This window comes from Kitasatospora purpeofusca (assembly GCF_034043715.1).
Lineage (GTDB): Bacteria > Actinomycetota > Actinomycetes > Streptomycetales > Streptomycetaceae > Kitasatospora > Kitasatospora purpeofusca_A.
Genome location: NZ_JAXCLC010000004.1, coordinates 56,354 through 171,696, shown reverse-complemented (window position 1 = coordinate 171,696; position 115,343 = coordinate 56,354). Strand labels below are relative to the sequence as shown.

Annotated in this window: 97 protein-coding genes and 1 riboswitch (1 of these 98 cut by a window edge); of the genes, 45 read left to right on the top strand and 52 right to left on the bottom strand. The window is 72.7% G+C overall.

Translation table 11 applies throughout. The features are described from left to right. The 10 genes from ligA to SM793_RS03750 all read right to left on the bottom strand — a co-directional run. Window positions 1–866 carry the 5' end (the start) of an NAD-dependent DNA ligase LigA gene (ligA, locus tag SM793_RS03795; RefSeq protein ID WP_320436559.1) on the bottom strand. 1,612 nt of this gene lie to the left of the window's left edge, so 866 of the gene's 2,478 nt are visible here — the first part of the coding sequence; the start codon lies at window positions 864–866; the stop codon falls past the left edge of the window. Window positions 867–890: 24 nt separating this feature from the next. Continuing rightward, window positions 891–1,919: a methionine synthase gene (locus SM793_RS03790; RefSeq protein ID WP_320436537.1), complete on the bottom strand. Its 1,029-nt coding sequence runs from the start codon at window positions 1,917–1,919 to the stop codon at window positions 891–893. 90 nt (window positions 1,920–2,009) lie between these two features. Continuing rightward, on the bottom strand, window positions 2,010–4,364 hold the full coding sequence (locus SM793_RS03785) for a hypothetical protein (protein WP_320436536.1): 2,355 nt from the start codon (window positions 4,362–4,364) through the stop codon (window positions 2,010–2,012). A 233-nt stretch (window positions 4,365–4,597) separates the two neighbouring features. Further along, window positions 4,598–6,883, bottom strand: coding sequence for a right-handed parallel beta-helix repeat-containing protein (locus tag SM793_RS03780; RefSeq protein WP_320436535.1), 2,286 nt, complete (start codon window positions 6,881–6,883; stop codon window positions 4,598–4,600). Window positions 6,884–7,046: 163 nt separating this feature from the next. Continuing rightward, window positions 7,047–7,736: an SDR family oxidoreductase gene (locus SM793_RS03775; protein WP_320436534.1), complete on the bottom strand. Its 690-nt coding sequence runs from the start codon at window positions 7,734–7,736 to the stop codon at window positions 7,047–7,049. A gap of 13 nt (window positions 7,737–7,749) precedes the next feature. Continuing rightward, window positions 7,750–8,274, bottom strand: coding sequence for a TIGR00730 family Rossman fold protein (locus tag SM793_RS03770; protein WP_320436533.1), 525 nt, complete (start codon window positions 8,272–8,274; stop codon window positions 7,750–7,752). A 36-nt stretch (window positions 8,275–8,310) separates the two neighbouring features. Further along, window positions 8,311–8,478 carry a hypothetical protein gene (locus SM793_RS03765; protein ID WP_320436532.1) on the bottom strand — a complete coding sequence of 56 codons (168 nt, stop codon included), beginning with the start codon at window positions 8,476–8,478 and terminating at the stop codon, window positions 8,311–8,313. Next, window positions 8,471–9,433, bottom strand: a complete 963-nt coding sequence (locus SM793_RS03760) for a hypothetical protein (protein WP_320436531.1) — start codon at window positions 9,431–9,433, stop codon at window positions 8,471–8,473. Before SM793_RS03760 ends, SM793_RS03765 begins: the two co-directional genes overlap by 8 nt. A gap of 415 nt (window positions 9,434–9,848) precedes the next feature. Continuing rightward, the gene (locus SM793_RS03755; RefSeq protein ID WP_320436530.1) at window positions 9,849–10,070 is read right to left on the bottom strand and encodes a DUF397 domain-containing protein; all 222 of its coding nucleotides are present in this window, start codon (window positions 10,068–10,070) and stop codon (window positions 9,849–9,851) included. Then, window positions 10,067–10,912 (bottom strand): helix-turn-helix transcriptional regulator, encoded by an 846-nt coding sequence (locus SM793_RS03750; protein WP_320436529.1) that lies wholly within the window; start codon window positions 10,910–10,912, stop codon window positions 10,067–10,069. The genes SM793_RS03755 and SM793_RS03750 overlap by 4 nt, the downstream gene beginning before the upstream one ends. A 341-nt stretch (window positions 10,913–11,253) precedes the next feature. Here SM793_RS03750 and SM793_RS03745 point away from each other — a divergent pair, with 341 nt between their 5' ends. From SM793_RS03745 to SM793_RS03700, 10 genes are all read left to right on the top strand, one after another. Beyond that, window positions 11,254–12,402, top strand: a complete 1,149-nt coding sequence (locus SM793_RS03745) for an ATP-binding protein (RefSeq protein ID WP_320436528.1) — start codon at window positions 11,254–11,256, stop codon at window positions 12,400–12,402. Continuing rightward, a complete protein-coding gene (locus tag SM793_RS03740; protein ID WP_320436527.1) occupies window positions 12,399–12,926 on the top strand; it encodes a dCTP deaminase domain-containing protein in 528 nt (175 codons plus the stop codon). The genes SM793_RS03745 and SM793_RS03740 overlap by 4 nt, the downstream gene beginning before the upstream one ends. A gap of 16 nt (window positions 12,927–12,942) precedes the next feature. Further along, entirely contained in the window at window positions 12,943–13,482 is a 540-nt protein-coding gene (locus SM793_RS03735) for a dCTP deaminase domain-containing protein (RefSeq protein ID WP_320436526.1), read from the top strand. Between the two features lie 11 nt (window positions 13,483–13,493). Then, window positions 13,494–13,955 carry a hypothetical protein gene (locus SM793_RS03730; protein WP_320436525.1) on the top strand — a complete coding sequence of 154 codons (462 nt, stop codon included), beginning with the start codon at window positions 13,494–13,496 and terminating at the stop codon, window positions 13,953–13,955. An 83-nt stretch (window positions 13,956–14,038) separates the two neighbouring features. Beyond that, window positions 14,039–14,950: a UTP--glucose-1-phosphate uridylyltransferase gene (locus SM793_RS03725; protein WP_320436524.1), complete on the top strand. Its 912-nt coding sequence runs from the start codon at window positions 14,039–14,041 to the stop codon at window positions 14,948–14,950. A 71-nt stretch (window positions 14,951–15,021) separates the two neighbouring features. Then, a complete protein-coding gene (locus tag SM793_RS03720) occupies window positions 15,022–15,189 on the top strand; it encodes a hypothetical protein (RefSeq protein ID WP_320436523.1) in 168 nt (55 codons plus the stop codon). Beyond that, window positions 15,183–16,778 carry a glycosyltransferase family 4 protein gene (locus tag SM793_RS03715; RefSeq protein ID WP_320436522.1) on the top strand — a complete coding sequence of 532 codons (1,596 nt, stop codon included), beginning with the start codon at window positions 15,183–15,185 and terminating at the stop codon, window positions 16,776–16,778. The genes SM793_RS03720 and SM793_RS03715 overlap by 7 nt, the downstream gene beginning before the upstream one ends. Continuing rightward, complete coding sequence (locus SM793_RS03710) at window positions 16,775–17,398, top strand: HAD family hydrolase (RefSeq protein ID WP_320436521.1); 624 nt, start codon at window positions 16,775–16,777, stop codon at window positions 17,396–17,398. Before SM793_RS03715 ends, SM793_RS03710 begins: the two co-directional genes overlap by 4 nt. A gap of 441 nt (window positions 17,399–17,839) precedes the next feature. Beyond that, on the top strand, window positions 17,840–19,030 hold the full coding sequence (locus SM793_RS03705) for an NAD(P)/FAD-dependent oxidoreductase (RefSeq protein ID WP_320436520.1): 1,191 nt from the start codon (window positions 17,840–17,842) through the stop codon (window positions 19,028–19,030). A gap of 47 nt (window positions 19,031–19,077) precedes the next feature. Further along, on the top strand, window positions 19,078–20,037 hold the full coding sequence (locus SM793_RS03700; RefSeq protein ID WP_320436519.1) for a sigma-70 family RNA polymerase sigma factor: 960 nt from the start codon (window positions 19,078–19,080) through the stop codon (window positions 20,035–20,037). A gap of 75 nt (window positions 20,038–20,112) precedes the next feature. Here SM793_RS03700 and SM793_RS03695 read toward each other — a convergent pair whose 3' ends face one another. Beyond that, window positions 20,113–20,670, bottom strand: coding sequence for a Uma2 family endonuclease (locus SM793_RS03695; RefSeq protein WP_320436518.1), 558 nt, complete (start codon window positions 20,668–20,670; stop codon window positions 20,113–20,115). 28 nt (window positions 20,671–20,698) lie between these two features. Then, on the bottom strand, window positions 20,699–21,163 hold the full coding sequence (locus SM793_RS03690; RefSeq protein ID WP_320436558.1) for an NUDIX hydrolase: 465 nt from the start codon (window positions 21,161–21,163) through the stop codon (window positions 20,699–20,701). Window positions 21,164–21,180: 17 nt separating this feature from the next. Here SM793_RS03690 and SM793_RS03685 point away from each other — a divergent pair, with 17 nt between their 5' ends. From SM793_RS03685 to SM793_RS03675, 3 genes are all read left to right on the top strand, one after another. Continuing rightward, entirely contained in the window at window positions 21,181–21,960 is a 780-nt protein-coding gene (locus SM793_RS03685; protein ID WP_320436517.1) for a GntR family transcriptional regulator, read from the top strand. A gap of 164 nt (window positions 21,961–22,124) precedes the next feature. Beyond that, a complete protein-coding gene (locus SM793_RS03680; RefSeq protein WP_320436516.1) occupies window positions 22,125–22,565 on the top strand; it encodes an ATP-binding protein in 441 nt (146 codons plus the stop codon). Further along, complete coding sequence (locus SM793_RS03675) at window positions 22,562–22,708, top strand: hypothetical protein (RefSeq protein ID WP_320436515.1); 147 nt, start codon at window positions 22,562–22,564, stop codon at window positions 22,706–22,708. The genes SM793_RS03680 and SM793_RS03675 overlap by 4 nt, the downstream gene beginning before the upstream one ends. 54 nt (window positions 22,709–22,762) lie before the next feature. Here the strand turns inward: SM793_RS03675 and mnmA are convergent, their stop codons facing one another. Both mnmA and SM793_RS03665 read right to left on the bottom strand, forming a co-directional pair. Next, entirely contained in the window at window positions 22,763–23,902 is a 1,140-nt protein-coding gene (gene mnmA, locus SM793_RS03670) for a tRNA 2-thiouridine(34) synthase MnmA (protein ID WP_320436514.1), read from the bottom strand. A gap of 97 nt (window positions 23,903–23,999) precedes the next feature. After that, window positions 24,000–25,181 (bottom strand): cysteine desulfurase family protein, encoded by a 1,182-nt coding sequence (locus tag SM793_RS03665; protein WP_320436513.1) that lies wholly within the window; start codon window positions 25,179–25,181, stop codon window positions 24,000–24,002. A gap of 323 nt (window positions 25,182–25,504) precedes the next feature. Between SM793_RS03665 and SM793_RS03660 the strand changes: the two genes are divergently transcribed. Continuing rightward, complete coding sequence (locus tag SM793_RS03660; protein WP_320436512.1) at window positions 25,505–26,320, top strand: IclR family transcriptional regulator; 816 nt, start codon at window positions 25,505–25,507, stop codon at window positions 26,318–26,320. On the opposite strand, the gene SM793_RS03655 is transcribed toward SM793_RS03660, so the two are convergent. The 8 genes from SM793_RS03655 to SM793_RS03620 all read right to left on the bottom strand — a co-directional run bounded on the left by SM793_RS03655 (window position 26,256) and on the right by SM793_RS03620 (window position 35,463). After that, entirely contained in the window at window positions 26,256–26,915 is a 660-nt protein-coding gene (locus SM793_RS03655; RefSeq protein ID WP_320436511.1) for a trimeric intracellular cation channel family protein, read from the bottom strand. The two genes, SM793_RS03660 and SM793_RS03655, sit on opposite strands and share 65 nt — an antisense overlap. Before the next feature lie 43 nt (window positions 26,916–26,958). Beyond that, window positions 26,959–28,023 carry a dipeptide ABC transporter ATP-binding protein gene (locus tag SM793_RS03650; protein ID WP_320436510.1) on the bottom strand — a complete coding sequence of 355 codons (1,065 nt, stop codon included), beginning with the start codon at window positions 28,021–28,023 and terminating at the stop codon, window positions 26,959–26,961. 34 nt (window positions 28,024–28,057) lie between these two features. After that, entirely contained in the window at window positions 28,058–29,128 is a 1,071-nt protein-coding gene (locus tag SM793_RS03645) for an ABC transporter ATP-binding protein (protein WP_320436509.1), read from the bottom strand. Continuing rightward, entirely contained in the window at window positions 29,125–30,135 is a 1,011-nt protein-coding gene (locus SM793_RS03640; RefSeq protein ID WP_320436508.1) for an ABC transporter permease, read from the bottom strand. The genes SM793_RS03645 and SM793_RS03640 overlap by 4 nt, the downstream gene beginning before the upstream one ends. A 100-nt stretch (window positions 30,136–30,235) precedes the next feature. Continuing rightward, entirely contained in the window at window positions 30,236–32,017 is a 1,782-nt protein-coding gene (locus SM793_RS03635; protein WP_320436507.1) for an ABC transporter substrate-binding protein, read from the bottom strand. A 56-nt stretch (window positions 32,018–32,073) separates the two neighbouring features. Then, window positions 32,074–33,063, bottom strand: a complete 990-nt coding sequence (locus SM793_RS03630; RefSeq protein WP_320436506.1) for an ABC transporter permease — start codon at window positions 33,061–33,063, stop codon at window positions 32,074–32,076. Between the two features lie 484 nt (window positions 33,064–33,547). Next, the gene (locus tag SM793_RS03625) at window positions 33,548–34,363 is read right to left on the bottom strand and encodes an enhanced serine sensitivity protein SseB C-terminal domain-containing protein (RefSeq protein ID WP_234325880.1); all 816 of its coding nucleotides are present in this window, start codon (window positions 34,361–34,363) and stop codon (window positions 33,548–33,550) included. A 305-nt stretch (window positions 34,364–34,668) separates the two neighbouring features. Then, the gene (locus tag SM793_RS03620; protein ID WP_320436504.1) at window positions 34,669–35,463 is read right to left on the bottom strand and encodes an enhanced serine sensitivity protein SseB C-terminal domain-containing protein; all 795 of its coding nucleotides are present in this window, start codon (window positions 35,461–35,463) and stop codon (window positions 34,669–34,671) included. Between the two features lie 207 nt (window positions 35,464–35,670). Further along, window positions 35,671–35,777: riboswitch (glycine riboswitch) on the top strand. Between the two features lie 215 nt (window positions 35,778–35,992). Here SM793_RS03620 and gcvT point away from each other — a divergent pair. The 4 genes from gcvT (at window position 35,993) to SM793_RS03600 (ending at window position 40,490) form a co-directional block, all read left to right on the top strand. Beyond that, window positions 35,993–37,114, top strand: coding sequence for a glycine cleavage system aminomethyltransferase GcvT (gene gcvT / locus SM793_RS03615; protein ID WP_320436503.1), 1,122 nt, complete (start codon window positions 35,993–35,995; stop codon window positions 37,112–37,114). A gap of 86 nt (window positions 37,115–37,200) precedes the next feature. Then, window positions 37,201–37,584, top strand: a complete 384-nt coding sequence (gcvH, locus tag SM793_RS03610) for a glycine cleavage system protein GcvH (protein ID WP_320436502.1) — start codon at window positions 37,201–37,203, stop codon at window positions 37,582–37,584. Between the two features lie 78 nt (window positions 37,585–37,662). Further along, window positions 37,663–38,931 (top strand): serine hydroxymethyltransferase, encoded by a 1,269-nt coding sequence (gene glyA, locus SM793_RS03605; RefSeq protein WP_320436501.1) that lies wholly within the window; start codon window positions 37,663–37,665, stop codon window positions 38,929–38,931. A 191-nt stretch (window positions 38,932–39,122) separates the two neighbouring features. Then, on the top strand, window positions 39,123–40,490 hold the full coding sequence (locus SM793_RS03600) for an L-serine ammonia-lyase (protein WP_320436500.1): 1,368 nt from the start codon (window positions 39,123–39,125) through the stop codon (window positions 40,488–40,490). A 477-nt stretch (window positions 40,491–40,967) separates the two neighbouring features. On the opposite strand, the gene SM793_RS03595 is transcribed toward SM793_RS03600, so the two are convergent. The 4 genes from SM793_RS03595 to SM793_RS03580 all read right to left on the bottom strand — a co-directional run bounded on the left by SM793_RS03595 (window position 40,968) and on the right by SM793_RS03580 (window position 46,034). Continuing rightward, entirely contained in the window at window positions 40,968–41,465 is a 498-nt protein-coding gene (locus SM793_RS03595) for an ATP-binding protein (protein WP_320436499.1), read from the bottom strand. 178 nt (window positions 41,466–41,643) lie between these two features. Next, on the bottom strand, window positions 41,644–42,933 hold the full coding sequence (locus tag SM793_RS03590) for an Ig-like domain-containing protein (RefSeq protein ID WP_413815867.1): 1,290 nt from the start codon (window positions 42,931–42,933) through the stop codon (window positions 41,644–41,646). A gap of 190 nt (window positions 42,934–43,123) precedes the next feature. After that, a complete protein-coding gene (locus SM793_RS03585; protein ID WP_320436497.1) occupies window positions 43,124–44,413 on the bottom strand; it encodes a L,D-transpeptidase in 1,290 nt (429 codons plus the stop codon). 187 nt (window positions 44,414–44,600) lie between these two features. Then, window positions 44,601–46,034, bottom strand: coding sequence for a L,D-transpeptidase (locus SM793_RS03580; protein ID WP_320436496.1), 1,434 nt, complete (start codon window positions 46,032–46,034; stop codon window positions 44,601–44,603). 220 nt (window positions 46,035–46,254) lie between these two features. On the opposite strand from SM793_RS03580, the gene glgX reads away from it, so the two are divergent. From glgX to SM793_RS03560, 4 genes are all read left to right on the top strand, one after another. After that, a complete protein-coding gene (gene glgX, locus SM793_RS03575; protein WP_320436495.1) occupies window positions 46,255–48,510 on the top strand; it encodes a glycogen debranching protein GlgX in 2,256 nt (751 codons plus the stop codon). Window positions 48,511–48,621: 111 nt separating this feature from the next. Then, window positions 48,622–50,475, top strand: a complete 1,854-nt coding sequence (locus SM793_RS03570) for an ABC transporter ATP-binding protein (protein ID WP_320436494.1) — start codon at window positions 48,622–48,624, stop codon at window positions 50,473–50,475. Continuing rightward, window positions 50,472–52,325 carry an ABC transporter ATP-binding protein gene (locus SM793_RS03565; protein WP_320436493.1) on the top strand — a complete coding sequence of 618 codons (1,854 nt, stop codon included), beginning with the start codon at window positions 50,472–50,474 and terminating at the stop codon, window positions 52,323–52,325. The genes SM793_RS03570 and SM793_RS03565 overlap by 4 nt, the downstream gene beginning before the upstream one ends. 148 nt (window positions 52,326–52,473) lie before the next feature. Next, on the top strand, window positions 52,474–53,226 hold the full coding sequence (locus SM793_RS03560) for a class I SAM-dependent methyltransferase (protein WP_320436492.1): 753 nt from the start codon (window positions 52,474–52,476) through the stop codon (window positions 53,224–53,226). 73 nt (window positions 53,227–53,299) lie between these two features. On the opposite strand, the gene glgP is transcribed toward SM793_RS03560, so the two are convergent. Then, window positions 53,300–55,963 carry an alpha-glucan family phosphorylase gene (glgP, locus tag SM793_RS03555; protein WP_320436491.1) on the bottom strand — a complete coding sequence of 888 codons (2,664 nt, stop codon included), beginning with the start codon at window positions 55,961–55,963 and terminating at the stop codon, window positions 53,300–53,302. Between the two features lie 1,048 nt (window positions 55,964–57,011). Here glgP and SM793_RS03550 point away from each other — a divergent pair. The 4 genes from SM793_RS03550 to glgB all read left to right on the top strand — a co-directional run bounded on the left by SM793_RS03550 (window position 57,012) and on the right by glgB (window position 64,930). Beyond that, window positions 57,012–58,967 carry an alpha-1,4-glucan--maltose-1-phosphate maltosyltransferase gene (locus tag SM793_RS03550; RefSeq protein ID WP_320436557.1) on the top strand — a complete coding sequence of 652 codons (1,956 nt, stop codon included), beginning with the start codon at window positions 57,012–57,014 and terminating at the stop codon, window positions 58,965–58,967. Then, on the top strand, window positions 58,964–60,688 hold the full coding sequence (gene treS / locus SM793_RS03545; RefSeq protein WP_320436490.1) for a maltose alpha-D-glucosyltransferase: 1,725 nt from the start codon (window positions 58,964–58,966) through the stop codon (window positions 60,686–60,688). The genes SM793_RS03550 and treS overlap by 4 nt, the downstream gene beginning before the upstream one ends. A gap of 241 nt (window positions 60,689–60,929) precedes the next feature. Next, entirely contained in the window at window positions 60,930–62,420 is a 1,491-nt protein-coding gene (locus SM793_RS03540) for a maltokinase N-terminal cap-like domain-containing protein (RefSeq protein WP_413815866.1), read from the top strand. A gap of 104 nt (window positions 62,421–62,524) precedes the next feature. Next, window positions 62,525–64,930, top strand: coding sequence for a 1,4-alpha-glucan branching protein GlgB (glgB, locus tag SM793_RS03535; protein ID WP_320436488.1), 2,406 nt, complete (start codon window positions 62,525–62,527; stop codon window positions 64,928–64,930). 57 nt (window positions 64,931–64,987) lie between these two features. Here glgB and SM793_RS03530 read toward each other — a convergent pair whose 3' ends face one another. Beyond that, a complete protein-coding gene (locus tag SM793_RS03530) occupies window positions 64,988–65,992 on the bottom strand; it encodes a hypothetical protein (RefSeq protein ID WP_320436487.1) in 1,005 nt (334 codons plus the stop codon). A 49-nt stretch (window positions 65,993–66,041) separates the two neighbouring features. Next, complete coding sequence (locus tag SM793_RS03525) at window positions 66,042–66,590, bottom strand: SigE family RNA polymerase sigma factor (protein ID WP_320436486.1); 549 nt, start codon at window positions 66,588–66,590, stop codon at window positions 66,042–66,044. 155 nt (window positions 66,591–66,745) lie between these two features. Here SM793_RS03525 and SM793_RS03520 point away from each other — a divergent pair, with 155 nt between their 5' ends. From SM793_RS03520 to pyk, 4 genes are all read left to right on the top strand, one after another. Continuing rightward, complete coding sequence (locus tag SM793_RS03520) at window positions 66,746–67,420, top strand: hypothetical protein (protein ID WP_320436485.1); 675 nt, start codon at window positions 66,746–66,748, stop codon at window positions 67,418–67,420. 109 nt (window positions 67,421–67,529) lie between these two features. Further along, on the top strand, window positions 67,530–69,662 hold the full coding sequence (pta, locus tag SM793_RS03515) for a phosphate acetyltransferase (RefSeq protein ID WP_320436484.1): 2,133 nt from the start codon (window positions 67,530–67,532) through the stop codon (window positions 69,660–69,662). Beyond that, a complete protein-coding gene (locus SM793_RS03510; RefSeq protein ID WP_320436483.1) occupies window positions 69,659–70,891 on the top strand; it encodes an acetate kinase in 1,233 nt (410 codons plus the stop codon). Before pta ends, SM793_RS03510 begins: the two co-directional genes overlap by 4 nt. 94 nt (window positions 70,892–70,985) lie before the next feature. Further along, window positions 70,986–72,413 (top strand): pyruvate kinase, encoded by a 1,428-nt coding sequence (gene pyk, locus SM793_RS03505; RefSeq protein WP_320436482.1) that lies wholly within the window; start codon window positions 70,986–70,988, stop codon window positions 72,411–72,413. A gap of 76 nt (window positions 72,414–72,489) precedes the next feature. On the opposite strand, the gene SM793_RS03500 is transcribed toward pyk, so the two are convergent. From SM793_RS03500 to trxA, 4 genes are all read right to left on the bottom strand, one after another. After that, window positions 72,490–73,983 carry a hypothetical protein gene (locus SM793_RS03500; protein WP_320436481.1) on the bottom strand — a complete coding sequence of 498 codons (1,494 nt, stop codon included), beginning with the start codon at window positions 73,981–73,983 and terminating at the stop codon, window positions 72,490–72,492. Next, the gene (locus SM793_RS03495) at window positions 73,980–74,585 is read right to left on the bottom strand and encodes a DUF6114 domain-containing protein (protein ID WP_320436480.1); all 606 of its coding nucleotides are present in this window, start codon (window positions 74,583–74,585) and stop codon (window positions 73,980–73,982) included. The genes SM793_RS03500 and SM793_RS03495 overlap by 4 nt, the downstream gene beginning before the upstream one ends. A 126-nt stretch (window positions 74,586–74,711) precedes the next feature. Beyond that, complete coding sequence (locus tag SM793_RS03490) at window positions 74,712–75,377, bottom strand: DUF6230 family protein (RefSeq protein ID WP_320436479.1); 666 nt, start codon at window positions 75,375–75,377, stop codon at window positions 74,712–74,714. A 612-nt stretch (window positions 75,378–75,989) separates the two neighbouring features. Beyond that, entirely contained in the window at window positions 75,990–76,985 is a 996-nt protein-coding gene (gene trxA, locus SM793_RS03485; protein ID WP_320436478.1) for a thioredoxin, read from the bottom strand. A gap of 364 nt (window positions 76,986–77,349) precedes the next feature. On the opposite strand from trxA, the gene SM793_RS03480 reads away from it, so the two are divergent. Continuing rightward, on the top strand, window positions 77,350–78,084 hold the full coding sequence (locus tag SM793_RS03480) for a TetR/AcrR family transcriptional regulator (RefSeq protein ID WP_413815865.1): 735 nt from the start codon (window positions 77,350–77,352) through the stop codon (window positions 78,082–78,084). 70 nt (window positions 78,085–78,154) lie between these two features. Here the strand turns inward: SM793_RS03480 and SM793_RS03475 are convergent, their stop codons facing one another. The 3 genes from SM793_RS03475 to SM793_RS03465 all read right to left on the bottom strand — a co-directional run bounded on the left by SM793_RS03475 (window position 78,155) and on the right by SM793_RS03465 (window position 81,017). Then, entirely contained in the window at window positions 78,155–79,840 is a 1,686-nt protein-coding gene (locus SM793_RS03475; RefSeq protein WP_320436477.1) for a methylmalonyl-CoA mutase, read from the bottom strand. Window positions 79,841–80,060: 220 nt separating this feature from the next. Beyond that, window positions 80,061–80,402 (bottom strand): DUF3817 domain-containing protein, encoded by a 342-nt coding sequence (locus tag SM793_RS03470; RefSeq protein ID WP_320436476.1) that lies wholly within the window; start codon window positions 80,400–80,402, stop codon window positions 80,061–80,063. Between the two features lie 75 nt (window positions 80,403–80,477). Then, a complete protein-coding gene (locus tag SM793_RS03465) occupies window positions 80,478–81,017 on the bottom strand; it encodes a MarR family transcriptional regulator (protein ID WP_320436475.1) in 540 nt (179 codons plus the stop codon). Between the two features lie 501 nt (window positions 81,018–81,518). Between SM793_RS03465 and SM793_RS03460 the strand changes: the two genes are divergently transcribed. After that, entirely contained in the window at window positions 81,519–83,156 is a 1,638-nt protein-coding gene (locus SM793_RS03460) for a M4 family metallopeptidase (RefSeq protein ID WP_320436474.1), read from the top strand. A 404-nt stretch (window positions 83,157–83,560) separates the two neighbouring features. Beyond that, window positions 83,561–85,168: a M4 family metallopeptidase gene (locus SM793_RS03455; protein ID WP_320436473.1), complete on the top strand. Its 1,608-nt coding sequence runs from the start codon at window positions 83,561–83,563 to the stop codon at window positions 85,166–85,168. Between the two features lie 140 nt (window positions 85,169–85,308). Here the strand turns inward: SM793_RS03455 and SM793_RS03450 are convergent, their stop codons facing one another. Beyond that, window positions 85,309–85,632 carry a DUF3817 domain-containing protein gene (locus SM793_RS03450; RefSeq protein ID WP_320436555.1) on the bottom strand — a complete coding sequence of 108 codons (324 nt, stop codon included), beginning with the start codon at window positions 85,630–85,632 and terminating at the stop codon, window positions 85,309–85,311. 196 nt (window positions 85,633–85,828) lie between these two features. Between SM793_RS03450 and SM793_RS03445 the strand changes: the two genes are divergently transcribed. From SM793_RS03445 to SM793_RS03430, 4 genes are all read left to right on the top strand, one after another. After that, window positions 85,829–86,467 carry an AIM24 family protein gene (locus tag SM793_RS03445; protein ID WP_320436472.1) on the top strand — a complete coding sequence of 213 codons (639 nt, stop codon included), beginning with the start codon at window positions 85,829–85,831 and terminating at the stop codon, window positions 86,465–86,467. Further along, window positions 86,467–87,117: an AIM24 family protein gene (locus SM793_RS03440; protein ID WP_320436471.1), complete on the top strand. Its 651-nt coding sequence runs from the start codon at window positions 86,467–86,469 to the stop codon at window positions 87,115–87,117. Before SM793_RS03445 ends, SM793_RS03440 begins: the two co-directional genes overlap by 1 nt. A gap of 263 nt (window positions 87,118–87,380) precedes the next feature. After that, window positions 87,381–88,193, top strand: a complete 813-nt coding sequence (locus tag SM793_RS03435) for an AIM24 family protein (RefSeq protein ID WP_320436554.1) — start codon at window positions 87,381–87,383, stop codon at window positions 88,191–88,193. Window positions 88,194–88,338: 145 nt separating this feature from the next. Beyond that, the gene (locus tag SM793_RS03430; RefSeq protein WP_320436470.1) at window positions 88,339–88,863 is read left to right on the top strand and encodes a MarR family winged helix-turn-helix transcriptional regulator; all 525 of its coding nucleotides are present in this window, start codon (window positions 88,339–88,341) and stop codon (window positions 88,861–88,863) included. Between the two features lie 96 nt (window positions 88,864–88,959). On the opposite strand, the gene meaB is transcribed toward SM793_RS03430, so the two are convergent. Then, window positions 88,960–89,916 (bottom strand): methylmalonyl Co-A mutase-associated GTPase MeaB, encoded by a 957-nt coding sequence (gene meaB, locus SM793_RS03425; protein WP_320436469.1) that lies wholly within the window; start codon window positions 89,914–89,916, stop codon window positions 88,960–88,962. Between the two features lie 86 nt (window positions 89,917–90,002). Then, window positions 90,003–91,196, bottom strand: coding sequence for an acetyl-CoA C-acetyltransferase (locus tag SM793_RS03420; protein WP_320436468.1), 1,194 nt, complete (start codon window positions 91,194–91,196; stop codon window positions 90,003–90,005). A 254-nt stretch (window positions 91,197–91,450) separates the two neighbouring features. Here SM793_RS03420 and mce point away from each other — a divergent pair, with 254 nt between their 5' ends. From mce to SM793_RS03405, 3 genes are all read left to right on the top strand, one after another. Further along, complete coding sequence (gene mce, locus SM793_RS03415) at window positions 91,451–91,894, top strand: methylmalonyl-CoA epimerase (protein WP_320436467.1); 444 nt, start codon at window positions 91,451–91,453, stop codon at window positions 91,892–91,894. Window positions 91,895–92,450: 556 nt separating this feature from the next. Beyond that, on the top strand, window positions 92,451–97,040 hold the full coding sequence (locus tag SM793_RS03410; RefSeq protein WP_320436466.1) for a hypothetical protein: 4,590 nt from the start codon (window positions 92,451–92,453) through the stop codon (window positions 97,038–97,040). Window positions 97,041–97,147: 107 nt separating this feature from the next. After that, on the top strand, window positions 97,148–98,077 hold the full coding sequence (locus SM793_RS03405) for a cellulose-binding protein (RefSeq protein ID WP_030302799.1): 930 nt from the start codon (window positions 97,148–97,150) through the stop codon (window positions 98,075–98,077). 85 nt (window positions 98,078–98,162) lie between these two features. Here SM793_RS03405 and SM793_RS03400 read toward each other — a convergent pair whose 3' ends face one another. After that, window positions 98,163–98,483 carry a hypothetical protein gene (locus SM793_RS03400; RefSeq protein ID WP_053649243.1) on the bottom strand — a complete coding sequence of 107 codons (321 nt, stop codon included), beginning with the start codon at window positions 98,481–98,483 and terminating at the stop codon, window positions 98,163–98,165. Next, complete coding sequence (locus tag SM793_RS03395; RefSeq protein WP_320436465.1) at window positions 98,480–99,280, bottom strand: alpha/beta hydrolase; 801 nt, start codon at window positions 99,278–99,280, stop codon at window positions 98,480–98,482. The genes SM793_RS03400 and SM793_RS03395 overlap by 4 nt, the downstream gene beginning before the upstream one ends. 92 nt (window positions 99,281–99,372) lie before the next feature. Between SM793_RS03395 and SM793_RS03390 the strand changes: the two genes are divergently transcribed. Then, window positions 99,373–100,377: an ABC transporter ATP-binding protein gene (locus SM793_RS03390; RefSeq protein ID WP_320436464.1), complete on the top strand. Its 1,005-nt coding sequence runs from the start codon at window positions 99,373–99,375 to the stop codon at window positions 100,375–100,377. A gap of 1 nt (window position 100,378) precedes the next feature. After that, window positions 100,379–101,143, top strand: a complete 765-nt coding sequence (locus tag SM793_RS03385; protein ID WP_320436463.1) for an ABC transporter permease subunit — start codon at window positions 100,379–100,381, stop codon at window positions 101,141–101,143. Window positions 101,144–101,206: 63 nt separating this feature from the next. Here SM793_RS03385 and SM793_RS03380 read toward each other — a convergent pair whose 3' ends face one another. After that, window positions 101,207–101,530, bottom strand: coding sequence for an ATP/GTP-binding protein (locus SM793_RS03380; RefSeq protein ID WP_320436462.1), 324 nt, complete (start codon window positions 101,528–101,530; stop codon window positions 101,207–101,209). 228 nt (window positions 101,531–101,758) lie between these two features. Here SM793_RS03380 and SM793_RS03375 point away from each other — a divergent pair, with 228 nt between their 5' ends. After that, window positions 101,759–103,066, top strand: coding sequence for an LLM class flavin-dependent oxidoreductase (locus SM793_RS03375; RefSeq protein ID WP_320436461.1), 1,308 nt, complete (start codon window positions 101,759–101,761; stop codon window positions 103,064–103,066). Window positions 103,067–103,218: 152 nt separating this feature from the next. Here the strand turns inward: SM793_RS03375 and SM793_RS03370 are convergent, their stop codons facing one another. Further along, window positions 103,219–103,611 carry an SCO5389 family protein gene (locus tag SM793_RS03370; protein WP_030392770.1) on the bottom strand — a complete coding sequence of 131 codons (393 nt, stop codon included), beginning with the start codon at window positions 103,609–103,611 and terminating at the stop codon, window positions 103,219–103,221. 503 nt (window positions 103,612–104,114) lie between these two features. On the opposite strand from SM793_RS03370, the gene nucS reads away from it, so the two are divergent. After that, complete coding sequence (gene nucS / locus SM793_RS03365) at window positions 104,115–104,774, top strand: endonuclease NucS (protein ID WP_045941615.1); 660 nt, start codon at window positions 104,115–104,117, stop codon at window positions 104,772–104,774. A 15-nt stretch (window positions 104,775–104,789) separates the two neighbouring features. Here the strand turns inward: nucS and SM793_RS03360 are convergent, their stop codons facing one another. The 5 genes from SM793_RS03360 to SM793_RS03340 form a co-directional block, all read right to left on the bottom strand. Continuing rightward, window positions 104,790–107,213 carry an ATP-binding protein gene (locus SM793_RS03360; protein ID WP_320436460.1) on the bottom strand — a complete coding sequence of 808 codons (2,424 nt, stop codon included), beginning with the start codon at window positions 107,211–107,213 and terminating at the stop codon, window positions 104,790–104,792. A 234-nt stretch (window positions 107,214–107,447) separates the two neighbouring features. Beyond that, on the bottom strand, window positions 107,448–107,780 hold the full coding sequence (locus SM793_RS03355; RefSeq protein ID WP_320436459.1) for an STAS domain-containing protein: 333 nt from the start codon (window positions 107,778–107,780) through the stop codon (window positions 107,448–107,450). Between the two features lie 483 nt (window positions 107,781–108,263). Beyond that, window positions 108,264–109,133 (bottom strand): 3-hydroxyacyl-CoA dehydrogenase family protein, encoded by an 870-nt coding sequence (locus tag SM793_RS03350; protein ID WP_320436458.1) that lies wholly within the window; start codon window positions 109,131–109,133, stop codon window positions 108,264–108,266. 197 nt (window positions 109,134–109,330) lie between these two features. Continuing rightward, the gene (locus tag SM793_RS03345; RefSeq protein ID WP_320436457.1) at window positions 109,331–109,981 is read right to left on the bottom strand and encodes a response regulator transcription factor; all 651 of its coding nucleotides are present in this window, start codon (window positions 109,979–109,981) and stop codon (window positions 109,331–109,333) included. Further along, complete coding sequence (locus SM793_RS03340) at window positions 109,978–111,189, bottom strand: sensor histidine kinase (protein ID WP_320436456.1); 1,212 nt, start codon at window positions 111,187–111,189, stop codon at window positions 109,978–109,980. Before SM793_RS03340 ends, SM793_RS03345 begins: the two co-directional genes overlap by 4 nt. Window positions 111,190–111,344: 155 nt before the next feature. Between SM793_RS03340 and SM793_RS03335 the strand changes: the two genes are divergently transcribed. Continuing rightward, window positions 111,345–111,938 (top strand): hypothetical protein, encoded by a 594-nt coding sequence (locus SM793_RS03335; RefSeq protein ID WP_320436455.1) that lies wholly within the window; start codon window positions 111,345–111,347, stop codon window positions 111,936–111,938. 35 nt (window positions 111,939–111,973) lie between these two features. Here the strand turns inward: SM793_RS03335 and SM793_RS03330 are convergent, their stop codons facing one another. The 4 genes from SM793_RS03330 to atpD form a co-directional block, all read right to left on the bottom strand. Next, on the bottom strand, window positions 111,974–112,546 hold the full coding sequence (locus SM793_RS03330) for a cob(I)yrinic acid a,c-diamide adenosyltransferase (protein ID WP_320436454.1): 573 nt from the start codon (window positions 112,544–112,546) through the stop codon (window positions 111,974–111,976). Between the two features lie 131 nt (window positions 112,547–112,677). Continuing rightward, the gene (locus tag SM793_RS03325; protein ID WP_045941624.1) at window positions 112,678–113,178 is read right to left on the bottom strand and encodes a DUF2550 domain-containing protein; all 501 of its coding nucleotides are present in this window, start codon (window positions 113,176–113,178) and stop codon (window positions 112,678–112,680) included. 147 nt (window positions 113,179–113,325) lie between these two features. Beyond that, window positions 113,326–113,709, bottom strand: coding sequence for a F0F1 ATP synthase subunit epsilon (locus SM793_RS03320; RefSeq protein ID WP_030392780.1), 384 nt, complete (start codon window positions 113,707–113,709; stop codon window positions 113,326–113,328). A 186-nt stretch (window positions 113,710–113,895) separates the two neighbouring features. Beyond that, window positions 113,896–115,341 (bottom strand): F0F1 ATP synthase subunit beta, encoded by a 1,446-nt coding sequence (gene atpD, locus SM793_RS03315; protein ID WP_320436453.1) that lies wholly within the window; start codon window positions 115,339–115,341, stop codon window positions 113,896–113,898. Window positions 115,342–115,343 lie beyond the last annotated feature (2 nt).

The following is a 115,343-nucleotide window of genomic DNA, read 5'->3' as shown; positions in this document are numbered from 1 at the left end:
GTGCCGACCACCCGGTTGTGCCGCGCGGTGGGCAGGCCCCACCCGCGCAGCAGGTCGTAGGCGTGCGACTGCTTGTCGATGTCGAAGCCGACCCGGGCGCCGATCCCGTGCACCACCATGTGCAGCGGGCGGGAGGCGGTGATCAGCGGGTCCTTCTGGCGCAGCGAACCGGCCGCGGCGTTCCTCGGGTTCATGAACAGCCGGATCATCGCCCGGGGCCGCTTGCCCTCCTTGGCACGCTCCTCGTTCTCCAGCCGGCGGCGCTCGTTCTCCTCCGCGAAGGAGGCGTTGAGCGCCTCGAAGGCCTCGGTCGGGAAGTAGACCTCGCCGCGGATCTCGACCAGCTCGGGCACGTCGTCGCCGGCGAGCCGGTGCGGGATCTCCTTGATGGTGCGGACGTTGGCGGTGATGTCCTCGCCGACCCGGCCGTCGCCCCGGGTCGCCGCCTGCGTCAACTGGCCGTTCTCGTAGGTGAGGTTGACGGCCAGGCCGTCCACCTTGAGCTCGCACAGGTAGTGGTACTCGATCCCGGCCAGCTCGCCGGCGACCCGCTCGGCCCAGGCGGCGAGCTCCTCGTCGTCCATCGCGTTGTCCAGGCTGAGCAGCCGCTCCCGGTGCTCGACCGGGGCGAACAGCAGGGTCGGCGCACCGCCGACCCGCTGCGAGGGCGACTCCGGGGTGACCAGGGCGGGGTGCTCCGCCTCCAGCCCCTCCAGCTCGCGCATCAGCGCGTCGAACTCGGCGTCGCTGACGACCGGCGCGTCCTGCTCGTAGTACCGGGCCCGGTGGTCCGTGATCTCGGCGGCCAGCTCGGCGTGCCGCTTGCGCACCTCCGCCGGAACGTCCTCCCAGCCCTCGACAGCCACCACCGCAAGCCCTCCGTCAATCTCTCATTCCGGGTTGTCCACCAGGCTCCGGGCCGCGCTCACACTGAGTGACAGCGCCCGGCGCGCGTGGTCCGGGGAGGCCCCGGCCAGCCCGCAGGTCGGCGTCACCAGTACACGGCGGCCCAGCAGCTCCGGGGAGAACCCGAGCCTGCGCCACAACGCCCTGACACCCTGGACACTACCGGCCGGGTCCGACAGTGCCGTTGATTGAGCGAGCGCCCGCTCGGTGGAGGGGACGACGCCCGCGAGGATCATCGTGCCGGCGTCGACCGCCTCGCCGAGCTCCTCGTCCTCACGCTCGGTCAGCAGCGAGAAGTCCAGCGAGACGCCCGCGGCGCCGGCCCGGCGCAGCAGCGGCAGCGGCACCCCGGGCGCGCAGCAGTGCACCACCACGGGTACGTCCAGGGCGCCGATCACGTTCCGCAGCGCCTCCTCGGCGCGCTGCCGGTCGACGGCGCGCAGCCGCTGGAAACCGCTCGCCGTCCGCACCTCGGCGGCCAGCACGGCGGGCAGCGAGGGCTCGTCGAGCTGGAGCACCAGCTCCGCCCCGGGCACCCGGCGGCGGACCTCGGCGAGGTGGCGGCGCAGGCCCTCGGTGAGCGAACCGGCGATGTCCCGGCAGGCGCCGGGGTCGGCCAGCGCCTTCTCGCCGTACTTGAGCTCGATCGCGGCGGCCAGCGTCCACGGGCCGACCGCCTGCACCTTGAGCGCGCCGGTGTACCCCTGGGTGAACTCCTCCATCGCGTCGAGGTCCTCGCCCAGCCAGGAGTGGGCCCGCCGGGTGTCCCGGCCCGGACGGTCGGCGAACCGCCAACCGCTCGGCTCGGTCTGCGCGAACAGCTCGACCAGGAGGCCGGCGGACCGGCCGATCATGTCGGCGCCCGGCCCACGGGCGGGGAGTTCGGGGAGGAACGGCAGGTGCTCCAGCGCGCCGGTGGAGGTCCTGGCGGCCTCCCGGGCGTCGGTGCCGGGCAGCGATCCGACGCCGGTGGCGGCGCCGATCAGTTCGGGGAAGGGAAGTCCGTTGCTCACGCCGGAAGCCTATGGGTTCGGGAACGCCGACGGCCCCGGCACCGGGCGCGGGGCTCGGTGCCGGGGCCGTGGGTGCGGACCGGGTGGCGGTCAGTAGCTCTCGCTGCCGCCGTCGTCGACCACGAGGTGCACCGGCGCACCGCTGGCGTTGTGGAGCACGACCGTCCTGTTGGCCGGATCGACCGGGACCACGGCCTGGTTGGCGACGGTCTGGCCAGCCTCGAAGTTGAGCGTGGAGGTGTCCGGGACCGGGCCGACGCCGGAGTACGCCGTGAGGTGGCCCGCGGCTCCCGGCTCGGTCACGGTGACGTTCAGGGTCGCCGAGGCCGGGTAGCTCCCCGCGCCCGCGAAGACGGTCAGGGAGCCCCAGGCCGGGACGGTGCCCGCCGGGCGGTAGTAGGGGCGCCCCCAGCTCAGGCGGGTGTCCATGATCCGGGTCGGCCCGCCCGGGTAGAACGCGATCCGGCCCTCGGCGCTGTGGTAGCCCACCAGGTCCGCGATCAGGTTCACCGTCCCGCCGGAGCGGTTGTGGAAGGACACCTTGCCGTCCTTCACCGGCACCGTCACCAGGTTGGCCACGGTCCGGCCGGCCGTCCAGTTGAGGTTCGAGGTGTCCGGCGCCGCGCCACCGTGCGGGTACACCGTCAGATGGCCGTCGTCGCCCGGGTCGGTCACGGTGACGTTGACCGTCACCGCCGTGACGCCGGTCGACGGCACCCCGGCGGTGCCGGCCAGCGGCAGTTCCAGCGTCCCGTTCGGCGCGACCGGCTGGGCCGACGGCACCCCGATCGGCGCCCGGGTGTCCAGCACCCGGGTCGGGCCCTGCGGGTGGAAGAGGTCGCCCTTCGGGCTGTAGTAGCCCGCCAGGTCGGCGATCAGGTGCACGGTGCCGCCGGAGTGGTTGTAGAACGACACCTTGCCGTCCTTCACCGGCACCGTCACCTGGTTCGGGACCGTCCGGCCCGCGACCCAGTTGAGGGTGGAGGTGCCCGGCCGGTCCTGGCCGTGCGGGTACACCGTGAGGTCGCCGTCCTGCGTCGGCTCGGTGGCCGTCACGGTCATCGTCACCGCGGTGACACCGGTCGCCGGGACCCCGGCCACTCCCGTGACCGCCAGGTCGAGCGTCCCCCCGGCCGGCACCGCCCGCGCGGACGGGACGCCGATCGGCGCCCGGGTGTCCAGCAGCCGCACCGGGCCCGCGGGCGTGTACGCGCTGCCCACGCCGAGGAACTCCTGTGCGCCCCGGTCCCGGGTGCCCTGGCCGGTACCGGTGTTGGGCAGCGTCGGGTCGTCCACCGGGGCCTTGCCCTGGCGGTCGGTGGCGAGCATGCCGGGGGCGTTCTCGTCGGCCGAGTCGATCAGGTGGTTGAGCGGCCGGTCCGGCCCCCGCCAGAAGGTCGTCGGCGACACGAAGTCGTGCGCGCCCTGACCGCTGGCCGCCGTGAACGACGGCTGGTCGGCGTACTCGGTACCGGCCCACTTGTACGGTGTGCCGCCGCTGCGCGAGTCGACGACGTTGTAGTCCGCCCTCGTCCCGGCGACGGCGCTCGCGGCGACCGTGATGCCGGTCGCCGGATAGCTCCAGGTGTCGCACGGCGAATCGGTGTCGCGCCCCGCGTTGACCGCGTTGTTCTCGACCGTGGCCCCGACCGAGGCACCGGTCAGCACGATGCCCGGGGAGCAGGACCCGAGGGTGCTGTTGGCGACCACCACGGTGTTCGGGGCACTGTCGACCAGGACGGCCGGGTGGTCCTCGCCGGTGCTGGAGATGATGGAGTTCGTGCTGACGACGGTCCCGGTCGCACCGCCGTCCACCGTGACGGCGGCCCCCTGCGCGCCCCAGAGAGTGGCCCGGGCGTAACCGACCCGCTGGGAGCCGCCGGTGACCCGCACGCCGGTGCCGCCGCTGCCGCTGACCCCGGTGAACGAGACGTCCCGCGCCCCGTCGGCCAGCACCACCGGCCGGCCGGCGGCCGCCAGGACCTCCAGGTACTCGAACACGACGTGGCGGGCGCCCCGGACGGTGAGGCCGCCCCCGGGGCGGGCGGAGGAGCCGATCACGGCGCTGCCGCCGTAGCCCGGTTCGTACGGCGACGGACCGCGGAAGGTGATCGGCGCCCCGGCCGTGCCGGAGCGGGTGACCGTCAGGTCGGTCTCCTCGTACTCGCCCCTGGCGATCTCGACCGACTGCCCCGGCCCGGCCACCGCCGCCGCGGCGGCCACGTGGCAGTACGGGACGCTCCGGGTGCCGGGGCCGGCGTCGGCGCAGCCGGCCGTGGTGTTGTCGACGTAGAGCGTGGTGACGGCGGCCTGCGCGCCGCCCGCGCCGACGGCCGGCAGGCCGACCGTCCCGAGCAGTGTCGCGCCGACGGCCAGCGCGGTGCGGATTCGGGTGCCGATTCGGGTGCGGACGCTGGTTCGGACGCTGGTTCGGATGCTGTGCATGGAACTCCCCTTGACGGACCCGTGGCCCGACGCCGTGGCCCGATGCCGTGGCCCGATGCCGTGTCCCGTCCGCCGGCCCCGGTCGGCCCCGGAGGACGCACGGATGATGCCACGGGTGGCCACCCCCGAACCGCGGAGGCGCGCACTCCACCCGCGCGCCCCACCACGACGGCCCCGCCACCGAGCGCGAGTGCTCGGTGGCGGGGCCGTGGGGTGCGACGAGGTGGGACCGGTCAGTAGCGCTCGACGCCGTAGCGGTCGACCACGAGGTGCAGCGGCGCGCCACTGGCGTTGTAGAAGGTGACCTGGTCGCTGCCCTTCTTCATCGGCACCACAACCTGGTTGGCGACGGTGTCGCCAGGCGCGAAGTTGAGGACGGACGTGTCGTTCGGGGGGCTGCCCGCCGAGAAAGCCTTGAGATGCCCTTCGGCACCCGGCTCGGTCACGGTGACGTTCAGGGTCATCACGGCCGGGTTGCTGCCCCAGGCCACGTAGACGGTCACGGAACCCCAGGCCGGAACGACACCCGCCGTGCGGTACTGCGGGCGGGCCCAGCTGGACCGGGTGTCCATGACCCGCGCCGGCCCGGCGGTGTAGAAGGCGGCCGTGCCGCCGGCGGCGTACTGGCCGACCAGGTCGGCGACCAGGTGCACGGTGCCGCCGGAGTGGTTGTAGAAGGACACCTTGCCGTCCTTCACCGGCACCGTCACCAGGCCGGCCACGGTCCGGCCGGCCGTCCAGTTCAGGTTCGAGGTGTCCGGCGCCGCGCCACCGTGCGGGTACACCGTCAGGTGCCCCTCCTGCTCCGGCTCGGTGACCGTCACGTTCATCGTCACGGCCGTGGCCCCGGCCGCGTCCGCGACCGGCAGCTCCAGCGTGCCGAAGGCGGGGACGGCCTGGGCCGACGGCACCCCGATCGGCTCCCGGGTGTCCAGCACCCGGACCGGGTCCTGCGGCTGGAAGAGGTCGCCCTTGGTGCTGTAGTAGCCGGCCAGGTCGGCGATCACGTGCACGGTGCCGCCGGAGTGGTTGTAGAACGACACCTTGCCGTCCTTCACCGGCACCGTCACCTGGTTCGGGACCGTCCGGCCCGCCGTCCAGTTGAGGGTGGAGGTGGTCTCCCGCTCGCCGACGAGCGAGGAGGGGCTCGACCAGACGTAGCCGAACGGGCGCACCGCGAGGTCGCCGTCCTGCGTCGGCTCGGTCGCGGTGACGGTCATCGTCACGGCCGTCACACCGTCGGCCGGCACCCCGGCCACGCCCGTGACCGGCAGGTCGACCGTCTCCCCCGGCGCCACGGCCCGTGCCGACGGGACCCCGATCGCCTCCCGGGTGTCCAGCAGCCGCACCGGGCCCACCGGCGTGTACGCGCTGCCGCCGGTACGGTCCTCGTACGCGCCCCGGTCGCGGGTTCCGCTCCCGGTACCGGTGTTGGGCACCGTCGGGTCGTCCTGCGCCGTGTTCCCCTTGAGGTCGACGGTCAGCATGCCGGGCGCGTTCTCGTCGGCCGAGTCGAACTGGTGCTTGGACGCGTCGGGCCGGTTCCGCGCGTCCTGGTACGTGGGTTCGACGAAGTCGTGGGCGCCCTGACCGCTGGCCGCCGTGAAGGCCGCCCGGTCCGTGTACCCGGTGTCGGCCCAGTCGTAGGCGGGCGACCCGCTGCGCGAGTCGACCACGTTGTAGTCGAGCTTGAGACCGGCCGTGGCGCTCCGGTCGACGGTGATGCCGACGGCCGGGGTGCTCGCGTCGCACCGCTCGCCGCGCTCGTTCACGGTGTTGATGACGTTGTTCTCGACCGTGGTTCCGGCGGAGGCACCGGTCAGGACGAGGCCCTTCGAGCAGTCCCCGAGGGTGTTGCTCACCACGACGGTGCCCGGGGCGTTGTCGACCCGGACCGAACTGGACCTGTTCGTGCTCAGCACGGTCCCGGTCGATCCGCCGTCCACCAGGACGTCTGCGACACCGCTGCGGACGGCACTGACCCGCTCGGAGCCGTTGGTGATCCGCAGCGCCGGGCCGCCGGCCAGGCCGACCTCCGAGAAGGACACGTCGCGCGAGCCGTCGACGAGGACGGCCGGGGCCTGCGGTCCGGTCAGAACCTTCAGCAGCTCGAAGCGGACGTGCTCGGCCCCCTTGACGGTGACCCCCCCGCCGGGCTTGTCGGAGGTGCCGAGGTAGGCCCAGCCCGAGTTGTACGGCGCGGGCTGTCCGGCTGTCGGGCCGCGGAAGATGACGGGCGCCTCGGCCGTACCCGAGTGGTCGACGGTCACGGGCTCGAGGTAGGTGCCGTCGGCGATCTGGACCGTCTGGCCGGGCAGGACCGCGGCGGCCGCGGCGGCCACGGTGCAGAACGGCCGGGCCTGGGTGCCCGTCCCGCCGTCGGAGCAGGCGGCCTTCGCCGAGTTGTTGACATAGAGAGTGGTGGCGGCCGCCTGCGCGCCGCTCGTCGTGACGGCCGGCAGGCCGACCGTTCCGAGCAGTGTCGCGCCGACCGCGAGTACTGTGCGAACTCTGGACATGGAACCCCCCTGACAGGCCACCGGCCTGACAACGTGTCAATCCTCTGTGCCGGGAAGGGCCGAGGACGAACGGACGAAACCGAGGACGACCTTCGCCCCTTCGCGGTTCCGCCCGCCGAACACCCGGGGCGCCGGACCTGCCGGCGCCCCGTTCGTGGACCTCCTACCGCCCCGGGCGGACGGTGATGTCGGTGATCTCGGCGTCCCGGGAGGCGTCCAGCGCCGCCAGGATCGCCTTCGCCACCGACTCCGGCTCGATCCACTGGCCGGCGTCGTACGCCCGGCCCTCCTGCTGGTGCACCTTGACCTGCATCGCGGTGGCGGTGCGGCCCGGGTACACCGAGGTGACCCGCACGCCGTTGCCGTGCTCCTCCAGCCGCAGCGAGTCGGCGAGCGCCCGCAGCCCGTGCTTGCTCGCCGCGTACGCGGACCAGTCGGCGCTCGCCCGCAGACCGGCGCCGGAGTTGACGAACACCACGTGGCCCTTGACCAGCCGCACCGAGGGCAGCAGCAGCCGGGTCAGCTCGGCCGGCCCGACCAGGTTGACATTCAGGGTCTCCTGCCAGGCCTTGACCGGCAGTTCGCCGACCGGGGCCAGCTCGACCACGCCCGCCACGTGCAGCAGCGAGTCCAGCTCGACCGGCGGCGCCTGGTGCCCGAGGGCCCAGGAGAGCTTCGCCGGGTCGGCGAGGTCGCCGACCAGGGTCCGCGCGCCGGGGAAGCGTTCGCGCAGCTCGGCGGCGCGGCGGGCGTCGCGGGCCAGCAGCCAGAGGTCGTCCCCGCGCTCGGCGAGACGGGCGGCGAGAACGGCGCCGATGCCGGAGCCGGCGCCAGTGATCAGATGAGAGGCCATGACCGTGATCCTCTCAGCCCTTGAGCTGCTCGAAGACCTGGGCCGGGGCGTCGGCGAAGGTGATCAGCTCGCCCAGCGGGCGGGGCAGGAAGCCCTCGGCGTCCATCCGCTCCAGCTGGGTGCGCAGCCCGGCGTAGAAGCCCTCGGTGTCCAGCACCACCACCGGCTTGTCGTGCAGCGCGTGCTTCTTCAGCTCCAGCACCTCGGTCACCTCGTCCAGCGTGCCCAGCCCGCCGACCAGGACGACCACCGCGTCCGCGCGCATCAGCAGCTGCGCCTTGCGCTCGGCTAGGTCGGCGGTGGTGACCAGCTCGTCGGCCCCGTCGTACGCCTTGTGCCTCAGGAACTCGACGGAGACCCCGACCAGCCGACCCCCGGCAGCCTTCACCCCGTCGGCGAGCAGCCCCATCAGCCCGGCGTTCGACCCGCCCCACACCAGCGTGTGCCCGCCCTCCCCGAGCAGCCGGGCGAACTCGGCGGCGGGGGCGGAGTAGCGGTCGTCGAGCGAGTACGCGGAGCAGAAGACGCAGATATTCATAGTGCCTCCCGGTCTATCACGCCCCCGCACCCCCGCTCACCAGGTTTGTTCGCCGCCCCGGTGCTGGTACGGGACGAGCACCGCCAGGCTCGGCGTGATCGCCGGCACCCGGCCGTCCCCACGGCCGTCCTCACGGACGACCGCCCCGGCGACGGACACCGAGTGGAGCGGCCTCGACCGGCGATTCCCGGTGCGGTCACTCATGCGCAGGCGCATCCGACCCCCGGCCCACCTGGGCATGTCGGTCCGAGAGGACGCCCAGGACGGCGACCAGACCTGTGGCAAGACGGTCCGCGGGGGCGGGCTCCTCGGGGGCCCGCCCCGGCCGGTGGGTCGCCAGGCGGGCGGCGAGCCAGCCCGGGGAGGCCCAGCCGGCCTCGATGGCCATGGTGGTGACCCGGCGCAGCAGGTCGTCGCCCGGAACGGCGCGGGCGGACTCCTGGAGGTCGGGCGGCAGGTGCTCGGTCATCCGCTCCCAGCCCGTGGGGTCGGGCGGTGCGGGCTGCTCGCTCGCGCGCGGAGTGGTACCTGTCACCACAACAGCAACCATCTTCTCTCCCTGGTAAGGGACTTCCTGGTTGAATCCGCACGTGCGGAGCTTCGAGCCTTCACGTGCGGACCTGCCCGAATCCGCACGTGCGGACTTCTTCTCGCCGCAGCGCGGTTGCGGCGGCACCGCACGTGCGGACTTCACCGACTCCGCATGTGCGGGCTTGTCGACGGCGCAGCGGAGTTGCTCCTGCTTGACGCGCCGGGCGTCGGCCCGCAGGACGGCGAGGGCGGCGTCCCAGTCGGGGACGCCGCCCAGGGGCATGGTGACGGCGTAGCCGCGCACCCGGACGCCGGAGGGGCCGTGGACCAGGGCCATGACTCCGGCGGCCTGGGCGGCGCGGTAGAAGCCGGGGACGGAGTCCTTGGAGACCCGGCAGGCGCGGGAGAACCAGAGGTTGGACGGCGGGCGGTGGAGGTTGGTGCCGTCCGCGTCGGCCTTCTGTGCGGCGTGCATGAGGAAGAGGACGAAGGACGAGCCGAGGGACTTCCAGGGCCCGCCTGTCGGGACGCTCTGCATCCACTGCCCAATCCGGACCCGGAACTCGTTCGCGGGCGGGGTACCGGTGGGACGGGTGAGGGCGAGGGCTTCGGTCGTGACGACGTGCACGTTCAGCCTTTCGTGGCCGATATGCGAGCCGGAAGACACCACGGCTGGCATACTGGCCGGTGTGGAATGCGCGTGCGCCGGAACCGCCAAGTTGTAGGCGTACGCGGGAATGGCCACCGCCCGATTGGGCGGTGGCCATTGCAGTTTACGCCAGAAGAGCAGCGAATTTGACGGGCAGTCACAGATCCGCTGCACCGAGTGCTCGCGCATGCGAGCCGCTCGCTACGCAAGGTTGGCCTGCCGCCACGACCTCCACGATCAGATGATCGACCACCTCGCCGCTTGCCATGCAGCGCCCGACCAGCACACCGCCCTGGGATCTGCCGGACGACCTGTTCGGTGACCACCGGGGGCAGAACAACAGCACGGTCCGGCGCACTGCATCTGCGCCGGACCGTGGCTGTGTCGGGGATGGTCAGATGAGATCGAGGTCGAATTCGCCGGCCGCGGCGGCAGCGATGAACGCGGCATGGGCCTCAGCACTGAGGATCAGTGCTGGGCCTTCCGGATCCTTCGAGTCGCGCACATACCGAAGATCGTCGGCAAAGGCGATCTCGACGCAGTCGCCGTTTCCGCCACTGCGACTGGACTTCTTCCACTCGGCCGTCACGGCAGTGGAGTTGGGGACGAAGGTCACTTCAACCTGTCTTTCTGTGCGGTGACGAAGTCGATCGACTGGTCGAGTGACCAGGCCTCGGCGACGATGCCGCGGAACGCTCGATCGAAGACCGTGACCCGTTCGGCGTCTTCGACCCATTCGCTGGTCAGCAGCCCCTCGAGCAGCACAACATCAAGGTCGCTGTCAGGGAAGCCGAGAATGGCAAAGGGGCCGTTCATGCCCTGGTGGACGCCAGTCTCCGAGGGCATCACCTGGATGGTGATGTTGGGGAGTGCTGCGAGCTCAAGCAGCTTTTCCAGTTGCTCGCGCATGGTTTGAGCGCCCCCGACGAGGCTGCGAATCGCTGCCTCGTGGATGACCGCCTGCATCTCCAGCGGCTTGGGCTGAGTGAGGATGGCCTGACGTTCCCTCCGGACTCGGACGCGTGCTTCCAAGTCCTCCGGGGTCGCGCCGATGGCCAGACGGGCGTGGACGGCGCGAGCATAGCCCGCCGTCTGAAACAGGCCCGGAATGAGCTGAACCTGGTAGGTCCGAAACGTCGTGGCAGCCTCTTCCAGGCTGATCTGGTCGGACAGCCACGGCGCCAGCGCCTCGCCGTAGTTGAGCCACCAACCGCGCTTGTTGCCATCACGCGCAACCCTGACCAACGACTCGCGTAGCTGGTCATCACACTCGTACATGCGAGCGAGCGTGTCGACGTCGGCCGGCTTGGCTGCCGACTTGGCCAGCTCTATCCGCGACAGCTTCGCCGAGGTGATGCCAGTGCGCTGCTCGACCTCCTCCAGCTTCAGGCCGCGCTGCTCGCGGATTGCACGTAGCTGGCTGCCGAGTTGGCGTCGGCGAACCGTGGCTGCCGTCATGGATACCCCCATCTCTCCCAATCGGACACTCGAGTGGCCAGTGTGCCCCCTTGGCCGAGCCCACCGCCAGCCGCCCCATGCCTGTGCGCGCGTGACTCGCATCTAGAAATGAGAATTCGCAAACTTCCTCTAGTGACTTGCACTGACATGGGGTCAGCCGCCATCCTGGATGTCACGGATCGCAACTCTCCGCCTCCGGTGAGTGATCGTTCCCGTGGCGCTTGAACATGCCTGGAACCAACGGCGGGCACGCCGTCTCGCCGTGCAGCGCGGCCGGCTGGCCGCTTCCCCGGAAACACACCTGATGCCACCCCTGCTGGCCCGGAGGAACCGTCATGCTCATGATCACGTTTTCACTGCCGGCCGAGACGCGCAGTGCAGGCCAGGCCCGACGGAAGGTCGCTGCCGAACTGGCGGCGAGCGGCGTGCACCTTGGCCAGGACGAGGAGGACGACATCAAGGTCGTGGTCTCCGAGCTGCTCGGGAACGCGGTGCAGCACGGCTGCGGCGGCGACCGCCCTGACATCCAGCTGCCGGTCGAACTGCTACTCACGGACGACGTGTTGCGAATGTCGGTGACCGATCCCACCGCCGTCCTCCCGCTGGCGCGTACCGCCGGCAACGAAGACGAGTGCGGCCGTGGCCTCCAGCTCGTTGCCGCGCTGACCACTGCCCATGGCGCCGAGCAGCTGGACACGGGCAAGCGGGTCTGGGCGGAGATGAAGCTGACCAACACCCCCGTCCGGCCCCGGCCGGACGCTGCCACGGCGGTCGGCGAGGCTCCAAGACCCCTGGTGGCCCGCTTCTCTGCTCCAGCGGGCCACCAGGCATCCGGACACTGCGCACCCGCCTTCTCACCTTCAACGACATACGCCGATGACCACCCCCCTTCCTCGCCGGCGCCGACCAGCGAGAAGAGAACGAGGACAGAGATGCGACGCATCGCCACGTACGGCAGGCCGGGCGCGGGCAAGAGCACCCTGACCGGCATGCTCCAGGAGCAGCTGACCAGCCGCGGCCTGACCGTCGTCAGGATCCGACTCGCCGAACCCCTCTACGCCCTGCAAGGCACGATCTACCACACCGCCGGCCGCAAGCTCACGGGCGCGGAGCAGCAGGACGGCCAGCTCCTCAACGCGCTCGGCGCCCACCTGCGCCGCATCAACCCCACCGCCCTCACCGACGCCTTCGCCAACAAGGTGAACGCCGCGGTGAAGCAGGAGCCGGATGCGGTGGTCCTGTGTGACGACGCCCGTGCCGCCGACATCGACGCGCTCCACGACCTCGGCTTCTCGTTCGTGCAGGTCTGGGCGCCCGACGATCTGCGCGCGCATCGGAAGGCCCGCCGGGGCGACCTCACCCCGGGAGACGAGAACCACCCTACGGAGGCGGCGATCACGATCACGCCGCAGTACCGGGTGGAGAACACCGGCTCGCTGGAGATGCTGCGCGTGCGGGCCGCAGAACTGGCGGCGGAGGTGACCCGATGACCATCCTCACCGGGCCGGAGATCGTGCGCAGGGTGAGGGAGGGCTTGATCACCATCGAGCCGTTCAACCCTGGTCACGTCAACCCCAACTCCTACAACTACCTGCTCGGCCCCACCCTTTGCGTTCACCGCACCCACGCCATCGATGCCCACACCGACCACCCGCTGGACGAGGTCACGATCCCGGATGGCGGCATCGTCCTCGAACCCGGCCGCGTCTACCTCGGCACCACGGTGGAGACGGTGGGGAGCGGGAACGTCGTCCCCCACCTCATCGGCCGATCCAGCATGGGACGCCTCGGCGTCTTCGTGGAGTTCAGCGCGGAGATGGGCAACCTCGGCGCCGTCCACCGCTGGACGCTGGAGATCGAGGCCGTGCAGCGCACCCGTGTGTACGCCGGGGACCGGGTGGGCCAGATCTTCTTCTGCGAGGCGCAGGGCGAGGTGCGCGAGTACGACGGCCACTTCGGCCGTATCAACGACGCTACCGCCCCCCTGCCCGAACTCCTCGCCGCCTCCCGCTGAACGGAGAGAGACCGCCATGCCCATCCTCACCGGACCGGAGATCGTACGCGAGCGCGACCTCGGACGCCTGCGCATCGACCCGTTCAACCCGGCGCAGGTCAACCCGAACTCCTACAACCTCACCCTCGGTCCCACCCTCGCCTTCTACACCTCGCCCGTCCTGGACACCCGCGCGGCGAACGCCTACGAGCAGGTGGAGATCCCGCCGAACGGGATCGTCCTCCAGCCTGACCGCATCTACCTCGGCGCATCGGTGGAGGTGGTGGGCAGCGACTTCCACGTGCCCATGATGGGCTCCCGTTCCGGCTCGGCCCGCCTCGGCGCGTACTCCCACGTCACCGCCGGCCTGATCGACCAGGGCTCCCTCGGCCAGCTCACCCACCAGCTCCGCGTGGTCCAGCCGCTGCGGGTGTACGCCGGGGACTCCCTCGCGCAGGTGATGTTCTTCTCCACCGTAGGCCAGGCGCAGCTGTACGACGGGAAGTACCAGGGCAGCCGCGGGCCGATGCCCTCCCAGATCCACTGCGACTTCCCGGGAGCGGGGGCCGCGGCATGAGGGAGCCGTACATGCTGAACCCTGCGGCCGGCTGCCCGGACCCGCAGGCCGCGCACCTGGTCGCCGCCGCCTACGACACGATCCGAGGTCGGTACGCCGAGGGCTGGCACCAGATCGGGGCGGCGATCATCGCCGCCGACGGGAAGGTGTTCGTCGGCATCCACCTGGAGGCGATGGTCGGCCGGTACAGCGTGTGCGCCGAGGCGGCCGCGCTCGCCGCCGCCCGCCTCCACTCCGACCAGCAGCTCCTGGCCGTCGCCGCCGTCCGGTACCCCAAGCCGTCGGAGACGGCCGCGAGCGCGCGCATCGTCTCCCCTTGCGGCGGCTGCCGGGAACTCCTGCTGGACCACGCGCCCACCATGCAGGTGGTCATCCCCCAGGGCTCACAGGGCGTCTTCGCCCCGCTCCAGAACATGCTGCCGGTGAAGTACGTGGGCACAAAATGGGCCCAACTCCCCACCACCACACCGTAAATGATCAAGCTGTGATCGTTGGTAGCGTCGGCCGATCCGCCGCGCCGCCAGGGCGCGGCCACTTCCTGACGAGAGAGGGTCCCATGGCCCCCCGGACGATCCGCCGAGCCGTCATCCCCGCCGCCGGCCTCGGCTCCCGCCTCCTCCCGCTGACAAAGGCCACACCGAAGGAGATGCTGCCCGTCGGCGACCGGCCGGTGATCGAGCACACCGTCCGCGAGCTGATCTCCTCCGGCATCACCGACATCACCATCGTCGTCTCCGGCGACAAGTCGCTGATCCAGGAACACTTCCGCCCCAACCCCGCTCTCGTCACCCAGCTGCGCGCCGACGGCAAGCAGGCGTACGCGGACGCGGTGGAGGAGGTCGGGGAGCTGTCCCGCCAGGGCCACATCACCTACCTCTACCAGCACGGCCCGTACGGCAACGGCACCCCCGTGCTGAACGCGGCCCGCAACTTCGGCGAGGAGGCGTGCCTGGTCCTGTGGCCCGACGACGTCTTCGTGGCCGACGTCCCCCGCGCGCAGCAGCTGATCCGGGCGTACGAGGCGACGAACAGCCCGGTCCTCGCCCTCATGCCGATGGACCCCGCACACTCCCAGCGCTACGGCGTCCCGATCGTCAAGGAGGACCTGGGCGACGGCTCCCTGCGCATCACCGGCCTGGTGGAGAAGCCGAAGCCCGAGGATGCCCCCTCGCACTTCGCCGCCATCGGCGGCTACGTCATCACCCCCGGCATCGTGGACGAGATCCGCGAGCAGGTCCGCCGCTGGGACGAGAACCCGGACGGCGAGGTCTACCTGACCGACGCCATCAACGCCTACGCCGCTACCCGCGCCGTGTACGGGCAGGTCATCGCCGGCACCTGGTACGACACCGGAAACCCCGGCGCCTACCTGCGCGCCCAGTTCGCCGCCGCCCTCGCGCACCCGGAGTACGGGCCCGACCTGCGCCGGCTCGCCGCCGAACTCGCACCCACCACCGGTACTGAGTAGGCCCGCAGGCCGGCAGCCGGGCCGCCCCCTTGCGGCGGCCCGGCCCGGCCCGGCCTGGAAATGAGGACCCGTTGAGCACGACCAGCCCCGTCGAGGCACGCCCGCACTACCTGGTGCCGGCTCTGGCCGCCACGATCCGCGCCAACCGCGACCCCGGCGACCGGATGTGGTCAGGGAAGGCGGCCGGAGGGCTGACCCTGATCGTCCCGGCTCAGGAAGGGAAGTCCTCCGCGTGCTGAACGCCGACACCACCGCGCCGAACGTCGACACCGCCGTCATCTTCTACCCGCGCGGCGGGAGCGCGCAGGTGGTGCGCTACCTCAACCGCGAGTTGGACCGGCGCGGCTCCCAGACCCTCGTCCACGCGGGATCCCTCGGTCACCCCGGCGACCCCGGCCACGCCCCCACCTTCTACCACGGCCTCCGCCTCCACTCCTACGACTACAACGAGGCGTACGCGAAGTTCATGGCGGGGAAGGACTCGCAGGCCGGCCCGCGGCCCTTCCACCCGTCGTACGAGGACCGCTCGATGCCCGGCCGCAGATGCCCCGACCCGATGTTCTCCGCCACCGCACCCCCCGCTGCCGCCCGCCTCGCCAACGCCTGGACCGACCACCTGCGGGGCCGCTCCACCAGCCCCGACGTCCTCCACCTCCACCACCTTTCCCACCTGCAGACCGCCGCCCGCCGCGCCTACCCCCACACGCCGCGCGTCACCACCCTGCACGGTACGGAGATGAAGCAGCTCCAGGGGATCCGGGAGCGCCTGGCCCTCGCCGAGCACCTGCAGACCACCGTCGACGCCCTCGCCGTCACCCTCGACCCCGAGAACCCCGACCGGCCCGCCACCCTCCACCGGCTCACCCACGAACACCAGCTCGACGGCGACCAGCAGCAGCTGCTCGCCGGCACCGACTGGGGGAAGTGGCAGTGGTCGCGGTACTGGGACCGGGCCGTCGCCACGGCCGTCCGTCACGCCGGACGCATCATCTGCGTGTCCGAACACGACCGCGACCTCGCCCGCGAGCTCTTCCCCCACCTCGCACACACCGACGTCCCCGTCATCACCAACGGCGTCGACACCACCCGCTTCCGCCCGGCCGAGCTGAGCGACGAGCAGCGCCTGGCCTTCCTCCATCGATGGCTCGTCAACGACCCGCGCGGCTGGGCTGAGGGCCAGAAAGCGGGGAGCATCCGGTACGAGGCCGGCGACCTGGAGCGCCTGCGCGACCCCCGCACCGGCCACCTTCGCCCCCTCCTCCTCTGGGTCGGCCGCTTCCTCGACTTCAAGCGCGTGCCCGTCCTCCTCCGCGCCTTCGCGCAGTTGAGCAAGGAACTGCAGACGCCACCGGCACTCCTGATGTGGGGCGGCTACCCGGGGGAGTGCGAGGGGGAGCACCCGCAGGAGATCGCCCGGCGGCTCGGTATCGAGCAGGACGTGTACTTCGTCGGCTGGCGCGGCCACGACGAACTCCCCGCCGGCCTCACCACCGCCGACCTCATGGTCGCCCCGGCCGTGCGGGAGCCGTTCGGGATGGTCTACATCGAGGCGATGGCGGCCGGGTGCCCGCCGATCGCCACTGCCACCGGCGGCCCGGCCCTCACCATCACCCCCGACGGCCCCGACGCCAACGGCTGGCTCGTCCGCCCCGACGACACCGACGACCTGGCAGCCGCGATCAAGCAAGCCCTCGTCGACCCGTCGGAGCGAACGCGCCGGGCGGCGACCGGCGCCGCGCACGCGGCCCGCACCTACGGCTGGTCCTACGTCGCGGACCGGTACATCACGGAGTACGAGACAGCGATCGCGAACGGAGACGGGCGATGAAGAAGCCGACGGCAGTCCTGTTCGACCTCCACGGCCTCTTCCAGCACTTCACCAACGACGGCGCGGCGCGCGGCGAGGCCGCCGCCGGGCTCCCGCCCGGCACCATCCCCACCTACGCCTACCACCACCCCGACTACGAGGCGGCAAAGGTCGGGTTGATCACTGACGAGGAGTGGGCGCGCGGCGTCGAGCGTCGCCTCGTCACCGACTTCGGCCCTGCGGCCGCTGCCGCTGTCCCCCCGTGGCGCGCCGACCGGGGCTACGCAAACCCGCTCATGATCAACCTCCTCGGCCAGGTGATGGAGGTGGTGGAGGCCGGCATCCTGTCGAACTTCACCGACGCCATGCACACCGACCTTGCCCGACACGGCATCGTCCCCCACCACGCCTACTGCTCCGCCGACCTCGGCATCACCAAGCCGTCGCCGTTCGTGTTCCGGGAAGCGGCGGACCGGATGGGCATCCCGCCGCAGGACATCCTCTACTTCGACGACGAGATCACATTCGTCGCCGGAGCCCGCATCGCCGGTCTGAGCGCCGAGCTGTTCACCACCCCACAGGCGTGCGCACGGCGGCTTCGCACCCTCGGCATCCCCGTGCACCTTGAAGCCAAGGGCTGAGCGACGCCGGCCCCGCTCTCTCGGTCATGTGTTGTGGCTGCTTGTCCGACCGAACACACTCGCTGACCTCCCGCCCGTGCCGCCGAGCCGGCGGCACGGGCGGGACACCGAGAGGGCGGGGCGCTCACCTCGGACCAGCGGCTCTCCTTCGAGGCGGTCCCGCGTGAGCTGTTCCTCCCGGACCACCACGTACCGGTGGTGGGCCGGCCAGGGCCGCCCTGGGTACGAGCGGTTCGGCCTGCCCGTCACCCCGGACGGGTCGTGCCTCTGGCTGGACTCTCCGAACCACCCCGTTCCCGCAGCCCTGAACGGCCCGGGAACCGGACCGGGCGCGGACCGCCCGGCGCTCTGTGACCCGTGCCACATGCGGTTCCTGTCAGCAATCGGGGCCCTGTCCCGCTCAACTCACCGAGAGCCAAGCGAACCGACAGGAGCACCAGCATGAAGCACCGCATCGTCGTTCTCGGCGCCGGCTATGCCGGGGCCTACGTGGCCGGGAACCTGGCCCGTCGGCTGTCCCCGACGGACACCGAGATCACCGTGGTCAACGCTGAGCCGGACTTCGTCGAGCGGCTGCGGCTGCACCAGCTCGCGGCCGGCCAGGAGATCGAGACCCAGAGGCTCGCCGACATCTTCGCGGGCACGGGGATACGGCTGCGCCTGGCCCGTGTCACCGCCGTCGACCCCGAGCGCCAGGTCGTCGCCGTGACGGACGCCGACGGCAGCGCCGAGCTCGGCTACGACACACTGCTCTACGCGCTCGGCAGCCACGGCGACGACCACGGCGTCCCCGGCGTGGCCGAGCACGCCTTCGACGTCGCCGCCCGGCCCTCGGCGCTGCGCCTGCGCGATCGCCTGGACGGCCTGCGGGAAGGCGGGAGTGTGGTGGTCGTCGGCGACGGGCTGACCGGCATCGAGACGGCCACCGAGATCGCCGAATCCCGGCCCGGCCTCTCGGTGGCGCTGGTCGCCCGCGGCGAGCTGGGCGCCCGGCTCTCCGCCGGAGCCCGCAGTCACCTGCGCCAGGCCTGCGACCGCCTCGGCATCACCGTCCTGGAACACACGGTCGTCGAAATCGTCGAAGCGACAAGGGTGTTGTGCGCCGACGGCACCGCGCTGGCATCCGACGCGACCGTGTGGACGGCCGGGTTCGCGGTCCACCCCATCGCCGCCGCCGCCGGACTGGAGGTCACCGAGAACGGTCGGATCGTCGTCGATCGCACCATGCGGTCACTCTCGCACCCGAACGTCTACGCCGCCGGCGACAGCGTCCACGCCGTCGGCGACAACGGCCGGCCGCTGCCGATGTCCTGCGCTTCGGCCGGCTACACCGGCATGCAGGCCATGAAGGCCATCGTGGGACGCCTGACCGGCAGCAAGGTCGCGAGCGTCAAGCTGGACTACCCGGGCAACCACATCAGCCTCGGGCGGCAGGACGGGATCCTGCAGCTGGTCGACCACGAAGCGCGGGCGAAGCCGAAGTACATGGGCGGCCGGAAGGCGGCGCGGATCAAGGCGGGCATCCTCAGGATGTCGCTGTGGACCAACTCGCACCCGACCTTCTGCCTGCCCACGCGCAGGCGCCGCCTGACCGCCGCGCCGAACACGTCCGCCCGGAAGGCGGCCGCGTAGCCCCCAGCCCTTGATCCACTTCTGAGGCAGGACCTAGGTTGGTCCACGTGGACAGCAGCGCGTTCGATCGCTTCGACACCAGTCGGTTCGAGGCCAGCCGGAACCGGCTGGCCTCGCTGGCGTACCGAATGCTGGGCTCAGCCGCCGACGCCGAAGACGCCGTGCAGGATGCGTTCCTGCACTGGCAGGCCGCCGACCGACAGCTGATCAAGGTGCCGGAAGCATGGCTGACCAAGGTCACCACCAACCTGTGCCTCGACCGGCTCCGCTCGGCGCAGGCCCGTCGCGAACGCACCGTCGGCGCCTGGCTGCCCGAGCCGCTCCTCGACGGCGACCCGATGCTCGGCCCGGCCGACACCTTCGAGCAGCGCGAATCGGTCTCGCTGGCCGTGCTGACGCTCATGGAGCGCCTGTCACCCCTCGAACGGGCCGTCTACCTCCTGCGCGAAGCGTTCTCCTACGGCCACGCCGAGATCGCCGAGATCCTCGACCTCACCGAGTCCGCGAGCCAGCAGCACCTCCACCGGGCCCGGCAGCACATCAGCGCCGCACGCCGCCGCCGCGGCGACGTCGACCCGGCATCAGCCCGCAGCATCGTCGAGGAATTCCTCGCTGCCGCCACCTCGGGCCGCACCGAAAAACTGGTGGCGCTGCTCACCGACGACGCGATCGCGATCTCCGACTCCAACGCCGCCGGCCTGGCCAGGACGCTGCTGCGGTACGACACTCCGGAGCGCATCGCCGCCGTCGCACGGGCCGGCCTCAAGCCCACCTCCGCGAAGCGGCGACTCGCCGGCAGCGCGCTCGCACTCCACTACGCACTCGTCAACGGCGCGCCCGCCATTCTCTTCGTGCTCGGCGAACAGGTCGTCGGCACCATGACGTTCGACGTCGTCGACGGCAAGATCGCAACCGTGCGCGGGATCGCCGCCCCCACCCGCCTCACCCGCCTCACCGAGTCCTGGCGGCAGCACGAACCGGAGACGCCGCTCGTCACCCAGTGGTGACCCGACACCGACCGCTGCGGCGGGCGGTGTTCGAGCAGCATGCGATCGTTCGAGGCCGGACGTCGAACGCCAAGATCAGTGCTTGTACGGGACGAGCACCGCCAGGTCCAGCGTGAAGCCGAACGGCTCCGGAATGCCGATCCCGTCGCCGAACTTCCGGTCCGTGCGGGTGTGGTAGCGGTCGTGGTCGGGCTCGGAGAACAGCGTCACCGTCCGCTCGCGCGGGTCCACGATGAGGTAGAGCGGGATGCGCATCACGGCGTAGTCGTGCAGCTTGTCCATCCAGTCGTTGCCCGGATTGGAGGGCGACACGATCTCCACCGCGATCAGCGCCTCGGCGGCGGGGGCCCGGTTGCCCGACTCGGAGAGGACCTCCACCGGCAGGTAGGTGAGGTCCGGCTCGCGCCCCTTGGAGACGTCCGGGCTGACGATCCTGGTGTCTTCGGCGGGAAGGTACCCCTCAGGAGCGTGCCGCTCGAACTGCCCGCGCAGCAACTCGACGTCGAGCCGGTGGATGTCCGGCGGCGACGCCTGCATGACCAGCACGTCCCCGGACCACTCGATCCGGACACCCTCCGGGGCGATCCGCTCCAACTCCTCGACGAAGTCGCGGTGCCGTTCGTAGAAGCTCACGCCACGCCCTCCAGGCGACTCGCGACCGTCAGCCGAGCAACTGCCGCCCGTCATGGGACCGCGTGGCCGGTGCGGCACTGTCCCGGAGTGCGTCCAGCACACGCACCGCGTACACCTCGGCCATGTAGTCGGACACCTCGGCCGGTGTGAGCCAGGCGACAGCGGTCGACTCCTCCGAGAGCCGCTCGCTCCCGCTCTCCGGTCGGCAGCGGAACACCAGGGCGACGATTCCGCGGCTCACGTTCTTGTAGACACCGGTCAGCCGCTCCACGCCGACCTTGATCCCGGTCTCCTCGAACACCTCGCGCCGCACGCCGTCCTCAACGGCCTCCGTCACCTCCAGCACTCCGCCCGGCGGCTCCCAGGTCCCGTTGTCGGCCCGCCTGATCGCCAGCACCCGGCCGTCCTCCCGCACCACCACCCCGGCGACGGACACCGAGTGGAGCGGCGTTGACCGGGAGTGCCCGGCGCTGTTACTCATGTGCAGGAGAATAGGAGCCTTGAAGGACTATGGCGAATGGTGACGTGGCCTCGTCGGCCACAGCAAAGTACTTGCAGATCGCGGCCGATCTCGCCGCACGGATCGCATCGGGCAGCCTCGCCCCCGGCGCGACCGTGCCCAGCGAAGCCGAGCTCATGCAACGGTACGGAGTAGCGTCCGGCACGGTGCGCAAAGCCATCGCGGAACTCAGAACGGCTCAGCTCATCGAGACGCACCACGGCCGTGGCTCTTTCGTCCGTTCCCGCCCACCGGTTCAGCGCAAGTCCGCGGACCGCTTCCGCCGCGCCCACCGCAAGGCCGGCAAGGCCGCTTACCTCGCCGAGGCGGAGACGGCCGGCGGCGCGCCGTCCGTGACCGTGCTGTTCGTGGGACCCACACCTGCTCCACCGGACATCGCCGAGCGCCTGGGCGTTCCGGCCGACACCCAGGTACTGGCCCGCAAGCGCCGGTATTTCCGGGACGGCGTACCGACGGAGGAGGCCGTCTCCTACCTGCCGTGGGACGTGGCCAAGGACATCCCGGAGGTCTTCGCCGAGAATCCGGGCGGAGGAGGCATCTACGCCCGCCTCGAGGAACACGGATACTCCCTGGTCGAGTTCGCCGAGTCCGTCCGGGCCCGACTCGCGACCAAGCCCGAGACCAAGTCCCTCGCACTGAGCCCCGGCGCACCGGTGATCCACCTCGTCCGCGATGCCATCGCCAAGGGCGGCCGGGTGGTCGAGGTGTGCGACACCGTCATGGCCGCCGACCAGTTCGTCCTCGACTACCGCTTCCCCGCCAAGGACTGAGGAGCAATCAACTCTGTCAACCTGTCGCGGAATTCTCCCGCGACAGGTTGACTCATGTATAGGAGTCAGGCACTCTTCTGCCATGCACTCATGTACATGAGTGCATGGCAGAAGCTCATCTAGAGGAGATGCGGCCCTGCAAGGGCCCACACCTTGGAGTTCCCATGCAGCACGTCCTGTTGGAGACTCAGGCGTCCTCCGACGCCCTCCCGACCTCGCTCCCCGCACCGGCCGAAGTGCTGTTGCCCTATCTCCCGGAAGCGGCCGGTCAGGCCCGCCGCTTCCTCCGAACGACGCTCACGGGGTGGGGGTTGGACGGGTTGGTCGACACGGCCGTACTGGTCGGCAGCGAGTTGGTCACCAATGCCGCGAAGACCGGGTGCCAGCAGCGGATGACAGTCACCGTCCGGCACATCTCACGGACAGCCGTGCGAATCACGGTGCGCGACGGCTCCTGTGTTCTGCCGGTCCTCATCCGCGCTTCCCCCGATGAGGAGTGTCACCGGGGCCTGGCCCTGGTGGACCGCCTGACCGGCGGCCGGTGGGGCGCGACCGTCGAACCGGCCGGGAAGGTCGTTCACGCCGACCTGGCGATCACCCGGTGAGGCCGCCGGACGACGGGCCCGAGTCCGGTGACGCGTCCCCCGGCGCCGATCCCGTCCGGGTCTGGGCCGCGTACGGGGTGTCGGTGGCGGCCGCTCTCCATGTCCTCACTGCGGCCCTGGTGCTGATCGACCACTTCCGCTGAACGCCGCCCGCGCCGCCGGGTCGGCGGCGCGGGCGGTCACGGCCGAGCCCGTCCTCAGACGTTGACGGCCGGGCGTTCCGTGGTGGCGATGGTGGCGGAGCCGACGACGCGGGTGCCGTCGTACAGCACCACGGCCTGGCCGGGGGCGATGCCGCGGGCCGGGGTGTCGAGGTCGACGCGCAGTTCGCCGTCGGTGACCGAGGCGGTGACCGGGACCTCCTCGCCGTGGGCGCGGAGCTGGGCGGTGTAGCGGCCGTCGACCAGCGGCTCGGCGCCGCACCAGCGGGGGCGGATCGCGGTGAGGCCGGTGACGTCCAGGCCCTCGGCCGGGCCGACGGTGACGGTGTTGTTCACCGGCGAGATGTCCAGCACGTAGCGCGGCTTGCCGTCGGCGGCCGGGCGGCCGATCCGCAGGCCCTTGCGCTGGCCGATGGTGAAGCCGTAGGCGCCGTCGTGCTCGCCGAGCTTGGTGCCGTCGACGTCCAGGATGTCGCCGGTGGCGGTGCCGAGGTGGCGGGCCAGGAAGCCCTGGGTGTCGCCGTCGGCGATGAAGCAGATGTCGTGCGAGTCGGGCTTCTTGGCGACGGCCAGGCCGCGCCGCTCGGCCTCCTCGCGGATGACGTCCTTGGTGGTGTCGCCGAGCGGGAAGAGCGAGTGGGCGAGCTGGTCGGCGTCGAGCACGCCGAGCACGTAGGACTGGTCCTTGGCCGCGTCGACGGCCCGGTGCAGTTCGCGGGAGCCGTCCGGCAGGTCGACGATCCGCGCGTAGTGGCCGGTGCAGACGGCGTCGAAGCCGAGGGCGACCGCCTTGTCCAGCAGCGCCGCGAACTTGATCTTCTCGTTGCAGCGCAGGCACGGGTTGGGGGTGCGCCCGGCCGCGTACTCGGCCACGAAGTCGTCGATGACGTCCTCGCGGAAGCGCTCGGCGAGGTCCCAGACGTAGAAGGGGATGCCGATCACGTCGGCGGCCCGGCGGGCGTCCCGGGAGTCCTCGAGGGTGCAGCAGCCGCGCGCGCCGGTGCGGAAGGACTGCGGGTTGCTGGAGAGGGCCAGGTGCACACCGGTCACCTCATGGCCTGCTTCGACCGCGCGGGCCGCGGCGACGGCGGAGTCCACCCCGCCGGACATCGCCGCGAGCACACGCAGGCGGCCGGTGGTGGACGGAGCGGTCGGGGCACCCGGGAAGTCAGTCATGATGACAACAAGCGTACGTGGTGCCGCCCGGCATTCCACCGGGGTTCCGGCTCGGTGCCGGACGGCCTGCCCGCCCGGTGCCGGGCGGCCTGCCGGCTCAGCGCCGGACGGCCGCGAGACCGGCGTTGCGGGCACGCTGGACAGCCGGGGCGATGGCCTCCGCGAGGGCGGTGACATCGTCGCGGGTGGAGGTGTGGCCGAGCGAGAAGCGCAGCGAGGCCCGGGCGAGCAGCGGGTCGACGCCCATCGCCAGCAGCACATGGCTGGGCTGCGGGACGCCCGCCGAGCAGGCCGAGCCGGTGGAGCATTCGATGCCCCGGGCGTCGAGCAGCATCAGCAGCGCGTCGCCCTCGCAGCCGGGGAAGGAGAAGTGCGCGTTGGCGGGCAGCCGCCCCTCCCCCGCCGGGTCGCCGTTGAGCACCGCGTCCGGGACGGCGGCGAGCACCGTGGCCACCAGTTCGTCCCGCAGCGCGCCGAGGGCGAGGGCGTGCTCCTCGCGGCGTTCGACGGCGATGGCCGCGGCGGCCGCGAACCCGGCGGCGGCGGGCGCGTCCAGGGTGCCGGAGCGGACGTCGCGCTCCTGGCCGCCGCCGTGCAGCAGCGGGACGGGCGTCGCGCCGCGCGACAGCAGCAGCGCGCCGATGCCGAACGGGCCGCCGATCTTGTGGCCGGTGACGGTGAGCGCGGTGAGCCCGGAGCCGGCGAAGGAGACCGGCACCTGGCCGAGCGCCTGGACCGCGTCGGCGTGCATCGGGATGCCGTACTCCGCTGCGACGGCGGCGAGTTCGGCGACCGGCTGGACGGTGCCGACCTCGTTGTTGGCCCACATGACGGTGACCAGCGCGACCGAGCCGGGGTCGCGTTCGATGGCCTCCCGGAGCGCCGCCGGGTGCACCCGGCCGAGCGCGTCCACCGGCAGGTAGTCGACGGTGGCGCCCTCGTGCTCGGCGAGCCAGTGCACGGCGTCCAGCACCGCGTGGTGCTCGACCGGGCTGCACAGCACCCGGGTGCGGGCCGGGTCGGCGCCGCGGCGGGCCCAGTACAGGCCCTTGACCGCCAGGTTGTCGGACTCGGTGCCGCCGCCGGTGAGGACGATCTCGCTGGGCCGGGCGCCGAGCGAATCGGCGAGCGACTCGCGGGACTCCTCGACCACCCGGCGGGCCCGGCGGCCGGCCGCGTGCAGGGAGGAGGCGTTGCCGACGACCCCCAGGTGCGCCGTCATCGCGGCGATCGCCTCGGGCAGCATCGGCGTGGTCGCCGCATGGTCCAGGTATGGCATAACCATGCGATTGTAGTGGCCCTCCGGCCCGCGCCGGACCGGCGTCCCCGGTGCGGCCGGGCGCACCGCACCGATCCGGCCATCGGACGGCGGTCACCGGGGCGCTGCCCCTCGGGGCAGCCCAGGTACGGGAGACGGCCCCCGAACGGTTAGCCTGACGGCCACCACCACGCGGCCCGACGGCCATCGTCACGCGGCCCCACGGCCACCACCACACGGCCCGGCCGGACCCAGAAACGGCGGGGCCAGCAACGCCGGACCGGGAACGCCGGGACCAGCAAGGCCGGGGCCGGGAACGCCGGAACCAGGAACGGGGGAGCCCGATGTCGCAGTCGGTCGATCGGGCGCTGACCCTGCTCGGCTCCCTCGGCGACGGACCGGTGACCCTGGAGCAGGCCGCCGGCTCGATCGGGGTGCACAAGTCCACCGCCCTGCGGCTGCTGCGCACCCTGGAGGAGCACGGCTTCGTGCACCGGCTGTCCGACCGCCGCTACCGGGTCGGCGGCCGGGTGCTGTCGCTGGCCCAGCGCGCGCTCCAGGAGATCGACGTCCGGCAGGTCGCCGCCCCGTACCTGGCCGCGCTGAACGAACGCTGCGGCTGCACCGTGCAACTGGCCGTGCTGCAGGACGACGAGGTGCTGTACCTGGACGAGCTGGCCGGCCGCTGGAGCACCGATCCGGGGCGGCCGACCCGGATCGGGCGGCGTGCGTCGGCCACCGGGACGGCGATCGGCCGGGTACTGCTGGCCGGTACGGCAGCGACCGGGACGGCAACGACCGGCATAGCAACGACCCGCACGGCACCGACCGGCACGGCACCGACCCGCACGGCCACCGACACCCTGGCCGCCGATCTGGCGGCGGTGCGCCGGCGGGGCTGGGCGGCGGAGTCGGCCGAGCCCCCGGAGGCGGTCTCCTGCGTCGCGGCGCCGGTGGCGGGCAGCGACGGGCGGGCGGTCGCGGCCTGCGCCATCTCGGCGCCGGCCGACCGGATGCCGCCGGCCGAGCTGCTGCGGCTGGTGCCGGAGCTGCTCTGCACCGCGGAGGCGGTCTCGCTGGCGTACGGCGGCTCGCCTACTCCTCGCTGGTGCGAGAACCGTTGCGGTGCCAGGCCCGCGGCGCGCGCCAGCCGTACTTGAGGGCGAGCATCCGCAGGATGAACGCGGTCAGCGCGGCAGCGGTGCCGGTGGCGGCGGTGAGGCTGTCGAGGGCGATCAGCAGGGCGACCAGGGCGGCACCGACGAGGGCCGGCACGGCGTAGATCTCGCGGTCCCAGCGCAGCAGCGAGGGGAGTTCGCCGGCCAGGACGTCACGCATCACCCCGCCGCCGGCGGCGGTCACCATGCCGAGGGCGACCGAGGAGACCGCGCCGAGCCCGTAGTCGTGCGCCTTGGCGGTGCCGGTGACGCAGAACAGGCCGAGGCCGAGCGCGTCGAGGGTCTGCACGGCGCGGTTGATCCGCTCGACCTCGGGGTGCAGGAAGAAGACCACCAGGCCGGCGAGCAGCGGGGTGACGAAGTAGCCGAGGTTGCTGAACGCGGCGACCGGGGTGGCGCCGATGACGAGGTCGCGCATCACGCCGCCGCCGAGCGCGGTGACCTCGGCGAGGACGCAGATGCCGAAGATGTCCATGTTCTTGCGGACCGCGAGCAGCCCTCCGGAGAGGGCGAAGACGAAGATGCCGACGAGGTCCAGCGACTGCTGCACGTCGGAGGGGAAGATCTGCGAGGTCACCGCACCAGTGTGACCCGGCCGGCCCTCCCCTCCGACCGCGCGGTCAGGCGGAGGCCCGTGCCCCGTCGCCGGTGACGGCGTTCTCCGGGAAGTGGCAGGCCACCTGGTGGCCGGCCGTCGCCGCGACGAGCGGCGGCTCCTGGCTCGCGCAGATGTCCTGGGCCTTCCAGCAGCGGGTGCGGAAGCGGCAGCCGCTGGGCGGGTTGATCGGCGAGGGCACGTCGCCCTTGAGCAGGATCCGCTCCCGCCCGCCGCTCTGGCGCCGCCGCGGGTCGGGCACCGGGACGGCCGACATCAGCGCGGTGGTGTACGGGTGCATCGGGCTGCGGTAGAGCGAGTCCCGGTCCGCGATCTCGACGATCTTGCCGAGGTACATCACGGCGACCCGGTCGGAGACGTGCCGGACCACCGAGAGGTCGTGCGCGATGATCAGGTAGGTCAGGCCGAGCTCCCGCTGGAGGTCGTCGAGCAGGTTGACCACCTGGGCCTGGATGGAGACGTCCAGGGCGGAGACCGGCTCGTCCGCGACGATCATCCGGGGGCGCAGGGCGAGCGCCCGGGCGATGCCGATGCGCTGGCGCTGGCCGCCGGAGAACTCGTGCGGGTAGCGGTTGTAGTGCTCGGGGCTGAGCCCGCACAGCTCCAGCAGCTCCTGGACGGCCTTCTTGGTCCCGCCCTCCGGCGCGGCCTTCTGCAGCCGGAACGGCGCGCCGACGATGGTGCCGACGGTGTGCCGCGGGTTCAGCGAGGAGTACGGGTCCTGGAAGATCATCTGGATGTCGCGGCGCAGCGGCCGCATCGCCCCGACGCTCAGGTGGGTGATGTCGGTGCCCTCGAACTCGATCTTCCCCGCGGTCGGCTCGTCGAGCCGGGTGACCAGCCGGCCCATCGTCGACTTGCCGCAGCCGGACTCGCCGACGACGCCCAGGGTCTCGCCGGCGTTGACCGTGAAGTCGATGCCGTCGACCGCCCGGACGGCGCCGGTCTGGCGCCGCATCAGGCCGCTGTGGATGGGGAAGTGCCGGGTCAGACCGGTCACCCGGAGCAGCGGCTGCCGATCCGGGGCGGGCGCCGGCGCGGGGATGGCCGCCGTCTGAGTGTCCGTCATCGGTTCTCTCCAGAAAGGTGGTACGAGTCCGGGCTCACAGCCGGGGCGCGATCTCTTCGGTGAAGATGCGGTGCCGCTCGGAGAGCGCGAGGTGGCACGCGGCGTGGTGGCCGGGCGCGACCTCGGTGAGCCCCGGGGTCTCCTCGGCGGAGCGCCCGCCGGTCAGCGCCGCGTAGGGGCAGCGCGGGTGGAAGGCGCAGCCGGACGGCACGTTGATCAGGCTGGGCGGGGTGCCCTTGACCGGGACGAGCCGCTCCTGGAGCTCCCGGTCGAGGCGCGGCATCGAGCCCAGCAGGCCCCAGGTGTAGGGGTGTTCCGGCGAGTCGAAGAGGCTCTCGGCCGGTCCGCGCTCGACGCACTTGCCGCCGTACATGACGAGGATGTCGTCGGCGAGCTCGGCGACCACCCCGAGGTCGTGGGTGATGATGATGACGGCCGAGCCGAACTCCTGCTGGAGGTCCCGGATGAGGTCCAGGATCTGCGCCTGCACCGTGACGTCCAGGGCGGTGGTGGGCTCGTCGGCGATCAGCAGCGAGGGGTCGTTGACCAGGGCCATGGCGATCATGGCGCGCTGGCGCATGCCGCCGGAGAACTGGTGCGGGTAGTCGTCGACCCGGCGGTCGGGCTGCGGGATGCCGACCCGGTCGAGCATCTCGACGGCGCGGGCGCGGGCCTGCTTCTTGCTCGCCTGCGGGTGGTGCACCCGGTAGGCCTCGACGATCTGCTGCCCCACCGTGTAGTAGGGGTGCATCGCGGTCAGCGGGTCCTGGAAGATCATCGCCATCTGCCGGCCGCGCAGTTCCCTGACCCGGTCCGGGCCGGCCGCGACGAGGTCCTCGCCGTCGAGCCGGATCTCGCCGGTGATCCGGGCCCGCTTGGAGCGGTGCAGGCCCATGATGCCGAGCGAGGTGACGGACTTGCCGGAGCCGGATTCGCCGACGATGCCCAGGGTGCGGCCCTTGGCCAGGTCGAAGCTGACCCCGTCGACGGAGCGGACCAGGCCGTCGTCGGTGTCGAAGTGGATCCGCAGGTCCCGGACGGAGAGGTACGGGTCCCCTCCGACCGGGGCGGCCGCGCGGGCCGGGGTCTTCTGGAGCTCGGTCACGACAGCCTCACTCGGGGATCGACAGCGGCGTACAGGAGGTCAACCACGAGGTTGCAGAGGACGATGAAGAAGGCGGCGAGCAGCGTGGTGCCGAGGATCTTCGGCAGGTCGTTGTCGGAGATCGCCTGGACGGCGAACTGGCCGACGCCCTGGAGCGAGAAGACCTGCTCGGTGATCAGCGCACCGCCGAGCAGCAGACCGAGGTCCATGCCGAAGATGGTGACGATCGGGGTGAGCGCGGCGCGGAGTCCGTGCCGGGTGACGACCTTGCGCTCGGCCAGGCCCTTGGCCCGGGCGGTGCGGATGTAGTCCTCGCTCATCGTCTCCAGCATTCCGGCGCGGGTGAGCCGGGCGTAGAGCGCGGAGTAGAGGAAGGCCAGCGAGATCCAGGGCAGGATCAGGTTGCGGGCCCACATCAGCGGGTCGTCGGTGAAGTCGACGTACCGCAGGTTGTCCAGGATCGGCCATTCGTAGCTGAACACCGTGAGCAGCAGCGCGCCGGTGAAGAAGACCGGCAGCGAGACGCCGGCGAGCGCGATGCCCATCGAGATCCGGTCGAAGATCGAGCGCGGCTTGAGGGCGGAGACGACGCCGGTGGCGACGCCGGAGACCAGCCAGAGCGTGGCCGCGCCGATGGCGAGCGACAGCGTGACCGGGATCCGCTTGGAGAGTTCGGGCCAGACCTCGAGGTGGTTCTTGAAGGAGTAGCCGAAGCAGGGCACGTGGCAGGTGGCCGGTTCCGGGCCGAACTTGTATTCGGCGCCGCTGACCAGCCCCTTGAGGAAGTTCCAGTACTGGGTGTACAGCGGCTGGTCGAGGCCGAGGTTCTTCTTGACCGCCGCGATCGCGTCGGGAGAGGGGTTCTTCCCGATGTACTGGGTGGCCAGCTGGTCGACCGTCTCGCCGGCGAGGCGCGGGAGCAGGAAGAAGATCGCGAAGGTGACCGCGCTAACGACCAGCAGCAGCACCGCCGCGGCGAGGATCCTGCGGATGATGTAGGCAAACACAGTTGGTCGGCTCCGGCCGCCCGCCGCCGTCCGGGGTCCTCCGGACGGCGGCGGGCGGACCGCTGCCTTCACCTGCCTTCAGGGATGCGGAGCCAGGCTCTTACTTGGTGGTGCCGATGTTCAGGTAGTCGTACTCACCCGAGAAGGCCGGCGTGGACGCGAGGTTGGTGGCGTTGTCCGGGCGGTACAGGAAGACCTTGAAGTCGGTCAGCGGGACGTAGACCGCCTGCTCCATGACCTTCTTGTCGATGTCGGCGTAGATCTTCTCGCGGGCCGCCCGGTCCGGGTTGGTGGCGGCGTCGTCGAGCAGCTTGTTGACCGCGGGGTCGTTCAGCGAGGCCAGGTTGCTGTTGCCGGAGGCCTTGATCGCGCGGCCGTCGACGATCTGCTGCAGGAAGCCGTAGCCGGTCGGCCAGTCGGCGCCCCACTGCATCATCATCAGACCGATGTTGTGCTCCTTGGCGAACTTCGGAGCGCCGGCGCTGTCGGCCAGGTACTTGCCCTGCGGGAACTGCTGGATCTCGGCGTTGATGCCGACCTTCTTCAGCGCGGCCTGGATCGAGGTGGCGGCGGCGACCTCGGTGGCGCGCTCGGTGCGGGCGGAGAGCACGGTGGTGATGCCGTCCTTGCCGCAGGCCTTCAGAGCGGTCTTGGCCTTGGCCTCGTCACCCTTGTTGTCCTTGGTCTCCCAGACGTTGAAGTCCTGGTGGCCCGGGATGTCGGGCGGGAGCACGGTGTTGGCGACCTGGCCGCGGACGGGGCCGCCGAGCGCGGTCTGCACCGAGACCTTGTCGACCGCGTACTGGACGGCCTTGCGGCACTCGATGTTGTCGAACGGCGCGACATCGGTGTTGATGGCCAGGTAGACCAGACGGCCGCCGTAGGCGTTGTCGGTGCTGGCCTTCAGCTTCGGGTTCTGCAGGATCTGCGCCTGGGTCTGCGGGTCGACACCGCCACCCACCAGGTCGACCTGGGCGTTGCCGGCCAGCAGGTCCTTGTCGATGGTGGCCTGGTCGATGTTCATCCGGAGCACGATCTTGTCCGGCAGCTGCTTGCGGATCGGGTCGGTGCTCGGGTCCCAGTTGGTGTTCGGGACCAGGACGGCCTGCTTGCCGTCCTCGTAGGACTCGAACTTGAAGGAGCCGGAGGAGACGATCTTCTTGACGTACTCGGCGCCGGTGTCCTTGGCCTGCGGGACCGGGACCGTCTGCGGGGCGCTGACCAGGTAGTCGAAGTCGGCGAAGGCGTGCGTCAGGTGGAAGACGATGGTGGTGTCGTCCGGGGTCTCGATCGACTTGAGGTCGCCGGTCTTGTCCTTGTACGGACCCTCGTACGGCGTGGGGTTGTCGACCAGCAGCTCCTTGAAGTACGTCGGGCCGTTGGAGTTCACGTCCGGCGCGAAGTTGGAGCGCTCGACGGCGTACTTGACGTCCTTCGAGGTGATCGGGGTGCCGTCGTCGTACTTCAGGCCCTTGCGCAGCTTGTACGTCCAGCTCAGGCCGTCCGCGCTGACCTGGCCGAGCGACTCGGCGAGGTCCGGGACGAGCTTGTTGCCCGCCTCGCCGGCGCCCGGCTGGAAGGTGGTGAGCGGACGGCCGTACAGGCGCGAGAAGTTGTAGATGTACGCGTAGTACGTGTTGCCCGGGTCGAGCGAGTCGGGGGTGCCCTTCATCTCGAAGGTCACCGTCCCGCCCTTCTTGTCCGAGGCGTTGACGATGCCCTTGGTGGCCGCGTTGGCACCGGAGCCGCCGGCGGCCTCGGTGGCGGAGCCGGAGGCGGTGGACTTGGCGTCGGCGCTCTTCGTGCTGGACGAGCAGCCGGTGACGACCAGGACCGCGGCTGCGGCCGTGGCGGTCAGTGCGACGGTACGGGACCTACGCATGGGTGAGATCAACCCCTTGAGGAAGTGTTGGCCGAACGAGGGATCCTGACGCGACGTCAGTTGCTCTTGGGATCGAGGGCGTCACGCAGCCCGTCGCCGAGCAGGTTGAAGGCGAGAACGGTGACGAAGATCGCCAGACCGGGGACCACCATGTACTGGGGGTCCACCTGGTAGTACCGGATCGCGTCCTGGAGCATGCCGCCCCAGGAGGCCTGCGGGGGCTGGATGCCCACGCCGAGGAAGCTCAGCCCGGCCTCGAAGAGGATGTTGGTCGGGATCAGCAGGGTCGAGTAGACCAGGATCGGACCGACCAGGTTGGGCAGCAGCTCCTTGAACAGGATGAACGGCCCGCGGGCGCCCAGGCTCCGGGCCGCGTAGACGAACTCCCGCTCACGCAGCGAGAGGGTCTGACCGCGCACGATCCGGCCCATGTAGGGCCAGTTGAAGAAGCCGATCACGAAGATCAGCACCATGATGTGCAGCGGGAGACCGTGCAGGCCGAACGCGCCGCCCTGCAGCGAGGTCGAGATCGCGATCGCGAAGAGCAGCAGCGGGAAGGCGAGGAAGACGTCCATCACCCGGCTGATCAGGGTGTCCACCCAGCCGCCGTAGTAGCCGGCCATGATGCCGAGCACGGTGCCGATGGTGTTGGACAGCACGGTCGCGCCGAAGGCGACCAGCAGGGAGACCCAGGAGCCCTCGATGACGCGGGTCAGCAGGTCACGGCCCTGCAGCGGATCGACGCCGAGCGGGTGGTCCCAGCTCATGCCGCCCCAGTCGCCGAACGGCAGACCGCCGAGGTCGGCGTCCAGGAGGTCCTGGTTGAGGGCGTCCGGGTCGAGGCCGAAGGCCGATTCGATCGGCTTGGCCAGCACGGCGAGCAGGATCAGCAGGATCACCACGACGCCGCCGGCGACAGCGGCCTTGTCCCGCTTGAAGCGGGTCCAGGCGATCCGGCCGAGCGAGCGGCCCTCGATCTTCTTGGCCGGGCTCGCGGCGGCGTCTGCCTCCGGTGCGTTGCCGGCGGTCTTGATGGGTGCGGTCATGGTCAGTTCGGTCCCCTCGCCGACGGTGGCCGGCCCACGGGTGCCGGGCACCGGGATCGGCGGCGCGGCTGGTGCGGACGTGCTTGGGTGCGGACGTGCGGAGGTACAGGAGCGGAGTGCTTCCAGCGGTACGACTGGCCCAGTACTGCTGCGTACTGCTGCCACGCGGGATGGGCGTCACGTGGATCATGCGGTCCGCCTGCGCGTTCGCCCTTGTGGGACGCCAACCACGCGCGGCGGGCTGTTGCAGCACTCTCTGCCATCCGAACTGGCTTACGCCAGCCCTGACCACCGACAGATGCCCAACTGTGATCTGTGCGCATGCACCTCCCGGACCGTCGGCATATCCCTCTTCACACAGCTGTAACAGCCATGTCAAGATGGGTTCCATACGATTCGGGGAGAACGTCCGAAAAACGCCGAAACCGGCCTGACAAGGCGTCAAGCCGGTTGCTTGGAGCGGGATTCGGTGGCTGCGCCCCGGTCATCGACCGGGGTAACCGGGCCACGGCTGCTGCGGCGGCGGCTGCTGCCCCGGCCAGGCCGGAGCCGGCGGCTGGGTGCCGTAGCCGAAGCCCTGCCCCTGCGCGGGGCCCTGCTGCGAGGCGTACGGCGGCGGGGGCACCGGCGGGTACGGGCCGGTCTGCGGACGGCCGTGCCCGGCCGCCTCCCGGTCGTAGAACGGGCGCGCGTGGGCCCGCATCCACAGCGCCACCGGGTCGAACTCGTCCGCCATCGCCACCGTGGAGACCGCCAGCCCCTCCGGCGCGACCGCGATCGCCCGCTGCATCAGCGCCCGCACCGCCTCCACCGTGGGCGGCGAGCTCTCGTACAGCTCGAGACCGATGGCGAGGTACGGCTCGCCCACCGACGGCCGCACCCAGGCCCGGCGCAGCGCCCGCACGGCCCGCACCTCGGCCGCCTGCCGCTCCAGCAGCGCGAAGAACTGCTGGGCCGGCACCTGCGGCTCGCTCAGCTTCAGCGGACCGGCCGGCAGCCGGTCCAGCCCCGCGGCCACCCGGCGCAGGTCCGCCCACGGCACCCCGACCCCGCCGCCCGGGGCGTGCGGGTTCAGCCACAGCCCCCAGCGGGTCCGGTACAGCGAGGCCGCGATCTCCCGGCCGGAGATCACCTCGTGCGCCCGCGCCCAGCCGGACGCCGCCAGCTGCTCGGGCGAGGTGACGGCCGGCGCGTAGCCGTGGCCGCTGATCTCCATGTTCCCGTACTGGGCGTCGGCGCTGCCCGGCGTGCCGTGCCACAGCAGCATCCAGACCCGGCCCTCGGCGAGCGCGTTCAGCATCGTCTCGTAGGCCTCGTAGCGCTCCGGCGCCACCTCGCGCAGGGCGCGTTCCAGCGCGCCCGGATCCGGGCTTCCGGTGGGCGCCTGGCCCCACGGCCCCGGTGCGCCGCCAGCTACCGATCCCGCACTCATGCGCCCACCTCGTTGCGCCTCTTCGTTCCTCGTCCGTCACCGGCGGCCCGGCGGCCGTCAGCACGCACCTTATGGGGCACCGTCGGCCACCGCCACGCCGACGTGCCAGGGCCCCTGCCGCTCCCCCGCCCGCGCCCGGCCCGACAGGCGCCGGACGGACGGCCGGCGACGGCTCAGCCCCGTACGTGGAAGGGCGCGACCCGGTTCACCAACCACTCGACCACCGGATCGTCCGCGAGGTCGAGCAGTACGAGGTGGACGCCACCGGGCAGCGGCGCGGTTCCCAGCGCGCGCCCCAGCGCCTCGTTCACCGCCCCCGGGTCGGCCGGGGCCGCCGGGTCCAGCTGGACGCCCACGAACATCACGGTCGGCTCGCCCTCGACACTGGCCAGCGCCCGCCGGGCGGTCAGCACCCCGGGCAGCAGCGCCAGTTCCGCGCGGCAGGCGGCCAGGAACAGCTCCGGGTCCTCGCCCGGCACCGGCTCGCGCAGCGCGACCCGGCCCCCGGACGGCGTGTCCCGGGCGACGTCCCAGCGGTCCTCGCGCGGCCCGCGGCGCAGCTCGGCCACGCCCTCCGGCGGGACCGGGATGCCGACCGGGGCCTCGGGGTTGACGGCGATGCCGACGCCCAGCGGCAGGCCGCGGGCGAACTCCCACACCGGCGCGACCGCGAACGCCATCCCCGGCGCCTGCTGGAGCAGCACCTCCTGCGAGGAGAACACCGGTACATAGGGGCCGCCGGCCAGGTCGAGGGTCGGCAGGTCCAGCGCCCGCCCCTGCGGGTCGCCGCCGGACGGCAGCGGGATCCACACCTGGCTGCGCGCCAGCACCTCGATCACCCGCGGGGTCGCGCCCGGGTCGCCGAGCGCGGCGGTGAGCACCTGCTCCAGCTCGTTGGCCGGCCACGCGCCGCCGGCCGGCGCCGACTGCGCCCCGCCCCAGCCCTGCTGCTCCACCGGGTTGCCCATCCGCCCCTGTACCGCCCTCCGCTCGCCGATTCCCGCAGCCTAGCGTCCGGGCGGGACGGAACGGGCCGCGGAACAGAAGCGGAGCGGAACCGGGGGCGGAGCGCGGCCTGTGAGGCATCCCCCTCTCCCGCCATCGGTGCGGACGTGCCATGATGTGCGCGTCTGCGGTGGCATCCACCCAGGCCCTCCAACTCCATACCGGCCGCTCGAACCCGCGCGGGAGAGTCCGGAGTGCCCCGTCCTGGTGGCACAGCCGGCGCCGAAGGAGCAAGTCCTCCCCGGAATCTCTCAGGCCCCCCTACCGCACGGGTTAGGCAGATCTGGAAAGCGGTGCACGGCCCTGCCGTCCGCCCACCCACGGTGCAAGCCGCCATGCTGTCCTTTGCAGGGCAGTGGACGGTGAAGCTCTCAGGTACGACGACAGATGGGGAGACCCAGCCGCCGCATGCCCGCGCGCAGGGTCCGCCCCGTGCCCGGGCCGGTCCCGGCGTGCGCACCCCTGAGTGCCCCGACCGAGGAGTTCCTGGCCATGTCGTCCCTCCGCCTCACCGCGCTCGACGCGCTGCACCGCGCCCTCGGCGCCACCATGACCGACTTCGCCGGCTGGGACATGCCGCTGCGCTACGGCAGCGAGCGCGAGGAGCACCTCGCCGTCCGCACCAAGGCCGGCCTGTTCGACCTGTCCCACATGGGCGAGATCACCGTCACCGGCCCGCAGGCCGGCGAGATGCTGGACCACGCCCTGGTCGGCTTCGTCTCCGCGCTCGGCGTGCTGCGCGCCCGCTACACCATGATCTGTGCCGAGGACGGCGGCATCCTGGACGACCTGATCGTCTACCGCCTGCGCGAGGACGCCTTCCTGGTGGTCGCCAACGCCTCCAACGCCCAGCTGGTGCTGGACGAGCTGATCGCCCGCGCCAAGGGCTTCAACGCCGTCGTCTCCGACGACCGCGACGCCTACGCGCTGATCGCCGTCCAGGGCCCGGAGTCCACCGCGATCCTGGCCGACACCACCGAGGCCGACCTGCCCGGCCTGAAGTACTACGCGATCCTCCCGGCCCAGGTGGCCGGCCGCGACGTGCTGCTCGCCCGCACCGGCTACACCGGCGAGGACGGCTTCGAGATCTTCTGCAACCCGGGCGACGCCGAGCAGATCTGGCAGGCGCTGACCGGGGCCGGCGCCGACCGGGGCCTGATCCCCTGCGGCCTGTCCTGCCGCGACACGCTGCGCCTGGAGGCCGGCATGCCGCTGTACGGCCACGAGCTGTCCACCGAGCTGACCCCGTTCGACGCGGGTCTCGGCCGGGTGGTGCGCTTCGACAAGACCACCAACGAGGGCGCCTTCGTCGGCCGCAAGGCCCTGGAGCGGGCCGCCGCCGAGGCCGAGGCCAACCCGCCGCGGGTCCTGGTCGGCCTGGTCTCCGACGGCAAGCGGGTGCCGCGCGCCGAGTACACCGTGGTCTCCACCGAGGGCGACCCGATCGGCCGGATCACCTCCGGCTCGCCCTCCCCCACCCTCGAGAAGCCGATCGCGATGGCCTACGTGGACGCGGCCCACGCCGCCCCCGGAACCACCGTCGCGGTGGACGTGCGCGGCAAGCACGAGCCGGTACAGGTCGTGGCGCTGCCGTTCTACAAGCGCGCCCGCTGACGCCGCTCCCCACCTTTCCCTCGCGAGGCTCGTCCGCCCCTCGGGCCGCTTCGCCGTACCCGCTTCCCATCCTGGAGAATGACGCCATGAGCAACCCCCAGCACCTGCAGTACACCGAGGAGCACGAGTGGCTGACCACCGCCGAGGCCGGTGAGGTCGCCACGGTCGGCATCACCAAGCACGCCGCCGACGCCCTCGGCGACATCGTCTACGTGCAGCTCCCCGAGGTCGGCGACACCGTGACCGCCGGTGAGACCTGTGGCGAGCTGGAGTCGACCAAGTCGGTCAGCGACCTGTACTCGCCGGTGACCGGTGAGATCACCGAGGTCAACGAGGCCGTCGCCGACGACAACAGCCTGGTCAACAGCGACCCGTTCGAGGGTGGCTGGCTGTTCAAGGTCCGCGTCGAGTCGACCGGTGCGCTGCTGAGCGCCGACGAGTACGCCAAGCTCACCAACCCCTCGGCCTGAGCCACCCGGGGCGGCCGCAGCGCGGTGGCCGCCCCGCCCGCCGGCCCTCCTCCCTCTGACTTCCGGGAAGACTCCACCATGACGGTTCTGAACCAGTCCCTGCACTCCCTCGACCCGGAGATCGCCGCCGCGGTCGACGCCGAGCTGCACCGCCAGCAGACCACCCTGGAGATGATCGCCTCCGAGAACTTCGCCCCGGTGGCGGTCATGGAGGCCCAGGGCTCGGTCCTGACCAACAAGTACGCCGAGGGCTACCCCGGTCGCCGCTACTACGGCGGCTGCGAGCACGTCGACGTGGTCGAGCAGATCGCGATCGACCGGATCAAGGCCCTGTTCGGCGCCGAGCACGCCAACGTCCAGCCGCACTCGGGCGCGCAGGCCAACGCCGCCGCGATGTTCGCGCTGATCAAGCCGGGCGACACCATCCTGGGCCTGAACCTGGCCCACGGCGGTCACCTGACCCACGGCATGAAGATCAACTTCTCCGGCAAGCTCTACAACGTGGTGCCGTACCACGTCGACGACAAGTCCGGCCAGGTCGACATGGCCGAGGTCGAGCGCCTGGCCAAGGAGCACCGCCCGCAGCTGATCATCGCCGGCTGGTCCGCCTACCCGCGCCAGCTCGACTTCGCCGAGTTCCGCCGGATCGCCGACGAGACCGGCGCGCTGCTGATGGTCGACATGGCCCACTTCGCCGGCCTGGTCGCCGCGGGCCTGCACCCCAACCCGGTGCCGTACGCGGACGTGGTCACCACCACCACCCACAAGACCCTGGGCGGCCCGCGCGGCGGCGTCATCCTCTCCAAGGCCGAGCACGCCAAGAAGATCAACTCCGCGGTCTTCCCCGGCCAGCAGGGCGGCCCGCTGGAGCACGTCATCGCCGGCAAGGCCGTCGCCTTCAAGGTCGCCGCCTCCGAGGAGTTCAAGGAGCGCCAGCAGCGCACCCTGGACGGCGCCCGGATCCTGGCCGAGCGCCTGCTCCAGGCCGATGTCACCGAGGCCGGCGTCTCGGTGCTGTCCGGCGGCACCGACGTCCACCTGGTCCTGGTCGACCTGCGCAACAGCCTGCTCGACGGCCAGCAGGCCGAGGACCGGCTGCACGAGGTCGGCATCACCGTCAACCGCAACGCGATCCCGAACGACCCGCGTCCGCCGATGGTCACCTCCGGCCTGCGGATCGGCACCCCGGCGCTCGCCACCCGCGGCTTCGGGGCCGAGGACTTCCGCGAGGTCGCCGACATCATCGCCGAGGCCCTGAAGCCGGCCTACGACGAGACCGTCGCCGACGCCCTGAAGGCCCGGGTCACCGCCCTCGCCGAGAAGTACCCGCTGTACCCGAACCTGTAGGTCCCTTCTGTTCGGCCACGGGTGACCGGGCTCACGCCGCCCGGTCACCGGGGATTCCGGGGCACCGCGCACACTGGAAGGTGCGCGCGGTGCCCCGACCCGTGTCGGTCGCCCGAACCAAGCATTTCCGCCACTGCCGTCCCCTCCTCCCCGCCGGCACCACCCACGAGACCAGACAAGGACGTCACTCCGTGGCCATCAGCGTCTTCGACCTCTTCTCCATCGGCATCGGCCCGTCCAGTTCCCACACCGTCGGCCCGATGCGCGCCGCCCGGATGTTCGCCCGCCGCCTGAAGTCCGAGGCCCTGCTGGACGAGGTGACCGCCGTCCGGGCCGAACTGTTCGGCTCGCTGGGCGCCACCGGCCACGGCCACGGCACCCCGAAGGCCGTCCTGCTGGGCCTGGAGGGCTACTCCCCGCGCACCGTGGACGTCGACCGGGCCGACCTCGACGTCGAGCGGATCACCGCCGAGAAGCGGCTCAACCTGCTCGGCACGCACCCCGTCGACTTCGACCGGGACACCCAGTTGGTGCTGCACCGGCGCCGCTCGCTGCCGTACCACGCCAACGGCATGACCCTGTGGGCCTACCGCGCCGACGGCTCCACCCTGCTGGAGAAGACCTACTACTCGGTCGGCGGCGGCTTCGTCGTCGACGAGGACGCGATCGGCGCGGACCGGGTCAAGCCCGACGACACCTCGCTCAAGTACCCCTTCCGCACCGGTGACGAGCTGCTCCGGCTCAGCCGGGAGACCGGCCTGTCGATCTCCGGCCTGATGCTGGAGAACGAGAAGGCCTGGCGCAGCGAGGAGGAGATCCGGACCGGGCTGCTGGAGATCTGGCAGGTCATGCAGGAGTGCGTCCGGGCCGGCATGTCCCGTGAGGGGATACTCCCCGGCGGCCTCAAGGTGCGCCGCCGTGCCGCCTCGGGCGCCCGCGCGCTGCGCGCCGAGGGCATCGGCCCGGCCAACGCGATGGAGTGGGTGACCCTCTACGCGATGGCGGTCAACGAGGAGAACGCCTCCGGCCGCCGGGTGGTCACCGCCCCGACCAACGGCGCGGCCGGCATCATCCCCGCCGTCCTGCACTACTACCTGAACTTCATCCCCGGCGCGGACGACGACGGCATCGTCCGCTTCCTGCTCGCCGCGGGCGCGATCGGCATGCTCTTCAAGGAGAACGCCTCCATCTCCGGCGCCGAGGTCGGCTGCCAGGGCGAGGTCGGCTCGGCCTGCTCGATGGCGGCCGGCGGCCTCGCGGAGGTCCTCGGCGGCTCGCCCGAGCAGGTCGAGAACGCCGCCGAGATCGGTATCGAGCACAACCTCGGCCTCACCTGCGACCCGGTCGGCGGCCTGGTCCAGATCCCCTGCATCGAGCGCAACGGCATGGCCTCGGTCAAGGCCGTCACCGCCGCCCGGATGGCCCTGCGCGGCGACGGCCGCCACCACGTCTCCCTCGACAAGGCGATCAAGACCATGAAGGAGACCGGCGCCGACATGAAGATCAAGTACAAGGAGACGTCCCGCGGCGGCCTCGCCGTCAACGTCATCGAGTGCTGACAGCGCCCCCGCTCACGCCCGCGCCCCCGCCCACCGGCGGGGGCGCGGGCGTTTCCTCCCCGGGCGCTCCCCGGAGGGCCCGTCCGTCCCCCGGTGCCGATCTCCGCACGCGGGGCCCCGCCACTGGCGGATCGTGAATAATCTCAGGCGCTGACGTGAACCTATGCAAATTCCGAAGGTGAACTAGGTTACAAACCTTCTATTCGAAGCCGCCTGGTTTGCCCACATGCTGAGATCCATGCGATAGTCGATCTGTCCGACGGCGGCTGCCAGTAGCTGGCCCAGCGCCTCGCGGACAGTCGATCTTCGGCCCGCCCGACCTGGCACGGCCGACGCCCATCGCACGGCACGCACCCCCTTGGCCGGCGCGATGACTTGCAGGGGCCCCCAGCCGCCGGACCACGGCGCAGTCGGGGGCCCCGCGTGTTTTCCGGGCGCGGTTCAGGATGCGACTCAGGACGCGGTTCAGGGCGCGGTTCAGGCCCGCTCGCGGACTTTCAGCTCGAACCAGACACCCTTGCCGCGCGGCAGCAGGTCGGCGCCCCAGCGGTCCGCCAGGTCGTCGACCACCTGCAGCCCCCGCCCGCGCTCGGTGACCGGCAGCGGCTCCGCGAGGATCATGCACGGCAGCGCCCGCGAGGAGTCCCGCACCTCGACCCGGAGCCAGCCCGGTTTCCGCACCACCTGGAGCCCGATCGTCCGCCCCGCGGCATGCCGTACGGCATTGGCGACCAGCTCGCTGGTGAGTAACTCGCACACCTCCAGGTGCTGGTGCAGTTCCCAGGCACCCAGGACCGCGAGCACCAGTCGGCGCGCCACCGGTCCGGTCTCCGGCCGGGACGGGAGCCGCACCTCGCCCGGCGTCGTCCGGTCGCACAGCCTGCCGGCGTACAGCCGCTCCAGCTCGTCGCAGCTGAGCCGTTCCAGCGCCGCCAGGGAGTCCTGGAACGACCCCAGCGACGCTTCGGCGACCAAGCTGGAACCCGGAATCGATGACTGATCTGTTTCGCCCCAACCCGCCATGCGCCCCATCATTGCGGAACGCAAGCGGCCGCGTACGGACAATGAACAAACGATCACTACTCTTTCGGCATATGCCGGATGCAACCCGAACCCGCGTTCGCAAGGCCCGGGCCGCCGGCCCGCCGAGGATCTACCAGGCGCTCCAGTCCACGTTCCAGCCGCCGAGGCCGTTGTCCGGCGCGACCTGTCCGCGCGAGGAGTTCTGCACCGTGACGACGTCCCCGATCAGCGAACCGTCGTAGAACTTGCCCGCCGAGGTGCCCGCCGCACCGCCCTCGACGTCCTTGAGGCCCACACAGCCGTGGCTGACGTTGTCCGCCCCGAAGGCGTTGCTCCAGTAGTTGCCGTGCACATAGGTGCCGGTGTCGGTCAGCCGCATCGAGTGCGGAGCCTGCAGGTCGTAGGGGGCACCGGTCATCCCGGGCAGGGTGCGGGACTGCATCCGCACCACGCCCTCCTTGGACATCACGACCATGGTGCCGTTCCAGGTCGGGTGCTCCGGCGAGCCGGAGGTGATCTCCACGACCGAGCTCTGGCCGTCTCGGACCACCGTCATCCGGTGCGTCTTGGCGTCAACACTCGAAATCTGCGATCGCCCGATAGTGAAGGGCTCGTCCCGGTCCAGTCCCCCGTAGACGCCCGGAGCGATCTCCACGCTCTTCAACCGGTACTTGACGGTGACCTTGGTGCCGGGGGTCCAGTACTTGTCCGGACGGAAGTCCAGCCGGCGGTTGCCGAACCAGTGCCCCTTGAGCACGGTGCCGTTGTCGGTGTCGAAGGTGATGCCCCGGGCCACCGCCTCCTTGTTCTTCACGTCCTTGTCGAAGGTGACCGAGACGATCATGCCGACGCCGTAGGTGGCGTTGTCCTGGACGTTGTCGCTCACCTTCGACTCCCGCTCGGGCATCAAGGTGGTGAAGCTGCTGTCCGCCGCGGCGACCACGCCGCCGGCGTCCGCCGCCAGCGCGCTCACCTGGTAGGCGGTGCCGACCGCCAGCGGGCCGGTCGGGCTCCAGCTCGCCCCGTCGGCGGCGAGGGTGCCGGTCACCTCCTTGCCGGTCCGGTCGCTCACCTTGACCGTGGTGAGCTTCCCGCCCGACACCGCGACCTTGAGCGAGCCGTCCGGGGCGACGTCCACCGCGCCGCTCTTCGGCTGGATGTCCACCACGGCCTGCGAGACCTTGGGCGCGGCGGCGGTGGCGGCGGCCCCACCGGCGGCCGGGGCGGCGGGGGTCTGCCCGCCGGCCGGGGCGGCGGACGACGGGACCCCCGCGGTCCCGTCGGCCCCCAGCTCGGCCTTGGCCGCCGTCCCGCCCCCGGTACCGCCGGTCCCACCGCCCCCGCCGCAGGCGCTGGTCAGCACCAGCGCTCCGCCGACCAGTCCCGCGGCCACCACCTTGCGTATCGACTTCACCGTCATCCCCCTCGTTCGTGTCACGGTGTTCGACATTTACACGCGCCCTGCCCCGGAAAGGTTGCGCCGTCCGGGGGGTCACCGGCCCCGGAAACGCGACCGGCCCGACCCCAACGAGTGAGGATCGGACCGGTCGTGGCAGTTCCGCGACTGACGGCGGCTACCGCGGGGAAGGGCTGCGGAGCGGTACTACGGCCTACCAGTTCGCCCAGGCGACGTTCCAGCCGCTCAGGCCGTTGTCGGGGGCGACGACCTTCTCCTTGGAGTTCTTGATGGTGATGACGTCACCGATCATCGAATCGTTGAAGAACTTGCCGGCCACCGAGGCGTCGCTGCCGCCCTTCTCGTCCTGCATCGAGATGCAGCCGTGGCTGGCGTTGCTCTTGCCGAACGGGTTGGCCCAGTAGTTGCCGTGCACGAAGGTGCCCGAGTTGGTCAGCCGCATCGCGTGCGGCACGTCCGGGATGTCGTACTCGCCGCCGAGACCGACGGTCTGCGAGTTCATCCGGGTGACCTTCTCCTTGGACATCACCACCATGGTGCCGTTCCAGGAGGGGTTCTTCTCGTCGCCCAGGGTCACCGGCACGGTGCGGCTGTCGCCGCCCCGGGTCACCGTCATCTGGTGGGTGGCCGAGTCGGCGACCGAGACCTGGGAGCGGCCGATGGTGAACGGCTCGTCCTTGTCGATGTCGCCGTAGACGCCCGGGGAGACCTCGACGTTCTTGAGGCGGTACTTGATGAGGACCTTGGTGCCCGGGGCCCAGTACTTCTCGGGGCGGAAGTCCAGCCGCTTGGTGCCGAACCAGTGGCCCTTCACGGTGGTGCCGTCGCTGGCCTCGAAGGTGATGCCCTGGACGACCGCGTCCTTGTTCTTGACGTCCTTGTTGAAGACCACCGAGACGATCATGCCGACGCCGTAGGTGGCGTTGTCGGCGATGTTGTCGTTGGTGGAGATCTTCTTCGCCGGGGTCAGCGTGGTGAACGAGGTGGTCGACGCGGCCACCAGGCCCTCGGCGTCGGTGGCCTGGGCGTTCACCTTGTACACCATGCCGACGGCCAGCGGGGCGCTGGGCTTCCAGCCGCTGCCGTCCGCGGTGACGGCGCCCGTGACCGCCTTGCCCTCCTTGTCGGTCACCTCGACCGTGGTGAGCTTGCCGCCGGTCACCCCGACCTTCAGCGCGCCGTCCGGGGCGACGTCCTGGGAGCCGTCCTTGGGCTCGACGTTCAGCACGGCGGCCGAGGTCTTCGGCGCGGCGGAGCTCTGGCCGGGCGTCGGCGTCCCCCCGTTGCCCCCGGCCCCGGCGTCCGCGGCGCCCGCGGTGGCGGTCGCGTCACCGCCGCCGGCGGCCTTGTCGTCGCCCCCGTCGTTGCAGGCCGCGGTGAGCATCAGCACTCCACCCATCGCCAGCGCCACCGCGCTGTGGCGCAGACGGCGGCTGATGACGGTGGTACGTATCGCGGCGTCGGCCGCCCTTACCGGCTTCACGGTCTCTCCCCTCCCGGTGTCCATCACTGTGGACGCGCTGGTGCCCGAACGGGTTGCACCGGACCGGCGATCTTCCGCGCCGGGCTTCGGCGCGGCAAGCAGGATAGCTGGGCCGATCGGGTGAATCCTGGGAGGGCTACCGGTGAACGCGGGTGAAGATCATCCGCACCTGGCCGTCACCCGGCCGTCAGGGTCTGGCCCCCGGGGACGGAGCCGGGGAGGAGGCCGCGGGGGCGGCCGGGGGAACGCCCGGCGGAAGACCCGGGGAGGGGCTCGGCACCGGACCCGGCGACCCGCTCGACGGCGCACTCGGGGACGCGCTCAGGGACGCACTCGGCGGCGCACTCGGGGCCGGACCGGCGGCCGGAGTGCCGGAGGGGCTCGCGCCGGGCTGGAGGGCGCTCCCCGCCACCCACTGCGCCCAGGGCAGGTTCCAGCCGTTCAGCCCGTTGCCCGGCGGCACCGCGTCCCCGGTCGAGGCCCTGACCTCCAGCACGTCCCCCGGGATCGTGTGCTCGAACAGCCAGCCCGCCGGCGTCTCCCCGCTCGTCCCGCCCTTGGCGTCGGCCAGCCCGATGCAGCCGTGGCTGGTGTTGGCGGTGCCGAACACCGACGGATTCGCCCAGTAGTTGCCGTGCACGAAGGTGCCGGAGTCGGTCAGCCGCATCGCGTGCGGCACGTCCTTGATGTCGTACTCGTCGCCCATCCCGACGGTCCGCGAGTTCATCCTGGTCACCCGGTACTTCTCGGACACCACGAGCACGCCCCGGTAGGTCGTGTGCCTGGGGTCCCCGCCGGACACCTTGAGGGCGCGCACCACCCGGCCGCCCTGGCCGGCCCGGACGGTGAGGGTGTGGGCGTCCAGGTCGACAGTGGAGACCTGGGGCCGGCCGACGGTGAACCGGACGTCCTTGGTCTGGGTGCCGAACTCGCCCGGGGCCCCCTGGACGTCCTTGAGCCGCAGCGCGACCGCCACCTTGGTGCCCGGCGCCCAGTACGCCCGGGGGCGGAAGTCCAGCCGCTGCGCGCCGAACCAGTGCGCGGCCACCTCCACCGGCGGGTCGGCGGTCACCGCGACCGCCCGCTCCACCGCCGCCCGGTCGGTGACCGGGCGGCTGAACCGCAGCGAGACCGGCATCCCCACTCCGACCGTGGAGCCGTCCTCGGGGGTGAAGAAGGCGACGAAGGTGTGCGCCCGGGCCATGGTCGAGAAGTCGGCGTGCTGCACCGCCCGCTGCCCCTGCTCGTCCTCGGCCACCGCGTCCAGGGTGAACTTCGTGCCCAGCGGCAGCGGGCCGTCCGGCGCCCAACCGGTGCCGTCCGCGGAGAGCGAACCCGGCACCTCGCCGCCCCGGCTGTCGGCCAGCCGCACGGACACCAGCCGGCCCTGGGCGACGCTCACCCGGACCGGGCCCTCGGGCGGCAGGTTCTGGGTGTCGTCCGCCGGCAGCGCGGTGATCGACGCCCGGGAGGCCGGCGGCGGGCCCGACGGCTCCGCCCGGACGGCGTCCGCGCTCGTGCTCCCCGGCGCGCCGCCACTGCCGGAGCACCCGGCCAGCACGGCCAGGCAGCAGCCCACCGCCGCCAGCCGCCGTGCCCACATCCGTCCTCGGGGCCGCATCCCGGGGCCTCCCGCCGTAGCCGTCCGATACCCCGCACAACGAGGACGGCCCCGACAGGACACGCCGACACGCCGGGAACGCCCACCCGACGGCCCAGCGACCGGGCCGCGCCCGGGCGCCATCCGCCGGTAACACGGTGTTAAGCCGCTTCCGTCCGGTGCGATCAGGGAATGAGACTCCGGACGGGGTCCGGGACACCCCGCCAGGGAGGGCACCGCCATGGCGACAGGGCAGGAATCGGCGGCCGCCGTGCGCGCGCACGCCCCAGCGGCCGTCAACGGGCACCGCGCGCACGGACACCCCGGCGAGCGGCCGGACGGCGAACCGCCCTGGCCGGGCAGCCGGCTGCCGCTCGGCGCGCGCTTCCACCCCGGCCCGGACGGCCGCCCCGGCACCAACTTCGCGCTCTGGGCCGGCGGCGCCGAGGCCGTCGACCTCTGCCTGTTCGACGAGGACGGCCGGGAGAGCCGGCTGCGCCTCGCCGAGCAGGACGCCCACACCTGGCACGGCTTCGTCCCCGGGGTCCTGCCCGGCACCCGGTACGGCTACCGGGTGCACGGCCGCTGGGACCCGTGGACCGGCGCCCGGTGGAACCCGGCCAAGCTGCTGCTCGACCCCTACGCCCGGGCGATCGACGGCGGCTACACCGCGCACGACGCGGTCTGCTCCGCCGTCCGCCACTGGCCCGAGACCGAGGTCGCCGACACCGTCCGGGACAACCGCGACTCGGCCCCGTACGTGCCCAGAGCCGTGGTCGTCCGGGACGACGACGACTGGTCCGACGACCACCGGCCGAAGACCCCCTGGGCCGAGACGGTCCTCTACGAGCTGCACGTGCGCGGCTTCACCCGCCGCCACCCCGACGTCCCGCCCGAGCTGCGCGGCACCTACGCCGGACTCGCCCACCCCGCGGCGATCGCCCACCTCACCGGCCTGGGCGTCACCGCGGTCGAGCTGCTCCCGGTCCACCACCACGTCAGCGAGGACCACCTCCAGGCCCGCGGCCTCGTCAACTACTGGGGCTACAACACCGTCGGCTACTTCGCCCCGCACGCCGGCTACTCCGCCGCCGGCTCGCGCGGCGGCCAGGTCGGCGAGTTCAAGCGGATGGTCCGGGCCCTGCACGCCGCCGGTATCGAGGTGATCCTCGACGTCGTCTACAACCACACCGCCGACGGCGCCGAACTCGGCCCCGCACTGCTGCTGCGCGGCATCGACAACGCCGGCTACTACCGGCTGCCGCCCCACCGCCCGCGCGGCTACGCCGACTACACCGGCTGCGGCAACAGCCTCGACACCCGCCGACCCCAGGTCGTCCGGCTGATCACCGACTCGCTGCGCTACTGGGTGCACGAGATGGGCGTGGACGGCTTCCGCTTCGACCTCGCCGCCACCCTCGCCCGCGGCGCCGACGGCGGCGTCACGATGGAGCACCCGCTGCTCTCCGCCATCGCCCAGGACCCGCTGCTCAGCCGGGTGAAGCTGATCGCCGAACCCTGGGACGTCGGCCCGGGCGGCTACCAGGTGGGCGGGTTCCCGCCGCCCTGGGCCGAGTGGAACGACCGCTACCGCGACACCGTGCGGGACTTCTGGCGCGGCGCCCGCCCGGACGTCCGGGAGCTCGGCTACCGGCTCTCCGGCTCCTCCGACCTCTACCAGCGGGACGGCCGGCGCCCGTACGCCTCCGTCAACTACGTGACCGCTCACGACGGTTTCACCCTGCGCGACCTCGTCTCCTACGACCGCAAGCACAACGAGGCCAACGGCGAGGCCGACCGGGACGGCACCGACGACAACCGCTCCTGGAACCACGGCGCCGAGGGGGAGAGCGCCGACCCCGCCGTCACCGCCCTGCGGCGGCGCCAGCTGCGCAACCTCACCGCCACCCTGCTGCTCTCCGCCGGGGTCCCGATGATCACCGCGGGGGACGAATTCGGCCGTACCCAGGGCGGCAACAACAACGCCTACTGCCAGGACAACGAGGTGAGCTGGCTGGACTGGTCGCTGCTCGACGACCCGGCCTGGCGGAGCCTGTACGACTTCACCGCCCGGCTGGTGCGGCTGCGCCGCGACCACCCGGTGCTGCGGCAGCGGGCGTTCTTCTCCGGCCGCGCCACCGCCCCCGGCGGGCGGCCCGACCTGGCCTGGTTCACCCCGCTCGGCAAGGAGATGACCGAGGCCGACTGGTTCGCGCCGACCGCCGCCGTGGGCATGCTGCTGGCGGGCACCGCGATGTCGGAACGGGACGCCCGCGGCCGCCCGCTGCTCGACGACAGCTTCCTGCTGCTGCTCAACGCCGGCCCCGAACCGGTCCCCTTCGTCCTGCCCGGCACGCCCCGGGCGGCCGACCGCACCAGCTACCGGACCGTGGTCGACACGGCGGCGGCGGACGACGGCCCCGCGGGGCGGCACCTCCCCGGCGAACCGGTCCCGCTCGGCGCCCGCGCCCTGCACCTGCTCCGGGCCGTCCCCTGACCGGGCCGTCCCCGGCCGTCCCCCGACCGGCGGCCCCACCTGGCCGGTTCTCGACGACAGGTCCGAAAAACCGGATGAGAAATGACGCGTACTCGGCCTACCCTCACCGCGATGGCCGAGAACCAAGCCCCCGACACCGCCCCCGGCTCCGCGCCCGACCCCGAGCCCGGCAGCGAGCCGCCCGCCCCCCGCCGGTCGACGGTGCGCTCGCTGCTGCGCCTGTGGCCCTACGTCCGCCCGATCCGCGCCCGGCTGGCCGTCTCGGTCACCGCCGCGATGCTCGGCTCGCTCAGCGCCCTGCTCGTCCCGACCGTCCTCGGCCGGATCGTGGACGGCCCGATCGCCGAGCGCGACCTCGGCGGCCTCTGGGCCCCGGCGGCGCTGCTGCTCCTGCTCGGCCTCGCCGAGGCCGCCCTGTTCTTCACCCGCCGGGTGGTGCTGGCCCGGCCGCTGTCCGGCGTCGAGACGGCGATGCGCGGCGACCTCTTCGCCAAGCTCCAGCGGCTGCCGGTGTCCTTCCACGACCGCTGGGGCTCCGGCCAGTTGCTCTCCCGCGCCACCTCCGACATGTACACCATGCGGCTGTTCCTGGCCTTCCCGCTGGTCTTCCTGATCGTCAACACGGTGACCTTCCTGGTCGGCACCGGGCTGATGTTCACCCAGGACTGGCGGCTGGCACTGATCGTGCTCGGCCCGGCCGTCCCGCTGCTGGTGCTCACCCGCCGCTTCGAGGCCGGTTACTCGGGCGCCGCCCGCCGGGCCCAGGACCAGAACGGCGACCTCGCCACCGTGGTCGAGGAGTCCGTGCTCGGCATCCGGATCCTCAAGGCCTTCGGCCGCCACCGCTCGATGGCGGAACGTTTCCGCGAGCACTCCCGGCAGCTGCGCCGCACCGAGCTGCGGAAGGCCGGCCTGCTCGCCAACCTGTGGTCGGTCATCGTCGGCCTGCCCGAACTGGCGCTCGGCTGCGCCCTCGCGGTCGGCGTCCACCTGGTCGCCCAGGACCAGATGTCCGCCGGCACCCTGGTCGCCTTCCTCTCCACCGCGCTCTCGCTGCGCTGGCCGGTGGAGTCGCTGGGCTGGCTGCTCGCCTACGCCAACGAGGCCGCCACCGCCACCGACCGCTTCTTCGAGGTGCTGGACGAGCCCGAGGCGGAGGCCGCCGAGGCCCCCGCGGGCACCCCCGCGGGCTCCGCCGACGCCCAGGACGGCATCCGGCTCACCGGCGTCCGCTTCCGCTACCCCGACGCCCCGGCCGGCACCCCCGACCTGCTCCGCGGCATCGATCTGCACATCCGCAGCGGCGAGACGATGGCCCTGGTCGGCGCCACCGGCAGCGGCAAGACCACCCTCACCGCCCTGCTCCCCCGCCTCTACGAGGCCACCGGCGGCAGCATCACCCTCGACGGCCGGGACATCCGCGAGTTCGACCGCACCCGACTGCGCGAGCTGGTCGCGGTCGCCTTCGAGGAGCCCACCCTGTTCTCCGCCACCGTCCGGGAGAACGTGCTGATGGGCGCCCCCGGCGCGGACGAGGAGCGGCTGCTCACCGCGCTCGCCACCGCCCAGGCCGGCTTCGTCGAGAAGCTGCCGGAGGGCGTCGCCACCGAGGTCGGCGAGCAGGGCCTCAGCCTGTCCGGCGGCCAGCGCCAGCGGCTCGCGCTGGCCCGCGCCGTGGTCGGCGACCCGGCGTTCCTGGTGCTCGACGACCCGCTGTCGGCGCTGGACGTGCACACCGAGGCGCTGGTCGAGCGCGCCCTGCGCGAGGTCCTCGCCGCCACCACCGCCCTGGTGGTCGCGCACCGGCCGAGCACCGTCCTGCTCGCCGACCGGGTCGCCGTCCTCGCCGACGGCCGGATCGAGGCCGTCGGCACCCACCAGGAACTGCTGCGCGACTCGGCGCGCTACCGCGAACTGATGTCGGGCGAGGCCGCCCTCGTCCCCGAGGGGAGCACCGCCCGATGACCACCACCGTCGAACCCGCCGCCGCGCGCACCGGCCAGGACGCGCCGGACGAGGAGGAGCTGCCGGCCCCGCCGGCCGACGAGGAGGACATCCCCGTCCCGCCGGGCGCGCCGCGGGCCCTGCTGCGCTCGCTGCTCGGCCCGCACCGCGGCCGGATCGCCACCGCCATGGCGGTGATCCTGCTCCAGCAGGCCGCGCTGCAGGCCGGTCCGCTGCTGGTGGCCTTCGCGATGGACCGGGGCATCCCCGCCCTGCGCGAGCACGACTCCGGTCCGCTGGTCGCGGTGGTGGTCGCCTACCTGGGCTGCGCGCTGCTGGGCACCCTGCTCCAGTGGGCGTTCATCAAGATCAGCGCCCGGGTCAACCAGGACATCCTGCTGGACCTGCGCGGGCGGATCTTCCGGCACGCCCAGCGGCTCAGCCTGGACTTCCACGAGCGCTACACCTCGGGCCGGATCATCTCCCGCGCCACCAGCGACGTGGACGCGCTGCGCGAGCTGCTCTCCGAGGGCCTCCAGGAGCTGCTGACGGTCTTCCTCTCGGTCTGCTCGATCTCGGTCATCCTGCTGGTGCTGGACTGGCGGCTCGGTCTGGCCTCGCTGGCCTCCTTCCTGCCGCTGTGGCTGATCGCCCGCTCGTTCCGGCGCCGCTCGCGCCGGGTCTACCGCCGTTCGCGCACCGCCGCGGCCTCGCTGATCGTCCGCTTCACCGAGACCATGAACGGCATCCGCCCGGTGAAGGCCTTCCGCCGCGAGCGGGCCAACGACGCGGCGTTCGGCGTGGTGAACCGGCAGTCGGCCACCGCCACCGCGGACGGCCTGCTGGAGATCGCCCGGTACGTCGGCCTCTCCCGGGGGGCGGCCAATGTGTGGACCACCGGTGTGCTGGTGCTCGGCGCCTGGCTGGTCACCGACGGCGCCCTCGAACTGGGCGTGCTGACCGCCTTCGTGCTCTACCTGCGCCGGCTGTTCGACCCGATCGACCAGCTGGCGATGTTCCTCAACAGCTACCAGTCGGCCGCCGCCGCGCTGGAGAAGATCGCCGGCCTGCTGGCCCACGAGCCGACCGTCGCCGAGCCCGCGGAGCCGAAGGAGCTGCCGGCCACGTCGGTGACGGGCCGGGCGGTGCGGTTCGAGGGGACGCGGTTCGCGTACCGGACCGGCAAGGAGGTGCTGCCGCCGTTCGACCTGGTGCTGCCGGCCGGGCAGACCGTCGCCGTGGTCGGTGCGACCGGGGCCGGCAAGTCGACGGTGGCCAAGCTGCTGGCCCGGTTCTACGATCCGACCGAGGGCCGGATCACCCTGGACGGAGTGGACCTGCGCGACCTCGCCGGTCCCGAGCTGCGGCGCGGGGTGGTGATGGTGACCCAGGAGTCCTTCCTGTTCTCCGGCACCGTCGCCGAGAACATCGCGATCGGCCGGCCCGGCGCCACCCGGGCCGAGGTCGAGGAGGCGGCCCGGGCGATCGGGGCGCACGCCTTCGTGGCCGAGCTGCCGGACGGCTACGACACCGATGTGCGCAAGCGCGGCGGGCGGATCTCGGCCGGCCAGCGGCAGCTGGTGGCCTTCGCCCGCGCACTGCTCGCCGACCCGGCGGTGCTGATCCTCGACGAGGCCACCAGCTCGCTGGACGTGCCCGGCGAGCAGGCGGTGCAGCGGGCGATGCGCACGGTGCTGGCCGGGCGGACGGCCGTGATCATCGCCCACCGCCTGTCCACCGTGGAGATCGCGGACCGGGTGCTGGTGATGGAGCAGGGCCGGATCGTGGAGGACGGCAGCCCGCGCGAGCTGATCGACGGCGCCGGGCGCTTCGCCCGACTGCACCGGGCCTGGCGGGACAGCCTGGTCTGAGCCCGCCCGCGGCCCCGCCCGCAGCCCCTGCCCGCACTTCGCGCACCTGCTCGCGGGTAATAGTCCATAGACCCTTTCATCTATTACCGAAGGGGTCTATGGTCGTATCCAGGGCTTACCGCCTCCGGGTTCGCGAAGGGGAACGAACATGGTCGACCGTCAGCACTGGGAGCAGTGGCAGCGCAGCTGGGACCGGCAGCAGGAGTGGTACCTGCCCGACCGTGAGGAGCGGTTCCGGGTGATGACCGACCTCGTCGGGGCCGTGACCGGCCCCGCCCCGCGCGTCCTCGACCTCGCCTGCGGCACCGGCAGCATCACCGAGCGGCTGCTCGCCCGGCTGCCCGGCGCCACCAGCGTGGGCGTGGACCAGGACCCGGCGCTGATGACCATCGCCCGGGGCGTGCTCGGCGAGGACGAGCGGTTCACCCTGGTGACCGCCGACCTCAAGGACCCGGAGTGGGCCCGCGCCCTCCCGCCGGGACCGTTCGACGCGGTGGTGACCGCCACCGCCCTGCACTGGCTGCCCGCCACCGACCTGGCCCGGCTCTACGCCGACCTGGCCGGACTGCTCCGCCCCGGCGGGGTGTTCCTCAACGCCGACCACATGCCGGACCCGGAGGTCCCGCTGCTCAACGCCGCCGAGCGGGCCCAGCGGCACGGCCGGCAGGAGCGCGAGAAGGCCGAGGGCGTCCTCGACTGGGAGTCCTGGTGGCTCGCCGCTGCGGCCGACCCGCTGCTCGCCGACCAGGTGGCCGCCCGCAACGTGCTGTACGGCTCGCACGCCGACGGCGAGTCCCACCCGGCCGGCTGGCACACCGAGCGGCTGCTGGCCTCCGGCTTCGCCGAGGCCGGGGTGGCCTGGCGCTCGGTCACCGACGCGATGGTGGCGGCCGTCCGCTGAACGGGGCGGTCCCGCTGGACGCGCCGGTCCGCCGGGCGGGGCGCCGGTCCGGCCGGCGCCCCGCCCGGAGCGCTCAGCGCAGCAGGACCGCGTCCATGCCCGGCACCTCCGGCGGCAGCGCCACCAGGCCCAGCTCGGCGGGCGAGGCCAGCCGGGGGTGCGAGGGCAGGACCCGCACCGTGTAGCCGAACGGCCCGGTGCGGCCGAGCTCCAGTGAGCCCTCGTACCTGGTCCGCCCGTCGAGGTCGGGCCCGCCGACCGGCTTGAGGGCGAGCAGGCAGGCGTCCGAGATCCGGTCCGACTCGTCCACCCGGCCGGAGACCACCTGGACCTCGACGTCGGCCGGCTCCAGCGTGCCGAGGGTCACCTGCACCCGCAGCGCCAGGGCGCTGCCCAGCTCCTGCGCCTCGTCCGGGCAGTCCGCCTCGACGTGTTCCACCCGGACGGCCGGCCAGGCCTCGCGCACCCCGGCCTTCCACCCGGCCAGCTCCCGGGCGGCGCGGTGCGCGCCGCTGCCGGCCAGCTCCCGCTGGGCCTGCGCGGCCGGGGCGTAGAGCCGTTCGACGTACTCGCGGACCATCCGGCCGGCCAGCACCTTGGGCCCGAGGGTGACCAGGGTGTGCCGGACCATCGCGATCCACCGGTGCGGCAGGCCGTCCGAGCCCCGGTCGTAGAAGCGGGTGGCGACCTGCTCCTCGATCAGGTCGTAGAGCGCGGCGGCCTCGATGTCGTCGCGCCGCTCGGCCTCCCGGCTGTCCGGGTCGAGCACGCCGTCGCCGGTGTCGGCGGTGGGGATCGCCCAGCCGTTCTGGCCGTCGAACCACTCGTCCCACCAGCCGTCCAGCACCGACAGGTTGAGGCAGCCGTTGAGCGCGGCCTTCATCCCGGAGGTGCCGCAGGCCTCCAGCGGGCGGAGCGGGTTGTTCAGCCAGACGTCGCAGCCCGGGTAGAGGTGCCGGGCCATCGCCATGTCGTAGTCCGGCAGGAAGACGATCCGGTGCCGGACGGCGGGGTCGTCGGCGAAGGCCACCATCTGCTGGATCAGCCGCTTGCCGCCGTCGTCGGCCGGGTGGGCCTTGCCCGCGACCACGATCTGCACCGGCCTGGTCGGGTGCAGCAGCAGGGCGCGCAGCCGCTCCGGGTCGCGGAGCATCAGGGTGAGCCGCTTGTAGGAGGGCACCCGGCGGGCGAAGCCGATGGTGAGCACGTCCGGGTCGAGCACCGAGGAGACCCAGCCGAGTTCGGCTTCGCCGGCCCCGCGCTGCTGCCAGGAGGCGCGCAGCCGGCGGCGGACCTCGTCGACCAGTTGGGCGCGCAGGGTGCGGCGGAGGTCCCAGACCTCGGTGTTGCCGATCCGCTCCAGGCCGGTCCAGCGCTTGGTCTCACCGGTGGTCATGGCTTCCTCGGCCCGGTCGGCGCCGATCTCGGCGGCGCCGAGCCGGACGACCGCCGGGTCGATCCAGGTGGCCGCGTGGACGCCGTTGGTGACCGAGGTGATCGGCACGTCCGCGGCGTCGAAGCCCGGCCAGAGGCCGTTGAACATCGAGCGGCTGACCTCGCCGTGCAGGGTGGAGACGCCGTTGGCGCGCTGGGCCAGCCGCAGGCCCATGGCGGCCATGTTGAACAGCTTCGGGTCGCCGCCGCGCCAGGTCTCGGCGCCGAGCGCGAGCACCTGCTCGACCGGGACGCCGGGGAGCGCGGTCTCGCCGCCGAAGTGCCGGGCCACCAGATCCCGGTCGAACCGGTCGATGCCGGCCGGGACGGGTGTGTGGGTGGTGAAGAGGGTGCCGGCCCGGACCGACTCCAGGGCCGCCGCGAAGTCGAGCCCGGCGTCCGCGACCAGTTCGCGGATCCGCTCGACGCCGAGGAAGCCGGCGTGGCCCTCGTTGGTGTGGAAGACCTCGGGCGCGGGGTGGCCGGTGAGCCGCTGGTAGGCGCGCACGGCCCGGACGCCGCCGACGCCGAGCAGCATCTCCTGCAGCAGCCGGTGCTCGCTGCCGCCGCCGTAGAGGCGGTCGGTGACGTCGCGCTCGGCGGGCGAGTTGGCCTCGATGCCGGAGTCCAGCAGCAGCAGCGGGACCCGGCCGACCTGGGCCTTCCAGATGTGCGCGGCCAGGGTGCGGCCGCCGGGCAGGGCGAGGTCGACCCGGCTGGGCGTGCCGTCGGGCTCGCGCAGCAGGGTGACGGCCAGTTCGTCCGGGTCGAGCAGCGGGTAGCGCTCCTGCTGCCAGCCGTCCCGGTCGAGGGACTGCCGGAAGTAGCCGTGCCGGTAGAAGAGGCCGACGCCGATGATCGGGACGCCGAGGTCGCTGGCGGCCTTGAGGTGGTCGCCGGCGAGGATGCCGAGGCCGCCGGAGTACTGGGGCAGCGCGGCGGCGATGCCGTACTCGGGCGAGAAGTACGCGATGGCGGCGGGGGGCGGCGCGGCGGCCTGCTGTCCCGCCGTCTGGTACCAGCGCGGGCCGGCCAGGTACTCCCGCAGGTCGTCGGCGAGGTCGCCGAGCCGGCGCAGGAACCTGCGGTCGGCGGCGAGCGCGGCGAGCCGGGCGGCCGGGACCTCCCCGAGCAGTCGCACCGGGTCCTCGCCCGTCGCGGCCCACACGTCCGGGTCCACGGACCGGAAGAGGTCCCGGGTCTCGGGGTGCCAGGACCAGCGCAGGTTGAGAGCCAGCTCGTGCAACGGCTGGAGTTGTTCGGGCAGGACGGTGCGGACGGTGAATCTGCGGATTGCCTTCACGGCGTGAAGCGTAGCCTCGCCCGATGGCATGATGGTGCGTCATCTGGGCTATTCGGCATCCGTTCGGCCTATTGATGAGATCGCATTCGGCGCATTGGACTGCGCGGGGGCGCACGAGGCGCACTTTCCGGGACGCCGCGCCACCAATACGTGGACGTGGCGGAACAGATCCATTTCCGCCGGCGGGCCCGCGCCCGATCACCTCCGAAACTCCGGCCGGACGGGTGCGTAATCGGCTCGACCGGTGCGAGGATGAACCGCGGTCGTCGATGCTGCGGGGAGTGCGGAGACGGGTGGCGTTCCCCCGCGAAGCAGCACGTCCGAATCCTTTTCGTGTTGATCGTTCGTCATCCTGATTGGTCCATTCGGCGCCCATCGCGGACCGCCGCGTGTCCTCGCGATCACCCCGCTCGTTCACGGGTGGGTCGGGTCCTCCGGGGGCGCGCTCGAGAGGCGTGCGCCGGGACGCGCGCGGGCTCTCGAGCCCTCCGCCACGGGCCCGGCAGGAGCGGGGCAGGTTGCCCGGAACGGCGGCGCGGGCAGGCTTCCGGTCGCAGGTCCTCCCCACCCAGCAGTCCTCCCGGTACTCCCCTGGCCCTGCCGGCCCGCGGGAGCTGCCGCCGATCTCGGGCAGGAGTTTGGCATGCACGGCGACACGCGGGACCAGTCCACACCGGTGGCGGACATCCTCGACGCAGCGGTCGCGGAATCCGCCGGACGGATGGATTCTGACGCTCGGACGGACGCGGCGATGCCGGGCCCCCGGGATGCCGGGGCAGACCGTACGGAGCGACCGGACGAGTCGGCCCGACAACCCGGGGCCGAGGACAGCCGGACCGCCCCCGGCCCGACCAGGGCCGCGACCACGCGCGGGCGCACCACCGCCCGCGGCGCGAACGCCTCCGAACCCGCCACCGGCCGGGCCGGGGGCGCCGCACCGGACGGGGCGCCCGCCGCGCGCCCCGCCGCCGGCCGGGCCCGCGCGAAGCCCGCCACCACCCGCAAGACCGCCCGCACGACCGCCCGCAAGACGACAGAGAGCGACACCGTGATCGGCCGCATCCCCGTCCTGGACGTCAGCCCCCTCGTGGACGCCGGTCGCCGCCCGGCCAAGGCCGTGGTGGGCGAGGCGTTCCAGGTCTCCGCGACCGTGTTCCGCGAGGGGCACGACGCGGTCGCCGCCAATGTGGTGCTGCGCGACCCGCGCGGCCGCGGCGGCGTCTGGACGCCGATGCGCGAGCTGGCCGAGGGCTCCGACCGCTGGGGCGCGCACGTCACCCCGACCGCCCCCGGCCGCTGGTCGTACCTGGTCGAGGCGTGGTCGGACCCGGTGGCCACCTGGCGCAAGGCCGCGGCGATCAAGCTGCCGGCCGGGATCGACACCGCGCTCGTCCTGGAGGAGGGCGCGCAGCTGCTGGACCGCGCCGCCGCCGGGGTGCCGAAGAAGGAGGGCCGGGCGGTGGTGCTGGCGGCCGCCGAGGCGCTGCGCGACCCGGCCCTGCCGCCGCTGTCCCGACTGGCCGCCGCACTCGCCCCCGAGGTGCAGGAGCTGCTGGGCCGCTTCCCGCTGCGCGAACTGGTGAGCGCCTCCCGGCCGGCGCCGCTCCAGGTGGACCGGGAGCGGGCGCTGTTCGGATCCTGGTACGAGTTCTTCCCCCGCTCCGAGGGCGCGGTGGTCGACCCGTCCGGGGTGGAGCCGCCGCGCTCGGGCACCCTGCGGACCGCCGCCGAGCGGCTGCCGGCGGTCGCCGCGATGGGCTTCGACGTGGTCTACCTGCCGCCGGTCCACCCGATCGGCCGCGCCTTCCGCAAGGGCCCGGACAACAGCCTGACGGCCGGCCCGCACGACGTCGGCTCGCCGTGGGCGATCGGCTCCCCGGAGGGCGGCCACGACGCCGTCCACCCGGACCTCGGCACGATCGAGGACTTCGACCACTTCGTCGCCGAGGCCACCGCGCTGCACCTGGAGGTGGCGCTGGACTTCGCGCTCCAGTGCTCGCCGGACCACCCCTGGGTGAACAAGCATCCGGAATGGTTCAGTCACCGGGCGGACGGCACCATCGCCTACGCCGAGAATCCCCCGAAGAAATATCAGGATATTTATCCGATCAACTTCGACCAGGACATGGACGGAATCGTCAAGGAGACGATCCGGGTCCTCCGGTTCTGGATGGCACACGGGGTGCGGATCTTCCGGGTCGACAACCCGCACACCAAACCGGTGGTCTTCTGGGAGCGGGTGCTCGCCGACATCGCCCGCACCGACCCGGACGTGGTCTTCCTCGCCGAGGCCTTCACCCGCCCGGCGATGATGCACACCCTGGGGAAGATCGGTTTCCACCAGTCGTACACGTACTTCACCTGGCGCAACACCAAGGCCGAACTCACCGAGTACCTCACCGAACTCACCGGCGACGCGGCCGCCTACATGCGCCCCAACTTCTTCACCAGCACCCCGGACATCCTGCACGCCTACCTCCAGGAGGGCGGCCGGGCCGCGTTCGCGATCCGCGCCGTCCTGGCGGCCACCCTCTCCCCCAGCTACGGCGTGTACGCCGGCTACGAGCTCTACGAGAACGAGCCGGCCCACCCCGGTTCCGAGGAGTACCTGCACTCGGAGAAGTACGAACTGCGCCCCCGGGACTGGAGCCGCACCGACACCCTCGCCCCGCTGCTCACCGTCCTGAACCGGCTGCGCCGCCGTCACCCGGCCCTCCAGCAGCTGCGTTCACTGCGCTTCCACCCCACCGACAACGACCAGGTGCTCGCCTACTCCAAGACCGCACCGACGCCCGACGGCCTCACCGACCACCTCATCACCGTGGTCAACCTGGACCCGCACCACCCCCAGGAGGCCACCGTCACCCTGGACGGGGACGGGCCGTACGCGGTCCACGACGAGCTCACCGGCGCCGCCTACACCTGGGGCCGGCGCAACTACGTCCGGCTCGACCCCTCAGCCGAGCCGGCCCACCTCCTCACGGTTCGGAGGAACCCAGCGTGACAGTCAACGAGCCCGTCCCCGACACCTTCCCCGAGACCTCGAAGAAGAACCTGGACCCGGAGTGGTTCAAGCGTGCGGTCTTCTACGAGGTGCTGGTGCGGTCCTTCCAGGACAGCAACGGCGACGGGGTCGGAGACCTCAAGGGGCTCACCGCCAAGCTCGACTACCTGCAGTGGCTCGGGGTCGACTGCCTCTGGCTGCCGCCCTTCTTCGCCTCGCCGCTGCGCGACGGCGGCTACGACGTGTCCGACTACAAGTCGGTGCTGCCGGAGTTCGGCGACCTCGCCGACTTCATGGAGTTCGTCGACGCCGCGCACGCCCGCGGCATGCGCGTGGTCATCGACTTCGTCATGAACCACACCAGCGACCAGCACCCGTGGTTCCAGGCCTCCCGGGAGGACCCGGACGGCCCGTACGGCGACTTCTACATGTGGGCCGACGACGACAAGCAGTACCCGGACGCCCGGATCATCTTCGTCGACACCGAGACCTCCAACTGGACCTACGACCCGGTGCGCAAGCAGTACTTCTGGCACCGGTTCTTCTCCCACCAGCCGGACCTCAACTACGACAACCCCCGGGTCCAGGACGAGATGATCGCCGGTCTGCGGTTCTGGCTGGACCTCGGCATCGACGGGTTCCGGCTGGACGCGGTGCCGTACCTGTTCGCCCGGGAGGGCACCAACTGCGAGAACCTCCCGGAGACCCACGCCTTCCTCCAGCGGGTCCGCAAGGAGATCGACGCCGACTACCCGGACACCGTGCTGCTCGCCGAGGCCAACCAGTGGCCGGAGGACGTCGTCGACTACTTCGGCGACTTCGCCTCCGGCGGCGACGAGTGCCACATGGCGTTCCACTTCCCGGTGATGCCGCGGATCTTCATGGCGGTCCGCCGGGAGTCCCGCTACCCCGTCTCGGAGATCCTCGCCAAGACGCCCAACATCCCGCACGGCTGCCAGTGGGGGATCTTCCTGCGCAACCACGACGAGCTGACCCTGGAGATGGTCACCGACGAGGAGCGCGACTACATGTACGCGGAGTACGCCAAGGACCCGCGGATGCGCGCCAACGTGGGCATCCGCCGACGGCTCGCCCCGCTGCTGGAGAACGACCGCAACCAGATCGAGCTCTTCACCGCCCTGCTGCTCGCCCTGCCGGGTTCGCCGGTGCTCTACTACGGCGACGAGATCGGCATGGGGGACAACATCTGGCTGGGCGACCGGGACGGCGTCCGGACCCCGATGCAGTGGACCCCGGACCGCAACGCGGGTTTCTCCTCCGCCGACCCGGGCAGGCTCAGTCTGCCGCCCATCATGGATCCGGTGTACGGCTACCAGGTGACCAACGTCGAAGCGCAGCAAAGCAGTTCGAGCTCGCTGCTGCACTGGACGCGTCGCATGATCGAGATCCGCAAGCTCAACCCGGCGTTCGGCCTCGGCAGCTACACCGAACTGCCCTCCAGCAACCCCGCGGTGCTGGCCTTCGTCCGTGAGTACGAGGGGGACCTGGTCATGTGCGTGAACAACTTCTCGCGGTTCGCGCAGCCGACCGAACTGGACCTGCGGCGGTACGGCGGACGGAATCCGGTCGAGCTGATCGGCGGGGTGCGCTTCCCCTCGATCGGCGAGTGGCCGTACCTGCTCACCCTGGCCGGGCACGGCTTCTACTGGTTCCAGCTCCGCCGGCCCGCCCGGCCGAGCGGAACCCTGCGGTCGAAGTAACGATCCGGCAGCCGCCGCGGACCCCACCGAACCCTCCGGGGGCGCGAGTTCGTACCCCGCGCCCCCGGTCGTCTCTGCACCACCGCGTACGGAGAACAGCCCAACGGCCACCCACACGAAGGCGTGACACGCGGGCCCAGCGCTCGCGTGCCGCGCCGCCGCGCCGCCGCAATCCGGAAGACTGACGGACCCGGCCAGACCCGTCGGGCGATCCGCCCAGCTCCTCCGGGGAAAGGGAGTCATGTCCGAAACCTCCCGTTCGCAAGTCCCCCTGCACCAGGACGCCCCCGCCGGCTCCGCCGCGCCGGCCGTCCCGCGGGGTACCGGGGTCCGGAGGACCGCCCTGGGGGTGAGCGAACTCGTCCAGGCGGCGCTGCCGCTGATCGCCGAGTGGCTACCCACCCAGCGCTGGTACGCCGGGAAGGGGCGGCCGATCACCGGCCTCACCCCCGTGGTCGGCACCCCCCTCCAGGTCGGCGACCCCGCCCTGCTGCACCTGCTGCTCCGGGTCGAGCACGCCGCCACCGCCGGTGTGCCGCACGACGACCTCTACCAACTGCTGCTCGGCATCCGCTCGAAGGACCCGGCCGGTATCGAGCCGACCGCCGTCCTCGGCCGGCTCACCCAGGGCCCCTACGACGGGGCGACGCTCTTCGACGCGGTGCACGATCCGGAACTCACCGGGCGACTGCTGGAACACCTGGCCACCGGCGACCGGTTCGGCGCACTGTCGTTCCGCCGCACCCCCGGTTCCGGACTGCCCACCAACCTGCCCGGGCGCGCCTCCACCGCCGAGCAGTCCAACAGCTCCGTCATCTACGGCACCTCGTACATCCTCAAACTGTTCCGCCGCGTCCACCCCGGCACCAACCCCGATCTGGAACTCTCGCTCGCGCTCTCCCGGGCCGGTTCGACCCGCATCCCCCGGGTCGCCGCCTGGTTCGAGAGCCGGCTGGAGCGCGCCGAGCCGGCCACCCTCGGGCTGCTCCAGCGCTACCTCCCGGAGGCGGAGGACGGCTGGGAACTCGCCCTCGACCAGGTCGGCCGACTGAAGGGGGACCCCTCCCCCGGCAACTTCGCGATCGAGGCGCACCGGCTCGGCCGGGCCACCGCCGAGGTCCACCGGGTACTCGCCCGGTCGATGCCGGTCGCCCGGCTGGACCGGGGCCAGACCCGGGAGCTGGCCACCGCGATGGCCGACCGGCTGGACAGCGCGGTCGCCGCCGTCCCGGGGCTGATGCGCTACCGGGGCGCCCTCCGCTCGGCCTTCGGCCAGATGGCCGACGCCCACCCGGACGGTATGGCGGTCCAGCGGATCCACGGCGACCTGCACCTCGGCCAGGCCATGCGCACCCCGCACGGCTGGGTCCTGCTGGACTTCGAGGGCGAGCCGGCCAAGTCGGTCGCCGAACGGCGCGAACCGCAGACCGCGCTGCGGGACGTCGCCGCGATGCTCCGCTCCTTCGACTACGCCGCCGCCCACCTGCTGGCCGGCGGGCCGCCCGACCCGGAACTCGCACACCTCGCCGCCGCCTGGGCACAGCGCAACCGCACCGCCTTCTGCGCCGGCTACACCGCGGGCGGCGGCACCGACCCGGCGGCCTCGCCGGAGCTGATGCGCGCGCTGGAGATCGACAAGGCGGTGTACGAGGTGGTCTACGAGGCCAGGCACCGGCCGAGCTGGCTGCCGATCCCGCTGGCCGCGATCAACCGGCTCGCCCTCACCGTCTGATCCGCCGCGCCCCCTCGGCGGCCGGTCCGGTCCCCGCCCCACCGGGGACCGCCCCACCTCCTCCCCTCCCCCGATTCCGCGCCCCGCTCCAGGAGGTCCTCGCCGTGACGCCGCTCGACCCGCCAGGCCGCACCACCCGCACCGTGCCGGCCACCTTCCTGGCCGGCCCGGACGCCCCGAAGCGCGACCCCGCGGCCGCCCGGCAGGCCGAGCCGGAGCCGACCGGGCCCGTTCCCTCGGCCACCGTGCCCCCGCCCGCGCCCGCGCCCGTAGGCGACGCGACCGCCGCCGCCGCCGCCGCCGCGACCACCGGGACACTGCGGCTGCCCGAGGCCCCACTGCCGCCCAGCGAGGTCGACCGGCTGGTCGGCGGCCAGCACCACGACCCGCACGCCCTGCTCGGCGCACACCCCGTCAACGGCGGCACCGCGATCCGGGTGCTCCGCCCGTTCGCCGACCGGGTCCTGGTGGAGACCGACCAGGGCTCCGTCGAACTCACCCACCAGCAGGCCGGCCTGTTCACCGGCCTGCTGGCCGCCCCCGAGGTCCCCGACTACCGGCTGCTGGTCGAATACCCGGGCGCCGAGCCGCTGCGCCAGCACGACGGCTACCGCACCCCGCCCACCCTCGGCGAACTCGACCTGCACCTTATCTCCGAGGGCCGGCACGAGCAGCTCTGGCAGGCCCTCGGCTCGCACGTGCGCACGGTCGGCGGGATCTCCGGCACCGCCTTCGCGGTCTGGGCGCCGAACGCCGCCGGGGTGCGGCTGATCGGCGACTTCAACCACTGGAACGGCACCGGGCACCCGATGCGCTCGCTCGGCTCCTCCGGCGTCTGGGAACTCTTCGTCCCCGACATCGGCGAGGGCGCCCACTACAAGTACGAGATCCACACCCGGCACGGCCGGGTGCTCGACAAGGCCGACCCGCTGGCCCGGGCCGCGCAGCTGCCGCCCGGCACCGCCTCGGTCGTCACCAGCTCCTCCTACCGCTGGCAGGACGGCGAGTGGATGGCCCGCCGGGCCCGCACCGCGCACCACCGCGCCCCGATGTCGGTGTACGAGCTGCACCTGGCGTCCTGGCGGCCCGACCTCACCACCTACCGTGCCATCGCCGCCGAACTCCCGGCTTACCTCAAGGAGTTGAACTTCACCCATGTGGAGTTCATGCCGGTGATGGAGCACCCCTTCGGCGGCTCCTGGGGCTACCAGGTGTCCGGCTACTACGCGCCCACCTCCCGGCTCGGCGGCCCCGACGACTTCCGCTTCCTGGTCGACACCCTGCACCGGCACGGCATCGGCGTCATCATCGACTGGGTGCCCGCGCACTTCCCCAAGGACGACTTCGCTCTGGCCCGCTTCGACGGCGAGCCGCTGTACGAGCCGGCCGACCCGCTGCGCGCCGAGCACCCGGACTGGGGCACCCTGGAGTTCGACTACGGCCGGGTCGAGGTGCGCAACTTCCTGGTGGCCAACGCGGTCTACTGGTGCGAGGAGTTCCACGTCGACGGCCTGCGGGTGGACGCCGTCGCCTCGATGCTCTACCTCGACTACTCGCGCGAGGGCGGCGCCTGGACCCCCAACCAGTACGGCGGGCGGGAGAACCTCGACGCGGCCGCCTTCCTCCAGGAGATGAACGCCACCGTCTACCGGCGCTGCCCGGGGGCGATCACCGTCGCCGAGGAGTCCACCGCCTGGGACGGCGTCACCCGGCCGACCGACCGGGGCGGCCTCGGTTTCGGGCTGAAGTGGAACATGGGCTGGATGCACGACTCGCTGGTCTACATCGGCAAGGACCCGGTGCACCGGCGGTTCCACCACAACGAGATCACCTTCTCGATGGTGTACGCCTGGTCGGAGAACTACATCCTGCCGATCTCGCACGACGAGGTGGTGCACGGCAAGCAGGCCCTGGTCTCCAAGATGCCCGGCGACTGGTGGCAGCAGCGCGCCAACCACCGCGCCTACCTCGGCTTCATGTGGGCCCATCCCGGCAAGCAACTCCTCTTCATGGGGCAGGAGTTCGCCCAGGGTTCCGAGTGGGACCACGAGCAGGGCCCGCAGTGGTGGGTGCTCGACGAGCAGTGGCCGGCCCACCGGGACCACCTCGGCGTGCGCCGCCTCGTCGGCGACCTCAACGGGCGCTACCTGGAAACCCCGGCCCTGTGGGAGCAGGACAGCGTCCCGGCCGGCTTCAGCTGGCTCGACGGCGGCGCCGCCGAGGACAACCTGCTCTCCTTCGTCCGGTACGCCGCCGACGGCACGCCGCTGGTCGCGGTCTGCAACTTCTCCCCCGTCGTGCGGCACGGCCGCCGGGTCGGCCTGCCCGAACTGAACGGCCGCGACCAGCTGTGGGAGGAGGCCCTCAACACCGACGCCGTGGCCTACGGCGGCAGCGGCCTCGCCAACTCCCACCCGGTGAAGTCGGAGGCCGTCGAGTGGGACGGCCAGCCGCGCAGCGCCGAGCTGGTGCTGCCGCCGCTGTCGACCGTCTGGCTCCGCCCGGTCTGACGGGCCGCCCCGGGCCGCCGCTCCGCCCCCGTGGTGCGGAGCGGCGGCCCTGCCGCGTCAGGGGGCGGCCGGGGGGAACGCGGGCAGGGTGAGGGGGCCGGAGAGGGGCCCCTCGATCGGCGGGGGCTTGGGGGCCGAAGGCCCGGTGGGCGAGGGCAGGGCGGGCGAGGGTGAGGCGCCGTTCTCCTGACGCGTGTCGGGCGTGTGGAAGGGCAAGAAGCCACTGGGGGCCACCGTCACCGACCAGCTTTCCGTCCCGTCGGACCCGGCGGTGGGCAGCGTGACGACGACGTGCTCCGGAATCGCGGCGGCGACCCCCTCCCAGCGCTTGTCCGTCGCCACCGCGGCGATCCGGTCGGTCGTCATCGGGGGGTCGACCCGGGTGATACCGGACCCCCGGTCCAGCGGATTGCGGTTCCACTCCTGGACCATCAGGTGGTACCCGCTCTTGGTGTAGAGGGAGGCGGACCAGGTCTTCGACCCGTCCGGCTCGCCGCTCCGGGTGGCGGCCTGGTAGATCACCAGCTGCGATCCGTCCGCCGTGGTGGAGGCGGTGCAGACATCGGGGGTGGTGGCATACCCGCAACCCTTGGCGGCATCGGGCAGTTCGGCAAGGCCGGTGATCCAGAACAGGTAGTACGCCAGGCCGTGCCCGTCGTCGTGGGTCAGCCTGAGCTGCGGGGCACCGCCCTCCGTCCCCCGCGCCTCCTCGACCTTGACGATGTTCCCGGCCGGCAGCAGCGGCGCGAACAGGTCGAGGAACTCCTGGCCGGACACCGGCGCCGCGGTCGCCCCGGCGGACGGCGTGCCGGCGGCCGCGACCCGGCCGGTACCGCCGCCGGGCAGGTCGGCCACGGCCACCCCGCCGACGCCGACCAGGGCCAGCGCGGCGGCTCCGGCCAGCACCGAGGCCCGCCGCCGACGGCGCAGCCGGCGCCCGTACGACCAGGCGGTGTCGACCAGCGGCAGGGGCTCGGTGTGGAAGGTCTCCCCCGCCCGGGCCATCGCCGCGGAGAAGTCCTGCTCGTACTGGGTGTCGGGAAGCTCCCGGTCTTCGGACATGCTGAACCACCGTTTCGGGTCGGTCGATGATGGAGGTGAGCGGGCCGGCTCAGTGGTCGGCGAGTTCGCGCAGGTCGTCGCCGAGCACGGCGCGGATCCGGCCCAGCGCCCGGACGGTCTGGGTCCGGACGGCGCCCGGGCTGCGGCGCAGGACCTCGGCGGTCTGCTCGACGCTGCGGTCCTCCCAGAAGCGCAGGACCAGCACCGCCCGGTCGCGCGGCGCGAGCCGGGCGAGCGCGTCGACCAGCGCCAGCCGCAGCGCCGGGTCGCTCTCCCGGGCGGCGGAGTCCGGCACCGAGCCCACCGGCCGCTCGCCGCTGCTGCGCCGGCCGTGGTGCGACAGGAAGGCCCGCACCAGCACGGTGTGCGCGTAGCCGGCCGGGTTGTCGATCCGCTCGCGCGGAACGAGCCAGGCGGTGCGGTGCCACTGGGCGTAGATCCGCCCGAGCGCCTCCTGGACCAGGTCCTCCGCCAGGTGGGTGTCACCGCCCGCGAGCAGGCAGGCGGTGCGGTACAGGTGCGGGGTCCTCGCCGTCGCGAAGGCCCGGAAGTCGTCGTCCCGGCCCGCCTTCGTCCGTAGCTGACTCTCTCGTGCCATCCGCCGGGCTCCCCTGCCTCGTTTTCCCCTACACCTGAATGACCTGCGGACGGCCGGGGACGTTACAGGCACCCGCCGGATTCCCGGCCGACGGCCCGGGCGGCCCCGCGGCTAGGCTCCCGCCGGGGACGTCGGTGGGGACCGGGGGGAGCTTCGTGGGGACGGTGCTGGGGTGGGGGTACGTGCTGCTGCCACTGGTCTGCTGGGCGGTGCTGGCGCGGACCAGGGCGGTCGGGGCGGCGGTCGCCGGGGTGCTGGCCGCGCTGGCCGTCGTCCCGGTGGGCCTGGAGTACGGGTGGTTCCACAGCCGGGCCGTCGCGGAGTGCCAGGCCGGTTATCCGCTCGCCGCCGGGCTGGTCGTCCTGCTCGGCGCCTTGGCCGAGCACCTGCGGCGCGGCCACCGGCCCGGCGGCGGGTCCGGCCGGACGACGGCCGCGATCGCCCTGGCCGCCGCGCACGCGCTGCTCGGCCTGGTGGTCGGCCTGCTCTACCAGCTCGCCGTCCACGAGCCCTTCTCTCCCGAGCGGTCCGAGCTGGCGCTGCCGCCCGGCCTCGCCGTCGAGCACGACAGCGGTCCCGACCGCGACTGCGGCCTGCACAGCTGTCTGCGCGAGCTTACGGTGGTGAGCACCGAGGGCCTGCCCGCCGCCGAGGTCGCCCGCCGGCTGCGGGAGCGGCTGACGGCGGAGGGCTGGCGCACCCGGCCGGACCTCGTCCTGACCCGCCGGCACGGGTGGCTGCTGGACAAGCGGACCACCCTGCTGTCCATCACCGAACGGCCGGCCGGGGTCGCCGTCGGACTCGCCGGCCCGGACCGCTCCCCCTGGTGACCTTCGGCCCTTGCTCCCGCGCGACCGCTCCGCTCGCCAACGCCCGTTCACGGTGCGAATGTATGGTCGATATGACCACCTCCTGAGACGACGGGACGGAGAGAACCGCGTGGCGCGCAGCGTGTACGTGACCGGGATCGACCGGGGCGACGGCCGGCAGGCGGTGGAGCTCGGGGTCATGGAGCTGCTCACCCGCCAGGTGGACCGGGTCGGGGTGTTCCGTCCGCTGGTGCACGCCTCCACGCAGGGAGCCGCCGGCTCCGACCACGTGGTCGAGCTGCTGCGGGCCCGCTACCGGCTGGACCTGCCGGCGGCCGATCTCTACGGCCTCGACTACGAGGCGGCCGCCGCGCTGCAGGCCGCCCAGGGCCAGGACGAGCTGGTCTCGGTGCTGGTGGACCGGTTCCGGGCGCTGGAGCGCCGCTGCGAGGCGGTGCTGGTGCTGGGCACCGACTTCGCGAACACCAACATCCCCGACGAGCTGGCCTTCAACGCCCGGCTGGCGAACGAGTTCGGCGCCGCCGTGCTGCCGGTGGTCGGCGGCCACGGCGAGGACGCGGACACGGTGATCGCCGAGGTCCGCAACGCCCACCGGGCGTACACCGACCTCGGCTGCGAGACCCTGGCGATGATCGCCAACCGGGTCGCCCCGGCGGCCAAGCAGCCGGTCCAGCGCAAGCTGACCGAGAAGCTGCCGATCCCCGCCTACGTCATCCCCGAGGAGCCGGCGCTGGCCGCGCCGACCGTCGCCCAGCTGGTCGAGGCCACCGGCGCCGAGGTGCTGATCGGCGACGCCTCCGGCCTCGCCCGGGACGTGCGCGGCTTCGTCTTCGGCGGTGCCATGCTGCCGACCTTCCTGAACGCCCTGACCGAGGGGGCGCTGGTCGTCACCCCCGGCGACCGCGCCGATCTGGTGATCGGCTCGCTGGCCGCGCACGCCGCCGGCGCCCCGCCGATCGCCGGGGTGCTGCTCACCCTCGGCCAGCACCCCGGCCCGAACGTGATGGCGCTGGCCGCCCGGCTGGCCCCCGGCACCCCGGTGGCGGTCGTGCCGGAGGGCAGCTGGCTCACCGCCGCCGCGCTGACCCATCTGGAGGGCAAGCTCTCCTCGGCCAGCCCGCGGAAGGCCGAGATCGCCCTCGGACTGTTCGAACTGCACGTGGACACAGCCGAGTTGACCAACCTGATCGAGGTCGGCCGGTCCGAGCGGGTGACCCCGATGATGTTCGAGCACGAGCTGCTGGAGCGGGCCAGGGCGGCCCGTCGGCACGTGGTGCTGCCGGAGGGCACCGAGGACCGGGTGCTGCGCGCCGCCGAGATCCTGCTGCGCCGCAACATCTGCGACCTCACCCTGCTCGGCGAGGTCGACGCCGTCCGCCGCAAGGCCGCCGGCCTGGGCATCGCGCTGCCGGAGCCGGAGGCCGGCGCCGACCGCGCCCAGGTGCGGATCGTCGACCCGGCCACCAGCCCGCTGCGCCGCCAGTTCGCCGAGCTGTACGCCAGGCTGCGGGCGCACAAGGGCATGACCGTGGAACTGGCCCTGGACGTGGTCACCGACGTCTCCTACTTCGGCACCCTGATGGTCCAGGAGGGCATCGCCGACGGCATGGTCTCCGGCGCGGTGCACTCCACCGCCGCCACCATCCGGCCAGCGTTCGAGGTGATCAAGACCTCGCCGGGCGCGTCCATCGTCTCCAGCGTCTTCTTCATGTGCCTGGCGGACAAGGTGCTGGTCTACGGCGACTGCGCGGTCAACCCCGACCCGGACGCCCAGCAGCTGGCCGACATCGCCATCCAGTCGGCCGCCACCGCCGCCCAGTTCGGGGTCGAGCCGAGGGTCGCGATGCTGTCCTACTCGACCGGCACCTCCGGCTCCGGGGCGGACGTCGACAAGGTCCGCAAGGCCACCGAGCTGGTCCGCGAGCTGCGCCCGGACATCCTGGTCGAGGGCCCGATCCAGTACGACGCGGCGGTGGACGAGTACGTCGCGGCGACCAAGCTGCCGGGATCGGCGGTGGCCGGCCGGGCGACCGTGCTGATCTTCCCCGACCTCAACACCGGCAACAACACCTACAAGGCGGTGCAGCGCTCGGCGGGCGCGGTCGCCGTCGGGCCGGTGCTCCAGGGGCTGCGCAAGCCGGTCAACGACCTGTCGCGCGGCGCGCTGGTGCAGGACATCGTCAACACGGTGGCGATCACCGCCATCCAGTCCCAGGAGCGCAGCGAAGGAGCCGGCGCATGAGTGAGGGCACGCGGGTCCTGGTGCTGAACGCCGGGTCCTCGTCGGTGAAGTACCAGCTGATCGACATGCTGGACGGCGCCCGGTTGGCCTCCGGCCTGGTCGAGCGGATCGGCGAGGCCGGCGGGCGGCTGGTGCACACCCCGCGCGGCGGCGCGGAGCGGGAGGCCGCCCAGGGCTTCCCCGACCACGGCGCGGCCCTCAAGGCGGTCGCCGAGGAGCTGGCCGCCGACGGCCTCGGCCTGGACTCCCCCGAGCTGGCCGCGATCGGCCACCGGGTGGTGCACGGCGGACTGCGGTTCACCGAGCCGACCGTGATCACCGACGAGGTGCTGCGGGAGATCCGCCGGCTGATCCCGGTGGCGCCGCTGCACAATCCGGCCAACATCACCGGTATCGAGGTGGCCCGCGCGCTGCGTCCCGACCTGCCGCAGGTGGCCGTCTTCGACACCGCCTTCCACGCCTCGATGCCGGAGTACGCCGCCCGGTACGCGATCGACCGGGCGGTGGCCGACGAGCACCGGGTGCGCCGCTACGGCTTCCACGGCACCTCGCACCAGTACGTCTCGCGGGCCACCGCGCGGCTGCTCGGCAAGGACCCGGCCGAGGTCAACGTGATCGTGCTGCACCTGGGCAACGGCGCCTCCGCCTCGGCGGTGAGCGGCGGGCGCTGCGTCGACACCTCGATGGGCCTGACTCCGCTGGAGGGCCTGGTGATGGGCACTCGTTCGGGTGATATCGACCCCGGTGTGGTCTTCCACCTGCACCGGGTCGGCGGCCTGTCGATCGACGCGATCGACGACCTGCTCAACCGCCGCAGCGGGCTGCTGGGCCTGTGCGGCGACAACGACATGCGCGAGATCATGCGCCGCGCGGACGCGGGCGACCCGGACGCGCGCCTGGCCTTCGACACGTACGTCCACCGGGTGCGCAAGTACGTCGGCGGCTACTACGCGGTACTCGGCCGGGTGGACGCGATCGCCTTCACCGCCGGGGTCGGGGAGAACGCCGCGCCGGTGCGCGCGGCGGTCACCGCCGACCTGGAGGAGCTGGGCATCGCCGTCGACCCGGAGCTCAACTCGGTGCGCTCGCGCGAGCCGCGGATCATCTCCCCGGCGCTGCTCCCGTCCGGGAGCCGCGCCCGGGTGGCGGTCGCCGTCGTCCCGACCGACGAGGAGCTGGAGATCGCCCGGCAGACCTTCGCCCTGGTGCACCGATCGGCCGAAAACTGACCCTTCGTCGTCTCGCTCCGCGGAATCCTTCGTCGGCGATTCCTTTCCATTCGGGCCGAATGCACTCATAACGCGAACGGATAGACTGATCGATATGCGCCGAGCGAAAATTGTCTGCACCCTGGGTCCCGCGACGGACTCCTACGAACAGCTGAAGGCCATCGTCGAGGCGGGTATGAACGTCGCCCGACTGAACATGAGCCACGGCACCCACGCGGACCACGAGGAGCGGTACCGCAAGGTCCGCCAGGTCTCGGAGGACACCGGCAAGGCCATCGGCGTCCTGGCCGACCTCCAGGGTCCCAAGATCCGTCTGGCGACCTTCGCCAACGGTCCGGTGACCGTCGACAACGGCGACGAGTTCACCATCACCACCGAGGACGTCCCCGGTGACCAGCACATCTGCGGGACCACCTACAAGGGCCTGCCCGGCGACGTCAAGCCCGGCGACCCGATCCTGATCAACGACGGCGTCATCGCCCTGGAGGTCGTCAGCGTCGACGGCCCGCGGGTGCGGACCGTGGTCGTCGAGGGCGGCGTGCTCTCGAACAACAAGGGGATCAACCTCCCCGGCGCGGCCGTCAACGTGCCCGCCCTGTCCGAGAAGGACAAGGACGACCTGCGGTTCGCCCTCCGCCTGGGCGTCGACCTGGTCGCGCTGTCCTTCGTCCGCAACGCCGCGGACGTCAAGGACGTCCACGCGGTCATGGACGAGGTCGGCATCCGGGTGCCGGTCATCGCCAAGATCGAGAAGCCGCAGGCCGTCGAGGCCATGGAGGAGATCGTCCTCGCCTTCGACGCGATCATGGTGGCGCGCGGCGACCTGGCCGTCGAGTACCCGCTGGAGCGGGTGCCGCTGGTCCAGAAGCAGCTGATCACCCTGGCCCGCCGGAACGCCAAGCCGGTCATCGTCGCCACCCAGATGATGGAGTCGATGATCCACGCCTCGCGCCCCACCCGCGCCGAGGTCTCCGACGTCGCCAACGCCATCCTGGACGGCACCGACGCGGTCATGCTGTCCGCCGAGTCCAGCGTCGGCAAGTACCCGATCGAGACCGTCCGCACCATGAGCCGGATCTGCGAGAAGGCCGAGGAGGAGCTGCTCTCCCAGGGTCTCCAGCCGCTCAACCCGGGCCGCAAGCCGCGCACCCAGGGCGGCTCGATCGCCCGCGCCGCGTGCGAGCTGGGCGACTTCCTCAACGGCAAGGCGCTGGTCGCGTTCACCAAGTCCGGTGACACCGCGCGCCGGCTCTCCCGCTACCGTTCGCCGATCCCGGTGATCGCGTTCACGCCGGACAACGCCACCCGCAACCAGCTCTCGCTGAGCTGGGGCGTCGAGGCCCACGTCACCGAGCAGGTCGGCTCGACCGACGAGATGGTGGCCCAGGTCGACGGCGAGCTGCTCCGCATCGGCGAGCTGGACGAGGGCGACACCGTCATCGTCACCGCCGGCTCCCCGCCCGGCATCCCCGGCAACACCAACATGGTCCAGGTCCACCACCTGGGCACCCGCAGCGCGTAAGCGGCGCGGAACAACGCCCGTGGGGCGGTCCCTCCGGTCAGGAGGGGCCGCCCCACGGGCGTGTCCGGGTCCGGGATCAGGCCGCCCCGGGGTACGGCTGGTCGTCGTTGTAGAGCTTCATCCCGGGGATCTTCAGGGTCCCGCCGAACTGGCCCGACTGGATCGCGGTGACGCCGGTCAGTTCGATCCAGAGCGGCAGCTGGAGCTGGCCGATCAGGTCGTACAGCCACTGCGGCAGCGGCCCGTCCGGGGTCAGGGTCAGCTCGCCCAGGTCGATCGGGATCGGCAGGCCGAGCACCTTGGCCAGGTGGCCGGAGAGCCGCTCGACGTACATGATGACCGGGCCCTTGCGCATCGTCGAGACCGAGCCGGGCGCGCCCTTCACGTGGAAGGTCCTGCCGTTCCCCTGCAGCGTGGTCATGTGCAGGTTCTCGATGTCGACCGTCTCGACCTCGAACTTCAGCACCCGCTTGGTGCCGGTCGGCGTCTGGACGTTGACCACGCCCAGCAGCACCGCGTGGTTGAGGGTGAGCCGGCTGGTCTGGAGGGTCCAGTTCTGGTCCGGCACCAGGATCGGGTTGTCCGGTGGCTTGCCGGCCGGGCTCAGCGCCTTGGTGTCGACCAGGCAGTTCGGGTCCTTCGACGGGGTGGCCGAGGCGGACGGCGTCGCCTGGCCGGACCCGGCGGCGGGCTTCGTGGACGCCTTGCCGGGCGTCTTCGTGCCGGCCGGGGTCGAGGGCGCTCCGCTCCCGGTGGCCGGGGCGCCGGTCGGGGGCGCCGCGGTGGGCTTCGGGCTCGTCGGCGCGGTGCTGCCCGGCGCGGTGGTGCCCTGGGCCGGGGAGGTCGGCGTGGCGGTCCCGGTCGGAGTGCCCGTCGGGTCGGCGGCCGGGGCGGTGGACGGGGCCGTGGACGGCGCGACGCCCGACGCGGCGGGCGCGGGGGCGGCCGGGGCGACGGCCCGGGTGCCGGCGGACGGGCTCGCGGTGGCGGTCGGGCTCGGCACGCCGCCCGGGTGGAGCAGGTCGGTGACGCCGCCGACGATGTCGCCGATGAGTCCGGTCTGGACGACCCCGCCGCCGGCCGCCGTGCGGGCCTTGGTGGCGGCCGGGTCCGGCGCGGCCGTGGTGGCCGCCGGGGCGGTCGCGGCGGGAGTGGTCGGGGCGGTCGGAACGGTCGGGGCGGTCGGCGCCGTCTCGGCGGGCGGCGGCGCGGGCACCGCCGTCGGCCCGGCCCCGGGTGCGGCCGTCGGCTCCGGCGCGGTGGTGGCCGGCGCCTCGGGGAGCGGGACGGACGGGCCCGGGATCGGCGGCGGCAGCTCGCTCTTGGGCACCGGTGTCTCGACGACCTTCGGCGGCGCGTCCGGGGCGGTGGCGCACGGCTTGCCGGCCGTGGTCTCCGCGATCGCCGGGTGCGGCGTGTAGGTGGCGGCCATCAGCAGCGCGGTCGGCACCGCCGCCATCGCCAGCGCCCGGCCGCGCAGCCGGAGCCGCACGGGTGTGCGGGGCGCCGCGTGCCGGGGCGAACGACGCTCCGCCGCCGGCTCCGGACGCTCCTCGCGCGGGTCACTCACCGGACCTCCTTGGGCTCTGCGGCCTGCTGCGCCGGAACGCTCGCCCCGGCGGCGGGCCGCTCGGTGGCGGGCTGCTCGGTGGCGGGCTGCCCGGCAGCTGCCTCGGGAGCGGCCTCGGTGGCCGTCTCAGGGGCTGCCTCGGGGGCTGCCCCGGCGGCCGGTTCCTCCGCGGTGGGCGCGGCGGCGACCGCCGGCTCGGGCAGCTTGGCCCACGCCATCATCAGTCCGCCGCCGATGATCCCCGGCAGCAGCGCCATGCCGAATCCGGCGAGGTTGGAGACCGGGATCGACACCAGCGTCAGCAGCGTGGTGGCGACGCCCGCGAAGATCCGGACGGCGGGCTGGAACCAGGCGGTGAGCCCGAGGATGATCAGCAGCACGCCGATGATCAGCGAACCGGCGCCCGCCGTGGTCGACATGGCGATGGTCACGCCGCCCAACGACAGGTGGGCGTAGGGGAAGTACAGGATCGGGACGCCGGCGATCATGGCCAGCAGGCCGCCCCAGAAGGGCCTGGAGCGGCGGAACTCACGGAAGCCCCGCCAGAACGCCCCGACCAGGTTCCGATGTTCGGGCCGAGCCTCGGCCGTTGCGCTGGACATGGTGCAGCTCCTCGATGTCTCTACGAGGGAAGAACTGTGATGTCGGGCCGGGGGCGGTGTTCGCCGCCCCCGGCCCGTGGGAACCCGTCACTCGGGCGTGCCGGTGGGCACGCCGTCAGCTGGGGCTCAGAAGCACTCGTTGCCCGCGCCGTCGCCGCTCTTGAGCTTGAGGCTCAGGCCGTTGAGCACGAAGGTGCCGGCCGAGGTGGCGCGGGCGGTCTGCTTGACGTCGGTCAGCACGGCCTCCTTGGCCGCCTGGGAGAAGCCCAGCGCGCCGGACGGGAGCTTCTTGCCCGCCTCGCCGAGCGCCGGGTGGCCGTGCCAGCCCTGGGTCGCCGAGCCGGTGAGGCTGGAGGCGTCCTGGCCGATGTTGATGTCGGTGAAGGTCGCGTCGGCGTCCAGCTGCTCGAGGTCGATCAGCAGGTTGTGCGCGGTGACCGGCTTCTTCTCGTCGTTTCCGGCGTTCAGCTGGAGGGTGATCTTGCCGAGGCCGAGCTTCGACAGGTCGGTCACCACCGACTGGCAGAGGTTGTGGATCTCCGCGTTGTCGAAGGCCGAGACGGCGACCGGGTGCGGCGTGCCGTTGGCCTCGATGTCGACCGCGCCGAACTGGGCGAAGTTCTCGCCCTTCAGGTACGTGGTCTTCACCTTGAACTGCTGGCCGGAGACGCTGAACGACGCCGCGAGCGCGCTGTTGGCGATGGAGACACCGACCATCGCGGTGGCCGCGATGCTCGGGACCATGACCAGGGCGAAGCGCTTCCAGCGGGTCTTGCCGTGGGTCTGGGACATGCGTGTCCTCCTTCTGGACGTACATCTCCGGCTCCCCGGTGGCGCGTCCCGCGTCAATGGGGGCCTGGGATGGGAGAGAGCTACGTCCTCGGTAGCGGAGAGCGCCGTGGCAACACGGGCGATCCCCCCGAGCGACAACCAGTGACCGCGCGGGCAGCGCGGCCTTACGAAGGACAGGAACCGCTGTGGGAGCGGACACCCCCCTGCCTTCTCGCCGACGGCAAGGCCGTCGGCAGCCCGGTGGGGATCCCCTACGTCGGGTCCGCCGACCGGCTGCCGGCGGAGGTCGAATCGTGGGGACCGGGCGTGCCGATGCTGCTCGAATCCCGGGCTGAGCACAAGAGGTCGCATTACTGACGGGTAATCCCATACGAGCCGAAACGATCATGGAATCGGCCGAGAAAACACGCAGAGTGACGAAATGGAGGATTCGTGAGGGCGAAATCCCTCGGAAACATCAGCGAAACACCCGTGGACGGTCACGTGGCGTGACCGTCCACGGGTGTTGTCAAGATTTGGTAAACCTCAGACGCGATGACCGGATTGTCGCCAAATCACCAGGCGGCACCGCAGGTCATCCGCCGTGTCACCGGCCGGACTTGGAACGCCGGCTCAGAACAGCACCCGGGCCAGTGCCTTACGTGCCTCGGAGACCCGCGGGTCCTCGGTGCCGATCACCTCGAACAGCTCCAGCAGCCGCAGCCGGACCGCGTCCCGGTCCTCGCCGAAGGTCCTGCCGACCGTCACCACCAGCCGGCCGAAGGCGTCCTCGACATGCCCGCCGACCAGGTCCAGGTCGGCCGCCGCCAGCTGGGCCACGACGTCCTTCGGGTCGGCGGCCGCGGCCGCCCTGACCGCCTGCGGGTCCAGCCCCTCGACCCGGTGCAGCAGCTGCGCCTGGGCCAGGCCGAGCCTGGCCTCGGTGTTGCCCGGCTGCTCGACCAGCACGTTCCGGTAGGCCTGGACGGCGCCGGCCAGGTCGCCCCGGTCCAGGGCGTCGTGGGCGGCGGAGAGCGCCGGGTCCTCCGGCCGCTGCGGGGCGGCGGCCTCGAAGCCCTCGGCCGGAGCACCGGCGCCGCCGACGATGCCGAAGCGCTGCTCGGCGACCAGGATCAGCTGGTCCAGCACCTTGCGGACGTTGGCCTCGTTCTCGGCGCCCTGGAACAGCGGCACCAACTGGCCGGCCACCACGGCCATCACGGCCGGGATGCCCTGGATGCCGAACTGCTGGGCGATCAGCTGGTTGGCGTCCACATCGATCTTGGCGAGCACGATCCGGCCGGCGTACTCCTCGGCCAGGCGCTCCAGGATCGGACTGAGCTGCTTGCAGGGCCCGCACCACTCGGCCCAGAAGTCGACGACCACCGGCACCTCGGTGGACCGCTGGACGACCTCGGTCTCGAAGGTGTCCTCGGTGACGTCGATGACGAGCTCGTAGCCGGCCCCGGCCGGGGCGACCCCGGCCTCCTCGGCGGCGGCCGACTGGCGGGCCCGCTCGGCCCTGGCCTGCTCGGCCTTCTGGGCAGCCTCGCCGGCTGCCTTCACTGCGGCGAGGTCGACCGCGCCACGCAGGGCGGCACTGTTGAGACGAGAATTCCGTGGCTGCATGGCACTATCCTCCCCCGCTCGCGCCGCCGGCGGGCACCAACCTCCCGGAAAACGCCCCGCGCGGGCTGCGCGGTCCCGATTCCCGAAGCGGCGGACCCACTTCCGAGTAGCCTGAACCGTTCGGCGCGGATCCCCATCCGCGCCCGCGCCGCTCCCGTCCCACCGGGACGCGGCGCCTGGTCGTCGCTTTCGCTACGAGTCGTAGCGTAACTGGATCGGGGCCACCCGCCGCAACCCCTTCCGGCAGTCCCCCGACGTGAGCTGGGCCACTTTCCCGGGCGCCCCCGCTGACCTGGGTGCGGAGGAGTCGCTACCGTTACCGGTCCCACCCAAGTTACTTACCGGTAAATCGCAAGGAGGCCCGGTGCCGGCCCCCCAGCCACCCGCGACCCCGCCGCACGAGGTCCGCCCGGCCGAGGCCCTCCAGGACGCCCCTCGGGGCGCCGGACCCCCGGCCCCCACCCGCTCCCCGGAGGCCCCCGAGGGGGGCGCCGCCCGGGCCAAGGGGCGGCCGCGCAGCGCCGCCGCCGACCGCGCCATCCTGGACGCCACCCGCGAGACCCTCGCCGAACTCGGCTGGGGCGGACTGACCATGGGCCACGTCGCGACCAGGGCCGGGGTCGCCAAGACCACCCTGTACCGGCGCTGGCCGTCCAAGAACGAGCTGGTGGTCGACGCCGTCGCGAGCCTCTTCGACGAGCTGGTGATGCCCGACCTCGGCAGCCTGCGGGCCGACATCGAGGCGGTGGTGACCCAGTTCGCCGATCTGCTGGCCCGCCCGGAGACCCAGGCCGCGCTGCTCGCCCTGTTCGCCGAGGGCACCCGCGACCGCCAGCTGCGGCGGCGGATCCGGGAGGCGATCGTCGATCCGCAGAAGCGGCTGGTGCGGCAGGGCCGGTCCGCCGCCCAGACCCGGGGCGAGCTGGCCCCGGACTGCGACGAGGCCAGCGCCCGCGAGGAGATAGACATCATCTTCGACACCATCGCCGGGACGGTCGAGCACCGGGTGCTGGTCAGCGGCGAACCGATCACCCCGGAGTGGACCCGCCGGTTCACCGGTCTGCTGCTCGGCCCGTTCCCGAGCCTGCTCGGCGACTGACGGCGGCCGGAGGCACGCCGAAGGGCCGTCCGGCGCCCGAGGGCACCGGACGGCCCGACCGTCCTCCGGGCTAGAACCGGGCGGTCTCCCGGTAGATGCCCCACTCCTCGCGCAGGGCGTTGCAGATCTCGCCGAGGGTCGCCTCGGCGCGCACCGCGTCCAGCATCGGCGGGATCATCGACGCGCCGGAGCGCGCGGCGGCCAGCATCGCGTCCAGCCCGGCCCGGACCGCGGCCTCGTCCCTGGCCGCCCGACGGGCGCCCAGCACCCGGACCTGCTCCCGCTCCACCTCGTGGCTGACCCGGAGGATCTCCAGCTCGGGGGTGACGCTGCGCGGGTGGCAGTTGACGCCGACGACCCGCTTCTCGCCCTTCTCCACCGACTGCTGGTACTGGAAGGCCGCCTCGGCGATCTCACCGGTGAACCAGCCGTCCTCGATCCCGCGCAGGATGCCGGAGGTGATCGGACCGATCGGGTGGTCCTCGCGGCCCTTGTCCAGGATCTTCCGGAAGATCTCCTCGGCCTGCTGCTCGATCCGGTCGGTCATCGCCTCGACGTACCAGGAACCGCCCAGCGGGTCGGCCACATTGGTGATGCCGGTCTCCTCCATCAGCACCTGCTGGGTGCGCAGGGCGATCTCGGCGGCCTGCTCGGAGGGCAGCGCCAGGGTCTCGTCCAGGGCGTTGGTGTGCAGCGAGTTGGTGCCGCCGAGCACCGCCGAGAGCGCCTCGACGGCGGTGCGGACCACGTTGTTGTACGGCTGCTGCGCGGTGAGCGAGACGCCGGCGGTCTGGGTGTGGAACCGCAGCCACTGGGCCTTGTCGGTCTTGGCGCCGAACCGCTCGCGCATCCAGCGGGCCCAGATCCGCCGGGCGGCGCGGAACTTGGCGATCTCCTCGAAGAAGTCGAGGTGCGCGTCGAAGAAGAACGACAGGCCGGGCGCGAAGACGTCCACGTCCAGGCCCCGGGAGAGGCCCAGCTCGACGTAGGCGAAGCCGTCGGCCAGGGTGTACGCGAGCTCCTGCGCGGCCGTCGCCCCGGCCTCGCGGATGTGGTAGCCGGAGACCGACAGCGGCTTGTAGGCCGGGATGCCCTCGGCGCAGTGGGCCATCAGGTCGCCGATCAGGCGCAGGTGCGGCTCGGGTGCGAAGAGCCACTCCTTCTGGGCGATGTACTCCTTGAAGATGTCGGTCTGCAGGGTGCCGTTGAGCACGGCCGGGTCGACGCCCTGCCGCTCGGCGGCGACCAGGTACATGCAGAAGATCGGCACGGCCGGGCCGCTGATCGTCATCGAGGTGGTGACCTCGCCGAGCGGGATGCCGCGGAACAGCACCTCCATGTCGGCGGCCGAGTCGATCGCCACGCCGCAGTGGCCGACCTCGCCGAGCGAACGCGCGTCGTCCGAGTCGTAGCCCATCAGGGTGGGCATGTCGAAGGCCACCGAGAGGCCGCCGCCGCCCGCCTCCAGGATCATCCGGTAGCGCTCGTTGGTCTGCTCGGCGTTGCCGAAGCCGGCGAACTGGCGGATGGTCCACGTCCGGCCCCGGTAGCCGGTCGCGTGCAGGCCGCGGGTGTACGGGTACTCCCCGGGCCAGCCGATCCGCTCGAAGCCCTCGACGGGCTGCCCGGGGGCCGGGCCGTAGACCGGCTCGACCTCGTCCCCGGAGAGGGTGGTGAAGTCCGCGTCCCGCTTGCGGGCGCTGTCGTACCGCTGCTGCCAGCGCTGCCGTCCGCGCTCGATCTCCTCGGCGTCCATGACCCCGAACTCCGCTCCGTACGGCCGCCACAGCAACGGGCGGCACAGCTATTAGGACGTCCTACCAATTTACTCGGACGTCCTACTATTTGTCGACGGACACCCGGCCAAGCGCACCGGGAGCATGCGAAAGGGCGCCCTCCCCCGGACGGGGAAGAGCGCCCTCGACGAACTCGACGAACTCGACGGCTTCCTGCGCGGCGGTCGGCGGCGGTTCCGCTCAGACACCGGCCGGCTGGCGCGCGGCGTCAGCGGCGGCCGGCCCGGCGGCCGCCTCGGCGACCACCTTGCGCTCGGCCACGAAGGAGGCGAACGGGATGCAGCCGGCGGCCAGGAAGAAGACCATCCGCCCCAGCGGCCACTTGAGCTTCTGGCCGAGCAGGAAGGTCACCACGAAGTACCCGATGTAGAGGTAGCCGTGCAGCATCGCGACATAGGTGGTCACATCCTCGGCCGCGTGGAAGCCGTACTTCGCGACCATGAAACCGCAGAAGACCAGCAGCGCCACACCGGTCGCAACGGCCAGCGCGCGGTACCAGCCCAGCAGGGGGGTCGCCTTCATCTCTACATCGCCTCGCCAGTCAGCATCGGGGGGTACGTCCTGATCCGCGCACCGCTCCCACGAGGGTAGCCGCCCTCACGCCCCGCCCGGCGCAGGCCCCTCGCCCGGCAACTCGGCGAAGTCGCCGGCCGCCACCCGCAGCGGGCGCAGCAGGTCGAACACCTCGCGGCACTGCCCGGCGTCGAACTCCTCGAGACCGAAGTCCATCGCCATGAGCTCCCCGGTGGCCCCCTCGACGACCTCGCGCCCGCGGTCGGTGATCGTGGCGAGCACGCCGCGGCCGTCCAGCGGATTGGGGCGGCGGGCGACCAGCCCGGCCCGCTCCAGACGGTCGACGGTGTTGGTGACGCTGGTCGGGTGGACCATCAGACGCTCGCCGATCTTGGAGAGCGACAGCTCTCCGGTCCGGCTGAAGGTGAGCAGGACCAGCGCCTCGTAGCGGGCGAAGGTCAGCCCGTACGGCTTGAGCACCGCGTCCACACGGGAGAGCAGGATCTGATGGGCCCGCATGATCGAGGTGATCGCCGCCATCGCGGGGACGGCTCCCCAGCGGCGGGTCCACAGCTCGTCGGCACGGGCGATCGGGTCGAAGTCGAGTGCGAGGGGCTTGGCCACCCGCCAACCGTACCGGCGGGAGCGGCCGGTGCTACCAGGCGTCCTGAGGGATGGACAAGCGCGACACGTGGCGGGATCCCGCCAGCGGGTCCGTCAGGTCCGTACCAGCACGTTGCGGGGGTGTGAACGCGTACCAACCGTTTCGCCGGCCGGGGCGGGCGGGCCCCGGGCGGCCCGCGGGCGGCATCCGCGCCGCTACCGGGCGTCGGTTCGGACCGGAACCCCTGGCGGGGCCGGGGGATTCGCCCCTTTCCTCACTCTGTTCACGTTCCGCCGCATTGGCGAGACCTGGCCAATCCATGAACAAGACCTGTCATTTCACTTGTTCGATTGTCATGCTTTCGGCCAGCCCCGTCCGGTGGCCACCGCCCCACTCACCGGTGACCGCCGTGGACCGCACGGAGCAGCACGTCAGCGCCCGTTCCGCCCCTCAGGTGCCACCCCCGGCACCTCGGAGCGCGGCGCGCCCGCACACACGCGGTTTTCCGGAAGGACCTGTACGTGAAGCGAAAGCTCGCAGCCGGCGCCGTACTCTCCGCCACCGCCCTCCTCACCGGCGTCATCCAGGTGAGCACCGCCGCCCAGGCCACGCCCACCCCCTCGGTCCAGGCCCAGGCCGCCGAGCACCGCGCCGGCCTGATCGCCCTGGCGAACGGCGAGGCCGGCCCGCTGACCAAGGCCCTCGGGCTCGGCGGCCGGGAGACCCTGGTGGCCAAGGACGCCGTGGTGGACGCCGACGGCACCCGCCACCTCCGCTTCGAGCGCACCTACGCCGGACTCCCGGTGCTGGGCGGCGACCTGGTCGTGCACCAGACCGCCGGCGGCTCCGTCGCGGCCGTGGACAAGGCCGTCACCGCGCAGATCGCGGTGCCGAGCCTGACCCCGGCGATCCCGGCCGACAAGGCCGCCGCCCAGGCCTCCGGCGCGGTGCAGTCCACCGTCGGCATCGCCGCCGACAAGGACGAGTCCCCGCTGACCGAGGTGCGCCAGGCCGGCGCCGCCCAGCTGGTCGTCTGGGCCGCCGACGGCAACCCGCGCCTGGCGTACCGGACCACCGTCGAGGGCGTCCGCGCCGACGGCACCCCGAGCAGCCAGCTGCTGGTCACCGACGCCGCCACCGGCCAGGTGCTCTCCACCCACGAGCAGGTGCAGACCGCCACCGGCACCGGCAAGGGCGTCTTCGTCGGCAGCGTCCCGCTGACCACCTCCACCGCCACCGGCGGCTACTCGCTGAAGGACGCCTCCCGCGGCGGCCAGTCCACCGTCGACTTCAGGAACCGGACCTCCGGCTCGGGCACGCTGTACACCGACGCGGACAACGCCTGGGGCGACGGCACCGTCGCCAGCGGCCAGTCGGCCGCGGTGGACGCGCAGTTCGGCGCGGCGGCCACCTGGGACTTCTACAAGAACACCTTCGGCCGCAACGGCATCAAGAACAACGGCGTCGGCGCCACCAGCCGCGTTCACTACGGCAAGAACTACGTGAACGCGTTCTGGAGCGACCAGTGCTTCTGCATGTCGTACGGTGACGGCGCGAGCAACACCCACCCGCTGACCGAGATCGACGTGGCCGGCCACGAGATGACCCACGGCGTCACCTCCGCCACCGCCGGGCTGAACTACTCGGGCGAGTCCGGCGGCCTCAACGAGGCCACCTCGGACATCTTCGGCACCATGGTCGAGTTCTCCGCCAACCTCGCCACCGACGTGCCGGACTACCTGATCGGCGAGGAGATCGACCTCAACGGCAACGGCACGCCGCTGCGCTACATGGACAAGCCCTCCAAGGACGGCGGCTCGGCCGACTCCTGGTCGTCGGGCGTCGGCAGCCTGGACGTCCACTACTCCTCGGGTGTCGGCAACCACTTCTTCTACCTGCTGGCCGAGGGCAGTGGCGCGAAGACCATCAACGGTGTCGCCTACAACAGCCCGACCTCCAACGGCTCGACGCTCACCGGCATCGGCCGCGACAAGGCCGCGGCGATCTGGTACCGCGCGCTGACGGTCTACTTCACCTCGACCACCAACTACAAGGCGGCCCGGACCGGCACCCTGAGCGCCGCCCAGGACCTCTACGGCGCCGGCAGCGCCGAGTACAACGCGGTCGCGGCCGCGTGGAGCGGCGTCAACGTCAACTGACGCGCGGTCCGACGGACGTCCGGGGCCCTCACTGGGAGGGGAGGCCCCGGACGTCCGTCTTTTCCCCGCCCGCGTAGCAAGGCCGGCGGAGGCCGACAAGGGCCGCCGTTGGCGGGATCCCGCCACCGGACGAAAGCGGACAACCGGCACAACCGTCGCACGGCCACCACCCGTTCGGTCGGTGGCGAACCCTGGCCAATGCCCGACGGCTCCCTGTTGTTCAGCGGACTGACTTGTCATGCTTCTGTCCAAGCCCCGTCCGGACGTCCGTCGCCCCACCCACCGACGGACCGTCAGGCCGCACGGAGCAGCACGTCAACGCCCTACCGCCCCAAGGCGCCAACCCCGGCGCCCCGGTACGCGGCGTGACCGCGCACCCGCGGTTTCGTGGAAGGAACCCGCACGTGAAGCGAAAGCTGACAGCCGGCGCCGTACTCTCCGCCTCCGCACTGCTGGCCGGCGCCATCCAGGTCGCCGCCGCCCCCGCCCACGCCGCCCCCGTCCAGCAGCGCGAGGCGCTCGTCGCCCTGGCCGGCCAGCAGGCCGCGCCGGTGGCGAAGGCGCTCGCCCTCGGCGGCCAGGAGCAGCTGGTCGTCAAGGACGCGATCGTGGACGCCAACGGCACCCGCCACCTGCGCTACGACCGGACCTACGCCGGCCTGCCGGTGCTGGGCGGCGACCTCGTCGTGCACCAGAAGGCCAACGGCACCATCGCCTCGGTGGACCGCGCCTTCGACGGCCGGCTCGCGCTGCCGAGCCTCACCCCGGCGCTCTCCGCCGGCACCGCCTCCACCCAGGCCGTCGACTCGGTCCGGGCCACCGTCGGCATCGCCCCGGCCGACGAGGACGCGTCCCCGGTCACCCGGGTCGACGGCGCGAGCAGCCCGGCCCTGGTGGTCTGGGCGGGCGACGGCAGCCCGCGACTGGCGTACCAGACCGTGGTCCACGGCGAGCGCGCCGACGGCACCCCGAGCAGCCAGCGACTGGTCACCGACGCCGCCACCGGCCAGCTGCTCTCCACCCACGAGGAGGTGCAGACCGCCACCGGCACCGGCAAGGGCGTGCACGTCGGGACGGTGACCCTGACCACCACCCTGAGCGGCTCCACGTACCAGCTCAAGGACGGGTCCCGCGGCAACCAGTGGACCGGCAACGCCAAGAGCGGCAACGCGCTGTACACCGACGCGGACAACAACTGGGGCAACGGCACCGCCTCGGACACCCAGTCCGCCGCGGTCGACGCGCAGTTCGGCACCGGCGCCACCTGGGACTACTACAAGGCCAGGTTCAACCGGAACGGCATCAAGAACAACGGCGTCGGCGCCAGCAACCGCGTGCACTACGGCAACGCCTATGTCAACGCCTTCTGGCAGGACTCCTGCTTCTGCATGACGTACGGCGACGGCACCAACAACGCCAACCCGCTGACCGCCGTCGACGTGGCCGGCCACGAGATGAGCCACGGCGTCACGGCGGCGACCGCCAACCTCACCTACTCCGGCGAGTCCGGCGGCCTCAACGAGGCCACCTCGGACATCTTCGGCACCATGGTCGAGTGGTACGCCAACCTGCCCTCGGACGTGCCGGACTACCTGATCGGCGAGAAGATCAACATCTTCGGCAACGGTCAGCCGCTGCGCTACATGGACAAGCCCTCCAAGGACGGCTCGTCCAAGGACGCCTGGTACTCCGGGGTCGGCAACGTCGACGTCCACTACTCCTCGGGTGTCGCCAACCACTTCTTCTACCTGCTGGCCGAGGGCAGCGGCGCGAAGGTGATCAACGGCGTCAGCTACAACAGCCCGACGTCCAACGGCTCTACGGTCACCGGCATCGGCCGCGACAAGGCCGCCGCGATCTGGTACCGCGCGCTGACGACCTACTTCACCTCCAGCACCAACTACAAGGCCGCCCGCACCGGGACCCTGAGCGCCGCCAGGGACCTCTACGGCGCGGGCAGCGCGGAGTACAACACGGTGGCCGCGGCCTGGAGCGCGGTGAACGTCAACTAGTAGGGACCGGACCACTCCCGGAAAAGCGACAGGCTGCCGGGGCCCACTGGGAGAGGGGGCCCCGGCAGCCTGTCGGCGTCGGGCGACGGGCGCCGGGACTGCGACGGGCGCCGGGCGCCGGGACAGTCGCGCGGGCCCGGTCAGGCCGCGGCCGGCACCGCGGCCGCGGCCCCGGCGCGCTCCTCCTTGGCGAGCATCCGCTCGGCCACGAAGCCCCCGCCGGGCAGCACCGACAGGACGAACATCACGGCGCCGCGCTTGACGTCCCACTTCTGCGACTGCCAGGCCATGATCCAGAAGACCACGTAGAGGATGAACAGGATCCCGTGGACCATGCCCATCACCGGCACGCCGTTGAAGCTGGTGGTGCGCTTGAGCACCGAGCACAGCAGCAGGAGCAGGAAGGAGACCCCTTCGGGGCCGGAGACCAGGCGCAGGCGGTGGACGGCGCTGCTGTTCACGATGGGTACCTCGATACGGGGGCTCGGAGATCGCTTGTGAACCGGCTCACAAGCATCCGCCCCATTATCACCGAGCACATGTCCGAACCCGCCCCCGGGGTGCGGGGACCGGAGTCCGGGCGGCCGCTTTGTACCGGACGCGTACCAGAACACCGCCTCCCCCTCCCCGGCCCGGCCCGTCGACCGCTACATTGCGGCGGTGGCACAGTTTCGACTCCAGGGGTCCAAGACGCTCGCCGTCGACATGACCGGCGACCTCGTGAAGGCCAAGAACGGTTCGATGGTCGCGTACACCGGCCAGATGAACTTCAAGAAGCTCAGCGGTGGCGGTGACGGCATCCGCGGCATGGTGACCCGTCGGCTCACCGGCGAGCAGATGACGGTCATGGAGGTGAAAGGACAGGGCACCTGCTACTTCGCCGACCAGGCCACCGAGATCAACCTGGTACGGCTGAACGGCGAGACGCTCTACGTCGAGTCCGACAATCTGCTCTGCACCGAGGGCACGCTCAAGACCGGTACCAGCTTCACCGGCCTGAACGGCGTCTCCTCCGGCAACGGCCTCTTCACCACCAAGGTGGAGGGGCACGGCTGGGCCGCCGTCACCTCGAAGGGACCGGCGGTCATCCTCCGGGTGTCCCAGGGCATGCCGCTGCGGGTCGACCCCGGCGCGTACGTGGCGCACACCGGCAACCTCAACCGCTCCATCAAGTCCGGCGCCGGCTGGAGCACCTTCATCGGCGAGGGCGGCGGCGAGGCCGTCCAGGTGGAGTTCACCGGCGAGGGGCTGGTCTACGTGCAGCCCTCCGAGAAGCTGACCGTCGGGGGCGACGTCTGATGGCGTTCACGAAGATCAACAGCAAGATGATCGAGGCCCGGGTCGTGCCGGGCCAGCGGCTGTTCAGCCAGCGCGGCGCGATGCTGGCGTACACCGGCGAGGTGCGGTTCACGCCGAACATCACCGGCGGCCAGGGCGGCGTCATGTCGATGATCGGCCGCCGGGTGGCCAACGAGGACACCCCGCTGATGACCGTCGACGGCCAGGGCACCGTGCTGTTCGGCCACGGCGGCCACCATGTGCAGGTGATCGACCTGACCGGCGACACCCTGTACGTCGAGGCCGACCGGCTGCTCGCCTTCGAGGGCTCGCTGCAGCAGTCCACCATGTTCATGGGCTCGCAGGGCGGCGTGATGGGCATGGTCCGCGGCCAGGTGACCGGCCAGGGCCTGTTCACCACCAAGCTGGACGGCCACGGCGCGGTCGCGGTGATGGCGCACGGCGGCGTCTTCGAGCTGCCGATCACCCCGAACCAGCCGGTGCACGTCGACCCGCAGGCCTATGTCGCGCACCGCGGCCAGGTCCAGAACAAGCTGTCGACCGCGCTGGGATGGCGCGACATGATCGGCCGCGGCTCCGGCGAGGCGTTCCAGCTGGAGCTGTCCGGGCACGGCACGGTGTACGTGCAGGCGAGCGAGGAGAAGCTCTGATGTCCTACCCGCCGCAGCCCCCGTACGGGCAGCCCCAGGACCCGTACGGCCAGCCCCCGTACGGCCAGCCGACCCAGCCCGGATACCCCGCCGCCCCGCCGCCCGGATACCCGCCGCAGGGCTACCCCCAGCAGGGCCAGCAGCCCTACCCCCCGCAGGGCTACCCGCAGCAGGGCGGCTACCCGCCGCCCCCGCCGCAGGGCTACCCGGCCCAGCCGCCGCAGCAGTACGCCCAGGAGCAGTACGGCGGCGCGCAGGCCCCGCTGCCCAAGGCGCAGGACGGCACCGGTCCGGTCGTCCACGACGTGCACAGTCTGCCGTCCGACGACAACGTCAACCCGTACACCTTCTCGGTGGACCTCAACGGCTCGTACTTCCTGCAGAAGGGCAAGATGATCGCCTACTACGGCGACATCTCCTTCAAGGGCGTGGGCGCCGGGGCGATCGACCGGATGCTCGGGCAGCACTTCAACTCGCCGATGCACGCGGCGGACTGGGTGGTCGCCGAGGGCCGCGGCAAGCTGCTGCTGGCCGACCGGGCCTTCGACCTCAACTCCTACGACCTGGAGGAGGGGAACCTGACGGTCCGCTCGGGGAACCTGCTGGCGTACGAGCCCACCCTGCGGCTCAAGCAGTCGATCATCCCGGGCTTCCTGACCCTGATCGGCAGCGGCAAGTTCGTCGCCGCCTCGAACGGGCCGGTGCACTTCGTCGAGCCGCCGATCCGGGTGGACCCGCAGGCGCTGGTCGGCTGGGCGGACTGCCCGGCGCCGTGCCACCACTACGACCACGACTACATGCACGGCGTGATCGGCGGCCTGCGCCGGCTCACCGGGCTGGGCGGGGCCTCCGGCGAGGAGCACCAGTTCGAGTTCATCGGCGCCGGCCAGGTGCTGCTCCAGTCCAGCGAGGTGCTGATGGCCGAGCGCGCCGTCGGCCAGGTGCACGCCGAGGCCGGGGTGCCGATGGGCGGGGTACCGGGCCAGCACGGCGCCGGCCAGGGCGGCCAGCTGCCGAACGTGAACGTGCCCGGCCTCGGTAACCTGGGCGACCTCGGGCGGCGCTTCGGGCTCTGACCCGCCCGCTCGCTCGCTCGCTCGCCGATCCGGCCGCGGGCACCGCGCCCCCCGCGCGGCGCCCGCGGCCGGATCGCGACGCCCGTCGCCGTGTGAACGCCGGTAAAGTCGTACAACATTGAACTAAGTGCGCTATCGTAGGGCCATGGACACGCACACCGTCGACCCGGCAGACGCCCCGGCCCCGCAGCCCGGAGGGCCCGAGGAGGAGACCCCCTGGCTGACCGTCCGGGAGCAGCGGCTGTGGCGCGCCCACCTGGAGGTCGCCAAGCTGCTGGAGTACCAGCTGAGCCGCGAGCTCCAGCCGCACAACCTGGCGATCAACGACTACGAGATCCTGGTCGTGCTCTCCGAGGCGCCCGAGCGGCGGCTGCGGATGACCGACCTGGCCACCGCGACCCTCCAGTCGAAGAGCCGGCTCTCGCACCAGATCACCCGCATGGAGAACGCCGGCCTGGTGCTGCGCCAGGAGTGCCCCGGCGACCGCCGCGGCCTCTACGCCAACCTCACCGAGCAGGGCTGGGAGACCATGCAGCGGGTCGCGCCCGACCACGTGCGCAGCGTCCGGGCCCACTTCATCGACCGCTTCACCCCCGAGCAGCTCGACGCGATGTACGAGGCGCTCGCCCCGGTCGCCGAGCACCTGCGCGGCCTGCGCGGACGCGGCTGAGCAGCCCTCGCCGCAGCCGGTCCCGCGCGGCCGGCACCGGCCGGTCACCGCGGCCGGCACCCCCGGCGGTGGTACCGGCCGCGGCCCCGGGCCGGCTCAGCTCGTGGTCAGGCCCGCCACCAGCTGGTCGGACGCGCCGTACGGGTCCAGCTCGCCGGCCACCACCTTCTCGGCCAGCGCGGCCAGCTGCCGGTCGCCGTGCAGGTCGCCGATCCGGGCGCGCAGCGCGGCCAGCGCGATCGCCTCGATCTCCTGGGCGGCCCGGCGGCGGCGCCGCACCGCCAGCTCGCCGTGCTCCTCCAGCCAGGCGCGGTGCTTCTCCAGCGCCTCCACCACCTCGTCCACGCCCTCGCCCCGGGCCGCCACGGTCTTCACGATCGGCGGGCGCCAGGCCCCCGCCTCGCGGGCCTCGCCGAGGCCCAGCATGTGGTTCAGCTCCCTGGCGGTGGCGTCGGCGCCGTCCCGGTCGGCCTTGTTGACCACGAACAGGTCGCCGATCTCCAGGATCCCGGCCTTGGCGGCCTGGATGCCGTCGCCCATCCCGGGGGCCAGCAGCACCACCGCGGTGTCGGCCTGCGCGGCGATCTCCACCTCGGACTGGCCGACGCCCACGGTCTCGACCAGGATCACGTCGCAGCCGGCCGCGTCCAGCACCCGCAGCGCCTGCGGGGCGGCCCAGGACAGACCGCCCAGGTGGCCCCGGGTGGCCATCGAGCGGATGAACACCTCGGGGTCGGTGGCGTGGTCCTGCATCCGGACCCGGTCGCCGAGCAGCGCCCCGCCGGAGAACGGCGAGGACGGGTCGACCGCCAGCACGCCGACCCGCTTGCCCAGCCGCCGGTAGGCGGAGACCAGCGCCGAGGTGGAGGTGGACTTGCCCACGCCCGGCGAGCCGGTCAGCCCGACCGTGTAGGCGTGCCCGGTGTACGGCGCCAGCGCGGCCATCACCTCGCGCAGCTCCGGTGCGGCGTTCTCGACCAGTGAGATCAGGCGGGCGACGGCCCGCGGACGGCCCTGCCGGGCCTGCTCGACCAGGGTCGGCACATCGATCATGGGTGGGTCTCCTTGCGCCGAAGGGCCGCGCCCCGCTTGTGGCGGTGCGCAGCCCCGGTGTGGTTCGGTCGGTGGGCCGGTGCGGGTCAGGCCTTCGGGACCCGCACGATCAGCGCGTCACCCTGACCGCCGCCGCCGCAGAGCGCGGCCGCGCCGATGCCGCCGCCGCGGCGCTTCAGCTCCAGCGCGAGGTGCAGCACGACCCGGGCGCCGGACATCCCGATCGGGTGACCCAGCGCGATCGCGCCGCCGTTGACGTTGACGATCTCCGGGGAGACGCCGAGGTCCTTGGTCGACTGGTGGGCGACGGCGGCGAAGGCCTCGTTGATCTCGATCAGGTCGAGGTCCTCGACCGCGATGCCCTCCTTGGCCACCGCGTGCCTGATCGCGTTGGACGGCTGCGACTGCAGCGAGTTGTCCGGGCCCGCGACGTTGCCGTGCGCGCCGATCTCGGCGATCCAGCTCAGGCCCAGCTCCTCGGCCTTGGCCTTGCTCATCACGACCACGGCGGCGGCGCCGTCCGAGATCTGCGAGGAGGTGCCGGCGGTGATGGTGCCGTCCTTGGCGAACGCCGGGCGCAGCCGGGCCAGGCCCTCGACCGTGGTGTCGGCGCGGATGCCCTCGTCCTGGCCGAACACGACCGGCTCGCCCCTGCGCTGCGGGATCTCCACCGGGACGATCTCGGCGTCGAAGACGCCGTCGGCCTGGGCCTTGGCCGCGCGCTGGTGCGAGGCGGCGGCGATCTCGTCCTGGGCCTCGCGCGGGATGCCGAGCCGGGCGTTGTGCTTCTCGGTGGACTCGCCCATCGGGATGTTCTCGTAGGCGTCGGTCAGGCCGTCGTGGGCCATCGCGTCGAGCAGCTCGATCGCGCCGTACTTGTAGCCCTCGCGGGACTTCGGCAGCAGGTGCGGGGCGTTGGTCATCGACTCCTGGCCACCGGCCACCACGATGTCGAACTCGCCGGCCCGGATCAGCTGGTCGGCCAGCGCGATGGCGTCCAGGCCGGAGAGGCAGACCTTGTTGATGGTGAGCGCCGGGACGCTCATCGGGATGCCGGCCTTGACGGCGGCCTGGCGGGCCGGGATCTGGCCGGCGCCGGCCTGGAGGACCTGGCCCATGATCACGTACTGGACCTGGTCGCCGGTGATGCCGGACCGCTCCAGCGCGGCCTTGATGGCGAAGGCGCCGAGTTCCGCGCCGGAGAAGCCCTTCAGGGAGCCGAGCAGGCGGCCCATCGGGGTGCGTGCCCCGGCGACGATCACAGAGGTGGTGTTGGTCATGGGACGAGCCCCTTCGCACGTCGTGGCCAGGTGGAGGATCGCGCTCAATCTACTGACCTGTTACCCGCCCGTCACCGGACCCATGGTGTGATCGAGCGCACTGGCACGGCCCGGTCAACACCGTGCCGACCCGGCGCGGGTGAACCCTGCCGGGCCCGTGTGAGCAGACTCGCACCCCGATCGGTGGCGCCGCCGACCGCCATGCGCTGCACTGTTGCCGTCCTGTCGCGCCCACCCCTCACCGGAGGCCATCCGTGCTCACCCGCATCGACCACATCGGTATCGCCTGCCGAGACCTCGACAAGACGGTCGAGTTCTACCGCGCCACCTACGGCTTCGAGGTGTTCCACAGCGAGGTCAACGAGGAGCAGGGGGTCCGCGAGGCCATGCTCAGGATCAACGACACCGGCGACGGCGGCGCCTCCTACCTCCAGCTGCTGGAGCCGGTCCGGGAGGACTCCCCGGTCGGCAAGTGGCTGGCCAAGAACGGCGAGGGCGTCCACCACATCGCCTTCGGCACCGCCGACGTCGACGCCGACTCCGAGGAGATCCGCGCCAAGGGCGTCCGGGTGCTCTACGACGAGCCGCGGACCGGCTCGATGGGCTCGCGGATCACCTTCCTGCACCCCAAGGACTGCGGCGGGGTGCTGACCGAGCTGGTCACCGCCGCCGGGACGGGCGCGCAGGAGGACCACTGACCCCTCCCCCGGGTGCCGCCGCCGTGCGGCGCCCGGGTCTCCGGGGCCCCGCCACGGCCATGACCGGCCGGTAACCTCACCTGTCGGGCCGGAAAACCCCCACGCGACCGTTCCCCCGCCACACGCTCCCACTACAATGCCCAGGTGCGCGAAGACTCCGGGGGACGGAGACGACGGGCACGGCCGAAGACAGGCCCGTCCGCCCCGGTGGGAGGCCCGTCGCAGGGGAGTCCACTTCGCGGGCACGGCTGAACAGTCGCAAGACGGATCTGTCACCATTCTCCACAAGGCAAGAGTTCGCCCAGGAGTCCACCCGGACGGGGGAATGCGGATCGACCGCGCTCCCACGCCCCGGACTCCGACGACGCGGCGGACGTTCCCGGTATGACGGGGGCGTCCGGACGTCCGCGATGCAAGGACCAGTCGGAACGGCGCCCGAATCCTCGGGAGCGGACCGGCCGGGTCGAGGACGCGACCAGGAGATGGATGGGACCGCGGAGTGCGGGGCTACGACCGCTACGAGGTTGACGATCACCTCTCCCAGTTCGAGGCCGAGATGGATCGGACTCGGAAGGAGCGGGACAAGTCAGTCGAGCATGCCGAGGACCTCGCCTACCAGGTGGAGGTGCTCCGGGCCAAGCTGCACGAATCCCGCCGGATGCTCGCCCAGCCGCGCGCCTTCGACGCCGTCTCCGGCCAGGCCGAGCAGCTGCTCCGCACAGCCGAGATGCAGGCCCAGCAGCTGCGCGCCGACGCCGAGCGCCAGCTGCGCGAGTCCCAGGCCGCGACCCAGCGGATCATGGCCGAGACCGCCGAGCGCACCGCCCGGCTGGAGGCCGAGCTGGCCGCCCGCCGCCGCCAGCTGGAGGACGAGCTCGCCGAGCTGCGGCGCAGCGCCGAGCAGCACGTCAACGAGAACGTCAGCTGGGCCGAGCAGGCCCGCGCCGGCACCGAGCAGGAGGCCCAGCGCCTGCTCCAGGAGGCCCGCGGCGAGGCCGACCGGCTGATGGCCGCGGCCCGCGCCGAGGCCGCCGCCCTCGCCGACCAGGCCCGCGCGCAGACCGCCGCCGACGTGGACGCCGCCCGCGGCGAGGCCCAGGCCGCCGCCGAGGCCGCCCTCCACCGCGCCCAGAACGACGCCGAGCGACTGCTGCGGGCCGCCTCCGAGCAGGCCCAGCAGGCCGGTGCCCAGGCCGCCGCCGATGTGGACGCCGCCCGCGGCGAGGCCCAGCTGCAGCTCGCCGTCGCGCACGCCACCGCCGAGCAGGAGCTGGCCGCCGCCCGCGCCGAGATCGGCCGGCTCACCGAGGTCGCGGCCGCCGAGCAGGCCCGCGCCGAGCAGCAGCTGTCCCACGCCCAGGCGGAGATAGCACGCCTGCGCGCCGAGGTCGCCGCCGAGGCCGAGCGGGCCCGGCAGGAGGCCGCCGAACTGCGCGCCAGGACCGAGGCCGCCGCCGAACTGCTCCAGGCCGAGGCGGAGGCCACCGCCGAGCGGCGGGTCGCCGACGGCGAGGCCGCCAGCGAGCAGCGTTCCCGGACCGCCCGCGCCGAGGTCGCCCGGATGGTCGCGCAGGCCACCAAGGAGGCCGACGCGATCCGCGAGCAGGCCGCCACCCGCAAGGCCGAGGCGGACGCCGCCAAGGCCGCCGCCGCCGAGGAGAGCGAGCGGCTGCGCGCCACCGCCGAGTCGGTGGCCGGCCAGCTGCGCTCCGAGGCCGAGGCCGCGATCGCCGAGATGCGGGCGCGGGCCGAGCGGGACGTCGCCGAGATGCGGGCCCAGGCCGAGAGCGCCGCCGAGCGGCTGCGCGGCGAGGCCGAGGAGGCCGGCCGGGCGGCCGGCGCCGCGGAGGCCGCCGCCCACCTGGCCAAGGCCGCCAAGAACGCCGAGGAGATGCTCGACCGAGCCGGCCGGGACTCCGAGGCCACCCGCACCGGGGCGACCGCCGAGGCCGAGCGGATCCGGGCCGAGGCCGCCGCCGAGGCCGAGCGGCTGCGCGAGCAGGCCCGGGCCGCGGTCGAGGCCGCCCAGAACGCCGCCATGGACGACGCCGCCGCGATCCGCGAGCGGATCCAGGAGATGCAGGACGAGGCCGCCCGGCTGCGCGCCGAGGCGGAGGAACTGCGCGCCCAGGCCGCCGCCGAGGCGGAGCGGGTGCGCGGCGAGGCCCGCCGGCAGGCCGTGGTGCAGATCGAGGAGTCGGCGAAGACCGCCGAGGAACTCCTCACCACCGCCAAGTCCGACGCGGACGAGCTGCGCTCCGGCGCCGCCGCCGAGATCGAGCGGCTGCGCGAGCAGGCCGAGGAGCAGGCCGCCGCGACCCAGGGGCGGGCCGAGCAGACCCTGGAACGGGCCCGCGCCGAGGCCGCGAGGATCACCGCCACGGCCGAGCAGCAGGGCCAGGACGCACTCACCGCCGCCAAGGCCGCGGCTGCCGAGAACCGCTCCGCCGCCGAGCGGGAGACCGCCGAACTGCGCCGCGCGGCCATCGAGTTCGACCAGCAGCTGCGGGACGGCGCGAACGCCGCCGCGCAGGCCCTGCGGGCCGACGCCCAGGCCGAGGCGAACGCCGTCCGGGAGGCCGCCGCCGGCGCCGCCGAGCGGCTGCGCACCGAGACCGACACCGAGACCGCCCGCACCCGGGCCGAGGCCGAGGCCGCCGCCGAGGCGCTGCGCGAGGAGAGCCGCCGCGAGCGCGAGGAGGCCGCCGCCGGGCTGCTCCGGGAGCGCGAGGAGACCGCCGAGCAGCTGGCCGCCGCCAAGGCCGCGCGCGAGCAGGCCGAGGCCGCCGCGGAGGAGCTGGCCGGGCGCACCGCCGCGGAGGCCGCCGCCGTCCGCGAGGCCGCCGACGCCCACGCCGAACGCGTCCGCACCGAGGCCGAGACCGCCGCCGCCGACCTCACCGAACGCACCACCACCGAGACCGACCGGCTCCAGGCCGAGGCCGAGCGGGCCCTGGAGGCCGCGGAAACCGCCGCCGAGCAGCTCCGGGCCGAGGCCGAGGCCGCCGCCGAACAGCTCCGGACCGAGGCCGAGGCCGCTGCGGAGGAGCTGGCCGGGCGCACCGCCGCCGAGGCCGCCGCCGTCCGCGAGGCCGCCGACGCCCACGCCGAACGCGTCCGCACCGAGGCCGAGACCGCCGCCGCCGACCTCACCGAACGCACCACCACCGAGACCACCCGGCTCCGGGCCGAGGCCGAGGCGGCCGCGGCGGAGCTGCGCGAGCGGGCCGAGGCCGAGCGGACCCTGGCCGACGAGCAGGCCGCGACGGTCCGTGCCGAGGCCGGCCGCGAGCTGTCCGAGGCCCGGGCCACGGCCGGGGCGATCCGGGCCGAGGCCGGCGAGGAGCTGGAGCAGGCCCGCCGCGACGCCGAGGAACTGGTCGCCGGGGCCAGGACCGAGGCCGCCGCACTGGTCGAGGCCGCCGAGGAGGAGGCCGCCGGGATCCGCCAGGCGGTGGCCGGGCTGCACGAGACCGCCTCGCAGCAGATCGCCGAACTCCGGGCCACCGCCGAGCGGGAGTCCGCGGAACACCGCGAGCAGGCCGAACGGGCCGCCGCCGAACTGCGCGACACCGCCGACCGGGAGACCACCGAACTGCGGGCGCTGGCCGACCGCGAGACCGCCGAGCTGCGGGCCGCGGTCGAGCACGAGGTGGCGGAGCTGCGCGCGACCGCCGAGCAGGACACCGCCGACCTGCGGGCCCGCACCGACGCCGAGACGACCGCGCTGCGCGAGCAGACCGAGCTGGAACTGGCCGCCGAACGCGAGGCCGTCGAGGCCGAGCTGGCCCGGCACCGGGCCGAGGCCCTGGCCTGGGACGAGCAGCTGCGCGCCGAGGCGGAGGACACCCTGCGGGCCGCCCAGGAGGCCGCCGAGCGGCAGCGCGCCGAGGCCGAGGAGCTGGCCGCCCGGACGGTGGCCGCCGGCGAGGACCGGGCCGCCGCCGGTATCGCCGAGGCGGAGGAGTTCGCCGCCGCCCTGCGGGCCGAGGCCGAGGAGTACGCGCTCGCCACCCGCACCCTCGCCGACGCCTACGACGCCGACACCCACGCCCGCGCCGACGCCTACGACGCGGACACCCGCGAGGCCGCCGAGCAGTTCGACAGGTCCACCCGCGAGCACGCCAAGTCCGTACTGGAGAAGGCCTTCGCGGACGCCGAGTCGCTCGGCGAGGACGCCCGCACCACCGCGCTGGCCACCACCGCCGCCGCCGAGGAGCAGGCCGACGCGATGGTCGCCGCCGCCCGCAAGGAGGCCGACCGGCTGGTCGCGGCCGGCGAGGCCGCCGGGCAGGAGGCCGTCGAGAAGGGCCGCTCGGACGCCGACGCGCTGCTCTCCGAGGCCCGCCGGGACGCCACCGCGATCCGCGAGCGCGCCGAGGAACTGCGCGAGCGCACCGACGCCGAGGTCGAGGCCCTGCACGAGCGCGCCCGCAAGGAGAACGCGCAGGCCATGAAGTCGGCCGGCGAGCGGGTGGACGCCCTGGTGACGGCCGCCCAGGACCAGCTGACCGAGGCCGAGGAGCAGGCGGTCGCCACCGTCGCCGAGGCCGAGGACCGGGCGGCGGCGCTGGTCGCGGGCGCCGAGGACCGCGCCAACGAGCTGACCTCGCAGGCGTCGAGCGAGGCCAGCAAGGTCCGGCTGTCCGCCGTCCGCAAGGCCGAGAGTCTGCTCAAGGAGGCCGAGACCAAGCTCGCCAGCTCCACCGACCGCGCCGAGGCCCTGATCATCAAGGCCGAGGCCAAGCTGAAGACCGCCCAGGACGAGGCGGAGGAGCGGCTGGAGTCGGCCGCCGCCGAGGCCGAGAAGCGGCTGCGGGCCGCCGACCGGACCGCGGACGAGCAGGTCGAACTCGCCCGGGCGGAGGCCGAGCGGCTGCTCGCCGAGGCCAGGGCCGAGGCGCAGCGGGTCACCGACGAGGGCCGGCGCGAGCTGGACGAACTGGTGCGCCGGCGCAAGGACATCAACACCGAGATCTCCAGGGTGCAGGACGTGCTGTCCGCGCTGGAGGCTTTCGAGGCACCGTCACCGGTCGCACAGGCAAACGGGGGAAGTACCAAGAAGGACGGGGGTGCCAAGGCCGGTGCCGGAATTGGCTCTCCCCGATCGGGTGGCAATCGCTCCAAGAGCGCACCACCCGATTGAGCGGACATTGTCCGCAGGACAACGGCGTTTCGCCGCCGACACTCCGGTACCGTGTCAGGATTCCCTCAACCACCTCAGCGGTTTGACGACAGGAAGCCCAGAACCCCATGAGCGACAGTCACTCCCCTCACGGCTTCGACCTGGTGCGCCGTGGGTACGAGCGCGCCCAGGTCGACGAGCGGATCACCAAGCTGGTGGCCGACCGTGACAGTGCCCTGACCCGGATCAGCGCCCTCGAGAAGCGCATCGAGGAGCTCCACCTGGAGACCCAGACCGCCCAGGCGGCGGTCGCCGAGGCGGAGCCGTCGTACGCCGGTCTCGGCGCCCGGGTCGAGAAGATCCTGCGCCTCGCCGAGGAGGAGGCCAAGGACCTGCGCGAGGAGGCGCACCGCGCCGCCGAGCAGCACCGCGAGCTCGCCGAGGCCGCCGCCCAGCAGGTCCGCACCGAGGCCGAGAACTACGCCAAGGACCGCAAGGCCAAGGCGGAGGACGAGGGTCTGCGGATCGTCGACAAGGCCAAGAGCGACTCCGCCCAGCTGCGCGCCGAGGCCAACAAGGACGCGCAGAACAAGCGTGAGGAGGCGGACGCCCTCTTCGAGGAGACCCGCACCAAGGCCGCCCAGGCCGCGCTGGAGTTCGAGACCAACCTGGCGAAGCGCCGCGAGCAGTCCGAGCGCGACCTGGCCGCCCGTCAGGCCAAGGCCGAGAAGCGGCTGGCCGAGATCGAGCACCGGGCCGAGCAGCTGCGCCTGGAGGCCGAGAAGCTGCGCACCGACGCCGAGCGCCGCGCCCGCCAGACCGTCGAGACGGCCCAGCGCCAGTCCGAGGACATCGTGGCCGACGCCAACGCCAAGGCCGACCGCATCCGCAGCGAGTCCGAGCGCGAGCTGGCGGCGCTCACCAACCGCCGCGACAGCATCAACGCCCAGCTGACCAACGTCCGCGAGATGCTGGCGACGCTGACCGGCGCGGCCGTGGCCGCCGCCTCGCTGCCGAACGACGACACCATGGGCGTGCCCGCCCAGCAGTCGCGCTGACGCGATCCGCGAAGCCCGACGGCCCCCGCCCCTCCCGGGCGGGGGCCGTCGGGCTTCGCAGCGCGGGTAGGCGCCGTCCGGCTTCCTAGCGCGGGTAGGCGCCGTCCGGCCGCTGGTGACCGTGGCTCAGCTGGTTGCCCTCGTCGTCCGAGACGGTGCCGAACCACGAGGTGCACCAGACCGACACCGAGTCCGGCCAGTACTGCACCTCGAACGGGTGCCCCGGTCCGTAGTCGCCGTACGAGGTGACGATGAACGTCTCCCCCGGCCGCATCCAGTAGTCCTCCCCCAGCGGCTCCAGGGTCAGTTCGAGCAGCCCCTCGCCCCGGTTGGTCAACGGGATCCGGCCGGTCACCTCCAACGCGGAGAAGTCCCAGCCGCCGGCCTCCGCACGTTCCTCCCTCATCCCGCCGCCACCACCCGCTCCAGCAGCCGGCGCACGACCGCGTCGAAGGCCGCCGGCGCCTCGATCGCGCTCAGGTGGCCCACCCCGGGCAGCACGGTCAGCTCGGCGTCCGGCAGGGCCCGCGCCATCGCCTCGGCCTCGGTGACGGGCATCAGCGCGTCCTCCGCGCCCGCCAGCACCGCGGCCGGCACCCGCACCCCGGCCAGGACGTCCAGCCGCTCCGGGCGGGCCGCCATGGCCCGCTGCGCCCAGGCGACGGTGGCCGGCGGGGCGGCGGCGATCATCCCCTCCACCCGGTCCACCAGGTGCTGGGAGTCCGGCCCGAGCTGGACGGCCGCCGTCCGCTCGTCGAGCAGCAGCCGGACGCTGTCCCGGGCCAGCACCGCGGCGGCGATCCGCTCCCGGTTGGCCCTGGCCGGCCCGGGGTCGGCGGTGGCCTTGGTGTTGGCCAGCAGCAGGCCCGCCAGCCGGTCGGGGTGGCGCTCGGCGAAGGCCAGCGCCACGTAGCCGCCCATGGAGAGCCCGCCGAGCACCGTCCGGTCGATCCCGGCGGCGTCCAGCAGCCGGGCGACGTCGTCGGCGACGGTGTCCAGCGAGGGCTCCTCGGAGCCCAGCCCGGCACCGCCGAAGCCGCGCTGGTCCGGGGCCATCACCCGGGCCCGGTCCCCGGTCGGACCGGGCAGCGCCTCCAGTTGGGCGGACCACATGGCGGCACTGAGCGGAAAGGCGTGCAGCAGCACGAGGGGAGTTCCGGTACCGCTCTCGCGGACCGACACTGCGGAGGGGAGCTGGGTCATGGGGCCACCGTATTCCGGTGCGCCCGGCGGGCCCACTCAGCGGGCCGCCTTGTCCGCTTTGTCATAGCCTGACGGAGAGTAAGGGAGCAGCGATGATCGAGTTGCACGACCTGACCAAACGTTACGGCACGACCCTGGCCGTCGACCGGCTGAGCTTCAAGGTCCCGCAGGGCGTGGTCACCGGGTTCCTGGGGCCCAACGGTGCCGGGAAGTCCACCACGATGCGCATGATCCTCGACCTCGACCGCCCCACCGGCGGCCGGGTCACCATCGACGGCAGGAGGTACGGACAGCTGAGCGAACCGCTCAAGTACATCGGCGCGCTGCTGGAGGCCAAGGCCGTCCACCCCGGCCGCACCGCCCGGGACCACCTGCTCTGGCTCGCCCAGAGCAACCGGATCCCCGAGCGCCGGGTGGACGAGGCGCTCGCCCTGGTCGGCCTCGCCCCGGTCGCCCGCAAGCGGGCCCGCGGCTTCTCGCTCGGCATGGGCCAGCGCCTCGGCATCGCCTGCGCGCTGCTCGGGGACCCGGAGATCGTGATGTTCGACGAACCGGTGAACGGGCTCGACCCGGAGGGCATCCTCTGGATCCGCAACCTCATGAAGCGCCTCGCCGCCGAGGGCCGGACCGTCTTCGTCTCCTCCCACCTGATGAGCGAGATGGCTGTCACCGCCGACCACCTGGTGGTCATCGGCCGCGGCCGGCTGCTGGCCGACCTGTCGATGGCCGAATTCATCCGGCGCAACTCCCGCTCCGCCGTCCGGCTGCGCAGCCCGCAGCCCGAACGGCTGCTCGACACGCTGGCCGGTGCCGGACTACAGCCCGAGCCGGGCCCGACGGGCTCGGTCGAGGTGGTCGACGGCGACCTCGCCGCGCTCGGCGAGCTGGCCGCCGCGCACGGCGTGGTGCTGCACGAACTCAGCCCGCAACAGGCTTCGTTGGAGGAGGCGTTCATGCAGATGACGGCCGACTCGGTGGAGTACCACGCCGGCGACGGGCCGGGCCGGGACGCGGCCGGAGCACCCGGCGTCTGGGGCGCCGACTGGAAGGGCGGTGCGGCCGGGCAGCCGACCGCCCGCGGCACGGAGGAGAACTGAGATGGCGTCCTTCCCCGCGGTCCTGCGCTCCGAGTGGACCAAGATCCGCAGCGTCCGCTCGACGGTCTGGACCCTCGCCCTGACCTTCGTGGTCACCCTCGGCATCGGCGCCCTGCTGTCGCTGCTGACCAACAACAACTTCGAGGAGTTCCGCAGCGACGACACCCCGTTCGACGCCACCGGCACCGCCTTCTCCGGCATCATCCTCGGCGAGCTGGCGATCATCGTGTTCGGCGTGCTGGCGATCGGGAACGAGTACAGCAGCGGGATGATCCGGGTCACCCTGGCGGCCGTCCCGCAACGCGGCACCCTGCTCACCGGCAAGGCCGTGGTGCTCGGGGGACTCGCCCTGGCCGTCTCGCTGGTGACGGCCTTCCTGACCTTCTTCACCGGCCAGGCGCTGCTCGGCGACCACTCCACCTCGTTGGGCGAGCCGAACGTGCTGCGCGCGGTGTTCGGCGCCGCGCTCTACCTCACGATGCTGTGCCTCTTCTCGGCCGGGGTCACCACGATGCTGCACAACCAGACCCTCGCGCTGGGCGTGCTGGTGCCGTTCTTCTTCCTGCTCTCGCCGATCCTCTCGGCGGTGCCGGGCGCCAAGACCGTCGCCCACTACTTCCCGGACTACGCGGGCTCCCGGATGCTGCTGGTCTACGAGCAGAACGGCCAGCCGTACGGACCGTGGGCGGGCTTCCTGATCTGCCTGGCCTGGACGGTCGCCGCGCTGGCCGGCGGCGCGCTGGTGCTGAAGAAGCGCGACGCCTGAGCCCGGCGGGACGTCGGCACCGGCCGGCGCGGTGCGGGCCGGTGCAGTGCGGGTGAGTTCGGGTCAGTAGCGCGGGGCGCCGCGGCCGCGGAGCAGGTTCGAGGCCCGGCGGTCCCGCGCGCCCCAGCAGGCCCGGTGCCAGTGCCGCCGGTCGTCCACGCCCGCGCCGTGCAGCGGCCACGCCACCAAGTGCCCCGTCCCGGGCGGGATCTGCTGGTCGCAGCCCGGGCAGCGGTAGTGCCTTCCGGCCGTTCCGGCGACCGTCTGCACCACCCATTCGTCGCCCTGGTAGGTCTCGGTCCGGCGCAGCGAGCCGCCCATCGGGGCGGACTGCTCCGCCTGGTCCGGTTCGGCGGCGCTCTTGATCCGGTTGCGTCGGGGCGACACGGCGGGCTACCTCTCTGCGGAGTGTCGGGAACCGTTCCAGCGTACGGCCGCGCGGCGCCCGGACAGGCCACTATCACGGCATCGGGGGATGATCGGCTGTTTCCCGTGAGATCCACCCGATCCTCTGGGAAATTGGTGGTTCGGCGTGCCATTGGCACATGACATGGGCTACTCACGAGGGGACAGGCGGGGCCCGCAGACCCTGCGCGCACCCGAGGAGGCCTCACCATGACCAGAACCAGCACCCGCGCCGAGACCCGCCGGCCCGTCGGGGTCCGCCCGCCGGCCCCCGGCCCGGCGCTGACCCCCACCACCGTGACGGCCGCCGCCGGCACCCCGCTGCCGGCGGACCGGCGCACCGGCGCCGCCGCCGCGGACACCGCCCCCGTCCAGGTCGGCGCGTTCCTGCTCTCGGCGCAGTTCCCCGGCCAGACCCACGGGGAGGCGCTGGACCGCACCGTCCGCGCCGCCGTCGCGGCGGAGCAGGCCGGACTCGACAGCGTCTGGCTGGCCGAGCACCACTTCGTCCCGTACGGGGTCTGCCCCGACGCCGCCACCCTGGCCGCGCTGCTGCTCGGCCGGACCAGGCGGATCGGCATCGGCACAGCGGTCAGCGTGCTCTCCACCACCCACCCGGTGTCCCTCGGCGAACAGGCGGCACTGCTCCACCTCACCTCCGACGGACGCTTCACGCTCGGGGTGGGGCGCGGCGGCCCGTGGATCGACCTGGAGGTGTTCGGCGGCGGTGTCGACGCCTTCGAACGGGGCTTCCCCGAGCGGCTCGACCTGCTGCTGCGCTGGCTGCGCGGCACCCGGGTGGGCGCGGCCGGACCGCAGTTCACCTTCCCCGAGGTCGCCGTGGTGCCCCGGGCCACCGAGCCGCCCCGGCAGCCGGACCTCGGCACCTGGCTGGGCCTCGACGAACGGACCGGCACGCTGTGCTTCCCCCGGCAGCGACAGGACGCCGACGGCTCCGCCGAGGAGCTCACCGCCACCGGCCGCCCGGTGGCCGGCCCGCCGGTGGTGGTCGCCTGCACCTCGCCCAACGGGGTTCGCACCGCCGCCGAGCGGGGCCTGCCGATGCTGCTGGGCATGCACTCCGGCGACGAGGACAAGCAGCACATGCTGGAGCTGTACCGTGCCGCCTGGCTGGCGGCCGGGCGCGGTGAGGAGCAGCTGCGGCGGATCACCCGCCGGCACGTCGCGGCCGGGGTCGTCCAGGTCGACGACCGCGCCTCGACGGCCCGGGCCACCCTGCTGCGCTCCATGCCCGGCTGGTTCGAGTTCGGGCTCGGCGCCCACCGCACGGTGGACGGCCGGGAGCGGAAGATGCGCGATCCGCACCAGTACACCGAGCTGCTCTGCGACCTGCACGCGGTCGGGACCCCCAGGCAGTGCGCGGACCGGCTGCTGGCCACCGCCGAGCGGACCGGCATCCGCCGCTTCGCGCTGCTCGCCGAGGGCAGCGGCGACCGGGAGGCCACCCTCCACAACATCGCCCGGATCGGCTCCGAGGTCCTGCCGCAGCTGGGGTGAAGCCCGGCCGCCGGGCCCCGTCGCGGGGCACCCGGCGGCCGGGCTCCGCACCGGACCCAAGCGCCCCTGAGGCGAGCGGGCGACCCCCGCCCCGAGGCTCCCCCCGCGAGCGGGCGACTCCCGCCCCGAGGCTCCCCCCTGCGAGCGGGCGACTAACAGTCCCGGAGTTCGTCCGACTGGTTGAGGAGTTGCTCGCGGACCGAGGTGAAGCGCTCGTACCGCTTCTTGTTGGCGGAGGACGGCCGGAAGACCGCCACCCGGTGACAGTTCTGGAAGGCCAGCCGGACGCCGAAGTGCCGTTCCAGGGCCCCCCGGATGGCGTCACTGGCCAGGGCCCGCAGGAGCTGGCCGCGGGCCTGCTCGCTGGGCGGCGGTACGTGGTTGTCGGCGAAGTCGGTGCCGTCGACCTCGGCCCGGGCGACCAGCGAACTGATCAGCTCCCAGGCGTACGGCAGGGAGACGCGGACGCAGTCGACGAACTCCCGCTCGTCGACCTCGTCCCGCGCGGCCTTCTCCAGCAGGGCCGGTGAGACGTCGAGCGACATGGATTCTCCTCTCGCGGTCCGCCCGCGCGGCGCGCGGGCGGTGGTGCGTAGTCCAAGTCAGAGCTGAGGGTGTAGGCGCGTCTGTGTCCGGAACACCGTCGGACGGGTGTGACGCCGTCGGACGACCGTGTTTCCGGCAACACGCCGAGGCAGGGGCGCCGCTGGTCCGTCGAGGGATGCGACCGGGGCGCCGCCCGCTCAGAACAGCGTGGCAGCCTGCGACGGACCAGGCCGGTGGTTCCGGCGGATTCCTCCGGGAATACGCCCCTGTGCGCCGGATTGGCCGGAACCTGTCGGATCGTTCATCTGAAGTCTCCATCCCCGTTGACAGCGCTCCCGCAAGCAAGCCGTCACACACCGTAGCTGTCTCCGGTGGTGGCCGCCAGGGTGCCGACAGGCTTTGACGGGATCGCAGGCCATCCATCGTGGCGGGGTTCGCGGATTCCGCACCCCGGCGTCGTGGAATCGCATCAACTGGCCCCAGTGGGCTAGCGTGGTCGACCGTGCGTCTCGTAATTGCCCGCTGCTCAGTCGACTATGCCGGTCGGCTCTCCGCCCATCTGCCCTCCGCCACCAGGCTCATCCTGGTCAAGGCCGACGGCAGCGTCAGCATCCACGCCGACGACCGCGCCTACAAGCCGCTCAACTGGATGTCCCCGCCGTGCGTCCTCAAGGAGGCCGACGGGGTCTGGACGGTGGAGAACAAGGCCGGCGAGAAGCTCATCATCACGCTGGAGGAGGTGCTGCACGATTCCTCCCACGAACTCGGGGTGGACCCCGGGCTCATCAAGGACGGCGTCGAGGCGCACCTCCAGGAGCTGCTCGCGGACCGGATGGAGGTGCTCGGCGCCGGCTGGTCGCTGATCCGCCGCGAGTACCCGACCGCGATCGGACCGGTGGACATCCTGTGCCGCGACTCCGACGGTGCAACGGTCGCCGTGGAGATCAAGCGGCGCGGCGAGATCGACGGCGTCGAACAGCTCACCCGGTACCTGGAACTGCTCAACCGGGACCCGCTGCTGGCCCCGGTGAAGGGCATCTTCGCCGCGCAGGAGATCAAGCCCCAGGCCCGCGTGCTGGCCACCGATCGCGGCATCGGCTGCGTGGTGCTGGACTACGACGGGCTGCGCGGCATCGACGACGACAAGCTCAAGTTGTTCTGACCCCCGGCCGGCCGGTCAACCGGCCGGCGAGGACGCCGGAGTGGACGTCGTCGGGCTCGCCGAGCCCGGCGGCGTCGTCGTTTCGCCAGGGGTAGGGGTAGGGGGCTGGGTCGAGGGCTGGGTCGCCGTCGGAGAGGCCGTGGAGGGGGACGGGCTGGGGTCCCCGGTCGCACCACCCGTCGTCCCACCCGTCGTCCCGCCGCCGGTCGTCCCGCCCGCGCCGCCGCCCGTACCGCCCCCTGTGCCGCCCCCGGGAGGCTGCGGCGGGTTGGGGGCCTGGGTCGGCGGCGGAGTGGTGCCGGTGCTCTCCCCCGGGCTCGGCGAGCGGCTCGGCTTCTTCGAGGCCGAGGCCGAACCCGAGGCCGACGGCGAGCCGGAGGGCGTCCGGGAGGCCGTGGTGCCACCGCCCGACGGGGTACCGGCCGCCGACTGCTCCAGCACCGGCCCACCCGTCCCCCCGGACGCTCCGGTGGCCGGCGGGGTGACCGGCGAGGAGGCCCCGGAGGCCGTCGGCCGGGGCGAGGAAGGACGCGGTGAGGTCCCGGCGCCGGGCGGCGTGGCGCCGTCCTCGCTGCTGCTGTGCGGGTCGTTGCCGCGGTCCTCCCCGGTCGCCGTCAGCCCGACCACCGTCCCGAGCACGCCCAGCGCCAGCACCGCCGCCGAGGCGGCGACGACCGTCCGTCTGCTCCGGCCGGGACCGGCCGCCGCGGCGGCGCCGATCCGCAGCGGCACCCGCGCGATGGCCCGGATACCGGGCCTGCGGACCGACGCCGGGCCCGCGGGGGCCGCGGCCGACAGTTGGCGGCCCTCGGCGCGCAGCAGGTCGAGCATCCGGCGGGCCCCGGCCGCCCCGCGCACCTCGCCGAGCGCGGACCGCAGCGCCAGCGCGGCCTCCAACTCGGCGACAGCCCGCGCGGGTTCGTGGACGCAGAGGGCGTACACGCCCAACTCGTGGTGGAACCACGCCTCGTCGGCCCCGGCACCGGTCCGCCGGGCCGCCTCCAGGCCGAGCTGCAGCGTCCGCTCCCAGGCCCCCCAGCGCAGCGCCAGGGCCAGGGCGGGGGCCGCCGCCCTGGCCAGCCGCCGCACCGAGTCGTGCCGCCCGGCGGCCCGGTCGGCGAGCAGTACGCCGATCACCACCTCGGCCTCGGCCGCGATCTGCGGCAGCGAGACCGAGGAGTGCCCGACCCACCAGGAGAAGTGCTGGGCGGCGCCGTCCACGCTGTCCCGGGCCGGCCAGTGCGGGGCGAGCAGTTCCAGTGCCCCGGCGGTCAGCCGGTGGTGGCCGCCGATCGAGACCGCGAGCCCGGCGTCGGCGAGTTCGGCGAGCGCGCTCTCGCCCTGGCCGACGTCGATCAGGGCGGGCAGGTGCGGGGCGGTCGGGCACTCGCCGCCGAGGGCCACCGCGAGCCTCAGCACGGCCTGCGCGGTCTCGCTCAGCCCCTCGGCCAGCCGGACGGCGGGGTGGGTGGACTCGGCGACCGAGGGCAGCGGCACGGTGCCCCGCAGCGCCGCCTCGCGGACCGCCGGGTCGGGGTCGTGCGCGGGCTCCCGGACGGCGCCGAAGACGTCCATCCGGTCCTCCTCGGCGGCGACCAGCGCGTCCACGGCGACGTCCCGCTGCCGCAGCAGCGCGGCGGCCTGGACGAAGCGCAGCGGCAGGCCCTCGGACTCGAACCAGAGGTCCACCGCCCAGGCCTTCTCGGCCGCGTCCAGGGGCCGTCCGGCGAGCCGGGCGGCGAGGGTCAGGCAGGCGGGCCGGGAGAGTCCGGCCACCAGGTGGTCCTGGAGCCGGGAGCCGGCCGGGAGCAGCGGGCCGTCGGCGGCGGAGGAGATCAGGAAGGCGCAGTCGGGGGCGGTGGCGAGCAGCGCCTCCAGCTCGGCGCCGTCGGGCTCGACCTCGTCGATGACGACGATCGCGCCGACGCCCGCGAGGTGCTCGGCGAGCCGGCCGGGGTCGGGGCGGAAGCCGGGGGCGTGATGGGTCGCGGCGAAGAGCTCCTGGAGCAGGTCGGCGGCGGTGCGCCGGTGGCCGCGGAGCTGGACCACGCCGCCGGGGGCGAGGTCGCCGGCGGCCGCGGCGACGGCCGACAGCAGGGTGCTGCGGCCGGAGCCCGCCTGGCCGACCAGGCGTATCGAGCGCCCCTCGGCGAGCAGGCCGAGCAGTTGGGCGACGTCGGCCTCGCGGTCGAGCAGCGGGAGGTCGGCCGGGCCGGCGCCGAGCGCGAGCGGGCCGACCTGGCGGCCGGGGTCGCCGCCCGGGCCGCGGGCGGGTGTCCCCGGCCCGGTCCGGCGGGGGCGGGGGCGCCACTCCTCGGGGCAGGGCCGGACCTCGGAGCCCTCGGGGCCGCCGACGCCCACCAGGAGTCCGCCGGAGACGAGTTCACCGCTCCGGGTGCGTACGGACTCCTGCCGGAAGTCCCCGGTTGGCTGTGCCACGTTCTGCTCCGCCCCACGCTCGCGCCGTCGCCCCGTACCGGCCGGCGTCGCGACCCCGGCGAGGATCCTGGAGACAGGCCCTGGGGCCGGGCCGCGGCGGCCGTTTCCTGACGCCAGACTCTCGCACATCCGCGCCCGCCCGCGCAGCGCCCCACCGTCACCGGGCGCCCGCCGCAAGGGATCCGGGGGGCTCGGGCCGGGCCGGGGGTGTCTCCGCGGGGGTCGCCGGGACGGTCAGAGTGCCGGCAGGGTGGCGCCGAGGGGTTCGGCGGTGACGCCCTCGACGGCGAGGATGCGGTGCAGCCGGGTGGCCACCAGGAGGCGCTGGAGCTGGGCCGGGACGGAGCGGAGCACCAGCCGGCGCCCGATCCGGCCGGCCCGGCGGTGGGTGCCCATGATCACGCCCAGACCGGTGGCGTCCCAGAACTCCAGCCGGCCGAGGTCGAGCACGAGGTCACCGAGGCCGCCGTCGACGGCGTGGTGCAGCCTCGCCCGCGCGTCGGCGGCGGTACGCACGTCGAGGCGGCCTTCGAGGGCCAGCGCCACGTGGTTGCCGGTGATGCGCATGCTCTCCTCCTCCGCGGGGCGGGCCCGGCGGGCCGGGGCGGACCGGGCTCGGCGCCGGTCCTGGCGGTCGGTGCCGCCGGGTGTCGGTGGCCGGGTGGGTGTCGGTGGCCGGGTGGGTGTCGGTGGCCGGGTGGGTGTCGGTGGGTACGGGTGCCGCCGACGGTGCAGGGCCGGGGGCGGTGACGCTCCGGGCGCCGGGCGGGCCCTGCGGCTCCGCGCGCCGGCCCCGGACGGAAGGCCGGGTTCCCCCGTCATCCATCTGACGGCGAGCCGGGCCCTCGGGTTGCTGGTTCCGGCCGGATCTGAAGCAACTTCACTCGTCCGAGGGAATATACGCAGGAACTCTCCACACTTACGCTCGATTACCGCCCAAATCACCCGTCTGCGCCACCGGCGTGAGGAAACTCACCAGGCCCGGCAGAACGGGCCGCGCGGTCCCTCGACCGCACGGCCCGTCCGATCCGTCGGCTCAGCCGGCAGCGGTCACTTGCCCGGGTGCGGGTAGAAACCGCGGCCGCTCTTGCGGCCCAGGTCACCGGCGGTGACCATGCGCGCCATGATCTCCGGGGCGGCGAACTTCTCGTCCTGGGTCTCGCTGTAGATGTTCCGCGCGGCGTGCAGCAGGATGTCCACGCCGGTCAGGTCGGCGGTCTCCAGCGGGCCCATCGGGTGGCCGAAGCCGAGCCGGCAGGCGGTGTCGATGTCCTCGGCGGAGGCGACGCCCGACTCGTAGAGCTTGGCGGCCTCGACGACCAGGGCGGTGATCAGGCGGGTGGTGACGAAACCGGCCACGTCGCGGTTGACCACCACGACCTCCTTGCCGACGCCCTCGGCGAAGGCCCGGGCGGTGGCCAGCGTCTCGTCGCTGGTCTTGTAGCCGCGCACCAGCTCGACCAGCTTCATCAGCGGCACCGGCGAGAAGAAGTGCACGCCGACGACGGACTCGGGGCGCGAGGTGGCGGCGGCGATCCGGGTGATCGGGATGGCGGAGGTGTTGGAGGCGAGCACCGCGCCGTCCTTGGCGAGCTTGTCGAGCTCCTTGAAGACGCCTTCCTTGACCTCCAGCTGCTCGAACACCGCCTCGACCACGATGTCCGCCTCGGCGACCGCGCCGAGGTCGGTGGTGGTGGTGATCCGGCCGAGCGCCGCCTCGGCGTCCTCGGCGGTGAGCCGGCCCTTGGAGACGAACTTGTCGTACGAGGCGCGGATGCCGTCGAGGCCCCGGCGCAGCGCCTCCTCGGTCACATCGCGCAGGACCACCGGGTGCCCGGCCTGGGCGGAGACCTGGGCGATGCCGGCGCCCATCAGGCCGGCCCCGATCACGGCGATCTGCTTGCTGGACGCACTGCTCATGGCTTGGTCTCCCGATGCCGTCGCCGCCCTGGTGGGCGGGCCCTGAAGGCGGCTCAAGGCAGGGATCACCCACCGAGCCGCATCACTCATGGGCGGGACTTTAATGCCGATTCGGCGCCCGTGGTGGCATCCGGGGGTGTGATCTGCGACAGACCTGAGCGGCCGAGAAGGTCAGCTGATCGGATCGATCGGACCGGTCAGATCATCAGCCCCAGATCCTGGGCCAGGATCGCCGCCTGCACCCGGCTGCGCAGCCCCAGCTTGGCCAGGATCCGGCTGACATGGGTCTTGGTGGTGGCCTCCGCCATCTCCAGCCGCCCGGCGATCTCACCGTTCGACAGGCCTGCGCCGACGCAGGCCAGCACCTCCCGCTCGCGCGGCGTCAGCCCGGCCACCGCCGCCCGGACCTCCGGCCCCATCGGCCGCTCCGGGCGGGCGAAGGTCCCGATCAGCCGGCGGGTCACCGACGGCGCCAGCATGCCGTCCCCGCGGGCCACCGTGCGGATGCCGTCGACCAGGGCGTCCGCCTCCAGGTCCTTCAGCAGGAACCCGGCCGCCCCGGCCCGCAGCGCCCCGTAGACGTACTCGTCCAGGTCGAAGGTCGTCAGCACCAGGACCTGCGCCGCCCCGGCCGCCACCACCTGGCGGGTCGCCGAGACCCCGTCCAGCCGCGGCATCTGCACGTCCATCAGGACGACGTCGGGCCGCAGCTCCAGCGCCAGCCGGACCGCCTCCTCGCCGTCCGCCGCCTGGCCGACCACCTCCAGGTCCGGCTCGGCCCGCAGGATCATCACCAGCGCCGCCCTGACCGCCGCCTGGTCCTCCGCGACCAGCACCCGGATCGTCATGACCGTCCCGCCCCTTCCTCCGTCGCCTGCTCCCTCGGCAGCACCGCGCGCACGCTCCAGCTCCCGTCCCCGGGCCCCGCCTCGAAGCTGCCGCCCAGCAGCGAGGCCCGTTCCGCCATGCCGACCAGCCCGGCCCCGGCACCCGGCAGCGCCTGCCCGGCCCCGCTCCGGAACGGGCTGTCCACACTGATCCGCAGCTCCTCGGCCCGGAAGTCCAGCAGCACCCGGACCTCTCCCGGGCCGGCGTGCTTGAGCGCGTTGGTCAGCGACTCCTGCACGATCCGGTACGCGGCCAGCCCGACCGGCACCGGCAGCACCCCGCGCTCGCCGCGCTCGGCCAGCTCGAAGCCCAGCCCGACGTCCCGCCCCGCCGCCCGGGCCTTGGCGATCAGCGCGTCCACCGCCGACAGGTCGGGTGCGGCGTACGACTCGTCGGCCTCGCCGCCGCCGCTGTCCCGCAGCAGCCCGACGATGCGGCGCATTTCGGCCAAACCCTGGACGCTGTTCTCGCGGATCACGCCGAGCACCTCCAGCACCGGATCGTCCGCCGGCCGCCCCTGGCGCCGCGCCAGCGACTGCGCGCCGGTCGCGTGGATCGCGATCGCCGACAGGTGGTTGGCCACCACATCGTGCAACTCCCGGGCCATCCGCGCCCGTTCGCTGACCACGGCCTCGCGCCGGTCCATCTCCGAGAGCAGCGCGGTCTGTTCCGCCCGCAGCCGCTGGGACTCCGCCTCCTGCCGGTGCTTGCGCACGATGTCGGCGCTCCACAGCGGGCCCAGGAAGACCAGGGTGGTGATCACCACCACGGCGACCGCCGTACCGGTGTCGCCGTAGACGAAGCTCAGGGTGGTCAGCACCAGCACCGAGGCGGTGCCGGTGACGTGCAGGACCGGCGACATCCGCCGGGGCCCGTACACCACCGCCGCGTAGAGCAGGTCGGTGTACATCATGGTGGTCGCCAGCAGGGCGCCGGTGAAGATGCTCCCCACGAAGACCAGCCCGCCGAGCACCGCGACGGTGACCGGCCTGGTCCGCCGGACCAGCTCCAGCGCCGCCATCGCCAGCAGCGCGGGCAGCACCTGCCAGCGGGGGAGGGCCGAAGCGCGGTCGTACACCTCGAAGGCGATCAGCAGCAGTCCACCGAGCAGTCCGGCCAGCGCGATCGAGGCATCGACCTGCCGTGGGGTGGGTGTGGGTCTGCGCACAGCCCCATCAGATCATTTCCCGGGCCGGGGCCGACTCCGGAGGCGGGAGGAGGGCGCTACATCGAAAGGTGCACAGCGGGTCCGTCCCCGCCGACGACGCGAGCGCGGGGGCGCCGCGGGGAGGCTGGAAGCGTCGCCGAGAACTGGAGCACACCATGATCGTCACCCTTGTCCTCGCCGCCGAGGTCGCCTTCTGGGTGGTTCTCGCGCTGGGCCTGGCCGCCCGCTACCTGCTGCGGTGGCGGAAGACGAGCACCGTCCTGCTGGTCGGGCTGCCCGTGATCGACCTGGCGCTGTTCCTGCTGACCTTCCTCGACCTGCGCGGCGGCGCCACCGCCTCCTGGACGCACGCGCTCGCCGCGAGCTACCTGGGCTTCTCGGTCGGGTACGGGCCGTCCGTGGTCCGCTGGGCCGACGAACGGTTCCAGCACCGCTTCGGCGGCGGCCCGAAGCCGCTGCCCGCGCCCAAGTACGGCACCGCCCGGAGCCGGCACGAGTGGCGGATCTGCCGGCGCACCCTGGTCTCGGTGGCGATCACGCTCACCCTGATCACCGCGCTCAAGCTCTTCACCGACGCCACCGGGACCGCGGTGTTCGACCAGTGGTACTGGCGGCTGGGCATCGCCGCGGCGGTGAACACCGCCATCGCCGCGAGCTACACCCTCTGGCCGAAGCAGCCGCCGGCCGGCGCGATCGTCGAGGACGGCCGGATCGTCGGGCAGCGCCTCCCGGAGCGGTCGGAGCACTAGGGGTCGTCCGACAGTTCCCGCCGCGCGCGGTCGGCTCAGCGGTTCTCGCCCGGCACCCAGAGCACGTCGCCGCGCTCCTTGTTGGCGGCCCGGGCCAGGATGAACAGCAGGTCGGACAGCCGGTTGAGGTACTTGGCGGTCAGCGGGTTGACGCTCTCCCCGTGGGTGTCGATCGCCGCCCAGGTGGCCCGCTCGGCCCGCCGCACCACGGTGCAGGCCAGGTGCAGGTACGCGGCGCCCGGGGTGCCGCCGGGGAGGATGAAGCTGCGCAGCTTCTCCAGCTCCGCCAGGTAGTGGTCGCAGTCCGTCTCCAGCTTGTCGATGTAGGACTGCTCGACCCGCAGCGGCGGGTACTTGGGGTCCTCCACCACCGGGGTGGCCAGATCGGCACCGACGTCGAAGAGGTCGTTCTGCACCCGGGTGAGCACCGTGGCCACATCGGCCGGCAGCGCTCCGGCCGCGATCGCCACGCCGATCGCGGCGTTGGCCTCGTTGGCGTCCGCGTAGGCGACCAGGCGGGGGTCGGTCTTGCTCGTGCGGCTCATGTCGCCGAGCGCCGTGGTGCCGTCGTCGCCGGTACGGGTGTAGATGCGCGTCAGATTGACCATGCGGCCACCCTAGCCGGGCCGGTTAGGCCGCGTTAACCCCCGGAAGCCCGCGCCCCCGAGGGTCCGCCGCTACGCGACGTTCACCTCCCCCAGCCTCCGGCCGGGGGGACCCCCACCCCGAGGGTCCGCCGCTACGCGACGTTCACCCTCTGCCCGGGCGGGGCCGCCTCGAGCCAGGCGAGGAAGCCGGTGAGCGCGTCCTCGCTCATGGCGAGCTCCAGCGGGGCGCCGTCGTGCAGGCAGCGCAGTACGACCGAACCGGAGAGCAGGGCGAGCTCCTCCTGCCCCTCCGGGTAGCGCCGGCCCAGCACCTCGATCTCCCGGCGCGGCAGCACCTTGCGGGGGCGCGGGGCGTAGGAGAAGACCCGGAACCACTCGATGGAGTCACCGCTGTAGCGGCCGATACCAAAAACCCACCCCTTGCCGTCGGTCTGGGGAACCGGGGCCGAGGTGGGTTTGCCGTTCTCGTCGAGGTCGGGCTGCGTGGAGGCGTCGACGGGCATTTTGAGCCGGTAACTGCAGTCGAAGGTGCCGCCGACCCGCTGGATCACACGGCGGCGTACCGCGAACGCGACCAACCCGATCACTCCGAGCGCCACGACCGCCGCACACACCACAAGGGCGAGGACCATGCTCACCTACCTCCTCGCTACCCGCGTTCCCCGTTCGGCCGTACCAGGCGACCGCGTTGACCTACCAACTGAGACGACAGTCCCGGGGTCACGCTCACGCGTCCCCGGGACCGTCGGTCGACCCCGCTCAGGCGGGGTCCGGCGCAATCAGGCGCGGGCCTTGAGGCCGCGCGCCGCGAACAGCCGGACCTCGGCGCGCCGCTCGGCGTGCTCGTCCAGGTCGGACTTGGCCTTGTCCAGTGCGCGCTCGGCGCGCGCGACGTCGATCTCGTCCGCCAGCTCGGCGATCTCCGCGAGCAGAGACAGCTTGTTGTCGGCGAAGGAGATGAAGCCGCCGTGCACCGCCGCGATCACGGTGCCGCCGTCCGTGGTGCGGATGGTGACCGGACCGGTCTCCAGCACGCTCAGCACCGGGGTGTGACCCGGCATGATGCCGGTGTCACCGGAGGCCGTACGGGCGACGACGATGGTGGCCGCACCGGACCACACCTTGCGGTCGGCTGCGACCAGCTCGACGTGCAGCTCAGCCAACGTGGGCTCCTAGGCTCATGCAACCCCCGATTACTCGGGAGTTTCGGTAAGAATAACGGGCCCGCGCCCCCGGCATGAAACCGGCGGCACGGATTTGACCGGAATCACAGCCGATGCGACGTGAGGGGTGGGTCCCAGGGCTGGGGCCCACCCCTCACGATCACGCTCGGCTGCTACCGGCCGCGACTACTTCTTCGCGAGCTCGGCGGCGTTGCGCTCGAGGTCCTCGATGCCACCGCACATGAAGAACGCCTGCTCGGGGACGGCGTCGTACTTGCCGTCCGCGATCGAGTTGAAGGCCTCGATGGTCTCGGACAGCGGCACGGTCGAACCCTCGACGCCGGTGAACTGCTTCGCCACGTAGGTGTTCTGCGAGAGGAAGCGCTCGATCCGACGGGCACGGTGGACCGTGATCTTGTCCTCCTCCGACAGCTCGTCCATACCGAGGATGGCGATGATGTCCTGGAGGTCCTTGTACTTCTGCAGGATCCCCTTGATACGGATCGCCGTCTCGTAGTGGGTCGCCGCGATGTACCGCGGGTCGAGGATCCGGGACGTGGAGTCCAGCGGGTCGACGGCCGGGTAGATGCCCTTCTCCGAGATCGGGCGCGACAGAACGGTGGTCGCGTCCAGGTGGGCGAAGGTGGTGGCCGGGGCCGGGTCGGTCAGGTCGTCCGCGGGGACGTAGATCGCCTGCATCGAGGTGATCGAGTGACCGCGGGTCGAGGTGATGCGCTCCTGGAGGAGGCCCATCTCGTCGGCCAGGTTCGGCTGGTAGCCCACCGCGGAGGGCATCCGGCCGAGCAGGGTCGACACCTCGGAACCGGCCTGGGTGAACCGGAAGATGTTGTCGATGAAGAGGAGCACGTCCTGCTTCTCGACGTCACGGAAGTACTCCGCCATGGTCAGCGCGGAGAGCGCGACCCGCAGACGGGTGCCCGGCGGCTCGTCCATCTGGCCGAAGACCAGCGCGGTCTTGTCCAGAACGCCCGAGTCGACCATCTCGTCGATGAGGTCGTTGCCCTCACGGGTACGCTCGCCGACGCCGGCGAAGACCGACACACCACCGAAGTTCTCGGCGACGCGGTAGATCATCTCCTGGATCAGAACGGTCTTACCGACACCGGCACCACCGAACAGACCGATCTTGCCACCGGTGACGTACGGGGTGAGGAGGTCGATGACCTTGATGCCGGTCTCGAACATCTCGGTCTTGGACTCGAGGTCCTTGAAGGCCGGGGCCTTGCGGTGGATCGGCCACCGGACCTGGACCTGCGACTCGAACTCGTCCTTGTCGACGTTCAGCACCTCACCGAGGGCGTTGAACACCTTGCCCTTGGTGATCTGGCCGACCGGCACCGAGATGGCGGCACCGGTGTCGGTGACCTGCGAACCGCGGACCAGGCCGTCGGTCGGCTGCATCGAGATGCCGCGGATCAGGCCGTCGCCGAGGTGCTGGGCGACCTCGAGGGTGAGGACCTTCTTGCCGCTGCCGTCGGGGTTGTCCACCTCGACGTGCAGGGCGTTGAACATGTTCGGGATCGCGTCGACGGGGAACTCCACGTCGACGACCGGGCCGATGACCCGCGCGACGCGGCCCGTCGCCGTGGTCGGCTCAACAGTGGTAGTCATAC

Coding starts and splice junctions, on each gene's coding strand:
- SM793_RS03785 (WP_320436536.1), bottom strand. CDS start 4,364: ATGCACAGCATCCGAACCAGCGTCCGAACCAGCGTCCGCACCCGAATC.
- SM793_RS03780 (WP_320436535.1), bottom strand. CDS start 6,883: ATGTCCAGAGTTCGCACAGTACTCGCGGTCGGCGCGACACTGCTCGGA.
- SM793_RS03775 (WP_320436534.1), bottom strand. CDS start 7,736: ATGGCCTCTCATCTGATCACTGGCGCCGGCTCCGGCATCGGCGCCGTT.
- SM793_RS03770 (WP_320436533.1), bottom strand. CDS start 8,274: ATGAATATCTGCGTCTTCTGCTCCGCGTACTCGCTCGACGACCGCTAC.
- SM793_RS03765 (WP_320436532.1), bottom strand. CDS start 8,478: ATGAGTGACCGCACCGGGAATCGCCGGTCGAGGCCGCTCCACTCGGTG.
- SM793_RS03750 (WP_320436529.1), bottom strand. CDS start 10,912: ATGACGGCAGCCACGGTTCGCCGACGCCAACTCGGCAGCCAGCTACGT.
- SM793_RS03745 (WP_320436528.1), top strand. CDS start 11,254: ATGATCACGTTTTCACTGCCGGCCGAGACGCGCAGTGCAGGCCAGGCC.
- SM793_RS03740 (WP_320436527.1), top strand. CDS start 12,399: ATGACCATCCTCACCGGGCCGGAGATCGTGCGCAGGGTGAGGGAGGGC.
- SM793_RS03735 (WP_320436526.1), top strand. CDS start 12,943: ATGCCCATCCTCACCGGACCGGAGATCGTACGCGAGCGCGACCTCGGA.
- SM793_RS03730 (WP_320436525.1), top strand. CDS start 13,494: ATGCTGAACCCTGCGGCCGGCTGCCCGGACCCGCAGGCCGCGCACCTG.
- SM793_RS03725 (WP_320436524.1), top strand. CDS start 14,039: ATGGCCCCCCGGACGATCCGCCGAGCCGTCATCCCCGCCGCCGGCCTC.
- SM793_RS03710 (WP_320436521.1), top strand. CDS start 16,775: ATGAAGAAGCCGACGGCAGTCCTGTTCGACCTCCACGGCCTCTTCCAG.
- SM793_RS03705 (WP_320436520.1), top strand. CDS start 17,840: ATGAAGCACCGCATCGTCGTTCTCGGCGCCGGCTATGCCGGGGCCTAC.
- SM793_RS03685 (WP_320436517.1), top strand. CDS start 21,181: ATGGCGAATGGTGACGTGGCCTCGTCGGCCACAGCAAAGTACTTGCAG.
- SM793_RS03680 (WP_320436516.1), top strand. CDS start 22,125: ATGCAGCACGTCCTGTTGGAGACTCAGGCGTCCTCCGACGCCCTCCCG.
- mnmA (WP_320436514.1), bottom strand. CDS start 23,902: ATGACTGACTTCCCGGGTGCCCCGACCGCTCCGTCCACCACCGGCCGC.
- SM793_RS03665 (WP_320436513.1), bottom strand. CDS start 25,181: ATGCCATACCTGGACCATGCGGCGACCACGCCGATGCTGCCCGAGGCG.
- SM793_RS03660 (WP_320436512.1), top strand. CDS start 25,505: ATGTCGCAGTCGGTCGATCGGGCGCTGACCCTGCTCGGCTCCCTCGGC.
- SM793_RS03650 (WP_320436510.1), bottom strand. CDS start 28,023: ATGACGGACACTCAGACGGCGGCCATCCCCGCGCCGGCGCCCGCCCCG.
- SM793_RS03635 (WP_320436507.1), bottom strand. CDS start 32,017: ATGCGTAGGTCCCGTACCGTCGCACTGACCGCCACGGCCGCAGCCGCG.
- SM793_RS03630 (WP_320436506.1), bottom strand. CDS start 33,063: ATGACCGCACCCATCAAGACCGCCGGCAACGCACCGGAGGCAGACGCC.
- SM793_RS03625 (WP_234325880.1), bottom strand. CDS start 34,363: ATGCTGAACGCGCTCGCCGAGGGCCGGGTCTGGATGCTGCTGTGGCAC.
- SM793_RS03620 (WP_320436504.1), bottom strand. CDS start 35,463: ATGGGCAACCCGGTGGAGCAGCAGGGCTGGGGCGGGGCGCAGTCGGCG.
- gcvT (WP_320436503.1), top strand. CDS start 35,993: ATGTCGTCCCTCCGCCTCACCGCGCTCGACGCGCTGCACCGCGCCCTC.
- gcvH (WP_320436502.1), top strand. CDS start 37,201: ATGAGCAACCCCCAGCACCTGCAGTACACCGAGGAGCACGAGTGGCTG.
- glyA (WP_320436501.1), top strand. CDS start 37,663: ATGACGGTTCTGAACCAGTCCCTGCACTCCCTCGACCCGGAGATCGCC.
- SM793_RS03590 (WP_413815867.1), bottom strand. CDS start 42,933: ATGACGGTGAAGTCGATACGCAAGGTGGTGGCCGCGGGACTGGTCGGC.
- SM793_RS03580 (WP_320436496.1), bottom strand. CDS start 46,034: ATGCGGCCCCGAGGACGGATGTGGGCACGGCGGCTGGCGGCGGTGGGC.
- glgX (WP_320436495.1), top strand. CDS start 46,255: ATGGCGACAGGGCAGGAATCGGCGGCCGCCGTGCGCGCGCACGCCCCA.
- SM793_RS03570 (WP_320436494.1), top strand. CDS start 48,622: ATGGCCGAGAACCAAGCCCCCGACACCGCCCCCGGCTCCGCGCCCGAC.
- SM793_RS03565 (WP_320436493.1), top strand. CDS start 50,472: ATGACCACCACCGTCGAACCCGCCGCCGCGCGCACCGGCCAGGACGCG.
- SM793_RS03560 (WP_320436492.1), top strand. CDS start 52,474: ATGGTCGACCGTCAGCACTGGGAGCAGTGGCAGCGCAGCTGGGACCGG.
- SM793_RS03540 (WP_413815866.1), top strand. CDS start 60,930: ATGTCCGAAACCTCCCGTTCGCAAGTCCCCCTGCACCAGGACGCCCCC.
- SM793_RS03530 (WP_320436487.1), bottom strand. CDS start 65,992: ATGTCCGAAGACCGGGAGCTTCCCGACACCCAGTACGAGCAGGACTTC.
- SM793_RS03525 (WP_320436486.1), bottom strand. CDS start 66,590: ATGGCACGAGAGAGTCAGCTACGGACGAAGGCGGGCCGGGACGACGAC.
- SM793_RS03510 (WP_320436483.1), top strand. CDS start 69,659: ATGAGTGAGGGCACGCGGGTCCTGGTGCTGAACGCCGGGTCCTCGTCG.
- pyk (WP_320436482.1), top strand. CDS start 70,986: ATGCGCCGAGCGAAAATTGTCTGCACCCTGGGTCCCGCGACGGACTCC.
- SM793_RS03495 (WP_320436480.1), bottom strand. CDS start 74,585: ATGTCCAGCGCAACGGCCGAGGCTCGGCCCGAACATCGGAACCTGGTC.
- SM793_RS03490 (WP_320436479.1), bottom strand. CDS start 75,377: ATGTCCCAGACCCACGGCAAGACCCGCTGGAAGCGCTTCGCCCTGGTC.
- trxA (WP_320436478.1), bottom strand. CDS start 76,985: ATGCAGCCACGGAATTCTCGTCTCAACAGTGCCGCCCTGCGTGGCGCG.
- SM793_RS03475 (WP_320436477.1), bottom strand. CDS start 79,840: ATGGACGCCGAGGAGATCGAGCGCGGACGGCAGCGCTGGCAGCAGCGG.
- SM793_RS03470 (WP_320436476.1), bottom strand. CDS start 80,402: ATGAAGGCGACCCCCCTGCTGGGCTGGTACCGCGCGCTGGCCGTTGCG.
- SM793_RS03440 (WP_320436471.1), top strand. CDS start 86,467: ATGGCGTTCACGAAGATCAACAGCAAGATGATCGAGGCCCGGGTCGTG.
- SM793_RS03430 (WP_320436470.1), top strand. CDS start 88,339: ATGGACACGCACACCGTCGACCCGGCAGACGCCCCGGCCCCGCAGCCC.
- meaB (WP_320436469.1), bottom strand. CDS start 89,916: ATGATCGATGTGCCGACCCTGGTCGAGCAGGCCCGGCAGGGCCGTCCG.
- SM793_RS03420 (WP_320436468.1), bottom strand. CDS start 91,196: ATGACCAACACCACCTCTGTGATCGTCGCCGGGGCACGCACCCCGATG.
- SM793_RS03410 (WP_320436466.1), top strand. CDS start 92,451: ATGGATCGGACTCGGAAGGAGCGGGACAAGTCAGTCGAGCATGCCGAG.
- SM793_RS03405 (WP_030302799.1), top strand. CDS start 97,148: ATGAGCGACAGTCACTCCCCTCACGGCTTCGACCTGGTGCGCCGTGGG.
- SM793_RS03400 (WP_053649243.1), bottom strand. CDS start 98,483: ATGAGGGAGGAACGTGCGGAGGCCGGCGGCTGGGACTTCTCCGCGTTG.
- SM793_RS03395 (WP_320436465.1), bottom strand. CDS start 99,280: ATGACCCAGCTCCCCTCCGCAGTGTCGGTCCGCGAGAGCGGTACCGGA.
- SM793_RS03390 (WP_320436464.1), top strand. CDS start 99,373: ATGATCGAGTTGCACGACCTGACCAAACGTTACGGCACGACCCTGGCC.
- SM793_RS03385 (WP_320436463.1), top strand. CDS start 100,379: ATGGCGTCCTTCCCCGCGGTCCTGCGCTCCGAGTGGACCAAGATCCGC.
- SM793_RS03375 (WP_320436461.1), top strand. CDS start 101,759: ATGACCAGAACCAGCACCCGCGCCGAGACCCGCCGGCCCGTCGGGGTC.
- SM793_RS03370 (WP_030392770.1), bottom strand. CDS start 103,611: ATGTCGCTCGACGTCTCACCGGCCCTGCTGGAGAAGGCCGCGCGGGAC.
- SM793_RS03355 (WP_320436459.1), bottom strand. CDS start 107,780: ATGCGCATCACCGGCAACCACGTGGCGCTGGCCCTCGAAGGCCGCCTC.
- SM793_RS03350 (WP_320436458.1), bottom strand. CDS start 109,133: ATGAGCAGTGCGTCCAGCAAGCAGATCGCCGTGATCGGGGCCGGCCTG.
- SM793_RS03345 (WP_320436457.1), bottom strand. CDS start 109,981: ATGACGATCCGGGTGCTGGTCGCGGAGGACCAGGCGGCGGTCAGGGCG.
- SM793_RS03335 (WP_320436455.1), top strand. CDS start 111,345: ATGATCGTCACCCTTGTCCTCGCCGCCGAGGTCGCCTTCTGGGTGGTT.
- SM793_RS03330 (WP_320436454.1), bottom strand. CDS start 112,546: ATGGTCAATCTGACGCGCATCTACACCCGTACCGGCGACGACGGCACC.
- SM793_RS03325 (WP_045941624.1), bottom strand. CDS start 113,178: ATGGTCCTCGCCCTTGTGGTGTGTGCGGCGGTCGTGGCGCTCGGAGTG.
- atpD (WP_320436453.1), bottom strand. CDS start 115,341: ATGACTACCACTGTTGAGCCGACCACGGCGACGGGCCGCGTCGCGCGG.